The 115,343-nt window shown below is 55.7% G+C and carries 98 protein-coding genes and 2 pseudogenes (2 of these 100 running past the window's edge); 55 read left to right on the forward strand and 45 right to left on the reverse strand.

Features of this window, described 5'->3' with window-relative positions:
- Together ACR0AH_RS07745 and ACR0AH_RS07750 are read right to left on the reverse strand one after the other, a co-directional pair.
- A protein-coding gene (locus ACR0AH_RS07745) for a DegT/DnrJ/EryC1/StrS family aminotransferase (protein WP_480591165.1) crosses the window boundary here: on the reverse strand, positions 1-866 show its 5' portion. It extends 217 nt beyond the left edge of the window; 866 of the gene's 1,083 nt are visible here — the first part of the coding sequence; its start codon is at positions 864-866; its stop codon lies off the left edge, out of view.
- Positions 867-1,098: 232 nt separating this feature from the next.
- Positions 1,099-2,052, reverse strand: coding sequence for a Gfo/Idh/MocA family protein (locus ACR0AH_RS07750; protein WP_170422763.1), 954 nt, complete (start codon positions 2,050-2,052; stop codon positions 1,099-1,101).
- Between the two features lie 163 nt (positions 2,053-2,215).
- On the opposite strand from ACR0AH_RS07750, the gene ACR0AH_RS07755 reads away from it, so the two are divergent.
- Complete coding sequence (locus ACR0AH_RS07755) at positions 2,216-3,718, forward strand: glycosyltransferase family 4 protein (protein ID WP_480591166.1); 1,503 nt, start codon at positions 2,216-2,218, stop codon at positions 3,716-3,718.
- On the opposite strand, the gene wecB is transcribed toward ACR0AH_RS07755, so the two are convergent.
- Positions 3,715-4,788 (reverse strand): non-hydrolyzing UDP-N-acetylglucosamine 2-epimerase, encoded by a 1,074-nt coding sequence (gene wecB, locus ACR0AH_RS07760; protein ID WP_170732714.1) that lies wholly within the window; start codon positions 4,786-4,788, stop codon positions 3,715-3,717. The genes ACR0AH_RS07755 and wecB overlap by 4 nt on opposite strands.
- 123 nt (positions 4,789-4,911) lie before the next feature.
- Positions 4,912-5,492, reverse strand: a pseudogene (locus tag ACR0AH_RS07765) (IS5 family transposase); the annotation flags it as partial.
- A gap of 672 nt (positions 5,493-6,164) precedes the next feature.
- On the opposite strand from ACR0AH_RS07765, the gene ACR0AH_RS07770 reads away from it, so the two are divergent.
- The 8 genes and pseudogenes from ACR0AH_RS07770 to ACR0AH_RS07805 all read left to right on the forward strand — a co-directional run bounded on the left by ACR0AH_RS07770 (position 6,165) and on the right by ACR0AH_RS07805 (position 16,021).
- Positions 6,165-7,604, forward strand: coding sequence for a UbiA family prenyltransferase (locus tag ACR0AH_RS07770; protein ID WP_170732715.1), 1,440 nt, complete (start codon positions 6,165-6,167; stop codon positions 7,602-7,604).
- Between the two features lie 2 nt (positions 7,605-7,606).
- A complete protein-coding gene (locus tag ACR0AH_RS07775) occupies positions 7,607-8,023 on the forward strand; it encodes a GtrA family protein (RefSeq protein ID WP_480439083.1) in 417 nt (138 codons plus the stop codon).
- Positions 8,020-9,342 (forward strand): FAD-binding oxidoreductase, encoded by a 1,323-nt coding sequence (locus ACR0AH_RS07780; RefSeq protein WP_480591167.1) that lies wholly within the window; start codon positions 8,020-8,022, stop codon positions 9,340-9,342. The genes ACR0AH_RS07775 and ACR0AH_RS07780 overlap by 4 nt, the downstream gene beginning before the upstream one ends.
- Positions 9,339-10,076 carry an SDR family oxidoreductase gene (locus ACR0AH_RS07785; protein WP_480591169.1) on the forward strand — a complete coding sequence of 246 codons (738 nt, stop codon included), beginning with the start codon at positions 9,339-9,341 and terminating at the stop codon, positions 10,074-10,076. Before ACR0AH_RS07780 ends, ACR0AH_RS07785 begins: the two co-directional genes overlap by 4 nt.
- A 261-nt stretch (positions 10,077-10,337) precedes the next feature.
- A pseudogene (locus ACR0AH_RS07790) lies at positions 10,338-11,100 on the forward strand (IS5 family transposase).
- 197 nt (positions 11,101-11,297) lie between these two features.
- Entirely contained in the window at positions 11,298-12,614 is a 1,317-nt protein-coding gene (locus ACR0AH_RS07795) for a nucleotide sugar dehydrogenase (protein WP_480591171.1), read from the forward strand.
- A gap of 360 nt (positions 12,615-12,974) precedes the next feature.
- On the forward strand, positions 12,975-14,714 hold the full coding sequence (locus ACR0AH_RS07800) for a type I secretion system permease/ATPase (RefSeq protein WP_480591173.1): 1,740 nt from the start codon (positions 12,975-12,977) through the stop codon (positions 14,712-14,714).
- Positions 14,714-16,021: an HlyD family type I secretion periplasmic adaptor subunit gene (locus tag ACR0AH_RS07805; protein WP_170394559.1), complete on the forward strand. Its 1,308-nt coding sequence runs from the start codon at positions 14,714-14,716 to the stop codon at positions 16,019-16,021. The genes ACR0AH_RS07800 and ACR0AH_RS07805 overlap by 1 nt, the downstream gene beginning before the upstream one ends.
- A gap of 20 nt (positions 16,022-16,041) precedes the next feature.
- Here ACR0AH_RS07805 and ACR0AH_RS07810 read toward each other — a convergent pair whose 3' ends face one another.
- Positions 16,042-17,955, reverse strand: coding sequence for a M10 family metallopeptidase C-terminal domain-containing protein (locus tag ACR0AH_RS07810; protein WP_480591175.1), 1,914 nt, complete (start codon positions 17,953-17,955; stop codon positions 16,042-16,044).
- A gap of 349 nt (positions 17,956-18,304) precedes the next feature.
- On the opposite strand from ACR0AH_RS07810, the gene ACR0AH_RS07815 reads away from it, so the two are divergent.
- The 5 genes from ACR0AH_RS07815 to ACR0AH_RS07835 all read left to right on the forward strand — a co-directional run bounded on the left by ACR0AH_RS07815 (position 18,305) and on the right by ACR0AH_RS07835 (position 27,009).
- Positions 18,305-22,165 carry an Ig-like domain-containing protein gene (locus tag ACR0AH_RS07815; RefSeq protein WP_480591176.1) on the forward strand — a complete coding sequence of 1,287 codons (3,861 nt, stop codon included), beginning with the start codon at positions 18,305-18,307 and terminating at the stop codon, positions 22,163-22,165.
- A 64-nt stretch (positions 22,166-22,229) separates the two neighbouring features.
- The gene (locus ACR0AH_RS07820; RefSeq protein ID WP_170732721.1) at positions 22,230-23,036 is read left to right on the forward strand and encodes a SapC family protein; all 807 of its coding nucleotides are present in this window, start codon (positions 22,230-22,232) and stop codon (positions 23,034-23,036) included.
- A 394-nt stretch (positions 23,037-23,430) separates the two neighbouring features.
- A complete protein-coding gene (locus ACR0AH_RS07825) occupies positions 23,431-23,586 on the forward strand; it encodes a hypothetical protein (RefSeq protein WP_170561501.1) in 156 nt (51 codons plus the stop codon).
- On the forward strand, positions 23,583-25,715 hold the full coding sequence (locus ACR0AH_RS07830) for a type I secretion system permease/ATPase (RefSeq protein ID WP_480591178.1): 2,133 nt from the start codon (positions 23,583-23,585) through the stop codon (positions 25,713-25,715). Before ACR0AH_RS07825 ends, ACR0AH_RS07830 begins: the two co-directional genes overlap by 4 nt.
- Positions 25,699-27,009 (forward strand): HlyD family type I secretion periplasmic adaptor subunit, encoded by a 1,311-nt coding sequence (locus ACR0AH_RS07835; RefSeq protein ID WP_480591180.1) that lies wholly within the window; start codon positions 25,699-25,701, stop codon positions 27,007-27,009. The genes ACR0AH_RS07830 and ACR0AH_RS07835 overlap by 17 nt, the downstream gene beginning before the upstream one ends.
- A gap of 75 nt (positions 27,010-27,084) precedes the next feature.
- Here the strand turns inward: ACR0AH_RS07835 and ACR0AH_RS07840 are convergent, their stop codons facing one another.
- The 4 genes from ACR0AH_RS07840 to aspT are packed head-to-tail and all read right to left on the reverse strand — an operon-like array spanning position 27,085 to position 33,064.
- Positions 27,085-27,786 (reverse strand): response regulator transcription factor, encoded by a 702-nt coding sequence (locus tag ACR0AH_RS07840; protein ID WP_480591182.1) that lies wholly within the window; start codon positions 27,784-27,786, stop codon positions 27,085-27,087.
- Complete coding sequence (locus ACR0AH_RS07845; RefSeq protein ID WP_480591184.1) at positions 27,787-29,688, reverse strand: PAS-domain containing protein; 1,902 nt, start codon at positions 29,686-29,688, stop codon at positions 27,787-27,789.
- 55 nt (positions 29,689-29,743) lie between these two features.
- Positions 29,744-31,360, reverse strand: coding sequence for a bifunctional aspartate transaminase/aspartate 4-decarboxylase (locus tag ACR0AH_RS07850; RefSeq protein WP_170732725.1), 1,617 nt, complete (start codon positions 31,358-31,360; stop codon positions 29,744-29,746).
- Positions 31,361-31,378: 18 nt separating this feature from the next.
- Positions 31,379-33,064 (reverse strand): aspartate-alanine antiporter, encoded by a 1,686-nt coding sequence (aspT, locus tag ACR0AH_RS07855; protein ID WP_480591186.1) that lies wholly within the window; start codon positions 33,062-33,064, stop codon positions 31,379-31,381.
- 396 nt (positions 33,065-33,460) lie between these two features.
- Between aspT and ACR0AH_RS07860 the strand changes: the two genes are divergently transcribed.
- The 4 genes from ACR0AH_RS07860 to ACR0AH_RS07875 are packed head-to-tail and all read left to right on the forward strand — an operon-like array spanning position 33,461 to position 37,377.
- A complete protein-coding gene (locus ACR0AH_RS07860; protein ID WP_170394524.1) occupies positions 33,461-34,585 on the forward strand; it encodes an ABC transporter permease in 1,125 nt (374 codons plus the stop codon).
- Between the two features lies 1 nt (position 34,586).
- Positions 34,587-35,402, forward strand: coding sequence for an ABC transporter ATP-binding protein (locus tag ACR0AH_RS07865; RefSeq protein WP_170422811.1), 816 nt, complete (start codon positions 34,587-34,589; stop codon positions 35,400-35,402).
- A 5-nt stretch (positions 35,403-35,407) separates the two neighbouring features.
- Positions 35,408-36,724 carry an MlaD family protein gene (locus ACR0AH_RS07870; protein WP_170394518.1) on the forward strand — a complete coding sequence of 439 codons (1,317 nt, stop codon included), beginning with the start codon at positions 35,408-35,410 and terminating at the stop codon, positions 36,722-36,724.
- Entirely contained in the window at positions 36,721-37,377 is a 657-nt protein-coding gene (locus tag ACR0AH_RS07875) for an ABC-type transport auxiliary lipoprotein family protein (protein ID WP_170407827.1), read from the forward strand. Before ACR0AH_RS07870 ends, ACR0AH_RS07875 begins: the two co-directional genes overlap by 4 nt.
- 6 nt (positions 37,378-37,383) lie before the next feature.
- Here ACR0AH_RS07875 and ACR0AH_RS07880 read toward each other — a convergent pair whose 3' ends face one another.
- Positions 37,384-38,964 carry an FMN-binding glutamate synthase family protein gene (locus tag ACR0AH_RS07880; RefSeq protein WP_170646932.1) on the reverse strand — a complete coding sequence of 527 codons (1,581 nt, stop codon included), beginning with the start codon at positions 38,962-38,964 and terminating at the stop codon, positions 37,384-37,386.
- A 216-nt stretch (positions 38,965-39,180) separates the two neighbouring features.
- Between ACR0AH_RS07880 and ACR0AH_RS07885 the strand changes: the two genes are divergently transcribed.
- Both ACR0AH_RS07885 and crcB read left to right on the forward strand, forming a co-directional pair.
- A complete protein-coding gene (locus ACR0AH_RS07885) occupies positions 39,181-39,588 on the forward strand; it encodes a fluoride efflux transporter FluC (RefSeq protein WP_255612218.1) in 408 nt (135 codons plus the stop codon).
- Positions 39,585-39,947, forward strand: coding sequence for a fluoride efflux transporter CrcB (gene crcB / locus ACR0AH_RS07890; protein ID WP_170394509.1), 363 nt, complete (start codon positions 39,585-39,587; stop codon positions 39,945-39,947). The genes ACR0AH_RS07885 and crcB overlap by 4 nt, the downstream gene beginning before the upstream one ends.
- On the opposite strand, the gene ACR0AH_RS07895 is transcribed toward crcB, so the two are convergent.
- The 6 genes from ACR0AH_RS07895 to ACR0AH_RS07920 are packed head-to-tail and all read right to left on the reverse strand — an operon-like array spanning position 39,944 to position 46,369.
- Entirely contained in the window at positions 39,944-41,461 is a 1,518-nt protein-coding gene (locus tag ACR0AH_RS07895) for a DHA2 family efflux MFS transporter permease subunit (protein WP_480591189.1), read from the reverse strand. The genes crcB and ACR0AH_RS07895 overlap by 4 nt on opposite strands.
- Complete coding sequence (locus tag ACR0AH_RS07900; protein ID WP_170663498.1) at positions 41,458-42,435, reverse strand: HlyD family secretion protein; 978 nt, start codon at positions 42,433-42,435, stop codon at positions 41,458-41,460. Before ACR0AH_RS07900 ends, ACR0AH_RS07895 begins: the two co-directional genes overlap by 4 nt.
- Positions 42,436-42,470: 35 nt before the next feature.
- Entirely contained in the window at positions 42,471-42,797 is a 327-nt protein-coding gene (locus ACR0AH_RS07905) for a cytochrome o ubiquinol oxidase subunit IV (RefSeq protein ID WP_255612219.1), read from the reverse strand.
- A complete protein-coding gene (locus tag ACR0AH_RS07910; RefSeq protein WP_480591191.1) occupies positions 42,790-43,422 on the reverse strand; it encodes a cytochrome c oxidase subunit 3 in 633 nt (210 codons plus the stop codon). The genes ACR0AH_RS07905 and ACR0AH_RS07910 overlap by 8 nt, the downstream gene beginning before the upstream one ends.
- A complete protein-coding gene (locus ACR0AH_RS07915; protein WP_480591193.1) occupies positions 43,419-45,509 on the reverse strand; it encodes a cbb3-type cytochrome c oxidase subunit I in 2,091 nt (696 codons plus the stop codon). Before ACR0AH_RS07915 ends, ACR0AH_RS07910 begins: the two co-directional genes overlap by 4 nt.
- Positions 45,506-46,369, reverse strand: a complete 864-nt coding sequence (locus tag ACR0AH_RS07920) for a cytochrome ubiquinol oxidase subunit II (protein ID WP_480591195.1) — start codon at positions 46,367-46,369, stop codon at positions 45,506-45,508. The genes ACR0AH_RS07915 and ACR0AH_RS07920 overlap by 4 nt, the downstream gene beginning before the upstream one ends.
- Positions 46,370-46,600: 231 nt before the next feature.
- On the opposite strand from ACR0AH_RS07920, the gene ACR0AH_RS07925 reads away from it, so the two are divergent.
- The 8 genes from ACR0AH_RS07925 (at position 46,601) to ACR0AH_RS07960 (ending at position 57,498) form a co-directional block, all read left to right on the forward strand.
- On the forward strand, positions 46,601-47,836 hold the full coding sequence (locus ACR0AH_RS07925) for a lytic murein transglycosylase (RefSeq protein WP_480591197.1): 1,236 nt from the start codon (positions 46,601-46,603) through the stop codon (positions 47,834-47,836).
- 391 nt (positions 47,837-48,227) lie between these two features.
- A complete protein-coding gene (locus ACR0AH_RS07930) occupies positions 48,228-49,856 on the forward strand; it encodes a peptide ABC transporter substrate-binding protein (protein ID WP_480591199.1) in 1,629 nt (542 codons plus the stop codon).
- Positions 49,857-49,922: 66 nt separating this feature from the next.
- On the forward strand, positions 49,923-50,846 hold the full coding sequence (gene oppB, locus ACR0AH_RS07935; RefSeq protein WP_170422826.1) for an oligopeptide ABC transporter permease OppB: 924 nt from the start codon (positions 49,923-49,925) through the stop codon (positions 50,844-50,846).
- A gap of 10 nt (positions 50,847-50,856) precedes the next feature.
- A complete protein-coding gene (locus ACR0AH_RS07940; RefSeq protein WP_170732730.1) occupies positions 50,857-51,786 on the forward strand; it encodes an ABC transporter permease subunit in 930 nt (309 codons plus the stop codon).
- A 1-nt stretch (position 51,787) separates the two neighbouring features.
- Entirely contained in the window at positions 51,788-53,593 is a 1,806-nt protein-coding gene (locus tag ACR0AH_RS07945; protein ID WP_480591201.1) for an ABC transporter ATP-binding protein, read from the forward strand.
- Between the two features lie 246 nt (positions 53,594-53,839).
- The gene (gene galU / locus ACR0AH_RS07950; RefSeq protein ID WP_480591203.1) at positions 53,840-54,733 is read left to right on the forward strand and encodes a UTP--glucose-1-phosphate uridylyltransferase GalU; all 894 of its coding nucleotides are present in this window, start codon (positions 53,840-53,842) and stop codon (positions 54,731-54,733) included.
- A gap of 71 nt (positions 54,734-54,804) precedes the next feature.
- Positions 54,805-56,241 carry a mannose-1-phosphate guanylyltransferase/mannose-6-phosphate isomerase gene (locus tag ACR0AH_RS07955; protein ID WP_480591205.1) on the forward strand — a complete coding sequence of 479 codons (1,437 nt, stop codon included), beginning with the start codon at positions 54,805-54,807 and terminating at the stop codon, positions 56,239-56,241.
- A gap of 180 nt (positions 56,242-56,421) precedes the next feature.
- Complete coding sequence (locus ACR0AH_RS07960; RefSeq protein WP_480591207.1) at positions 56,422-57,498, forward strand: DUF2793 domain-containing protein; 1,077 nt, start codon at positions 56,422-56,424, stop codon at positions 57,496-57,498.
- Positions 57,499-57,670: 172 nt separating this feature from the next.
- Here the strand turns inward: ACR0AH_RS07960 and ACR0AH_RS07965 are convergent, their stop codons facing one another.
- The 3 genes from ACR0AH_RS07965 to ACR0AH_RS07975 are packed head-to-tail and all read right to left on the reverse strand — an operon-like array spanning position 57,671 to position 60,080.
- Entirely contained in the window at positions 57,671-58,750 is a 1,080-nt protein-coding gene (locus ACR0AH_RS07965; RefSeq protein WP_480591208.1) for a helix-turn-helix domain-containing protein, read from the reverse strand.
- A 59-nt stretch (positions 58,751-58,809) separates the two neighbouring features.
- Positions 58,810-59,547 carry a hypothetical protein gene (locus ACR0AH_RS07970; RefSeq protein ID WP_480591210.1) on the reverse strand — a complete coding sequence of 246 codons (738 nt, stop codon included), beginning with the start codon at positions 59,545-59,547 and terminating at the stop codon, positions 58,810-58,812.
- Entirely contained in the window at positions 59,544-60,080 is a 537-nt protein-coding gene (locus ACR0AH_RS07975) for a sigma-70 family RNA polymerase sigma factor (RefSeq protein ID WP_170422839.1), read from the reverse strand. Before ACR0AH_RS07975 ends, ACR0AH_RS07970 begins: the two co-directional genes overlap by 4 nt.
- 86 nt (positions 60,081-60,166) lie before the next feature.
- Between ACR0AH_RS07975 and ACR0AH_RS07980 the strand changes: the two genes are divergently transcribed.
- Positions 60,167-60,748, forward strand: coding sequence for a YceI family protein (locus ACR0AH_RS07980; RefSeq protein WP_170561540.1), 582 nt, complete (start codon positions 60,167-60,169; stop codon positions 60,746-60,748).
- A 37-nt stretch (positions 60,749-60,785) separates the two neighbouring features.
- Here the strand turns inward: ACR0AH_RS07980 and ACR0AH_RS07985 are convergent, their stop codons facing one another.
- From ACR0AH_RS07985 to ACR0AH_RS07995, 3 genes are all read right to left on the reverse strand, one after another.
- Positions 60,786-61,808, reverse strand: a complete 1,023-nt coding sequence (locus tag ACR0AH_RS07985) for a trans-3-hydroxy-L-proline dehydratase (RefSeq protein ID WP_170732738.1) — start codon at positions 61,806-61,808, stop codon at positions 60,786-60,788.
- A 63-nt stretch (positions 61,809-61,871) separates the two neighbouring features.
- On the reverse strand, positions 61,872-62,930 hold the full coding sequence (locus ACR0AH_RS07990; RefSeq protein ID WP_170732739.1) for a sn-glycerol-3-phosphate ABC transporter ATP-binding protein UgpC: 1,059 nt from the start codon (positions 62,928-62,930) through the stop codon (positions 61,872-61,874).
- Entirely contained in the window at positions 62,927-63,721 is a 795-nt protein-coding gene (locus ACR0AH_RS07995; protein ID WP_480591213.1) for an IclR family transcriptional regulator, read from the reverse strand. Before ACR0AH_RS07995 ends, ACR0AH_RS07990 begins: the two co-directional genes overlap by 4 nt.
- Positions 63,722-63,861: 140 nt before the next feature.
- On the opposite strand from ACR0AH_RS07995, the gene ACR0AH_RS08000 reads away from it, so the two are divergent.
- The 12 genes from ACR0AH_RS08000 to ACR0AH_RS08055 all read left to right on the forward strand — a co-directional run bounded on the left by ACR0AH_RS08000 (position 63,862) and on the right by ACR0AH_RS08055 (position 78,029).
- Positions 63,862-65,121 carry an ABC transporter substrate-binding protein gene (locus ACR0AH_RS08000; protein ID WP_170394448.1) on the forward strand — a complete coding sequence of 420 codons (1,260 nt, stop codon included), beginning with the start codon at positions 63,862-63,864 and terminating at the stop codon, positions 65,119-65,121.
- Between the two features lie 94 nt (positions 65,122-65,215).
- Positions 65,216-66,142, forward strand: a complete 927-nt coding sequence (locus ACR0AH_RS08005) for a carbohydrate ABC transporter permease (RefSeq protein WP_170394445.1) — start codon at positions 65,216-65,218, stop codon at positions 66,140-66,142.
- 1 nt (position 66,143) lies between these two features.
- Entirely contained in the window at positions 66,144-66,992 is an 849-nt protein-coding gene (locus ACR0AH_RS08010) for a carbohydrate ABC transporter permease (RefSeq protein WP_170394442.1), read from the forward strand.
- A 22-nt stretch (positions 66,993-67,014) separates the two neighbouring features.
- A complete protein-coding gene (gene melA / locus ACR0AH_RS08015; RefSeq protein ID WP_480591216.1) occupies positions 67,015-68,355 on the forward strand; it encodes an alpha-galactosidase in 1,341 nt (446 codons plus the stop codon).
- 54 nt (positions 68,356-68,409) lie between these two features.
- The gene (locus ACR0AH_RS08020; protein ID WP_480591220.1) at positions 68,410-70,119 is read left to right on the forward strand and encodes an IlvD/Edd family dehydratase; all 1,710 of its coding nucleotides are present in this window, start codon (positions 68,410-68,412) and stop codon (positions 70,117-70,119) included.
- Positions 70,119-70,886, forward strand: coding sequence for an SDR family NAD(P)-dependent oxidoreductase (locus tag ACR0AH_RS08025; RefSeq protein ID WP_170625528.1), 768 nt, complete (start codon positions 70,119-70,121; stop codon positions 70,884-70,886). The genes ACR0AH_RS08020 and ACR0AH_RS08025 overlap by 1 nt, the downstream gene beginning before the upstream one ends.
- Before the next feature lie 4 nt (positions 70,887-70,890).
- Entirely contained in the window at positions 70,891-71,784 is an 894-nt protein-coding gene (locus tag ACR0AH_RS08030; protein WP_480591223.1) for a 2-dehydro-3-deoxygalactonokinase, read from the forward strand.
- Positions 71,781-72,386: a 2-dehydro-3-deoxy-6-phosphogalactonate aldolase gene (locus ACR0AH_RS08035; protein WP_170509607.1), complete on the forward strand. Its 606-nt coding sequence runs from the start codon at positions 71,781-71,783 to the stop codon at positions 72,384-72,386. The genes ACR0AH_RS08030 and ACR0AH_RS08035 overlap by 4 nt, the downstream gene beginning before the upstream one ends.
- Positions 72,383-73,243, forward strand: a complete 861-nt coding sequence (locus ACR0AH_RS08040; protein WP_480591225.1) for an SMP-30/gluconolactonase/LRE family protein — start codon at positions 72,383-72,385, stop codon at positions 73,241-73,243. Before ACR0AH_RS08035 ends, ACR0AH_RS08040 begins: the two co-directional genes overlap by 4 nt.
- Positions 73,240-75,144 carry a beta-galactosidase gene (locus ACR0AH_RS08045; RefSeq protein ID WP_480591227.1) on the forward strand — a complete coding sequence of 635 codons (1,905 nt, stop codon included), beginning with the start codon at positions 73,240-73,242 and terminating at the stop codon, positions 75,142-75,144. Before ACR0AH_RS08040 ends, ACR0AH_RS08045 begins: the two co-directional genes overlap by 4 nt.
- A gap of 74 nt (positions 75,145-75,218) precedes the next feature.
- Positions 75,219-77,063, forward strand: coding sequence for a family 1 glycosylhydrolase (locus ACR0AH_RS08050; protein WP_480591230.1), 1,845 nt, complete (start codon positions 75,219-75,221; stop codon positions 77,061-77,063).
- Positions 77,064-77,102: 39 nt separating this feature from the next.
- Positions 77,103-78,029 (forward strand): carbohydrate kinase family protein, encoded by a 927-nt coding sequence (locus tag ACR0AH_RS08055; protein ID WP_480591233.1) that lies wholly within the window; start codon positions 77,103-77,105, stop codon positions 78,027-78,029.
- Positions 78,030-78,164: 135 nt separating this feature from the next.
- Here ACR0AH_RS08055 and ACR0AH_RS08060 read toward each other — a convergent pair whose 3' ends face one another.
- The 3 genes from ACR0AH_RS08060 to ACR0AH_RS08070 all read right to left on the reverse strand — a co-directional run bounded on the left by ACR0AH_RS08060 (position 78,165) and on the right by ACR0AH_RS08070 (position 81,303).
- Positions 78,165-79,430 carry an ABC transporter permease gene (locus ACR0AH_RS08060; protein WP_170394412.1) on the reverse strand — a complete coding sequence of 422 codons (1,266 nt, stop codon included), beginning with the start codon at positions 79,428-79,430 and terminating at the stop codon, positions 78,165-78,167.
- Positions 79,427-80,233, reverse strand: coding sequence for a taurine ABC transporter ATP-binding protein (locus ACR0AH_RS08065; RefSeq protein ID WP_170394409.1), 807 nt, complete (start codon positions 80,231-80,233; stop codon positions 79,427-79,429). Before ACR0AH_RS08065 ends, ACR0AH_RS08060 begins: the two co-directional genes overlap by 4 nt.
- A gap of 74 nt (positions 80,234-80,307) precedes the next feature.
- Positions 80,308-81,303 (reverse strand): ABC transporter substrate-binding protein, encoded by a 996-nt coding sequence (locus tag ACR0AH_RS08070; protein WP_170732749.1) that lies wholly within the window; start codon positions 81,301-81,303, stop codon positions 80,308-80,310.
- A 177-nt stretch (positions 81,304-81,480) separates the two neighbouring features.
- Here ACR0AH_RS08070 and ACR0AH_RS08075 point away from each other — a divergent pair, with 177 nt between their 5' ends.
- The 4 genes from ACR0AH_RS08075 to hisD all read left to right on the forward strand — a co-directional run bounded on the left by ACR0AH_RS08075 (position 81,481) and on the right by hisD (position 85,701).
- On the forward strand, positions 81,481-82,455 hold the full coding sequence (locus ACR0AH_RS08075) for a LysR family transcriptional regulator (protein ID WP_480591236.1): 975 nt from the start codon (positions 81,481-81,483) through the stop codon (positions 82,453-82,455).
- A gap of 218 nt (positions 82,456-82,673) precedes the next feature.
- A complete protein-coding gene (gene cuyA / locus ACR0AH_RS08080; protein WP_480591658.1) occupies positions 82,674-83,687 on the forward strand; it encodes a D-cysteate sulfo-lyase in 1,014 nt (337 codons plus the stop codon).
- Between the two features lie 35 nt (positions 83,688-83,722).
- Positions 83,723-84,418: a cysteate racemase gene (cuyB, locus tag ACR0AH_RS08085; protein WP_480591239.1), complete on the forward strand. Its 696-nt coding sequence runs from the start codon at positions 83,723-83,725 to the stop codon at positions 84,416-84,418.
- Between the two features lie 8 nt (positions 84,419-84,426).
- A complete protein-coding gene (gene hisD / locus ACR0AH_RS08090) occupies positions 84,427-85,701 on the forward strand; it encodes a histidinol dehydrogenase (protein WP_480591242.1) in 1,275 nt (424 codons plus the stop codon).
- Positions 85,702-85,731: 30 nt separating this feature from the next.
- Here the strand turns inward: hisD and ACR0AH_RS08095 are convergent, their stop codons facing one another.
- From ACR0AH_RS08095 to ACR0AH_RS08115, 5 genes are read right to left on the reverse strand one after another with little or no spacing between them, the layout of a single operon-like run.
- Complete coding sequence (locus ACR0AH_RS08095; protein WP_480591244.1) at positions 85,732-87,198, reverse strand: aldehyde dehydrogenase; 1,467 nt, start codon at positions 87,196-87,198, stop codon at positions 85,732-85,734.
- A gap of 9 nt (positions 87,199-87,207) precedes the next feature.
- Positions 87,208-88,245: an LLM class flavin-dependent oxidoreductase gene (locus ACR0AH_RS08100; protein WP_170394388.1), complete on the reverse strand. Its 1,038-nt coding sequence runs from the start codon at positions 88,243-88,245 to the stop codon at positions 87,208-87,210.
- Between the two features lies 1 nt (position 88,246).
- Complete coding sequence (locus tag ACR0AH_RS08105; protein WP_480591247.1) at positions 88,247-89,167, reverse strand: flavin reductase; 921 nt, start codon at positions 89,165-89,167, stop codon at positions 88,247-88,249.
- Complete coding sequence (locus ACR0AH_RS08110; protein ID WP_480591249.1) at positions 89,164-89,976, reverse strand: alpha/beta fold hydrolase; 813 nt, start codon at positions 89,974-89,976, stop codon at positions 89,164-89,166. The genes ACR0AH_RS08105 and ACR0AH_RS08110 overlap by 4 nt, the downstream gene beginning before the upstream one ends.
- Positions 89,948-90,550, reverse strand: a complete 603-nt coding sequence (locus ACR0AH_RS08115) for an amino acid synthesis family protein (RefSeq protein ID WP_170394379.1) — start codon at positions 90,548-90,550, stop codon at positions 89,948-89,950. The genes ACR0AH_RS08110 and ACR0AH_RS08115 overlap by 29 nt, the downstream gene beginning before the upstream one ends.
- A gap of 102 nt (positions 90,551-90,652) precedes the next feature.
- On the opposite strand from ACR0AH_RS08115, the gene ACR0AH_RS08120 reads away from it, so the two are divergent.
- Positions 90,653-91,339, forward strand: a complete 687-nt coding sequence (locus tag ACR0AH_RS08120; RefSeq protein WP_170422879.1) for a GntR family transcriptional regulator — start codon at positions 90,653-90,655, stop codon at positions 91,337-91,339.
- Between the two features lie 100 nt (positions 91,340-91,439).
- Positions 91,440-92,414, forward strand: coding sequence for a LysR family transcriptional regulator (locus tag ACR0AH_RS08125; protein WP_170407721.1), 975 nt, complete (start codon positions 91,440-91,442; stop codon positions 92,412-92,414).
- Between the two features lie 14 nt (positions 92,415-92,428).
- Here the strand turns inward: ACR0AH_RS08125 and ACR0AH_RS08130 are convergent, their stop codons facing one another.
- Complete coding sequence (locus tag ACR0AH_RS08130) at positions 92,429-93,946, reverse strand: trimethylamine methyltransferase family protein (protein WP_223118491.1); 1,518 nt, start codon at positions 93,944-93,946, stop codon at positions 92,429-92,431.
- 189 nt (positions 93,947-94,135) lie between these two features.
- On the opposite strand from ACR0AH_RS08130, the gene ACR0AH_RS08135 reads away from it, so the two are divergent.
- Complete coding sequence (locus ACR0AH_RS08135) at positions 94,136-96,571, forward strand: GcvT family protein (protein ID WP_480591252.1); 2,436 nt, start codon at positions 94,136-94,138, stop codon at positions 96,569-96,571.
- 8 nt (positions 96,572-96,579) lie between these two features.
- Here ACR0AH_RS08135 and ACR0AH_RS08140 read toward each other — a convergent pair whose 3' ends face one another.
- On the reverse strand, positions 96,580-97,497 hold the full coding sequence (locus ACR0AH_RS08140) for a GlxA family transcriptional regulator (protein WP_480591255.1): 918 nt from the start codon (positions 97,495-97,497) through the stop codon (positions 96,580-96,582).
- Between the two features lie 95 nt (positions 97,498-97,592).
- Here ACR0AH_RS08140 and ACR0AH_RS08145 point away from each other — a divergent pair, with 95 nt between their 5' ends.
- The 4 genes from ACR0AH_RS08145 to ACR0AH_RS08160 all read left to right on the forward strand — a co-directional run bounded on the left by ACR0AH_RS08145 (position 97,593) and on the right by ACR0AH_RS08160 (position 102,288).
- Complete coding sequence (locus ACR0AH_RS08145) at positions 97,593-98,753, forward strand: acyl-CoA dehydrogenase family protein (protein ID WP_170732761.1); 1,161 nt, start codon at positions 97,593-97,595, stop codon at positions 98,751-98,753.
- 7 nt (positions 98,754-98,760) lie between these two features.
- On the forward strand, positions 98,761-100,776 hold the full coding sequence (locus ACR0AH_RS08150) for an acetate--CoA ligase family protein (protein ID WP_480591258.1): 2,016 nt from the start codon (positions 98,761-98,763) through the stop codon (positions 100,774-100,776).
- 3 nt (positions 100,777-100,779) lie between these two features.
- The gene (locus ACR0AH_RS08155; RefSeq protein ID WP_480591259.1) at positions 100,780-101,559 is read left to right on the forward strand and encodes a carnitinyl-CoA dehydratase; all 780 of its coding nucleotides are present in this window, start codon (positions 100,780-100,782) and stop codon (positions 101,557-101,559) included.
- Positions 101,560-101,706: 147 nt separating this feature from the next.
- Entirely contained in the window at positions 101,707-102,288 is a 582-nt protein-coding gene (locus ACR0AH_RS08160; RefSeq protein ID WP_170407703.1) for an XRE family transcriptional regulator, read from the forward strand.
- Between the two features lie 14 nt (positions 102,289-102,302).
- Here the strand turns inward: ACR0AH_RS08160 and ACR0AH_RS08165 are convergent, their stop codons facing one another.
- The 3 genes from ACR0AH_RS08165 to ACR0AH_RS08175 are packed head-to-tail and all read right to left on the reverse strand — an operon-like array spanning position 102,303 to position 104,361.
- The gene (locus ACR0AH_RS08165) at positions 102,303-103,100 is read right to left on the reverse strand and encodes a metal ABC transporter permease (protein WP_170407700.1); all 798 of its coding nucleotides are present in this window, start codon (positions 103,098-103,100) and stop codon (positions 102,303-102,305) included.
- Positions 103,100-103,846, reverse strand: coding sequence for a metal ABC transporter ATP-binding protein (locus tag ACR0AH_RS08170; protein ID WP_170407697.1), 747 nt, complete (start codon positions 103,844-103,846; stop codon positions 103,100-103,102). Before ACR0AH_RS08170 ends, ACR0AH_RS08165 begins: the two co-directional genes overlap by 1 nt.
- A 2-nt stretch (positions 103,847-103,848) precedes the next feature.
- The gene (locus ACR0AH_RS08175) at positions 103,849-104,361 is read right to left on the reverse strand and encodes a Fur family transcriptional regulator (RefSeq protein WP_170407694.1); all 513 of its coding nucleotides are present in this window, start codon (positions 104,359-104,361) and stop codon (positions 103,849-103,851) included.
- A gap of 56 nt (positions 104,362-104,417) precedes the next feature.
- Between ACR0AH_RS08175 and ACR0AH_RS08180 the strand changes: the two genes are divergently transcribed.
- Positions 104,418-105,458 carry a zinc ABC transporter substrate-binding protein gene (locus ACR0AH_RS08180; RefSeq protein ID WP_480591262.1) on the forward strand — a complete coding sequence of 347 codons (1,041 nt, stop codon included), beginning with the start codon at positions 104,418-104,420 and terminating at the stop codon, positions 105,456-105,458.
- Positions 105,459-105,793: 335 nt separating this feature from the next.
- Here ACR0AH_RS08180 and ACR0AH_RS08185 read toward each other — a convergent pair whose 3' ends face one another.
- The 3 genes from ACR0AH_RS08185 to ACR0AH_RS08195 all read right to left on the reverse strand — a co-directional run bounded on the left by ACR0AH_RS08185 (position 105,794) and on the right by ACR0AH_RS08195 (position 109,427).
- Entirely contained in the window at positions 105,794-106,192 is a 399-nt protein-coding gene (locus ACR0AH_RS08185; RefSeq protein WP_170422901.1) for a 6TM ABC transporter family protein, read from the reverse strand.
- A gap of 447 nt (positions 106,193-106,639) precedes the next feature.
- A complete protein-coding gene (locus tag ACR0AH_RS08190; RefSeq protein ID WP_480591265.1) occupies positions 106,640-107,788 on the reverse strand; it encodes a TolC family protein in 1,149 nt (382 codons plus the stop codon).
- A 445-nt stretch (positions 107,789-108,233) separates the two neighbouring features.
- Positions 108,234-109,427, reverse strand: a complete 1,194-nt coding sequence (locus ACR0AH_RS08195; protein WP_480444198.1) for an alpha-D-ribose 1-methylphosphonate 5-triphosphate diphosphatase — start codon at positions 109,425-109,427, stop codon at positions 108,234-108,236.
- Here ACR0AH_RS08195 and ACR0AH_RS08200 point away from each other — a divergent pair.
- Positions 109,426-110,097, forward strand: coding sequence for a DUF1045 domain-containing protein (locus ACR0AH_RS08200; RefSeq protein WP_480591269.1), 672 nt, complete (start codon positions 109,426-109,428; stop codon positions 110,095-110,097). The two genes, ACR0AH_RS08195 and ACR0AH_RS08200, sit on opposite strands and share 2 nt — an antisense overlap.
- Here ACR0AH_RS08200 and phnN read toward each other — a convergent pair.
- The 7 genes from phnN to phnG are packed head-to-tail and all read right to left on the reverse strand — an operon-like array spanning position 110,073 to position 115,029.
- Positions 110,073-110,624, reverse strand: coding sequence for a phosphonate metabolism protein/1,5-bisphosphokinase (PRPP-forming) PhnN (gene phnN, locus ACR0AH_RS08205; RefSeq protein WP_170394325.1), 552 nt, complete (start codon positions 110,622-110,624; stop codon positions 110,073-110,075). The genes ACR0AH_RS08200 and phnN overlap by 25 nt on opposite strands.
- On the reverse strand, positions 110,621-111,304 hold the full coding sequence (gene phnL / locus ACR0AH_RS08210; protein WP_170394324.1) for a phosphonate C-P lyase system protein PhnL: 684 nt from the start codon (positions 111,302-111,304) through the stop codon (positions 110,621-110,623). The genes phnN and phnL overlap by 4 nt, the downstream gene beginning before the upstream one ends.
- 3 nt (positions 111,305-111,307) lie before the next feature.
- Positions 111,308-112,078, reverse strand: a complete 771-nt coding sequence (gene phnK / locus ACR0AH_RS08215; protein WP_170394315.1) for a phosphonate C-P lyase system protein PhnK — start codon at positions 112,076-112,078, stop codon at positions 111,308-111,310.
- Complete coding sequence (locus tag ACR0AH_RS08220) at positions 112,075-112,926, reverse strand: alpha-D-ribose 1-methylphosphonate 5-phosphate C-P-lyase PhnJ (protein WP_480591272.1); 852 nt, start codon at positions 112,924-112,926, stop codon at positions 112,075-112,077. The genes phnK and ACR0AH_RS08220 overlap by 4 nt, the downstream gene beginning before the upstream one ends.
- Positions 112,923-114,011, reverse strand: coding sequence for a carbon-phosphorus lyase complex subunit (locus ACR0AH_RS08225; protein WP_480591275.1), 1,089 nt, complete (start codon positions 114,009-114,011; stop codon positions 112,923-112,925). The genes ACR0AH_RS08220 and ACR0AH_RS08225 overlap by 4 nt, the downstream gene beginning before the upstream one ends.
- Positions 114,011-114,574, reverse strand: coding sequence for a phosphonate C-P lyase system protein PhnH (gene phnH, locus ACR0AH_RS08230; RefSeq protein WP_480591277.1), 564 nt, complete (start codon positions 114,572-114,574; stop codon positions 114,011-114,013). The genes ACR0AH_RS08225 and phnH overlap by 1 nt, the downstream gene beginning before the upstream one ends.
- A complete protein-coding gene (gene phnG, locus ACR0AH_RS08235; protein WP_480591280.1) occupies positions 114,574-115,029 on the reverse strand; it encodes a phosphonate C-P lyase system protein PhnG in 456 nt (151 codons plus the stop codon). Before phnG ends, phnH begins: the two co-directional genes overlap by 1 nt.
- Positions 115,030-115,110: 81 nt before the next feature.
- On the opposite strand from phnG, the gene phnF reads away from it, so the two are divergent.
- Positions 115,111-115,343, forward strand: partial view of a phosphonate metabolism transcriptional regulator PhnF gene (gene phnF, locus ACR0AH_RS08240; protein ID WP_480591282.1) — the 5' portion only. 487 nt of this gene lie beyond the right edge of the window; 233 of the gene's 720 nt are visible here — the first part of the coding sequence; the start codon lies at positions 115,111-115,113; the stop codon falls past the right edge of the window.

A 115,343-nucleotide genomic window follows, 5' to 3' on the forward strand; every position in this document is an offset into this window, starting at 1 on the left:
TTGTCCACGCGTATCGTGTACTGCGCCCAGGCGCTGGTCGCGCCCTCCATCAGCGTCGGAGCGGCGATATTGGTTTCCTTCAGTAGCACTTTGTAACGGTCCGCGACGGAGTCTCGCAGGACAAGTTCATCCTCGAAAATATCCAGCTTGCACAGCAGGATCGCAGCCTGCAATGTGTCCAGACGGCTGTTAACGCCAACCCTGATATGGTGATAACGCCGGTCCTGCCCGTGCCGGGCTATCTGGCGAAGAATGATGCTCAGATCATCGTCCGAGGTGAAGATAGCACCACCATCGCCGTAGCAGCCAAGGGGTTTCGATGGGAAAAAGCTGGTGCAGGAAATCGTTGATAGGTTTCCTGACCGTTTGCCACGCAACGATCCGCCAAAGCTCTGAGCAGCATCCTCGATGACAGGTAAGCCGTTTGCCACAGCTACCTCGTTAATTCGTTCGAAATCAGCAGGTTGGCCATACAGCGACACCGGTATAATTGCCTTTGTCCGGGGTGTGATCGCAGCGTCAAGCTTGTTGGGATCAAGGTTATAACTAGTCTGGTCAATATCGACATAAACCGGCTTTGCGCCCAGCAATCTGACGGCTTCAGCCGTGGCGATATATGAAAATCCGGGCGTGATGACCTCATCCCCCGGCCCAACCTCAAGCGCCATCAAGGCAATTTGCAATGCATCCGTTCCATTGGCGCAGGTGATGCAATGTTTAGCTCCCGTGAAGGCAGTCAGCCGTGCCTCTAGTTCAGCCACTTCTGGGCCAAGAATGTACTTTCCATGCGCCAACACATTGGCAATGCCAGCATCAAGCTGATCCTTGATACGTTTCTGTTGTTCCGCCAGGTCAATAAATTGCATCGCTAAAACGCCCTATTGGTTCTTGAGGAATTTCTGCAAGCTGTACCTCTGCAGTTTCCCATACATAATCCGGCACCGCTCGACCATGTCTATTCGTCGGCAAAGACTTAATACACCGGGTCTGTTTGGCACGGATTACCGCAGTACTAATAACTGGGCGGACCGTTTCCCTGTATTGCCCAGTGCCAAAAACGTCATGGGTGGTGGGACAACATGCAGACGATCCGTTTGATCAGAGTACCGTGCTGCTCATCAGCTTCGGATGCTGCTCACCTTTGCTTGCTTCGATCGAGGCGTTGCGGATATGGCTGACCATCGCAATTGCAGGCCGGTTTTCATTCAATCCAAACCCGTTCCCGTTCAGAATCTCTTCGTAGCTTCGCGTGTGCAAGTCGGCAAATCCGCCCGAGAATTCGATCTCTTCCCCATCAATAGTGATGGAGCGATAGGTTCTGGCTCCGGTTTCTCGCGCCTCTGCCGGAACGTCATTTACGTCCAGCGACAAGAACCAACGGCACCGGGCGTGTTCAAACTCAAGATAGCCCGCTGCCTTGGTCGGGGCATTGAGATGCACATGGTTCGCCTGAAGATCTCCGAAGAGGAAGTGCAGCATGTCAAAGAAATGCACGCCGATGTTGGTGGCAATACCGCCAGATTTGCGGACATCCCCTTTCCAGCTCTCCAGATACCAACGTCCACGGGACGTGATGTAAGTCAGATCGACCTCGTACTTGGTATCCTTGGGGCTGTTTCGAATCTTGTCCCTAAGAGCAATGATCGAGGGATGTACGCGCAACTGCAGGATCGTGTTTACGGTCTGTCCAGTCGCTTGCTCAATCGCTTCCAGGCCATCAATATCCTCTGGGTTCAACACCAGCGGCTTCTCACAGATCGCATCGGCGCCAGAACGCAATGCAAACCGCATGTGGCTGTCATGGAGGTAATTCGGCGAGCAGATCGAGACATAATCAATTTTGCCCGCTTCGCTGCGACGTAACATGTCAACATAGCGATCAAAACGCTCAAACTCTGTGAAAAAATGTGCATCGGGGAAGTGGCTATCGATAATTCCAACGGAGTCGCTTGTGTCCAGAGCAGCCAACAACGTGTTTCCGGTATCCGTTATCGCCTTCATGTGGCGCGGCGCGATGTATCCTGCGGTTCCTATTAATGCAAAGTTGCTCATTCGGTGCGTCCCAAGTGCTCAAATTGTGCTACAGCGCTTCCAAGAAATTCTTTGGGAAGTCAATAGTGGAAGGCATTTCAAGCATCACCAATCAAGCTGGAAACCCCGATCAACCTCTGTTAGAGCGGTTCGGAATTGTCAGAGCTAGATTGATCTTCGACCGATGTCAGACACCCGCCCCAAATCTCAAAAAACCGTATTCTGTCTTACCTACCACGAGATAACGGCGGATGCGCGCGTTCTTAAAGAAGCGCGCGCACTTCATGCAGCGGGCCATAACGTACATATCTTCTGCGACTGGCCAGGGGGCTTGCCGCAAGAAGACAGCACCGATGGCATTCGGATCACTCGATTCAACTGGCAGTCTTGTGACAACATCACTGAAAAATTGCTTAAACGTTTCTCGTTTATGGAGCGCACGTCCGCTCAAGTCGAGCAACGTGTCGTACCGTATGTCGAATCCGCTATTCAGCTGAATTCTTTGAAAACCTGGTTGAAGACTTTCCTCACGGACGAAGACGTCCAAAAGCTTGACCCGATGTACTATAAAAACTTCGGCGGTGATGAAAGGCGGGCTAGAAAACTCGTACACAAGCGACTGCTTTGGAAAACACGGCTTGGACTTGGATTCGGAAAAGGCCCGAAAAACCTCAAGTCATTTATGTTGATGGCCCGAAAAGTCAGAGAAAATTTCTTTAAACTCTATCAGTTGGAATCATTGATTTACGCAGAAAACCTTTGCCACCTTAAATTTGATGAGGTCCCTGATGTCATCCACGCTCATGATATTTATTGTCTCCCTGCAGGCGTCGTACTTGCCAAGCAGTTCAACGCAAAACTTGTTTATGACGCCCATGAGTATGAGCCCGCGCGCGCTACAAAGAATCCGTCGAATGGATCGAACTTTGCAGAAAACCTAGAAGACGATTGCCTCCCCTTCGTCGATTATATGATCACCGTATCTTCGTCCATCGCAGATTTGTATGCCAAACGCTTCAAAGATAGTCCGACACTTATCCTCAATGCTCCAGAGATAGATGTCGACTACATGGATAGTCGTAAAGAAAAGGCGTTGGATCAGCTTTCTATCCGTGCTCAGGCAAACGTTGCTGACGGGGCGCCCTTGATTATTTTTACTGGTGGCATTCAAATGTCACATCGTGGGTTAGATAAAGTTCTTGAGGCTTTGGTTCATCTTCCCGAAGTCAAGTTAGCTTCGATGGGCCCACGGCACCTCCGAAACGACAAGTGGTTCATGAGTGTCGCTCATGACCTAGGTGTGGATGATCGCGTTACCTTGCTTCCACCTGTGGCAGCTCCAGATGTACCAGTCGCAATTAGTACAGCAGACCTCGCTATATGCCCGTTTCAGAACGTATCGCTCAATCACCGCTACGCAATGCCTAACAAGCTTTTTGAAGCCGCATTTGCTGGCGTACCAATATGTGTTTCAGATCTTCCAGAGATGCGTCGGTTTGCGGAGTCTCTCGGTTTCGGACGAGCAATGGACGAAACAGATCCTCAGAGCATTGCTGAAGCTATTCGGGATGTCTTGGACCATCCCGAACGCTTTACGTTAAGCGTCGACAACAGAAGGAAGCTTTGGGAGACCTACAGCTGGCCTGCGCAAGCCAAGAAGTTGGCGGCGCTCTATGAAGGTATTTAAACTCGCGCGGCAAGTATCTGTGCGATTTGTTGCGAAGCGGTTCCATCACCATAGATTTCTATCTGATTTCCGCTAGTCCCTATCGCACTTAGGATACCATCCTCGATATCCCCTTCTATGGGCGAAACGATACGATTCCAGCCGCTTTCAACAAGCTCAACCCATTCTGTTTCCGTTCTAAGAGTTACGCAAGGGACGCCGTAGAAATACGCTTCTTTCTGCACTCCGCCAGAGTCCGTAGCAACCAGCACCGCATTGCTTTCTAGAGCGACCATATCCAAGTAACCGACTGGGTCTATCGTTTGGACATGTTCGAATTTACGACCGATTCCTTTTATCCTTGCGGCAGTACGTGGATGCAATGGCAAGACAACCGGATGTTGTTTTGCAACCGCCTCCAGACCATCAACAATGTTTGTTAACGTTTCTGGCGAATCCGTATTTTCAGCTCTATGGATCGTCGCAAGTATGAATCCGTTTGCGTCTAACCCAATGTCAGCCAAAATTGTTGATTTCTGCTTGGCCTTTTCACCGAAGTGTAGTGCTGCGTCGAACATCACGTCACCGACTTCAAAAATTTTGCTCTCCGAAATGCTTTCTCTTCGCAGATTTTCCACAGCGTCGCTGGAAGTCGTGAACAGAAGGTCGGAAACGTGATCCGTTAGAACTCGGTTCGTTTCTTCGGGCATCTTTCGATTAAATGAGCGCAGCCCGGCCTCTACGTGCGCCACCGGGATATGAAGTTTTGAGGCGACCAATGCACCAGCCAATGTTGAATTCGTATCTCCAAAAACAAGGAGCGCATCTGGTTCATGTTCTTGAATGACGGGTTCAAGTTTCTGCATCATCAGTCCTGTCATGGCACCATGACTGCCTGAGTTCACCGATAGGTTGATGTCGGGTTTTGCAATTTCTAGTTCGTCGAAAAAAATCTTAGACATCGAATCGTCATAGTGCTGTCCTGTGTGAATCAGCACCTCTGTTACTCCCGGCATGGAACGAAGTGCTCTGCTCACCGGAGCCAATTTAATAAACTGAGGGCGCGCGCCAACTACAACTGCGATTTTCACGGTAGCTCCAAATAAATAATTGCCTAAAACCGCGCTAACACACGGCCAGTATAAATTCCACGTGATATCTCGTGACTGATTTACTGACGCGGGTTCAGATTAACTTAACAGTAGGGTCAACCTTCATAACCAACAGATGACGGCCGCCACGAGAGCAATGGTAAAGGGACAGACCTCTGGACAGCGCTTGAAGCGCGTCGCCAAGCGCCTGCAGCCCTTTAGCCCGCCGAACACGATCTCGATGCGGTTTCACCGCTCGTATCTGCGTTTTGGCATATTTGACTGGGGTCTTGCGTTGCTTTCGACCCGAAATGCAGGCACGTGCCCCCTCGTCTCACAACGCTTCTCGGGTCCAGTCAGCATCGTAGCCGCGATCCCCGAACTGCCATTCGAATTAGGAAAGCTGCCAAGCAGCGAGTGTGCACCAACGTCGTCGCTGAATTGTCCGGCGGTGACAAGCAGATTGACCGGTAGCCACTAGCTATCGCAGATCGCACGCAGCTTGGTGTTCATACCGCCCTTGGTTTGACCAATCAGACGACCACATCCCATTTTGGCAGCCATACTCGTCGCGGTATGGTGCAATTTCGGATGGATTGCACGATCATAACAGTCTTTTGCTTGCAGTGTTCGGCAGCGAGCCCAGCCATCATCCGCGCGAAGATGCCTTTCTCGTTCCTAAGTTTCCATCGGCTACAGAGCGTCGAAAGGACCGCTCATATCAAAGCTCAGCTATCCGAGCTGCTAAATATACAGTGCTAACAAAATCGATGCATCGTGACACTAGAATTGATACGCGTGAGGCGATCCTGCTGTCAGCTATATAAACCTGATACTACCACTAACAGCCCTTTTGGCCATGCGACGACGAATCCCGTTTCCACGCATAGAGTACTTGTTTCTGGTACTCTGTGTCGGTGTAGCGCTTCCATATGCCATATTCTTCACTCGGGCCCGATTTCGGATCCAATTTTATTGGCTGATACATGCGTCAAATGCGACGTTTCTCGCGACACCGCGGGAGCTTAGCTTAGACGCACAAATGATACTTAGACAGCTTTGAGGAGTTATCTTGCTAGTATTTTATTATTGCCTAAGATACTTGTTAAATTAGTACACCTGAGCCTACGCGCTTGTAACTTTGCCAGCTAGAAGAAGCTACCGGATGCTTTGCAATAAACCGGTGCCAGAAGAAGCAACCCGAGTGGCACCTACGCATTGTAGCGTCAAATTGGCCAGAGATTAGCAATGCATCTAAATCACCCCCACTTCATTATCGCAAATAGCTGCACGGGCTTGAATCAAATATATTTTGCCGATTTCAAGGAGTTGATTTCAAACGTGAAACCTCATGCTGTCTGGAGCAAGACTGTATTATGTTAAACCGGCAAACCACATCTCCAGACACCTTGGTGGTTGATCTCGACGGCACCCTGCTCAGATCAGATATGCTGCACGAAAGTTTCTGGGCAGCTTTCTCGTCAAACTGGCGCACACCGTTTCGCGCAATAAAGGCGTTGGGCGCGGGCAGATCAGCTCTAAAACGCGAACTGGCCGCGCACGCAGATATCGACTCGTCAACCCTCCCCTATGATTTGAAGGTCATTGAATATATCGAGAGTTGGCGTAGAGCGGGAGGGCGAACCGCCCTGGTTACTGCTAGCGATCAAAAAATTGCCGATTGCATCGCGAAGTATCTTAATATCTTCGACGAAGTACATGGCTCAAATGGAAAGCAGAACCTCAAAGGGGCTAACAAGGCCACTTTCTTGGAGGAGCATTTCGGTTCGGGGCGTTATGCCTATATGGGTGATGCGACAGCGGATTTGCCCATCTGGGAACATTCCAGCCAAGCAGTTACGGTGAATGTCTCACCGTCTCTGCGCAAAGTCGTCGACTCGATTGATACGCGTGTTGAACACCTCCAAACTAGTCAAACTAGCTTTAGCTCTTACCTACGGGCGATCCGGCCACATCAATGGCTGAAGAATATTCTCGTTTTCTTACCAGCCTTTGCGGCACATGATTTTTCGGCTTCTGCGATATTACATAGCCTCGGGGCTTTCGTTGCGTTTTCACTAATCGCATCAAGCGTGTATGTGACGAACGACCTTCTGGATCTACGCGCAGATCGAGCCCATCCGCGTAAACGAGAAAGACCGTTTGCATCAGGTGCGTTACCCATTTCGCATGGCGCGCTGATGCTCGTGGTGCTTATGGGGGCGGGAACGGGAATAGCCACGCTCCTGGGTTGGCCCTTTGTATTTGTTATGGCAGTGTACTTCATCATTACAACGGCATATTCGCTATCGCTGAAGCGCCGTATGATCATCGATATTTGTACGCTGGCCGCCCTGTATACGATGAGGATCACCGCAGGGGCTGTGGCCACAGGCATTCCGCTATCGGTATGGCTCCTAGTATTTTCTTCATTCTTCTTTTTTTCATTGGCTGCCGTCAAGCGGCAGGCCGAACTAATCGACAATGCAGCACGTGGCAAGTTGAAGGCTGAAGGCAGGGGGTACCAGGTCGAAGATTTGCCTGTAGTCTCAATGATGTCAGTTGCCTCCGGCTACGTTTCGATATTGGTGATGGCGCTCTATATCAATTCTCCTTCCGTGATGGTTCTCTACTCCGAACCCCTAGTTTTGGGAGCGATTTGCGGCATCTTGTTTTATTGGATATCACGGATAGCGATGCTAACGCATCGAGGACAAATGCACGATGATCCAGTTGTGTTTGCAGCACGTGACCGCACAAGCCAGATTTGCGTTATCCTGATGGTTAGCTTTGTTATCGGAGGTGCAGTATTGTGAGTGTGGAGGTCCTAGTATTTCGGTATACGGTCTTCGCAGTCTTGGCGACCATAGCCAATTTGGGGATGCAACGCTTGGTACTGTCGATCAATTCGTCAACCTGGGGATTTGCATCTGCTGTCTTTTGCGGCACGCTTGTGGGGCTTCTAATTAAGTACTTCCTAGACAAGCGCTGGATCTTCGCCGATACATCACGCAGCATCCGCGCACACAGTCGGAAATTTACTCTCTATACCACCATGGGAATTGTCACGACATTGATTTTCTGGGCAACAGAAACCACGTTCTGGGTGATCTGGAAATCCAACTTGATGAGAGAAATCGGAGCGATCATCGGCCTGACAATTGGTTATGTGGTTAAATACCATTTAGATCGCCGATTTGTCTTCACAGACTCGCAGAGAGCGAAACCAGCATGACGCTTGAAGGATGGGGCAGATTTCCCGTCTATCAGGGCACTTCCGAGGCTCCGCGGAACGAGGCGGCATTGTCTGCATTGGTATCTGAGCATGCCGTCATTGCCCGTGGAAATGGCCGTGCCTATGGGGACAGCGCCATAGGATCGAATAAGACCGTTTCGATGCGTCATTTCAATCGGATGCTCTCATTTGATGCGTCGGCTGGCATTCTAGTCGCCGAGGCGGGTGTATTGCTGGCTGATGTGATATCAACATTCCTCCCACGAGGTTGGTTTCCTTCTGTGACACCGGGGACGAAATTTGTCACGCTCGGAGGCATGATCGCTGCAGACGTGCATGGAAAGAACCACCACAAAGAGGGCAGTATTGGCGCTTTTGTGGACTGGCTTGATGTCGTCACACCAGCAGGTAGGATAGAGCGCTGTTCGCCGCAGGAAAATGCAGATTTGTTCAACTGGACCACCGGTGGAATGGGGCTTACGGGTATCATCTTGCGCGCAGCTCTTCGTCTACGCCCAGTCGAAAGCGCCTGGATACGTCAAACCTTGCGACCGTTGCCAAATCTAGATGCAGCGCTTGATGCATTTGAAGCAACTCAGGACGCAACTTATTCGGTAGCGTGGATCGACTGCCTAAGCCGGGATGACAAACTCGGTCGTTCTCTTTTGATGCTGGGGGAGCACGCCACGCGCGCCGATTTATCAGGGGACAAGTTGAGGTATCCTTTCGAAACTCCAACGAAAAGGAAATTGTCTATTCCGTTCGACTTTCCGCAAGGACTGTTAAACAGACTGTCTGTGCGAGGGTTCAATGGGCTCTATTATTGGAATGGCTCTCGCGAAAGCGGCGAAACACTGGTGGATTGGGACAGTTATTTCTACCCACTCGATGCTATCCTCGGCTGGAACAAGATCTATGGGCGCAAAGGACTAATGCAATTTCAATGTGCGCTACCTCTGGAGCACTCCAAACGCGGCCTAACTGCGCTACTTCAAGCCACATCCGCCGCCGGGGCCGGCTCTTTCTTGGCGGTGCTAAAGCGGTTCGGCCAGCAAGACAGCGCATTTTCTTTCCCAATGCTAGGCTACACATTGGCTCTCGATTTCCCGGTAAACCAGCGAACGCTTTCGCTGATGTTGCGGCTCGACCAAATCACGATGGACCATGGCGGCCGGTTCTATCTGGCTAAAGACAGCCGAATGCCCGCCGATACTTTGCACCGTTCTGATCCACGCGCCGCTGCTTTCGCCGCCCACCGCGATGAAGCCGGGCTAAGCAGCAGTTTTCGTTCAAAACAATCAGAAAGGCTCAAACTATGAGCAAAGGTGCAGTGCTGATCTTGGGGGCACGATCCGACATTGGTCTTGCGATAGCCCACGAATTCGCAAAAAGCGGTCATCCAATACAGCTCGCACTGCGAGATCCCGCACAATTTGAAACGGCACAGAAGGATTTGCTTTTGCGTTATAATGTACAGGTCACTCTTCACGCCTTTGACGCTCTTGCATTAGAAACTCACGCAAGTTTTGTCGACGATCTACCCGAGCTCCCCCAGATCGCCGTTTGTGCGGTTGGACTAATGGGTGACCAAGTAGAGAATGAACAAGATGTGGATGCTGCAGTGACAGTCATGCGATCCAACTATGAAGGGCCCGCCAGCATTCTGGCTGTCTTGGCAAATCGCTTCGATCAACGCGGTTCGGGCAAAATCGTTGGTATCAGCTCTGTTGCAGGTTTGCGCGGGCGTGCCACCAACTATGTCTACGGCTCGGCCAAAGCCGGATTCACGGCCTTCCTTTCCGGTCTGCGTAACCGCATGGCTCGTCGGAATATCCATGTTCTTACGGTTCTGCCAGGCTTTGTGGCCACGCGAATGACAGAGGGCATGGACCTGCCTGCACGTCTTACTGCGGCGCCAGAAGAAGTAGCAGAAGCCATTTCTCGCGCACTGATCAAAGGACGCAATGTGATTTATGTTCGTTCGATTTGGAGGCTGATCATGATGATCATCACCCTTATTCCGGAAACAGTCTTCAAAAAAATGAAAATCTGAAGAGTAAATATGCAAAAAAAATGTTGAGATCCCTCAATCTATCGCGCAGCTCCATTTTATCCGAAAAAGGTATTTTGCATATTTTTACATCGCAAGAAAACTCTAAGGCAAAATTCAATATCAGGCGACTGCGCGAGTTTCGACGGAACATTACTGAAAGACTGTGGATGGGAAATCTACTCGTTTAGTACTTCTGCTAATGCCTAGGCTCAGGACCCATTGATTTCCGCCTTTCTGCCTGATTCACTGTTCACAAAACGAATGGTGAATAGGTCTGATCTCTTCTGGTTGAACGACGCGCGGATGGCACGTCTCGAGCCCTATCTCCCAAAGCTCCATGGCAAACCCTGCGTTGATGATTAGCGCGTCCTAACTGGAATTATTTTCATCAACCGCAATGAGTTACGCTGGCGGTGCGCGCCTTCGGAATACGGCCACACAAGACCCTGTACAACCGTTGGTAACGGTGGAGCGGTAAGGGTATCTTTTCACAGATGATGAACGATTTGGCCGCTGAGCGCGGCGAGGAGAAGATTGTTATGATCGACGCGACCTACTTGAAACCCACCGAACGGCGTACAGTTTGGGCGTCAAAAAGGGGGTGTGGTGATCTGATCGATCGCACGAAGCGCGGCTTGAATACTAAGCTGCACGCCATCTGCGACAGCCAGATGCGTCCGCTAAACCTCTCTGTTGCTGCCGGTCAAGTCAGCGACCATGATGGTGCGCGGGCTTTGCTGAGCAGCCTGCCAGATGTCGACTACCGCTCGGGGGCCGAGGTTGTGACGCTGATTGGTTTCGAGAAGCGTTGAAAGACAAAGGGATACGGGCCTGTACCCCCGGTTGAAACCAGTGAATAACTGCGGACAATTACGACATGCGAAGATAATAGCGGCGCACCCGGATCGAGATCATGTTCGGCAGGCTCAAGAATTGGAGGCATGTCGCAACCCGATACGATCGCTGCCCCAAAGTCTTCCTATCGGCAATCGCGCTCGCCGCAACCGTCATCTATTGGCTATGAGTACTGAGCCCAACTGCCGTTCATTTCCCAATAGGCGTATCAAACGCTTCTGTGCCTAGCGAGATTACAATCGCCAAATCTGTTTGCGACCCAAATACCCATTGCCTTTTTCAACAAAGCAACTAGTAGAGACGCGACTTCGTATTTGGGGCCCCTCTGACTATCCTGCGCAGACTTAGATAAAGAGCGATTTTATCATGACACAGACATCACTAAACAACCTGCTACAAAAGCTTACTGCGAAGCAGGCTGTGATCGGGATTGTTGGACTGGGATATGTCGGACAACCCCTGGCCCTCAGATATACCGAAATTGGATACCGGGTGATTGGCTTCGACCTGGATACCACAAAGGTGCAGAATTTAAACTCCGGTCACAGCTCAATTGAGCATATCGACGATGACCGCATTGCAGAGGCGCGAAAAAGTGGATTCGAGGCCACTACAGATTTCTCGCGCATCGCTGAGGCGGATGGCATTATGTTGTGTGTACCAACTCCACTCAACAAATATCGCGAGCCAGATCTGAGCTTTGTCACCGATACGTGTGACCAAATATCAGATCATTTGCGTCCGGGTCAGGTTATTGCGCTGGAAAGCACGACTTATCCAGGCACAACCAAAGAAGAAGTTTTGCCTCGGCTTGAGAAAAATGGACTTGAGGTTGGTGAGGATCTTTTTGCTGTCTACTCACCCGAACGCGAAGACCCCGCCAACCCGGATTTTACGACCAATACAATACCAAAAGTGGTCGGCGGACATACAGCGGCATGCCTGAAGGCGGGTATCGCGCTTTATGAGCACGCGATTGATAAGCTCGTACCGGTAAGCTCGACCGAGACTGCCGAGATGACAAAGCTTCTGGAAAATATCCACCGGGCGGTAAACATTGGCCTCGTGAACGAGATGAAAATCGTTGCTGACCGCATGGGGATCGATATTTTTGAGGTTATCGACGCGGCCGCGACCAAACCCTTCGGGTTTACGCCTTACTATCCGGGTCCGGGACTTGGAGGGCACTGCATCCCTATCGATCCATTTTACCTGACCTGGAAAGCACGTGAATACGGCATCAACACACGCTTCATCGAATTGGCCGGTGAAGTGAACACGGCGATGCCGGAATATGTGTTTGGCAAACTCGCCAATGCGCTGAATGATCGCAGCAAAGCGATTCGTGGCAGTAAAATCATGGTTTTGGGCATCGCGTACAAAAAAAATGTCGACGACATGCGAGAGAGCCCTTCTGTCACCTTGATGGAGCTGATCCGAGACAATGGAGGAGACCTCAGCTACTCGGACCCCCATGTGCCCGAATTTCCCACGATGCGGGAACACTTCTTTGAATTGTCATCTGAAACCCTTACCCCTGAGGTTCTGTCGGAGCAGGATGCAGTTATTCTGGCGACCAATCACGATGCCTTTGATTATGAGTTGATCAAAAATCACGCGAAGCTCCTCATCGACACCCGCGGTAAATACCGTACCTCTGAGCAAAATATTGTTCGTGCTTAAATGAAACTGCGACCGGCTTTGCCGAGCAGGGCCGGAACACCTGGCGGATGGTACTTAGGAACGGCTGTCGCTCGTATGACCGCTTACGCGGGACCAAAACTCTGAATGGTTTGACGGTGTCCTAAGCGCTGGATGAATGCGCTGAGAATTGGACCCGCAAGGCAAAAATGTCGGCACTTTCCTGCCATTCCAATCAATTCATCGGTACGAACACCGCCTAAACAATTGGCGGCGCATGAAACGCGCGTTGTTCCTGTGCAGGTACGCAGATATAGTTGCGGCAATTGTCAGGCCGCCTTCGGGTACAGGAAGATTGGCTGTTGACGAGTTCCAAGTGTGAGCAATCAAGGGCCAAAACGCGTGAGCTTGAAAAACCGCAACACCCCGCCTCAGCGTCATGAGCTGCGAAAGGTGCGCAACCAAGGGAACAGTTTCCTGGCGCTTGCCTTCATTTTCAGCGTTTTTGTCAATCTGCTTATGCTGACCGGACCGCTGTTCATGCTGCAAGTGTATGATCGGGTCCTTGGGTCGCGCTCGGTCGAGACTTTATCAGCGCTTTTTTTGCTTGTCGCGCTGCTTTATGCGCTGATGGCGATGTTGGACTATGCGCGCGGCCGAATCGTGGCTCGGTTCGGAGCGCGATTTCAATCAGCACTCGATGAACGCGTGTTTGAAGGGACCATGCGACGCGCATTGTTCCCACAGGTTCGATCAGCACCTGCGACTGCATTGCGAGATCTGGAATCGATCCGCGCGTTATGCGCCTCGCCCGTTTTGTTGGCGGTTATGGACATCCCTTGGACGCCGATTTTTGTGGCCGCAATCTTCCTGTTCCATCCGTTGCTTGGCTGGTTGGCCGTCGCAGGTGGAACGCTTCTGATTGTTATCGCGCTGCTGAACCAAGCGTTGACCCATCGCAAAGTGGCAGATGCTCAAATCGCCTCTGCCAAAGCAAATGCATTTTCTGAACACGCCAGACAAGCTGCCGAGGTCGTCAGATCTCAGGGCATGCAGGAAGATGTCTCAAAACGCTGGTTGAACCAACGCACCGAGGCGCTTTCTCAATCCATATCCGCAAGCGACTGGACCGGCAGCTTTACTTCGTTGACTAAGTCTCTGCGGCTGTTTTTGCAATCCGCCATGCTGGCGCTTGGCGCGTTGCTGGTTCTGCGCAACGAAATGACGCCCGGTGCTATGATTGCTGGCACGATCCTTCTAGGTCGCGCTTTGGCTCCGGTCGAAATGGCGGTGGGTCAATGGTCGATGATCGAACGCGCGCGCACGGCATGGATTAACCTGAACACATTTCTTGATTCAACGCCCCCCGAGGCGTCGCGCACCAAACTGCCCGTTCCCAAAGCACATCTTGTCGCAAAGGGCCTGACGGTGATCCCTCCGGGCGCGAAGACACCGACACTACGGAATGCGGCACTTGAGTTGCGCCCCGGCACAGCTCTGGGTGTGATTGGTAAAAGTGGGTCTGGCAAAACGACCCTAGCCAAAGCGTTGTTGGGCCTTTGGCAACCGGCGGCAGGGGAAATTCGTTTGGCCGGCGCTACACTTGATCAATACGACCCTGATGATCTTGGGCAACATATTGGCTATTTGCCCCAGCAAGTGACGCTGTTCAACGGAACGGTTGCTGAAAACATCGCCCGGATGTCACAAACCCCTGATCCCGAAGCGGTTGTTGCAGCGGCGAAAACAGCCAATGCACATGAGCTGATTCTGGGGCTTGAGAAAGGATACGACACCTTCCTTGAGGGCAATGACAGCCAGCTTTCCGGTGGGCAGAAACAGCGGATTGCATTGGCGCGCGCTCTATATGGCAATCCGGTATTGTTGATTCTGGATGAGCCAAACTCGGCCCTGGATGCAGACGGAACCCTCGCCCTGAACAACGCGGTCCGCGAGCTCAAGAGCGCGGGCAAATCCACGATCATCATGACGCACCGGCCTCAGGCGATCTCGGAATGCGACGATCTTGTCGTTGTCGAGAAGGGCCAGATCGTCAAATCCGGTGGGCGCGATGAAGTTTTGAACACGATGGTCCAAAACGCCAACGTTATCAAAAGGCACCTGAACAAGGTGGGTGAATAATGGCAGACAAGAGTTCACGTCCCGTTTGGAGTATTAAAGCGCCCGCTTTTGTCGGCCTTTTGGCTCTGGCAGTTTTGATCCTGGGACTGGGATTATGGAGCGTCCGCACTGAGCTGGCCGGTGCTATTATCTCGCAAGGTGTGATCGAAGTTCAGAGCAATCGTCAGGTCATCGAACACCCCGATGGTGGCGTTGTAGGCGAGATATTCGTACGTGACGGTGACGCAGTGGCGCGTGGGGACATGATGCTGCGGCTTGACGATACGTTTTTGGCCTCGGAGCAAACGATCGTGGAATCTCAGCTATTTGAGTTACTTGCCCGAAAGACCCGGCTAGAGGCTGAACGGGATGGTGCGAACGCAGATACGTTAAAGCAAAATCTGCAAGAGCTCAAAGCCCGCGAATCGATCGACGACGATCTGTTGGAAGGCCAACAACGTCTGTTCAACGCCAGGTTGGAAACGCTGACCCAGCAGATCGACCAGCTTGGGAAACAGAAGATACAGATCCAGAACGAGATTGAGGGGACGCAGGCGCAATTGGCGTCACTGAATACTCAGGTCGAATTGATCAGAACGGAGCTCGAAGATCAGCAAGGTTTGCTTGATCGCGGCCTGACACAGGCCAGCCGCGTTTCTGCATTGCAGCGGGAAGAGGCAAATCTAACAGGGCAAATCGGCAGCCTCGAATCCACAGTTGCGCGACTGACAGGCCAGATCGCCACGACCGAAATTCAAATTGTTGAATTGCAGGCCACGCGGCGCGAAGAAGCCATCACCGAGCTTCGGGATGTGCAGTCTCGCGTTGTAGAACTGGCGGAACGTCGTCTTTCCCTTTCCGAGCGTTTGTCGCGTCTAGACATCCGTGCACCCGTCGCTGGCACAGTTTACGACAGTCAGGTTTTTGCCATCCAGTCTGTGATCCAGCCGGGTGAGCCGATGATGTATGTAGTGCCGCAGGATACGCCCTTGTTGGTCGCAGCACGGGTGGATGCGTTGCATGTGGATCAGTTACATCGCGGACAGGAAGTCGCCTTGCGCTTTCCCGCATTCAATCAACGCGACACGCCTGAGCTGAATGGCCGTGTGATCAATGTCTCAGCAGATTCATTCACAGATGAGACGAGCGGCTTTACCTTCTACCGTGCTGAAGTTGTGCCTGACGAAGGACAACTGGACCGTTTGAATGGCCAGGAACTGTTGCCGGGTATGCCTGTCGAAGCCATGATCAAAACTGATGAACGCACTCCGCTTTCTTACCTGGTCAAACCATTGGCAGATTACTTCTACCGCGCGTTTCGAGAATAGCACCGATCACGCAATCGCATTCAAACTGCCTCGATATTGCCAAGCAGTATTGAGGTCATGTCGACCGACAGATCACTATCAACAATTGTGACCTCTGCTCCGGTTTCGTAGGTGACGTTGCTGCGTGAAATTCCGGATAGATCCGCATTTGCATCCAGAAAAACCCACTCAGCGTTGTGCGCAGAAGGCTGGCCGACCGCAACCTGAAGAATTGCCAGTGCATCCAACGCGTTTACCGATCCGTCCCGGGTGATATCGGCCGCAATGTAATTTTCGGCCGTTGCCGGACCCCATGTCGGATCAAGTCCAACCGACATGCGCAAAACCTGCAATGCATCCAGCGCTGTTATCTCGCTGCTTGCCGTTGAATACGATTTGATGATGTTCAATTGGCCGGAAAACGCGCCGTCTGGTAGATCCAGATCAAATTCACCTTGTGCATTTGCCTGCGCAACAACTGCAGACCCTCCGTCTGGGGTGAACCGGATTTCAGCATTTCCCAACGCTGCGTTTGGAGTCGTCGAATTCAGCGTGAACCCACCAGCTACCCCGTCTGATGAGTTGTTATCCGGCCCGCTACCCAGATTGACAGGAATATGATCGGGACCACCAAACCCTGCGCCGAATACCTGCTCATTTGTCAGGGACGTGCCATTAGCTGAAACAAGTTCTATCGTTTCGTCGCGATAAGCGATTTGGGCGCCTCGAGCGGTGGAAGTGAAATCCAACTGCGCTGGGGTGCGCAGAAAAGGATAATCAGTCAGATCCAAACGGTCGGTGCCGGCCTGAAAGTCCGTGATCACAGTCGGGCCACTTGTTTGACGGATCACAAAGATGTCCGCGCCAGCACCACCCGTCATGGTCGTGGAACTGGTGCCCGTAATCAGCATATCGTCCCCTGCTCCGCCGTCCAGAATAGTGTCCAGTACACCGCCTTTTAGCATGTCGTCCTGCGCGGTTCCGGTTACTGTTCCGAACCCTTCGGCAACAATTCCAAGGTCGGCAATCGATACGCTCAGCTGAGTGAGCCCTGCATCCTGTTGAGATGATACAAATATCTGCAGCTCATCCCCCATATGCGCAACGCTGATCGTTTGGACATTTTGCAATCCACTGTCCAGGGTATCAGCAAAACTATCCATATGGATGAGCTGCCCGTCCGGCGTCATTGTAAACAGCGTGATCCCATCATCCCCGCCCCCAGCCACCACGAAAACCCGACCATTAACTTCAAGAATTGAAAGATCCTGTACGGCCCCAAACCGGGTATGCAGGGTATCCAGAATATGATCCGTCGGCTTTAACTGCCCGCTGGCGTCCAATTCCATAACGCTTAGCGAATTGCTCTGCGATCCGGCCACAACAATCCATGACTTTCCATAGGCTTGAATTGTCTCAACCGCCGTAGGAGAACTGATGCCCAGCGTTTGGATATCGTCATTACCGGCAACCTCAGAGAGCACGCCACTGCCTTGATCGATCGAATATGACGAGATTGTTCCACTGGTTGCATCTGCGCCGACAATGAAATGATTCGACCCCGATTGCAGGGTCTGAAGCGTACTGGCAGACGCGTTAATGCTATGCGCCGGGCTCAGCGATCCATCACCATTGATACTATAGGTGCCGATCTGGCCTGTGTCCTCATGCGCAAGCGCAAGCAAGTCGCCAGCCCCAATCGTCACCTGAACCGCTGCAGCGATATCTCCGCCGCCCGTCAAGGCATCGGTTTCTTGCAAGGCACCGATAGTGCCATCCGTGTTTAGTTCATAACCCACAAGTCCTGTGGCGGTATCGACATCGAGGACCAGTTGATTATTGCCCGCCAGATGAATCGGGGTTCCGCTGCGCCCGACCTGATGGGCAATCGAGGCATCGAAATATTGTTGGTCCTGTTCTTGTGGGCCAGCCCCCTCCACAAGGTGCCAAGACACGAGCCCTCCCCCGGGTCCGCTCGTGCTGTAAAGATACGTTTCCCCGTTAAACGTTTTTAAAGCCGTATCGCCGATACCTGAATCGAGCGCTGCGGTCCCCGTTGCCACCACTCTTTCGAACTGAAGCATCATCGCCCGTTACCCCCTGCCACCCCTGGCAACACATACAGGATGAAACGATGTTCGGTTCTGAACCAGAACAGAAATGTGGTGAAAACAAGGACTTCAGTTCCAGATTAACTCAAATTTTTCGCAGCGGTCGAATGGCTCAGAAGATCAAACCACAGACCAGATCGGCCGAAAACAGCATATCACGCAACGACCAGCGTCCATCTAATGAGAGGGCAAAATGACCAAAGATACCGTTTCGACCAATAAATCGACCACGGACGCCGGGCCCGATGCGCAACGTACGCGCCATATCCGCAAATGGTTCGACAAAAAACTTCAGCGATGGGTAGGACGCGGGGTTGCTGGCGGCCTTGGCTCGACACTATTAGCATTACCAGCTCTTGCGCAGGCCACCGATGAACAGCTTGCGTCTCATCAGTTTGCTGAGTCAATTCCGGGCGTTCGGGTGGCAAAGCTGCTTTCGAATGGCGACGTGCAGCTGAAACTGACAGATGGGCGGACGATTGTTGTCTCTGCCGAGAACGTACAGATTCTGGAAAACGGCACCATAATGGTTGCAGATGAAGTCGTCGGCGAAATTGCACAATTAGGTCTAGCCGCAGAGGCCGCAGGTGCGACCGCAGCGACCGCAGGTGGCGTAAGCGGTGCCGGGCTGGCCTTGGGCGGGCTGGGAATAGCCGGTGCTGCAGCTGCCGGTGGCGGAGGCGGAGGCGGCGGCGGTGGAGACAGCGACGATGAAACTGATGCCGAACCCACCGTTACCCCCTCACCTCCTCGACCGCCCAGCCTGAACCTGGCTGAGCTGCAATCAAACGTATTGAGCAATCTCAGCAGCCAAACAACAGCGCCGGATGGAACAACGACTGTCGAAGTTACCATCGGATCGGTGACAAAATCAGTCACTCCTGCAGGCGACGGAAGCTGGAGCGTTTCACTGACGCAGGCCGAGGCAGCGGCCCTGCCTCAGGGGATCTCGGATGTTTCCGTGCGCCATCTGGATGGTAGCGGGATGGAGCTATCGGCTGAAACCGCAAGGTTCGACGTTGATACCATTCCGCCGGTCCTGACCATCGATACATTCTCGGCGGGTGCGGTAATGAATGCTGCAGAACAAGGTACAAATCTCGAAATCTCTGGCACAACGGATGCCGAGAATGGGCAGACCGTAATGGTAGCGATTGGTGGGCAATCCTATAGTGGCACCGTTTCGGGCGGCGGCTGGAGCGTTTCGGTGCCCGCTTCAGATCTTACCACGCTGCCAGACGGGTCAAGCGTCACGGTGACGGCTGATGTATCGGATCGCGCTGGGAACCCAGCAGCTCAGGCCAATGGAAGTTTTGACACTGATCTGACCGCGCCTGATCTGACACTAAACCCAGTGGGTGGCGGTTCAATAGATCTGGCCGATGTCGTTGGGGATCTTGTCTTGTCGGGCACGACCACAGCTGAAAACGGCCAGGTGGTCAATGTATCTTTCGACGGTCAGGATTACACGGGTTCTGTATCGGGCGGCAGTTGGTCAGTGACGATCCCGAATGCCGATTTGTCTGGTTTGGCAACCGGTGTGCCCGCATCCGTTTCAGTTGCCGTCAGCGACACAGCAGGCAATTCGGCAACACCGATATCGGTATCCGTTCCGGTCGATCTCACGGGCCCATCAATTGCAATCACTCCCTTGTCGGTCGGGGCTATCCTGAATGCGGTCGAAACCGGATCTGACCTGGTCGTAAGCGGGACAACAGGGAACGTAACCGACGGGCAGCAGGTAACAGTAACCCTTGATGGGCAGACTTATACCGACTCGGTCTCGGGCGGCAGTTGGAGTGTGACAATCCCCAGCGCCGATCTCATAGCGCTTGCCGATGGTGGAGACTTCAATATCACGGGCGACGTGACGGACGCCGACGGCCTTGTCGCCCCGCAAGTCAGCGTCAACTTATCCAAAGATGTCACCGCCCCAACTCTGAGTATCGACAGTTTTTCGGGCGGAGCGGTTTTGAATGCTGCGGAACGTGGTACGGACTTGACCATTACGGGCACTACATCCGCCGAAGATGGTCAGACAATCACCGTAAATCTGAACGGCCAATCCTACACTGGACAGGCCTCAACCGGGGGGTGGTCGGTGAGTGTCCCCTCGGCGGATTTGGCGGCGCTACCCGATGGAGCTACGATCAGCGTGATAGCGGATGTATCGGATGCCGCCGGCAATCCGGCGATACAGGCGACCAACAGCTTCGACACGGACTTCTCCGCCCCGTCGCTCGCCATATCATCACTGTCAGATGGAGCAGTAGTCAACCTGACCGAACAAGCAACGGATCTGGTGGTCTCGGGAACTTCTGATGCGGCCAATGGTACGCAAGTTTCGGTACAGATCATCCAATCCGGAGGTGCGGTTCTGACCGGCGGAACGGCCACTGTAAATGGTGGCATCTGGACATTCACAGCGGCTGCTGCCGATTTGAGCAGCCTGCAGGACGGGCAAACGTATGACGTGAACGCCTCAATCACGGATGCGGCTGGCAACACGAATGCTGCGACGACCAGTTTCAGCACCGACCTCAGCGCACCAACAATTGCATTGAACCCGCTTTCGGTTGGATCGGTTCTGGATATCGTTGAACAGGGAACAGACCTCAATGTGTCGGGGACAACAAATGCCGAGGACGGGCAGATTGTAACGATTAGCCTTAATAGTCAGACCTACAGTGCGGTGGTTTCTGGTGGCTTGTGGAGCACAAGCATTCCTTCGGCGGATTTGGCCAGTTTGGCCGATGGAGGCAATTTTGCGGTCACGGCATCGGTTCAAGACGCCGCAGGAAACCCGGCAACCGATGCGACAACCATGTTGGCCACGGATTTCAAACCTATCCTCTACATCAATGATGTGGGTGCCAATAGTGCCGTGTCGCTGATCGATGCACAAAACACTGGAATGACCGTATTAGGCAGTTCCGCAGGCCTGTCTGCCGGACAAGCGGTCGATGTCACGCTTAACTCGGTCTCGCTTGGTTCGGCCACAGTTGCAGCCGATGGGAGCTGGACCCTGTCCGCGCCTGCTGCAAGCTTTGCCTCGATTGAAGCGGGAGACGCCCTCGATTTCGCGGCACAGGCGACAGTCGCAGGCGGCCCCGATCCTGATCCGGTGTCCGAACAGGCAATTGCTCATGTTCCGGCGGCCTACACCATCGTTGAAGCCGGTCGCAGCGGAACGACAGTGACGTTCGAGGTCTACGCAGATTCCGATCGCGATATCTCAAGCGGTCTGGCCTTTACCGCCGAGCTGGGGTTCGATCCTACGGCGGCGACCTACGATAGCGGCTCCGAGACAGAAAACCCTGACTTCAATCTCTTTCTGGCTAACCCGAATGGAGGTTCCGCAATCAGTTTCGCGGGCGCGGCCACGAGCTATGGGGATTTATCGCAGCCTGTGGTGACATTTACTATGACAGTTCAGGACGCGAACCAACCCATCGTCTTGACGTTGACCACTCCAGACGGAGGGCCATCACAGCTCCATCTCGGCACCAGTGGGAATGATACCATTACGGGCTCGGATGTTGATGATGTCATCCGCGGCAACCAGGGCGACGACACCATAGATGTGTCCGGGGCGGGTCGAGACGTCATCGTTTTCGAAGCTGACCCATCTTTAAATGGCATTGATACGATCAATGGGTTCACACTGGGCCCAGCAGCCAGCGTTTCTGACGCCTTGATGTTCCAGGGGTTGAATACCACATCGCTTCGCGGCGACGGGACCGGTGTGGAGACCTTGGTGGCCGGCGGCACAATTGGTGCCAACACCGGGTTCGTCGGGCTGGAGACCACGCTTTCGGACCTTGATCTGGATACAATCACTAGCGCAGCTGAAAACCTGAATGGTGCTCAATCAGGTGATGAGATGTATCTGCTGGCAACGGACGGCACTGACAGCATTCTGGTGAAGGTTGACTACTCTGGCCCAGATTCGGCGTCGGTCGAAGCGCTTGCACAGTTCGATGGCCTTTCCGATCTGAGCAGTTTGTCCGACGACAACATCCTGATCACTGACCCAACTGGCGCTTCAGCCTAAACGGCGCTCGTAGCTTGGGGCGATGCACAAATGTAGCCTCGCCTCTTCAAAACAAGAGGATCACATGGCAGAGAACGGCCTTTTCCCAGTTAGCCTTGTACGGCACAGGAATCGATTCTGGCGCCGGTTCACATCATACCAATTTGTTGCAGAGATGGACGCCTGTCCCATCGTCATCTCAGAAGTTCCGCAAATTGCCACATCTTTTCCGATTGTGTTCCTGTCAAACCAAACAGGTTTTTCTCCCGTCGCACTATTCTCAGTCATCCCGGAAATGGCACCGCCCTTCGTCGACCAAAACGGTCGCTGGCTTGCGCCTTATGTGCCCTCAGCGTTGCGTTGCTTTCCATTCCAGGCAGAAGCTATGAAAAAGGGCGACTCTCGGTCACGTCTGTTTGTCGACGAGGATTCAGGGTTGGTTACACATGACCCTAAAGACCAACCATTTTTTACAGTGGACGGACTTTTGACGCAGGATCTCTGCCGTGTGCGCCGCTTTCTGCAAAATCGCCTGGCCTCGGCAAACAAAACGGACCAAGTCTGCTCTTTGATCGCTGAAATGGGTCTGCTTGTACCACTGGGCGAACAGAATGGCATCACTTTGACCGAGGGTTACTGGGGCGTTGATCCAATTCTGCTGGAACAATTGCCCGAGTCTAATAAATTGGCCCTACTTTCTAGCGACGCGCTACAGTTGATTCACGCTCATCAAGTATCCCTGTCGCATTGCGTGTGGCTGTCCAGTGCGCAGAGCCAATCAGGCACGACGAGTTCAGAACAAAACGACACCTTTGGCGGATTCATGACTGCACTTGCTGAAGAGGTTCGGCACGGACAATGCAAGGAGGGCGCGATCCATGCAATGGGTTAAGTTCGGGCTTGGAATCCTTGGCATAACAGCGGGGTTACTGTCAGTTTCAGCCTGCACCTCAACGCCCAACTTAGCCGATGTCGAGACATCTTTAACGCGAGGAACGACCGGAGCAAGCGCAACAGCACGATCAAAACAGCTTTCAAAGAACGCTTTTGACCAACAAGTGCGACAGGCTGTTCAGAGCAGTTCGATTGTGGCACGAAGTGGGTCCAAAACAAGGACAATCCAAGCTTACCAGAATGCCGCTGGCGGTGCATTCTTGGCTCAGGCCTTATTGGGGTTGATAGCGCGGCCCGTTCAGACGAACTCCAATAGTAGTGAAGCGCCCCCTTACTGGCGGGTATCGGAAGGTCATGAACCTAAAATGGATGTATTGACTGCGAGATCCCGAGTGTCGGGTACGAAACGCAACGACATGCAGCTACAGGAACGGCTGATTCTGGCAGAACAGAACTTCGCTTTGGCCAATTACACCTCATCGATCCGAACCGAGACCATTCTGGGTTTTCCGGGGTTCACGATGGACACGCTGGATAAGTCGCTATGAATGTTGATCGTGCAACTCTGACCGAATTGGAAGCTTGCTTGTTGAATGTCGCGGCGACACTTGAGCGGCCATTGACAGTTGCAGCACTGAACGCCTGCCAATCTGGCGATACAGGTGAGTTGACCGTGCGCGATGCGATGCACGCGGCACAACGAGCAGGCCTGCAGGTCGGGTTTGGTGCGCGAAAGCTGTCGGCATTTGATGCATCGCTGGCACCTGCGATCTTGTTGTTGGAAGGCGATCGCGCCGTTGTGTACCACGGGCGCACGCGCAATGGCGATCTATTGCTTTACGACCCCGCTTTGGATGACGGTATCGGAGAGGTTCCCGAAAGCGGCGTGGGCGAAGTCTACACGGGCTATGCATTGTTGTTTCGACCCTTGCACCGCGACGAAGTTAACACAGATCAAGCGGATCAGCGGGGTCATTGGTTCTGGTCGGCACTTTCCGCAAACCGCTGGTCTTACGTTCAGGTGGCGCTGGCTGCGGCAATGGCAAACGTTCTGGGGCTTACGACCTCAGTCTTTATCATGATCGTCTACGACCGGGTTTTGCCCAACGAGGCGACCGAGTCGCTGATAGCTTTGACGCTTGGCGTGGGGTTGGCGCTTCTTTTTGACTTCGCGCTGAAGCTACTTCGCGCGGGGTTCATAGATCGCGCCGGCCAGAATGCTGACATGTCCATGGGACGGCGAGTATTTGACCAGGTGCTGAATATTCGCATGTCGTCTCGAACGGGCTCAACGGGTGCAATGGCCAGTACAATCCGCGAATTCGAAACTTTGCGTGAATTCTTCACTTCTGCCACACTCGTCGCTGTCGTAGACTTGCCATTCATCGCGGTATTCATATTCGCGATCTATATGGTGGGCGGCCCGCTGGCGCTTGTTCCGGCACTCGCTGTACCAGTCGTTCTTCTCAGCGGACTGGCTGTTCAACCGATCCTGTCGCGTCTTGCTGAACAAAGTTTTGCAGACGGACAATCCAAGCAATCTGTTCTGGTTGAGGCTGTATCAGGCTTGGAAACCATCAAGACAACCGCCGCCAGTCGGCAGATGCGAATGCGGTGGGAAGGTGCAATTGCACGCCAGTCAAACTACGGATCACGCAGCAGGGCCGTTACTCAATTTGCCCTGAACCTAACTGGATTTACTCAGCAGGCCGCGCAAGTTCTTATCGTCTTTTATGGTGTATTTCTGATCACGGATGGCCAGACGAGCATGGGGGCACTTGTTGCGTCGGTGATGCTGACCGGCCGTGCCCTGGCACCGCTGGGACAATTGGCGCAAACCCTGACACGTGTCAATCAGGCACGCAGTGCCTACCACAATCTGGACACGTTAATGCAGGCGAGCAATGAGCGGCCTGAAGGCAAATCTTGGATCAGCAGATCCGAGTTTTCCGGGCGGATAACGTTTAACAATGTTCATTTCGCATATCCTGATCAAACGGAAGATGCGATGAAAGGTGTCTCATTTACAATCGAACCCGGTGAAAAAGTCGCTGTCCTGGGCCAGATCGGGTCGGGCAAGAGTACGATTGCGCGACTTTTGTTGGGCCTCTACCAACCGCGTGTGGGCTCGGTGATGTTGGACGGGCTGGACATTCGCCAGATTGATCCCGGCGACTTGCGGCGAAACATTGGTTCAGTCTTGCAAGACATCTGGCTGTTTTCCGGCACCATCCGGGAAAACATTGCCAGCGGGTCGGTGCGCCCGCGTGATCATGAACTGATCCGTGCAGGGCGCATTGCAGGTGTCGAAGATTTTATCGCGCGGCACCCACGGGGTTATGATCAGCCTGTAGCCGAACGAGGAGAAGGATTGTCAGGTGGTCAAAGGCAGGCGATTGCATTGGCCCGGGCGCTTATCGGGCATCCTCCTGTTCTGCTGCTGGATGAGCCTACGAGCGCGATGGACGTCAAATCCGAATCCGAAATTATACGCCGCCTTAAAAAGACCACGCCAGATACCACGATGATCATCGTGACGCACCGAACCAGCCTGCTGGAACTGGTTGATCGGGTCATAGTGATTGAGGATGGCAAAATTGCGATGGACGGACCCAAAAACATACTGACGCAGACAGTTCGCAAACACGGGAGGCATCTGAATGTCGCGGCATCCTGATCTGGAAAGCCTCGCCCGTGAAATGCGTGGAGGGTCACCGCTGCGGGGATCATTGCTGCTGCTCCTGATACTCAGTTGTTTGATAAGCGCCGTCGCCTGGGCTCATTTAACTGAACTCGACGATGTCGTGAGGGCAGATGGGCGTATCGTGCCATCCGGCGATATTCAGGTGATCGAAGCGACCGAACCCGGAGTTTTGCGGTCCGTTCACGTGCGCGAGGGTCTGGTGGTTGAGGCTGGTGCATTGCTGATGGAGCTGAATACTACTCAGATCGAACGAGAGTTGAGCCAAGAGCAACAGCGTGCCTTTGGTTTGATGGCCCGCGCACAACGACTACGTGCCGAAATCGATGGGGCTGAGCTTGAGTTTGACGACGATCTTCTGACTGGCGCGCCAGATGTCGTGCGGTCGGAGACTGCGCTGTACCACGGTCGGCAAGCAGAACTTGAAGCTGAGATTGCAATTCTCTCTCGACAGCGCGAACAGCGGCAACGCGAGTACGAAGAGGGATTGGTTGACCAGGTCACGTCAACCGAGACCCTGAATGTGTTGGCCGATGAGCGCGCTATGATGGTGCCATTGGTCGAACAGAAGATGGAACCGGCAACAACCCTTTTGGCCCTGCGCCGTAGCGAGGCGGAATGGAAAGGCCGCAAGGTCAGAGCAGAGGCGATGATCAACCGGTTGAAGGCCGGGCTGGATGAAGTGGATGACAAGGTCCGCGCGACGCGCAGTCGGTTTCGTAGTGCCGCACTAACTGATCTGGCTTTGGTTTCGGCAGAGCTTGCCGCCTTGCAACCTGCCCTACCCTCTTTGCGTGACCGTGCGTCTCGCGCGCTGATCCGAGCCCCCGTACGGGGTGTCGTAAACCGCATTCACCGGACGACGATCGGCGGGATGGCCCAAAGCGGTGAGGAACTGATTGAGATTGTTCCGTTGGACGACAGATTGTTGGTGGAAGCCTATGTCCGGCCCAAGGACATCGCCTTCCTGCACCCAGAGCAAAAGGTCAAAATCAAGATCACGGCCTACGATTTTTCGCGGTACGGCAGTCTGGATGGCGTGATCGTTCGCATCGGTGCCGACACCATCACTCGCTCGGAACGAAGTGAGGAAGAGGTTTTCGTCGTCGAAATTCAGACTTCAGACACGATGTTGGATGCGGGTGGTACAGCGGTTGAAATCATCCCAGGAATGATCGCTCAGGTCGATATTCTGTCGGGGCGAAAGTCAGTTCTGGATTATCTGATCCAACCTGCTCTGAAGATAAAAGACGAGGCGCTGCGCGATTGAAGAGAACGACAGATGGGCAGCAGATAGCAAAGCGCCAGCCGATAGACATCTTAGGCGTCGGGGGGGGACCGACGACTAAGACCAGGTCACGTCACCAAGAAAGATATATCCCGCACCATATATCGTTTTAATAAGGCGCGGGTTTTTGGGATCTTCGCCCAGCTTCGTTCGCAAGCGGGAAATCCGAACATCCATAGCGCGGTCAAAGCTGTCACCTGCCCCGCCACCCAACATGTCCTGCATGCGCGCGCGACTGATCAGGCGTTTGGGACTTTCAAGAAACAATCGCAGAACCTCACCTTCGGCATGACTGAAAGGTGTCTCGGCGCCATCGGCATTGATCAAGACATATCGATCAAACTGTGCGGTCCAACCATTGAATTCGGCTATGTCTGAATTCGGCGTTGCTGGTCCAGTAGAGCGTAGCCGAGCGCGGACCCGAGCAATTACTTCGGCTGGATCAAATGGTTTGGTGATGTAATCATCTGCGCCAAGCTCCAATCCCGTTACCCGGTCCTGCACCTGAGCGCGGCCTGATATGATGATGACGGCAGCACCTTGCTCAAGCGCAAGTTTGTGCACAAGTGCAAGTCCATCAGTATCCGGCAATGATAAATCCACCAAACACAGATCTGGAGTGACCCTTTTCAGCGAAGCTTCAAATTCACGGGCACGTGAAAAGCTTTGAGTTTGAAACCCGGCATCTTCCAGCGCTTCCGTTAGGATACGGCGGATTTCAGGTTCGTCATCGAGAATGGTCACCAAAGGTTGTGTCATTCAGGCGGCCTCGGTTCGGATCAACGCCGACAATTGCGACGATGTGAATGGTTTGCTTAGGACAGGTGCACGGGTCAATGCCTGATGATGTAGCGGGTCATTTAGTGGCAGCGACGTCATCAGTATACAGGGCAACGCACCATTCAGGCGGTCGACAATGTCGATCCCAGTGCCTTCGCCCTCCAGCTTAATATCTGATAGAACCAGCGCGATATCACCGATTTCCGACGTCAAGGTCAAAGCTTCATCGACCGAGCTTGCCTCGATCACCGAACACCCCAAATCGACCAGCATATCCCGGAACTGACTGCGCAGGTCATCGCTGTCTTCAACCAACAATACGAGACCCGCTTGCGCGGACGGGGCAGGACGGTAGGGCAAACGTATCACGACCGAAGCACCAGAAGGCGTGTTGCGCAAATTAAGGTCACCGCCCGCCAGCTTTACCGTGTCGTAGACCATTGGAAGTCCCAACCCCGAGCCATCGCTGCCTTTGGTGGAAAAGAATGGGTTTAACGCCTTCTTTAATGCTTCCCCGGTAAACCCCGGGCCAGTGTCCGACACCGTGATCTCAACCCATATTGTCCCGATTGCATGCGCAGTGATCGTGATCTGGCCCGATGTGCCGCAAGCATCCCGCGCATTCAGAACCAGGTTCAGCAGTGCATCCTGAACCATGCCGGGATCTAGCATCAGCGCCTTGTCGGGTAGAGTATTGACCACCGACAACCCCATGCCCCGCGGCAAGGACGGGGTGGCAAGGATTCGCAAATCCTCAAGTAAACCGCGCATATCCGTCGCCTGAGGTTGAGGCGTGCGATTGCCGGTCATGTCTGCGATGCGATTCAGCAATTGCCCCCCGCGTCGGGCAGTTTGTTGCGTAGCCGTGACTAGCTGATCGGCTTCCTCGGGCAGATTCATCCTCTCTAATCGCGCCTGCATGCCCAGAATGATGGTCAGCAAATTAGAAAAGTCATGGGCAAGCCCGCTTGTCATCTGCGCCGCCATGGCTCTGCGCCGCGTTTGCTGAAGGGCGACACGGGCTTGAGTTTCTTCGGTGATATCCACCGACATGACATAAACACCACCCGCTTTATCCGGGGTGAATGATACCCGAATGCGGCGTGAATCCTGATCTTCGGTAAACTCGAAAACCGAAGGTTGGCCTCCATAGGCCTGTTCCAGATGTGGCTTTACCCGGTCATAGGCAGATGACCCCAAAGCCTTTGAAATATGAAGGCCCAGAATGTCAGACGGACGGCCGGGCATGACCGAACTGAGGCGGCGGTTTGAGTAATCGTATCGTCCATCGGCATCCAGATGCGCGATATGAGCCGGCATCATCTCGGTCGTCATCCGCGTGCGGGCCTCGATCTCGGTCAGTTGACGCTTGGCTTCTTCCAGCGCGGTGATGGTTGCGGCCAGTTTGCGGTTGGTTGCAGAAAGCTCTTCGGCATGGCTCAGAAGTTGGTCAGACAGTTCTTCTGAACGGGCACGCAGCAAATCTTCTACCCGCTTCGTGCGAGTTATGTCGGTATAGACGGCCACCCAACCCCCATTGGGCAAAGGTGCACCTTCAACCGAGATCACCTGACCATTGGGCCGTGTGCGCTCCATATAATGCGGCTCGAACGCGAGGGCCTGTGAAACGCGTAGCTCGACCATCTCGTCAACATCGCCGACCGAACCGTATTCCCCGCGGCTAGCGAGAAAATAAATTGTGTCGCGAAACAGAGCCCCCGGCTCGACAAGTTCGTTTGGCAGGTCGAACATTTCCTGAAACCGCAGGTTGCTGACAACGAGACGCAATTGGCTGTCATAAATTGACAGCGCCTGACCGATCAGGTTCAGGCCAGCCGTGGTCATCGCCTTGATGCGCTGTTCGGAAATGTCCAAATTCATCCTCCCCTGCGCCCATGGGTATCACCAGATCAGGCGCAGGTGTAGGGAGATTTACCTATCCGTGCAGCGGCAAATTGTTCGCGGCACGGTAGGCTTGAACATAGCCGCGTGCCACTGATCGAACGGCTGTTCCGATCTGCGAATACGCCTCGTCCGGCAGGTTCGCAAAGGACACGCGAGCCGACCAGCCCGGAGCATCAAATCCGCTGCCGTTCAGTAGAACGATCCCATAGTCTTCGGCCAATTTGAACGCAATATCCAATGGGTGAACATTCTGCTTGATCCACGCCACGACATCTTCACCGACATATTTTCGCAACCAGTATTCGAAATCGATGATGCCGTAATAGGCGTCGTATTGCTCACCTGCCTGCACCTCGACGCCCATCGCTTCGGTCAGCAGTTTGAAACGGCGATGAACCAGCTCCATGCAAGCGGTCTGATAGATTTTCTTGCTGTCGACCAATTCACTGAGTGAAAAGAGCGTCATCATCACCTGCTGCGGCAGCGACAGGCCTGCCGTGTGGTTCAGGGCCACATCGCGGCTATCGGCCACAAGCCGGTCGATAAAGCGAATGTCACGCGGTGTCAGGCTGAGCGTGCCGTAGCGCTTGTCCAGGGACTGTTTGATCTCATCCGGATGATCCGCCAGCTTGAGATCGAAGATGTTATCTTGCGCCACGGCAATCACGCCGAGACGCCAGCCGGTGCAGCCAAAATACTTCGAGTAGGAATACACACCGATTGTGTTGCGCGGCAGATGGCCCATGACCGAGGTAAAATCGTGCACAAAGGTGCCGTAGACATCATCCGTTAGCACGATCAGATCAGGCCGGTGATTTTCAACCAGATCCGCTAGTTTGCGAAGTGACGCGGTACTGAGCGCGACCGAAGACGGATTGCCGGGATTGACTAGGAAGAACGCCTTTACCTTGGGATCTTTCAACTTTTCCACTGCTTGGTCGGTCAGTTGAAAACCATCCTCTTCATCGGTTTCCACATGCACGGATTCAAGGCTGTAATCCTCCAACTCAGGCATTTCCAAGTAAGGCGTGAAGATCGGAGTGCACAGAGCTATCGTGTCACCCGGGTTCAGCAATCGGTTGGCTTTGAGCGTCTTGAAGATGTAGCACATCGCCGCCGTGCCGCCTTCGACTGCGAACAGATCGAACTGAGCGTCAGGCCGGTGGCCTCGACACATGGACCACATCAGGTATTCATGGGCAATGGTGGCATTGTGTTTCAGGATGCGGTCAGGCACTGGATAGTTATCACCGATGATCGAATCCGTCAGTTCATGCACAAACTCGTCCGCATCGAAATCAAATGCGGATATGGCATGCGCCACGAGCTCAAGCAGCGTATCGACGCCCGGCGTTTTGGAATTATCAGACGCCCAGCTTTGCAGCCGTCCATGGCAACCTTTTTGCGCCGGCATTCCGCCTAAACCAGCGGGGTGATCCATCACACGTTTGGATTCAGTTATGGCAAATTGACCAAGGGCAAAGAACGCCTCACGCGGACGGGTGGCAACCCAGTTAGGATTGCCGCGCCCCGCGTTCAGGAAAGCACTATTGGCCTTACGCGCCTCGGCCGAGGCCAGTTTAATCAGCTCATCCTTGATCTGAAACGGGCTGAGTGCTTCGTAATCGTGCAGCGTTACTCTATCCATAACGTGAACCTCTCCAAATCAGCTTAGGATCAAAACAACGACCATCCCAAAGATGGTCAATAATGTATTTCCAATCGCATACGGCATTCCGTAGCCAAGCGCCGGGATGCGACTTTGCGCGGCTTCCTGGATCATTCCCAACGCCGCTGTCGTGGTGCGCGCACCTGCGCAGGCACCAAACAGAATGGCCGGGTGGAATTTGAACACGTAATGCCCGACGTAAACTGCAAAGATCATTGGTAGCGAAGTCGCGACGATTCCCCATAGCAGCAGCGCAATACCGGCCTGTTGCAGTCCCGCGACAAATCCCGGCCCTGCGGTGATCCCGATCACCGCGATAAAGACGTTCAGGCCCAGCGTGTTCATCAACCACAGTGCCGGACCCGGGATGCGCCCAAAGGTCGGGTGCACCGTACGCAGCCAACCCAGCACCAGCCCAGCCAGCAGCGCGCCTCCGGTGGTGGAAAGGCTGATCGGGAAACCACCCATCATGACTGACAGTGTTCCAATGATGCCACCGATGAAAATCCCCCAGCCTACAAAGGCCAGATCTGTGGTGTCTACCGGGCGGTCGGCATAGCCAATCTGGGCAACTGCGGCCTCGACATGACGCTTGCTGCCCTGAATTGTGACGATGTCACCACGATGCACGACTGTCCCGGGTAGCAGCGGCAAATCCTGCATGTTTCGCATCAGTTTCGAGACATAAATGCCCCGCGCGATCGACAGTTTGCTTAGCTCTTCAAGCGTCTTGTTATGAACCTCTTTGCTGGTGATCAGCACATCCAGTTTTTCCGACGGTATGCTCAGCAGATCAGGCGCGTCAGCTTCTGTAAGATTGGTCTCAAGCAAACCCACCAGATCAGCGCGGCGGCCTGAGAACATCACAACATCTCCGGCCTGCAATACGGTGTTATCATCTACCTCTATGATCTTCCCGTCACGTCTCAGGCGTTCGGCATAGATGCGGATACCCGGCATCAGATCTTTGACCGGTTGCCCCAGCAGATCGCTACCTTCTGGGATCTCAAAGGCCCGCGCCTCGATCGCGCGATATGCCGAGACGATGCCATCACCGGTTTCGACCGACGTCGTGCCTCCCAGCTTAGCCTCATATTCCTTGCAGGCCGCGACCAGATCGACGCCAATCAGGCGCGGGCCGATCTTGGCCAGAATGATCGCCGACCCGATTGTGCCGTAAATATAGGTCACCGCATAGGCAATCGGAATCTGGTTCGCATAGGTTTTGGCCTGTTCCGCCGACAGGCCCAGCTGGCCGATTTGGTCGGTGGCAACACCGATCGCCGCTGAAATCGTCTGTGATCCGGCATAAAGCCCCGCGGCATAGCCAAGTTCCAGACCCGCGACCTTGGCTGCGATGATCGGGATTACAAGGCAAAGTGCGAGCACGCTGAGCGCAAAGAACACCTCGCGCGCGCCGTCTGCTTTCAGGCCGCGGATGAACTGAGGTCCGACACCGTAGCCCACAGCAAAGATGAACAAGATGAAGAAAGTCGATTTGACCGCCGAGTCGATTTCAATCTGGGCCTGTCCGATCACCACCGCCGCCAACAACGTTGCCGTGACCGTGCCCAGACTGAACCCGATCAGTTTCCAGGGACCAACGAGAAAGCCGATACCGATGGACAGGAACACCGCCAATTCAGGGTAGTTTTGAAGAATATGCACCAGCCAATCGACCATCAATCACCTCTCAATCCGCGCCTGACAGGCATTTGAGGCAAAAGCCGGAGACAAGGTGAAGAAGCGCCCAATTGGCCCACTTGCTGCCCGACCAAGCCGCCTGTTCGAACACACAACCGCAACAGGAAAACTTCGGCCTCACGATACCTTACAAAGGACATTTGTCTATAATTATCTGAATATTAATCGTTCTGCTTGTCCGCCCTCATTCAGAACACCCCGACTGAGCCTGCCCCACAATGCAAACACGCGAAACGCATGGCTCACTCGCTCTGCTTGCTCCAGAACCGGAACCATGGGCTTCACTGTCGCTCTACCGCAATGCGCGGGCGCAAAATCCTGAGGGGTTCGAACAAATCCATTGCAGCGACCCGGTGTTTGCCATCACATACCGCTATGACACGGCCGACGATTATTTCCGAGACCAGCGCAACCGGCGTTTGTATCCGCCTTGCCGGAGATCTGCGCACTCAATCGTTGGATCGTGTCGAAGCGGGTTTTGCTGCACAAAAGCCCAACGGCCAAGATGTCATTGTGGACATGTCGCAAGTTGAATCACTGGATACCGGAGGGGCCTGGCTAGTCGCCAATTTGGTGCAGCGGATGGGAAGCGAAGGCGCTCAGGTCCAGCTCGAAGGGTTGGCCCCTGCGCATTCGTCATTGATCGAAACAGTATCGCACAACATACCCGAGGTTACAGGAGAAGAACTGCCGCCGCATGGCTTTGTGAATTGGGTTGCCCGGATTGGGCAAAAAACTTTTGGCGCCTGGCAGGACACATTATCAATCATCGGCTTTCTTGGCCTTACTCTGCATCGATTGGTCCGGACTCTGATCATGCCATGGCGACTGCGTCGTGCTGCGTTGGTGTCACAGATGGAACAAGTCGGCTTCAAGGCGCTGCCGATTGTGTCCTTGATGGGTTTCCTGATCGGCGTCGTTCTGGCCTTTCAGGGCGCGACGCAGTTGAAACAGTTCGGGGCTGAGATCTTTGTTGTCGAATTGATCTCCATCTCGATCCTGCGTGAGCTTGGTATCCTGCTGACAGCGATCATCGTCGCTGGTCGCTCCGGTTCGGCTTTTACGGCTTCGATTGGCTCGATGAAGGTGCAGGAAGAGATTGATGCGATGCGCACCCTGGGGTTGGATCCGATTGAAGTTCTGGTCATTCCCCGTGTTCTGGCGCTGTTGATCATGTTGCCCATTCTTGGCTTTGTTGCTGATATGGCTGGCCTGATCGGCGGAGCGTTGATGAGTTGGATTGACCTCGGTGTCAGCCCCGGCATGTTCCTGACCCGGTTGAAGGAAAATACCGGCGTCGCACAGCTTGCCGTCGGGATGATCAAGGCACCGTTCTTTGCACTGGTGATCGGTGTCATTGCCTGCTGGCAGGCTATGCAGGTCAAAGGTTCATCCGAAAGCGTTGGTCAGCGGACGACAGCCTCGGTCGTGCAATCGATCTTTATGGTCATCGCCATCGACGCCCTGTTTTCGATCTTCTTCTCAGAGTTGGGGATCTGACATGGATGGAGCCGCGCTTCAGGACAAGCCCCAATCCGACGCGAAACGCGAGGCCGTTATTCGTGTGCGCAATTTAACCAACCAGTTCGGCGAGCAAGTGGTCCACGACAACCTCAACCTCGATGTCTGGCGCGGTGAAGTGCTGGGTGTTGTCGGTGGATCGGGCACTGGGAAGTCCGTGCTTTTGCGTACGATCGTCGGGCTGAACAAGCCCAAGTCGGGAAGTATTGAGGTTCTTGGCGTCGATGTTCTTAATGGCCCCGAAGAAGAACGTCAGCGGATCGAAAGAAGCTGGGGCGTGGCATTTCAGGACGGTGCGCTGTTTTCCTCACTGACTGTATTGCAGAACGTGATGGCGCCTCTGCGCGAGCACACGGGTATCAGTGAAAAATTGATGGCCGCACTAGGTGGGCTGAAGATCAGTCTCGTTGGCTTGCCTCAACTAAGTTGCAGCAAGTTCCCCTCGGAACTGTCCGGTGGAATGCGCAAACGCGCTGCGTTGGCCCGCGCCCTGTCGCTGGACCCGGAAATCGTTTTTCTGGACGAACCAACTGCCGGGTTGGACCCGATCGGGGCCGCCGCATATGATGACCTGATCGGGGAACTTCAGCACACGTTGGGGCTGACCGTGTTCATGGTAACGCATGATCTGGACAGCCTTTATGCCATATGTGATCGCGTCGCGGTACTTGCGGAAAAACGCGTGCTGGTTGAAGGTCCGATAGAAGAGATGACCAAGGTCGACCATCCTTGGGTTCAGGAATATTTCACAGGCCCCCGCGCCCGTGCGGCACAACAGAAGGGGCAGGACAGGTAGAGGCGATGGAGACCCGAGCGAATTACATCCTGATCGGTGCGTTCACCCTGGCGGGCATCCTTGGTGCCTTCGGGTTCTTTCTGTGGCTCGCCAAATTCGAAGTGACTCGGCAATACGCCTATTATGATGTGTTGTTCGACAATGTCTCGGGCCTGTCGGCTGCAGGTGGCGTAAATTACAACGGCTTGCCCGTGGGTCAGGTGGTTTCCCTGGACTTGGACAAAGATGACCCGTCAAAGGTGCGAGTGCGGCTTGAGGTTGATGCCGACATCCCTGTTACCAAAGAAACCATCGCACAGTTGCAATCTCTGGGTGTGACAGGGGTTGCTTATGTTGAGCTTTCCGGCGGGTCCCCAACCGCAGAAAGGCTGGCCCAGAACAGTGTCATCCCAAGCAAGCGCAGTTCGATTCAATCCTTGCTTGAGGGTGCGCCAGAGGTTCTGGAAAAGGCGGTCACCCTGTTGGAGAACCTCAATTCGGTTGTTGATGACAAAAACCGAAAGGCGGTGTCGGATATCCTGAACAATCTGGCAGAAGCGTCGGGCAAGCTGGATAAAACTCTGACGGATTTCCAGTCGCTCTCGTCCGATTTGGGCGGTGCGGCCAAAGACGTTGGAGAATTTACCAAGAGACTGGATACGTTGGCGAACACGGCCGAGACGACGTTGAGCACAGGAACGGACACGCTGAAGAGCATCAAAGAGACCTCAGAATCCGCCAAAACAACGCTAGAGACTGCAAATAACGCCATTGCCAGTGCTGAAAGCGTGATTCAGGAAGATATCCGGCCCTTTATCGAACGCGGGTCAATCCTGGCCGAAAGGCTGACTCGGCTGTCAGATGAAGGCAGCGTTACGCTTGAGGTAATCAGCGAGACTGTTCTGAATGCAAACACCACCCTTGAATCGGTTACATCGACTATGGATTCAGCCAAAGGGGCGCTCGATTCAGCAGAGAGGGCGTTTGACTCGGCAAACCGCGTGATGGACGAGGATATTTCACCTGTCGCTGAAGATGTGAGTAAGGCGGCTAATCAGGTTGCGGAAACCGTCTCGAATATCACCGAAAAGATTGACAAGATTTCCGACGATGTTCTCAGCGCCTCCCAATCGGCGTCGGATCTGCTGGGAACCATCGACGGGATCGTTCAGGACAACCGCCGTCAGGTTTCGGACTTCTTGCGCGTTGGGTTGCCTCAGTTCATCCGGTTCATCGAGGAATCACAACGTCTGGTCATCAGTCTGGATAGATTGGTCGACAAGGTCGAACGCGACCCGGCCCGCTTTTTGTTAGGCACCCAAGCATCGGAGTTTCGTCAATGATACGGCCCTTAATATTGACTCTGGTTTTGGCCGCATTAACAGGCTGCACGGGCTTGGGCACGCTGCGGCAGGCTTCTAAGCCCAATGATTTGTATTTGCTGACACCCAAAAGCACGTTCTCGTCATCGCTGCCGCGTATCCAAAAACAGATCGTTGTCGAAGAGCCCACAGCGACGGCGGCCGTGAACACCGATCAGATCGCCGTGCAGCCCACCTTGCTTCAGGTTCAGTATCTGCCGCGGGCTCGATGGGTGGATCGCGCGCCGTTAATTGTGCAGGCGCTGATGGTCGAAAGCTATGAAAATTCCGGCAAGGTCGCGGCCGTAGGACGTTCGACCGTAGGCCTGAGAGCGGACTATGTGATCGCGCCTGATCTGCGCGAATTTCAGGGCATCGTCATCAGCGAAACCGAAGACACGAAGACGGTCCGCGTAGAAGTGCGCATCAATATCAAGATTATCGATGAGTACGAGGACAAGATCATCGCTTCAAGCTCATTCCAGGAAGCAGTGCTGGCGACCAGCGATAAAACACCCGAACTGGTTGAGGCCTTTGATATCGCCTTGGGCAAGACAATGCGGGATGCCGTGGAATGGAGTATCCGCAAAATCCATACGCATACGCTCAATAACCCGCGATCAAGACCTAGCTAGTGGTCGCTAGAACTGGCTCGCTGAGGCGACTTGCCAGTCAGCGGCGAACTCTTCGGGGATGGTCTTGCCCAACAGAGAGCCGTCATCCAGAAAGCTATATAGCTCGGCATAAGACCGCTCTCGTTCATCCGCATTTCGGCGCCGGATGTCAGCAGGGCGCAGGTCGGAAACTTTTGCTTTGCCCATAGCCCCTAATATCTCGCGGAAACTTTCAAGCGTCGCGTCATGAAACCGATGCACGCGCTGTCGTTTCTGTGGCACATTCACCGCCCGCCCACGGATCGGATCTTGCGTTGCCACCCCCGATGGGCACCTGTTGGTGTTGCAATGCAGCGCCTGAATGCACCCCACCGCAAACATCATCGCCCGCGCCGCATTACACATATCCGCACCCAAAGCGAATTTCTCGACCATATCGAACCCAGTGGCCACTTTGCCCGAACAGATCACCCGCACCTTGTCGCGGACCCCGATACCGCGCAGACAGTTGTTTACAAATATCAGTGCCTCGTTAAGCGGCATCCCCAATCGGTTGGTGAACTCGACCGGGGCAGCGCCAGTGCCCCCTTCCGCGCCGTCCACCGTGATGAAGTCAGGCAGAATCTCAGTTTCCAACATCGCTTTGCAAATCGCCATAAACTCGGATCGACGACCGATGCACAGTTTGAAGCCCACGGGCTTGCCACCTGACATCTCTCGCAGATGCTGAACGAAATGCATCAATCCAGTCGGTCCATCAAAGGCCGAATGAATAGGTGGGGAAATCACATCCTGATGTACTGGAACCCCACGAATCTCGGCGATTTCTTCATCCACCTTTGCTGCCGGTAGGACCCCGCCATGAGACGGCTTCGCCCCTTGCGATAGTTTGATCTCGATCGCCTTGACGACATCTTTCTTGGCCTTTTCGGCAAACAGGTCCTTATCGAACCCACCTTCAGGCGTGCGGCATCCAAAATATCCTGTTCCGATTTGCCAGATGATGTCTCCACCTTCTGCCAGATGGTGGGGGGACAGTCCGCCTTCGCCCGTGTTATGCGCAAAACCCCCATCTTTTGCACCGCCATTCAAAGCACGGATTGCGTTGGCGCTGAGTGCACCGAAACTCATTGCTGATACGTTCAGACGCGACGCATTGTAGGGTTTGTCGCACTGAGGGCCGCCCAGTATCACCCGTTCTTCGCTCTCTTCAACGTGCCTGGGGGATAGCGAGTGATCAGCGCGGTGATAACCTACCGTCATGATATCGTACTGAGTGCCAAACGCCTGAGTATCCACCTGCCCCTTGGCGCGGGAATAGACCAGACTGCGGATAATCCGATTATAGGGCCGCCCGCTCTCATTGGTTTCAACGAAATACTGCCGGATTTCAGGGCTGACAAACTCCAACATATATCGGAAGTGACCCAGTACCGGGTAGTTGTTCAGCACATTATGCTTGGTTGTCAGCATATCGTAGAGACCGACAACCGCATAGGGGATCAGTATGATCAGCAACCAGTGGGCGGGTGGCCAGAAAAAACCCCAAAGCAAAGTCAAAGGCAAGCAGACATAGCTGAGGAAATAGTAGAGCCTGCGAACAATCATTTTCTATCTCCCTGAGTAGCGCTGTTACAGCGTGACCTTGAATGGGCATTGGGTCCATGACCCTGCTCTTCATCCAGAACGTGGAACAAATTGACCTGTTTGCGCAAGCCCTTGCCAATCAAACAAAGATAACGGTTGGGTTAGCGAGGCCGGTTGAACCAAGCAAAAGCAGTCTGTATGCAAAATGAAACGCTGGTCAGAGCAGGATCAACCGCAGTGTCGAAAACAGCGCCTGTATTCGGGCATCGCGCCCTGATGTATACAGCCGTCTTTGTGGGGGGTGCTGCAGGGTCGTTGCTGCGCGAGCTATTTTCGCTGGAGATCCCCGGCGCTCCGTTCCTAACCGCGACTTTCGGCATCAATGTTGCGGCCTGTTTCGTTCTAGGTTGGCTCTATGCCATTCGAAATCGTGTCCACGCCCACGTCCTGCATCTAGGGGCCGTTGGATTTTGCGGTGGGCTATCGACGTTTTCCTCATTCGTCGCCGAGCTGGAAAGACTGGCAGAAACCGGGAATTGGTTTGTGGTTATCGCCGTAAGCGCGGAGATCGCATTTGGTCTTACGGCGGCGGTTCTTGGGGAAGCGCTGGGTCGGCGGCATCATTCCCGGGAAACATCGGAATGACGACCTTGTATCTGCATGCCATGTTCGCATTGGGCGGAGGATTGGGGGCTGTACTGCGGCATTGGCTGGCGCTTCGGGTGACGCATGATCTGCCGTACTCGACCCTGATCGTGAATGTTCTGGGCAGCCTTCTGCTGGGTCTATGGATTGGTTATCTGGGTGGCTCTGCGGAAATGGGCGAAGAGGAAAAACGTCTTGTATTCGGGTTTTGCGGCGGCTTTACCACATTCTCAAGCTTCGCCTATCAATCGCTCCAATTGCACCGTGAACGGACGATCGTATTTGCCGCCGGTAACATCGTTCTCAGCCTCGTCTTGTGCTGGTTCGCGCTATGGCTGGGCCTTGTTCTGACGCGCTAGTGAACGGGTGCTGCAGCCCTTTGATCGGGCCTGGGCGCGCGGCAGAAGAACAACAGTGGGATCGTGGCCAACGCCAGCAGTCCAAGATTGTTGAATACAGTAAGGTACGAGATCATCTCGGCCTGTCGAGAAATTTCTTGCCCCAGAATGGAGGCACCCTGGGCGCTATCGGGTGTCAGCCCCAGCGGCGCAAGATAAGCTTGTGCAGCAGGATTGTAGGGTGTCACATTCTGGCTGAGCACTGCCGTATTGGTTTGCAGGCCTCGCACGACCCAAGTCCCCACTAATGAAATACCTACCGAAGAGCCAAGCTGCCTGGTGACGTTGAATAGGCCCGAGGCCTCATCCTGCCTTGATTTACTGATGCTCTCGAATGCCAGAATAGACATCGGCACAAACACCAGCCCCATCCCCAGACCACTGACAAAGCCCGGCCAAGCCAGTTGCCAGAAACCGGCGTCGAGGTTGAGCGTGCCCAACATGAAATTCCCCAGTGCTGTCAACAGCATCCCCAACCCGGCTAAAACTCGTGGATCAAACCGGGTGACCAGTACGGCCCCGGTCAGCACCATCGATGCACCTGCGGCGATCCCGCGCGGTATGAACAAATGACCGGATTCGATCACGGGGTAATCGAGCAGGCTTTGCACAAAGGTTGGCAGTATGGCGATCCCGCCAAACAATGAGATCGCGAACCCCGCTATCACTAGGTTGCACAGGGCAAAGTTGCGATCCGCAAAAAGGCGCAAATCAACGACAGAATGCCGGGATGTCAGAGAATGGACGATGAACCCCAGCGCCCCAAGAACCGAAGCGATCAGCGCCAGCTGTATCATCCTCGATGACAGCCAGTCCTTGGTCTCACCTTGGTCAAGAATGAATTGAAGGCATCCAATGCCAACTGCCAGCAGCGCCAGGCCTTTCCAGTCGATGCGCACCTCTTCGGTTTTGTCGTCCGGCAACTCGCCCGCCAAAAGCAGCAGGGCCATGGCAGCGACCGGAAGATTGACGAAAAACACCATTCGCCACGAAAAATACTCCGTCAGGACTGCGCCTACAGTTGGGCCCAACACCGGTGCGACCACCACGCCCAAGCCAAAGACCGCCATGGCCTGCCCCCGTTTTTCACGTGGAAAGGCGTCAAACAGGATGGACTGCGACAACGGGATCAGGAACGCGCCGAACATGCCCTGCGCCAGGCGGAACGCGACGATAGTCTGAAGACTCCATGACAGGCCGCACATGACAGACATTGTGGCAAAACCCGTGACCGCAGTCAGGATCAGCCTGCGCCGCCCGACCCGACGCGCGACAAACCCGGTCAGCGGCATGACCACAACGGCTGAGACGATATAGCTGGTTAAGATCCATGTCGCCTGATCGGTTGTGGCCCCAAAAGCCGCCTGAATATGCGGCAACGCAACATTGACGATGGTACTGTCCAGAACTTCGAGAATTGCACTGAGCACGACGGCCACGACAATCACGCGATTGATGTGGCCGGCATCAGTCATTGGCTGGTTCCGGTTGTATCCACCGTAACTTTGCTGCTGCCTCCAACACGCAGCGGGGCGTCGGTTGGATCAAGCTCGATCCGCACCGCAAACCGTCGAGTGACCTTGACCCAGTTGCCGCTGGAGTTTTCGGACGGCAACAACGAAAACGTATCGCCCGAGCCTCGACCGATCGACGCAACCTTGCCGGTCAGGGTCGTGTCTGGAAGCATATCCACCTGCACTGTGACCGGCTGACCGGGTCGGATGCGTGGCAGTGATGTTTCCTTGAAATTTGCATCGACCCACCAGTCAGACGACTCGACAATGGAAAATTGCGGCGCATTGGCCGAGACAGACGACCCTGGCCGCAGTGTCAGATTTGCGATCCAGCCATCGGCCGCGGCATAGACCTTGGTCCAGACAAGATCGGCCTGCGCGATTTCCAACGCAGCCTGTGAGGACAACACATTGTCCTGCCGGGCCGCGAGACCACTTTGCAATGCGGAAAGCTCGGACCGGCTGGTGGTCAACCGGGCCGAAGCCTGTGCGAATTCGGATGTAGTTTGGTCCAGCGAGGCCTGCGCGAGGTCCCCGTCCGAAAACAAAGCTCGGGCGCGTTCAAGATTGCTCTGAGCCGTTTCGTAGAACGAGTTGGCGCTTTCGACAGCGGCCTGTGCAGCGGTGATCTGGTTCGAGAAGGAGTCAGCCTGCTGAATGGCACTGTCCAGATTAGCTTTGGCCTGATCGACCGAGGCTTGGAACTGTGTCGGATCAATCGAGAACAGCAAATCGCCTGCATTGACCGGCTGGTTTTCGACCACCGCAACGTCTGAAACCTGCCCGGTCACCTGTGCGGCCACATAGATGATATTCGCGCCGATATAAGCGTCTTTTGTTGACGGATACCGCTCTTCATGCCGCCAGAAAAGGAACAATCCAACAGCAATCGTGACCAGGATCCCTGCGGCGGCAATTGCCTTGAATGACTTCATAAGCAGCTTCCTTTTTGGTGCCTAAGCGAGCGACCTCACATCACCTGCATATGCATGCGCATGGCCAGATTGCCCAGAATCCAAACTGTCCCGCCGATGATAATCAGCAGAACAAGTGTCGAGAACAGAACCAGGTCCAGATCCTCTCGGCTGCTGCGGCGGCGGTCGATGTGTAGAAAATAGATCAGTTGAACAACCAGTTGTGCCAACCCCAGAAGGCCTATGGTCATATAGACGCCTGGTGTTTCAATACCGAAATGATAGGCGATCACAAATACCACCAGCGTGAGCAGCAGTGACCCACCATAGCCAATCACGTAACGCCGCCGTTCGCGGTGATGCATCTCGGATCGTTTATCCATAGGCCAGCCCTCCGAAATACACGATGGTTATTATGCCGATCCAGATAAGATCGAGGAAATGCCAGAATAGCGCCAACCGCACCATACGCGACATCAGCAGATCGGTCAGCCCGAACATACGCAGCTGAATACCCAGCACGATTAGCCACAGACACCCGGCTGCAACATGCAAGCCGTGGAGCGGTACGAGACCATAGAAGGCCGACAAAAACCCGCTACGCTGTGGGATACCGCCTTGGGCTGCCATGTTCATGAAATCACGGATTTCCAAAACCAGAAAACTGAGCCCCAGCAACAGAGTCACTCCGAACCACAGCACGATCCGTGCCCGAGGCAGGTTGTATTTCAGCGCCAACATCGCCAGCCCGACGGTCAAACTGCTGGTCAGCAGAATGAGAGTCTGGGCAAAGATGCTTTTAAGGTCGAACAGCTCATGCGGGCCTAGACCGCCGGCCTGCGCGTCTATCATGGTGATATAGATCGCGAACATCAGGCCGAAATAGACCAGATCGCTCATCAGGAAGACCCAGAAGCCGAAAGTGACGACCTCGGTCGCCTTGTGGGCGCTGGCGTGGTCCTCGCCGAGGTTTATCCCCGGATAGCTGTGCTTGGGTGCGCGCCTCATGTCACGGCCTCCATATCCGGGCGGGCGAGGCCGCGATTTTCCGGTGTACTTTCATGATCGCGATCCACAGCGGCGGTGCTGTGGACCAGCGCCAACCACGCCTCGTGTTCTTTGCGGACCTCTTCGGCGGGGATGATGACCTCGGTGCTGGTGTCGAAACTCCAGATGATAATGGCGAGGATCATCGCGATGGTCATCAGTGCTGCCAGCCACCAGATCCACCAGACCAGAGAGAACATCCAGATGCCACTGAGCACGCAGAGGATAAACCCGATGCCGGTGTTGCGCGGCATCTCGATATCTTCGTAGGTCGCGGGTGCAGGATAGGCTTGTCCGCGCTCCTTAGCTGCAGCAAAGTCATCGCGGTCACTAACCTGCGGAATAATAGCGAAGTTGTAGGGCGGCGGCGGAGACGGGATCGACCATTCCAGCGTGCGCCCGTCCCAAGGATCACCGACCGGTGCGCGGGTCTGTTCTCGGTCGCGTATACTGACCCACAATTGGACCAGGATCGAAAGCAACCCGCAAGTAATCACCAGCGATCCTATGGCGGCGGTGATCATGTAGGGGTGAAAGCTGGGATCCTCCCAACTGAACGACCGGCGGGGCATGCCCATCAGACCAACGAAGTAGAGCGGCATGAAGGTCAGCAGAAACCCAACCGTCCAGCAGAAAACCGAAACGCGGCCCCAGAACTCGTTTAGACGGAACCCAAAGGCCTTGGGAAACCAGTAGTTATAGCCGGCTAGCAACCCGAACAGCACACCGGGTAGCAACGCGTTGTGGAAATGCGCAACCAGAAACAGCGTATTATGGACCTGATAGTCGACGGTTGGATTGGCAAGAACCACTCCGCTGAGGCCGCCGATGACGAACAACATCAAGAACGCAAGGCCATAAAGCATCGGGACCGAGAATCGAATGCGCCCACGGTACAGAGTCGCCATCCAGTCATAGACCTTAACCCCGGTCGGAATGGCGATCAGCATCGTGGCAATCCCGAACACCGCGTTGATCAGAGCGCTTTGCCCCATGGTGAAGAAATGATGCAACCAAACCGTGAAGGACATGACGGCAATCGACATTGTTGCGATGACCAGTGAGTTGTAACCATAGAGACGCTTGGCCGAAAAGGTGGCAAAGACCTCAGAATAGATTCCATATGCAGGCAGGACCAACAGGTAGACCTCGGGGTGGCCAAACAGCCAGAACAGGTTGGCATAGTTCATCATGTTGCCGCCAAGGTCATTGGTGAAGAAGTGAAAATCCAGATAGCGATCCGCGGCCAGCAGCAACGCGGCAACGCCTAGGGGCGGCATAGCAAAGATGATCAGGATCGAGCTGCAAATGATCGTCCAGCAATACATGGGCAACCGCATGAACTTCATCCCCGGCGCACGCAGCTTGTAGATCGTGACGGCAAAGTTGATGCCAGTCAGTGTTGTGCCCACGCCCGAGACCACGATGGCCCAGATCCAGTAATCCGGCCCAACGCCGGGATTGAACGCGGCCCCGGTATAGGGCGGATAGGCGGTCCAACCACCTGTTGAGAATTCGCCCACCACCAGCGAGACCATCAGCATCAGCCCGGCCGAGACGGTCAGACCAAGCCCGATCTGGTTCATCACCGGAAAGGCCACGTCGCGCGCGCCTATCATGAGCGGAATTATGTAATTAGCGACGCCAAAGACAAAAGGTACCGCGACGAAGAACACCATTATGGTGCCATGAGTGCTAAACAGTTCCGCGAAATGCTCGGGTTCCAGGAATCCGTCCCCCGGTCCCGCCGCCTGTTGGGCCCGCATCACCACGCCTTCCAAGACGCCCCGCGCCAGCATGACGATGGCGAAGACAATGTACATGATGCCGATCTTCTTGTGATCAGCGCTGGTCAGCCAATCGCGCCAGAGCGGACCCCACAACCGGAACCACGTCAGGATGCCAATCACTACCACTACGCCCACGATCACAATAGCAGCAGCAGCGTTTGCAATGATCTCATTTGCGCCAGGGTTCTGGATCAGTCCAGCGATGGGAAAGGCATCCCAGCTCAGGCGACCGAAGAAACCGGTCTCGGCATTTGTCATTGGCTTGCCTCCTGCCCGTATTCAGCCGTTCCGGGTTGCTGATCCAACTGCAGAGGCTCGCCGCTGTGATAACGACGCAGGATCGAATGGAATAGGTCGCCCTCTTCCAGCGTGAAATAAAGCGCATTCAGCGGCATGAGTTCGGTGCCCAATGCCGCCTGCACCTCATCCCGATCCGTACGCATCGCCAACGTCCGATAAGTGCTTTCGGTCAACGGTATGCCATGCGCTTTTACGCTGGCGACCCATGCCTGAAAATCCTCGGGCTGCATGGCTTGCGCCAGGAATTTCTGCTTTGTGAATCCTCGGCCATTATACTGTGTGTTCTCGCCTTGCATCGTTTCAGGCGAGTCTGCCACCAGGTGTAGCCGAGTCGTCATCCCCGGCATGGCATAGATTTGCCCCGCCAGCGCCGGGATCATGAACGACTGCATCACCGTGTCTGTGGTCAGCGTCATCGCAACTTGCTGTTTGATCGGTATGCCCAGTTCTCCCACCGTTGCGATGCCATGATCTGGATAGATGAACAGCCATTTCCAATCGAGGCCAACCACCTGCACATTTAGGGCAGGCTCTTCTCCAAAAGGGGCCGAATAAGGGTCAAGACGATGTGTCGCTTTCCAGAGATAGAAAGACAGGATCATCACGATCACGACCGGGACGCCCCACATCACAAATTCAAGCTTCGCCGAAAAATCCCAATGCGGCGTGTATGCAGCATTTCCACCCTTACGTCGGCGATAACGCAGGGCAATCAGCGGCACCAGAGCCAGAACCGGTATCACAGCGATCAGGATAAGAGCCGTCGCGCGCAAAAGGTGTGTCTTTTGCACCGCTGCAATCGGGCCTTGGGGGTCCATGAAGCTATCACTCGCCCCGGCAGACTCAGCCGTCAACAACAGAGCAACAAAGATCACCAAGGCTGGCACAGCGACTGAATGTATCCGAGACAAGGTCACACCTGATGATCCTCTTGCGGCGGGGTTTCCCGGCAACTATCGGCAGAGTCACGGATTTTCTCAAGAACTTTTCCAAAATCACCCTGCGGCGCCGCTGTTGACATGAGGTCAAGCGCGCGCGAGACCAATCATATGCGTTTGGTTCTTGCTATAGTCTCCCTGGTTTGTCTTGCCGCCCCCTCGGTAGCGCAAGATCGCGCTGAGGTTGAACGTCAGTTCCAGAACTGGCTGCACCAAGCCATATGGCCTCGGGCAAAAGCCAAGGGCGTTTCGAAACGCACGTTCCAAAGTGCCTTTGACGGGGTAACGCTAAACTGGGACCTTCCTGACCTGGTTCCGCCGGGCAGCCCCAAAAAGACACCCAAGCAACAACGGCAGGCCGAGTTCGGCTCACCTGGTCGATATTTCAATGCCGGATCAGTCCAGGGTGCCACCTCCGTCGGTCGCAAGATGGCTAGGCGCCACGCGGACACGCTATCACGTGTCGAGAAAGAAACCGGCGTACCTGCCCGTATCATACTGGCCATCTGGGGCCGCGAAAGCGGATACGGACAAGTCCCGATCCGCCATAATGCGTTTCAGGTGCTGGGCACCAAAGGGTTCATGAGCACACGGGCAGAGTATTTCACGGCTGAACTGATTGCTGCGCTACAGATCGCTGAATCCGGTCACGGCCAAGGCCACGCACTGAAAAGCAGTTGGGCGGGTGCCTTGGGGCAGCCTCAGTTCATGCCCACAAATTTTCTGACTTACGCGCGCGATGGCGATGGGGATGGCCGAACTGATATCTGGGGCTCAGCCTCGGACACGATTGCATCGATCGGCGCGTATCTTGACGAGCACGGATGGGTGACAGGCCGCGACTGGGGGTTCGAAGTTATCCTACCCACGACCGTTTCTTGCGCGTTGGAGGGCCCTGATCAGGGGCGGTTGATCCGCGATTGGGTCGCCATGGGCGTAAATCGCGTTTCCGGCAAACCTTTTCCGGCACATGAACTTGATGCCGAGGGCTATCTTATGATGCCTGCCGGTCGTAGCGGTCCGGCCTTTATCGTAACGCCCAATTTCTATGTCCTCAAAGACTATAACACCAGCGACCTTTATGCGCTGTTTGTGGGACATGTCGGTGATCGCATCCAATACGGAGTTGGCGATTTTCGGGGTCGTTGGGGCGATGTCGGCAATCTCTATCGTTCAGATGTCGCCAGCATGCAGCAGGTGCTTGTTCAACAGGGTCATGACGTCGGTGGCGTCGATGGCCTGCCCGGATACAAAACCCGACGCTCGATCGGGCGCTGGCAAGAGGCTTCTGGAAGCACATCAACCTGCTTCCCCGATGCCTCATTGAAGGCCGTTCTGAAGCCGTAGCAGCGTACTGATTCGCCATTTACGAGCATCACTGCGAACACATTCACCCACGGTGATATGTTGAGCTTCACGAAAATGTCACTGCCACGAAGCGTTTCAAAATAAAATTTTAACACCTCCGCCGGCTGCGGTTCTAATCAGCCTTTGTGGTCTTCACCCACCGCAAAACCCTTTACCTTTGCTTCAAAACTGACAGGTTCATGGGCAGTGAAAGATAGCTTTCGCATTCGGATCTCCGACATTGCCTGATGCATGAATGCCGAAATTATCGATCTTGGCACGATCTAGATCAAGGTAAAGTCCAGACAATTGCCGGAGACAAAATGGCAGACAAGCGCCCACCGCGAATGCGGTTTGGACGTTCGAAACCATACAAAATGGGAGTAAACACATGAACAAAATAATCAGAACCTCTTTGGCAGGACTGTTGTCCTCGACCATCATTACCGGTGCTGCAATTGCTGCCGGTACACATCCCGAAACCGGAGAAGCCCTGGCCGACGATCAGACCTTCACCTATCGGATTCTCGATGAACACAGCTCGGTCGACCCGCAAGTCGTAGAAGATGTGTCGGGTGCAGAAATTGTTCGCGATCTGTTTGAAGGCCTGATGAATCAGGATGAGGACGGTAACCTGGTTCCTGGTGTCGCCACCGAATTCTCGGTCAACGATACCAAGGACGTTTACACCTTTACCCTGCGCGATGAAGCGAAGTGGTCGAATGGTGATCCGGTGACCGCAGGTGACTTTGTGTATGCCTGGAAGCGCGCCGTCGATCCCGAACTGTCGTCGCCCTATGCGTGGTTCATGGAACTGATGTCGATCGAAAACGCTGCCGAGATCATCGCGGGCGAAAAACCGGTAAATGAGTTGGGTGTCAAAGCCATCGACGACAAAACGCTGGAAGTCCGCCTGAGCGCCCCCCTTCCCTATTTCCCGCAGATGACCACACATTCGACAACCTTCCCGGCACCGCAGAAAGTGATCGAAGAATTTGGTGACGCCTGGACCAAACCGGAAAACATCGTCTCGAACGGCGCTTATGTTCTGACCGAGCACCTGCCGCAGGAACGCTCGGTACGTGAGCGCAACACCGCCTATTGGGACAACGATAACACCATCATCGACAAGGTCGTGGCGCTGGTCATCAATGATGAAAACGTCGCCCTGACCCGCTATTTGGCTGGCGAACTGGACCGCACCGAAATTCCAGCCGGCCAGTACCCACGTCTGAAGGAAGAGCACCCCGTAGAAGCCATCAGCTTTCCACGCCTGTGCAATTATTATTACACCTTCAATCTGTCTGATGGTGGCCCCGAGGCTTTCAAGGACCCGAACGTCCGCCAAGCCCTGTCACTGGCCGTTGATCGTGCGATTATCACCGAAAAAGTGATGGCAGGCGGTCAGCCCGAAGCCTACACCTTCGCCCCCGAAGCAACCGCAGGCTTCACCGTACCGGCCGTTGAAATGGCATCCATGTCCCAAGCCGAACGCGACGAGTTGGCGAAGGAGCTTCTAGCAGAAGCAGGTTATGGGCCTGACAACCCTCTGAGCTTCCAGATGGTTTATAACACCGCGGAAAACCACAAGAAGGTCGCCGTTGCGCTGAGCCAGATGTGGAAGCAGAAGCTTGGCGTGAACGCCGAACTGGCAAATATGGAGTGGAAAGTCTTCCTCGAGGAGCGCGGCAACCAAAACTTTGAGCTGGCACGTGGTGCTTGGTGCGGAGACTACAACGAAGCGTCGACCTTCCTGGACCTGCTGCAGTCGGACTCGGGCTATAATGACGGCAAATATGCCAACACGCGCGTTGATGAGCTGTTGGCCGAGGCCAAAACCTCGGACGATCCGGCTCCGCTTTACACCGAAGTTGAACGCATCATCGCCCAAGAAACGCCTGTGATCCCGATCTATCACTACGCAGGCGTCTATATGATGGACAGCGATGTAGGCAACTGGCCGGTGAACAACGTCGAGCAGAACTGGTACTCGAAGAACCTCTACAAGCTCGCTGAATAATCGTCTTTGAACCACGCCCTGCCCCGGAAACATCCGGGGCAGGGCCAATAAACACGGGGGCATGAAATGCTTGCCTACAGTTTAAAGCGGCTGCTGGTCGCTATTCCGACGATCCTGTTATTGATCGTCGCCTGCTTTTTCCTCATGCACATCGCGCCTGGCGGGCCATTCACCTCGGAACGGCCATTGCCGCCGCAGGTTCTGGCCAATATCGAGGCGCGCTATGGATTGGACCAACCGTTGTGGAAACAGCTTTGGGACTATCTGTATAACATCGTGGTGCATTTCGATTTCGGACCGTCCTTCAAATTCAAGGATCGGGATGTGAACGACATCATCGCACAGGGTTTCCCGATTTCGCTGACCTATGGTTCGTTGTCTTTCCTGGTGGCAACTTCCGTTGGCGTCGCGCTGGGAATTGCCGCTGCAATCAAACACAATAGCTGGATTGATTACTTTGCGGTGGGTCTGGGTATTGCCGCTCAGGCGCTTCCTAACTTCATCATGGGGCCGATCCTGATCCTGACCTTTACCCTGTGGCTGGGGTGGCTGCCGGGTGGCGGCTGGCATGGCGGTCAATGGCAGTATCTGGTGATGCCGGTGATTGCGTTGGCGACCTCCTACATGGGATCGATCGCAAGGATTACGCGGTCATCGATGCTGGAGGTTCTGAACTCGAACTTCATTCGAACTGCACGGGCCAAGGGATTGCCGACAAGAACCGTGATCTGGCGCCATGCGCTTAAGCCGACATTGCTTCCCGTGGTCTCGTACCTCGGGCCGGTTTTTGTCTACGTTCTGACCGGTTCGGTTTTTGTCGACATCTATTTCTCAACCGGCGGTCTGGGGCAGGCCTATGTCGGCTCGGCTTTGTCTCGCGACTATGCTGTGCTGCTGGGGGTCACCATCCTTTACGGCGCGTTGACCGTGGTTGTGAATCTTCTGACCGACCTGGCTTATGCCTGGTTCGATCCGAAAATCCGTTACTGAGGGGCAGGCAATGCTTGGAAAATCACAAAAAGCCGCCCATCTGGCCGAGGAAATCACTGATTACACGGTCATTCAGGGGCGCTCGCTTTGGCAGGACGCACGGATACGTTTTGTCCGCAACAAGGCCGCTATGGCCAGCGTTTTCATTCTGGGTCTGATCGTGTTGTTCACGATTGTTGGCCCTTACTTCGCAGTCTGGAACAATGAAGAGATCGACTGGAACGTCATGGGGGACGTGCGCGGCATGGGTATGCCGTCCATGGAAACCGGACACTTTTTCGGCGTCGATGATCTGGGGCGCGACCTATACAGCCGTGTCATTCAGGCCACCACCACATCGCTGCTGGTCGGTTTGATCGGGGCCGCGACCGCTCTGATCGTCGGCACCTGCTATGGCATCACCGCTGGATATATTGGCGGGCGCACCGACAGTGCCATGATGCGGTTCGTGGACATCCTGCTTGCAATTCCGGCAACACTGATCATCATTTTGCTGCTTGTCGTGGCGGGAAGATCCTTTTTCATGCTGTTCATCGCCTTGGGCGCTGTTGGTTGGCTGACGATGGCACGGATTGTTCGGGGGCAAACCCTGACCCTCAAGAACCGCGAGTTTATCGAAGCCGCGCGCGCCGCCGGTGTCAGTGAGTTCACCATCATGTACCGACACATTCTGCCCAACCTGTTGGGCGTTGTGATCGTGTACGCTTCGCTGCTGGTGCCCGAGATGATCCTGACGGAAAGTTTCATCTCGTTCCTGGGCCTCGGGATCTCAGAACCCTACACATCGTTGGGCCGCCTGATCGCTGAAGGGGCTGGCACCATGGCGTATGGTACGCTATGGCAGCTGATGTTCCCTCTTACTTTTTATGTCGCCATCATCATCACCATGTTCTTCATCGGTGACGGGCTACGCGACGCTTTGGACCCGAAGGATCGCTGATATGAGTCTGTTTTCAGTCAAGGACCTGAGCGTCCGATTTGATACGCCCGATGGCGTGGTTGAGGCTGTAAAAGGCATCAGTTTCGACATTGATCCCGGCGAATGTCTGGGCATCGTCGGCGAAAGTGGCTCGGGCAAAAGCCAGACGTTCATGGCAGCGATGGGGCTATTGCCCACCGCTGGCCACGCGACCGGTTCCGCAATGCTGAATGGTCAGGAAATCCTGAATCTGCCCGTGAACAAAATCAACAAAATCCGAGGCTCTGACGTCGGCATGATCTTTCAGGATCCGCTGACCGCGCTGACCCCTCATCTGCGAGTTGGCCAGCAAATGCGCGAGGTGCTGCAAGTTCACGAGGGCTTGCAAGGCTCGGCTGCCCGCCAACGTTGCCTTGACTGGCTCAACCGCGTGCGCATTCCCGAAGCGGCACGACGTCTGGATCAGTATCCGCACGAGTTGTCTGGCGGCATGCGCCAGCGCGTGATGATTGCCATGTCGATGCTGTGTAATCCCAAACTGTTGATCGCGGATGAGCCGACTACTGCGTTGGATGTGACCGTTCAGGCCGACATTTTGGACCTGATGGTACGGTTGCAAAAGGATGAAGGTACGGCCATAGCTCTGATCACCCATGACATGGGTGTTGTCGCGCGCATGTGCGACAATATTCAAGTCATGCGTATGGGTGAGTTTGTGGAGGCCGGTGACACGCGCGAAGTCTTTCGTTCTCCTCAGCATGATTATACCCGCACGCTACTTGAGGCGATGCCGCGAATTGATGCGGGCGATGCTCCGAAAGCTCTTTCGCAGACGGAAGAACCGTTACTGAAAGTGGATGACGTCAAGGTGCATTTCCCGATCCATGTCTCGGGCGGCCTTTTTGGACATAAGGTGCCGCTGAAAGCCGTAGATGGCGTGAGTTTCGACATTCGAAAGGGCGAGACCCTGGGTGTTGTTGGAGAATCCGGCTGTGGCAAATCCACGCTGGCCCGGGCTGTGCTGCAATTGATCGAACCTAGCGCGGGTAATGTCAGCTGGCTGGGGCATCCGATCGTCGGGCTGAAACGGGCCGAGTTGAACAAGTACCGCAAGGACCTGCAGATCGTGTTTCAGGACCCGCTGGCGAGCCTTGATCCACGGATGACGATCTCGGCCTCGATCGCGGAACCGCTGAAAACCTATCGCCCGGATCTGACCGAGCGGGAACGCAAAGAGTTGGTCGCCGAGATGATGGAGCGTGTTGGCTTGAAGGCCAACATGATCAACCGATATCCGCACGAACTATCCGGGGGGCAAAACCAGCGTGTTGGAATCGCGCGTGCCATGATCAACAAACCAAAACTGATTATCTGTGACGAGGCAGTCTCTGCGCTGGATGTGTCCATTCAAGCCCAGATCGTAGGATTGTTGCGTGAACTGCAACAAGAGTTTGGCCTATCGATGATCTTCATCAGCCACGATTTGTCTGTGGTACGTGCGGTTTCGAACCGGATCATGGTTCTATATCTGGGCCGCATCGTTGAATTGGGCGATGGTGAAGTGATCTGCTCCGAACCGAAACATCCTTACACTCAGTCCCTGATCTCGGCGGTTCCGATCCCTGATCCGGATGTCGAGCGCAGCCGCCAAAGGCTTAAACTACCGGGAGAATTGCCTTCTCCCATGGATCCGAAAGCAGCTTTGCGCTTTTTGCCCAGCAGATTGTCTATGGGTGAGACCGACTATGTACCTCAACTCAGTGAGATTGCCCCGGATCACTTCGTCGCCGAACACGATCCGCTTGAGGCGATTATGGCCAATGCATAAGCTTACGCGCCCGATCCGATCTATCGGGCGCGTCTTAAACTTCATAGAACAAGTGATTAGTGGATTAGTTCCTTGATCCCGCATTCGGTCGTGTTTCGTTTTGACTCTGCCCTTAAGTTAATGGCAGATTCCAGCAAACCCGTACCAGACCAGCCGGGTGTGATTGATTGGTAGGATTTTAGATTATATGTGGGGGCTCCGGCATCACCGAGAGTCGTCGGCAATATATAGAATTAGTGAGGTAATATGGTACGCAAAGTCACCAAGGCGATATTTCCCGTAGCGGGAATGGGCACTCGGTTTCTTCCGGCGACAAAGTCGGTGCCAAAGGAAATCATGACATTGGTTGATCGTCCGCTGGTCCAATATGCCATCGACGAAGCGCGTGCGGCCGGGATCACTGAATTCATCTTCGTGACATCGCGCGGAAAATCAGCGCTTGAGGATTATTTCGATCACAATCTGGTGCTGGAACAAGACCTCAAATCCAAGGGCAAAGACGAACTGCTTGAAGTATTGAACGCAACCAATATGGAAAGCGGAGCGATTGCCTATATCCGTCAACACAAGGCTTTGGGATTGGGGCATGCGGTCTGGTGCGCCCGTCGACTGATCGGGGATGAACCCTTTGCCGTGATGCTGCCCGACGATGTGATTGCCGCCGACAAACCCTGCCTACAGCAGATGGTCGAAGCCTATGAGGAAACCGGCGGCAACATGGTCGCCGCGATGGAAGTTCCCAACGAAAAAACCAGCTCCTACGGTATTCTGGATACCGGCCAGATTGTTGGAACGGTTGTCCGTGCCAAAGGAATGGTGGAAAAACCGAGACCAGAGAACGCGCCATCCAATCTTGCGGTGATCGGTCGTTACATCTTGGGTCCTTCGGTTCTGTACAATCTGAACCAGAAAAAGAAGGGAAGTGGTGGCGAAATCCAACTGACCGACGCAATTGCTGAGGATATTGGCAATGGTGTCCCTGTCTTTGGCTACAAGTTTGACGGACAGCGGTTCGATTGTGGTTCAAAGGCTGGCTTTCTACAGGCAACGGTCTCGTTCGCGTTGGCCCGCGATGATCTGCGCGACGACTTAAACCAATATCTGCATGAAGTCGTGGCCTCTGAACGGGCCGCACAATAGGCCTAGCCGTGTCAGCCATTCTGTATTCAATTCAGTAATTTTAGCTTTATAGTTCAGAAGGGGCAGACATTATGAGCACAGTCTATCCTGTAATTCTATGTGGCGGGTCAGGTGCTCGGCTTTGGCCGTTGTCGCGTAAAAGCTACCCTAAACAATTTGTTCCGCTGATCGGTGAAACCAGCCTGCTGCAGCAATGTGCCGAGCGGTTGAAAGGCCCGACCGATACGCCTTACGCCAAACCTCTGATCCTGACCAACGAGGCTTTCCGCTTTGTTGTCCCTGAACAGTTGATGGCCATAGGAATCGATCCGGGGCCGATCTTGATCGAACCCGAAGGACACAATACAGCACCTGCGGTGCTGGTCGCTGCCCTGCACCTTTCATCCATTGATCCCGACGGGATGATGCTGGTAGCCGCGTCGGATCACGTCATTCCAGACAGTGCGGCCTTTCACGAGGCCGTCACCGAAGGTGTCCGAACAATAGTCGAGCGTGGAGATCTGGTGACGTTTGGGATCACACCCGACCGACCCGAAACCGGGTATGGCTACCTTAAGCTCGCCCAAGCACCGGACTCGTCGGGCGCTTCTGTGCAACTTGACCGGTTCGTTGAAAAACCCGATCTTGAAAACGCCAGGGCAATGGTGGCTGAAGGGAGTTATCTTTGGAACTCGGGCATCTTTTTATTCGCGGTCAGAGATATCCTTGAGGCGTTCGACCAGCATGCACATGATCTAATTGCGCCCGTTCAGAAGGCGGTTGAGCATGCGCAGTGTGATCTGGGCTTCCTGCGGTTAGATCCCGAGGCCTGGGCGACGGTTCAAGACATCTCTATCGACTATGCGGTTATGGAGAAGGCCGACAATCTCAGCGTTGTCCCTTATGCCGCCGGGTGGTCAGACGTGGGCAGCTGGTCTGCCGTACAAGAGCTGAGCAACCCCGATCCAGACGGCGTTGCAACTGCCGGTGAAGTGACCGCCATAGATTGTCGCAACGTGCTTGTGCGTTCTGAATCGCCCGCGCTAGAAGTTGTTGCAATGGGGTTAGAGAACGTAATCACCGTGGCTATGCCTGACGCGGTTTTAGTCGCCAGCATGGACCGGACGCAAGACGTCAAGCAGGCCGTCGCAGCATTGAAGGCAAAAGGCGCCAAGCAGGCGGTAGCATTGCCCGTTGATCATCGCCCTTGGGGATGGTTCGAAAGCCTCGTCATCGGCGATCGGTTTCAGGTCAAACGCATTCACGTCCATCCCGGCGCTTCGCTGAGCTTGCAATCGCATCACCATCGGTCCGAGCATTGGATTGTCGTGGAAGGCACCGCCGAGGTGACTATTGACGACAAGGTACAGCTCGTGTCTGAGAATGAATCCGTCTATGTGCCGCTCGGGGCCGTGCACCGGATGGTAAACCCAGGCAAAGTGCCAATGGTTCTTATCGAGGTGCAGACCGGGACCTATTTGGGTGAAGATGACATTATTCGCTACGAAGATGTCTACGCGCGTGACTGAGATCTGATTTCAAGAACTGATCCAAGTTTGGGGCATCTGCAAGTCAGATGTCTCCATATATCTGAGACCAAATCTTAAAAATTCGAAACCTGGGCGTTCGGCTGGGTCAGGCGGGATTTACGCACATCACGGCAGTGTGGCGCGCAATCATCATCGGACCGACACCACAGGAGGATGCCCATGCCACAGAACTCTCCCCGTCTAAATCTGCCCTATCTGCAACCCGCGCAGGCCCAAAAACATGTGACCCATAACGAAGCGCTGCGTGCGCTAGATCTGGTGGTGCAGCTAAGCGTTGCGTCCGTTAACGCGACGATCCCACCAGCTGCTCCTGATCAGGGTGAAACCTATGCATTGGGCACGTCTCCGACCGGGGCATGGTCCGGACAGGATGGAAAACTGGCGGCTTGGTTGAACAACGGGTGGCATTTCTTGACGCCCGACATGGGCTGGCGGGCTTGGGATCAAAATGCAGGGCTGTTGAAAGTCTGGGACGGGTCGGCGTGGATCGACCCGCCGGTCAATACACAGAACCTTTCCGGGATCGGCATCGCAACCGGATCAGACAGCACAAACCGTCTGGCCGTACGTAGCCCTGCCACCTTGTTGACGCATGAGGGCGCTGGCCACCAACTCAAGATCAACAAGGCTGGTGCCGGTGATACTGCCTCGCTGCTGTTTCAATCGAACTGGACCGGCCATGCCGAAATGGGCCTATCCGGCGATACAAATTTTTCAATCAAGGTCTCGCAGGATGGCGGAAGCTGGGTCGATGCTTTGCGGTTTGACGCCACAACCGGAACAGCCAGCGGAGCGGCTGTGCAAAGCAGCGCCGATGACACCACCTCGGGTCGCCTGATGCGGGCAGATTACGGGTACGGACCGGGCAATGTGCTGGGCACCGTATCCGAAAGCAGCGGTGTACCCAGCGGAGCGGTGATCGAGAGGGGCAGCAATGCAAATGGTGACTACACGCGCTTTGCTGACGGAACCCAGATTTGCACCGCCGTTCTAAGTGCGGTGGCCTGCACGACCGCAACTGGTAGTATGTTCGCCAGCGGTACCGCCAATTGGGATTTCCCTATTGCCTTTGCTGACAGCAGTTCTCCCGCTCTCAGCGGGAACGGCGGCGGTATTGGCCGATTTATGGGGTTTGACGCACCTTCAGAAACTCAAGCGACGTATCAGGTGATGGCTCCATCCTTGGACGCTACCAGTATAGCGCCAACAGTGATCGCAGTCGGACGTTGGTACTGAATAAAGACCGTTCGGGCCATCGCCCGGACGGTTATCGTTCTTGCAAATTGGTTTCTGACCGATCCAGACAACACGCAAAGATCTGTCTTATCCTGTACCCAAGATCGATACCAGGAACCCAGCTAACAACCCTATCATTTCACTCTTTGTGAAAGCGGCAGATCAAGGCCAGTTACAAGGCCGCCGTCCATACGCGATATCGACCCTGCCCGGTTACTTCGCGGATTAGCCCCCTATCGCTGAATTTGTCCAGATTTCGCTGTGCCGCTGCACGCGAGGCATGGGTCAGTTCTTCGGCCAGCGGGGCGGAAACCATCGGCCAAGCCGTTAATGCATCAATCAGCACGGGTGGGGTTCGACCGCTTAGGTCCGAAATGGCGTCGCGGGCGCGCCCTTCCCAAGCGCTGATCCGGTCCAAATGCAGCAAAGCCGCAAGTGAGGCCTGACCTGCCCCCTGAATCCAGGCCGAAAGTTTCTCGTCCAACGATCCTGCCCCCCGCAATGCACCTGGGCCCGACAGAGAAAGCGGCATGAACAATGCGCCACCTCGACCCATCGCGGAGGCATGACGGGCCGCGATGACCGCAGCCTCGGTATCCTGTCCTATGCCAGGAGACAACGCGCGCCACGCGTGAAATCCGATGGCGGCCTGGGTAACCGGGTGCAAACCGGCGACATTTCGCATGGTTTCCGCCAGATCAATCACTGCTTCGGGTGTATCTTCGAAACCTTGGGCCTGACGGTCTAGAAAAGCGGTCAGCCCCGCATCCCAGCCGCCCTCTGATGGCGCAGCACCCGACGACAGCCGCCTCACTGCCCATCCCGCCCGATACAAAGCCTGCACATCATCACCGGTTGCTCCGATCCGCAAACCGGTCCAAAGCGCAAGGCGGTCGACGCTGATCCGATCGCCCGTCCACCAGCCCAGATCCGAGACCTCCATCAGGGCCAGACGGTGACCCCACCCCTTGGGACCCGCGCGCAAACGTTCATCCAGAGCTCCAAATGTCACGGCCAGATCGGCAAGTTCAGCTGATAACTCGGATTGGGCCGCACGCCAGTCCCTTGGGTCAAACAGCAAACGCTGGTCCGGTCTCGGTACAGAGGGCAGAAATTCTCCCGGGTCTTCTTCGCCGTCGGGCGGAAGGAACCATAAATCGTCGTCTTCCGGCGGTTCGGCGTCATAGATGCTGCGCGGCCCTTCTTCCAAGGCCTCATCATCCGGGTCCGGTATCTGAGGGTTCGGCTTCATGTCGGGTATTCTTCGGGCATTTACCGCGGTTCACAAGTGGTTTTGCGGATTCTTGTCGCTCAGCCTGAGAACGCCTCGGTCAAAACACTTAGTTCTCCACTCAGGTCTGTTTGCGCATCTCCACCCAACAGCATATAGCCGTAGCCATCATTCGCCCATGTCGCTGTCGCAAGACCACTGAGCACCGCAAGGTTCACATCCTTGACCGGTGCTCCCGCGCCTTGCCGGATCACACAAAACGCCACCGGATTGCCCTGGGCGTCAGCAAAGACCACCTGCACCAAAGGTTTACCTTTGAACGACAGTACCTGAGCACGTTTCAGATCAAGGCCCGGCAGAGTTTCCAACACGTCCCGGTTCAGTGAGCGACCCAACTGAGCCTCGGCCTGAACAAACTGCGCGTCCAGCGTTTGCTGAGAATTGTCCAGATCGGCAATCGTGTCCGGTGAATAAAGCGATTGATAGATCGCAGCCTGCTCCGCCCAGCCCAATGCCTGTGGTCGCGTGGCCCAGAATGTTGCAGACGCAGCAATAACAGCAACTGAGGCTGCGACCGCCAGCAAATGGAGCGGTCCGGCATTGGATTGTTGAGCGCTCGGAATGGGCAGATCGATCGAAGGCGCCTCAGTTGGAATGCCTTCAAAAGCCTGCTGCACAACCTGGGCAAATGGGTCGAGCGCCATGAGACGGTGTTCGAGTGCAGAATCCTCGGCCACCGCGTCTTCGATGGCGCGGGCTACGGCCTCATCGAGGCTGCCTTCCAGATAGGCCAGAAGTGTTTCGTCGGAAAACTTCATTTGCCACTCCGTTGCACGGTGTCAGCCGCATCGTGCTGCATAACGGTTTTCAGTTTCTGCCGGGCATTGGAAAGCCGGCTCATGATTGTACCGATGGGTACGTCCAGCATATCCGCAGCTTCGCGGTAGCTGTAGCCTTCGACAAACACAAGCATCACCGTTTCACGTTGCGCCTCTGGCAGCTGCATCACTTGAGTAAACACCTGAGCGGCGAAAATATTCGTTTCTGAATCAGGCCCTGTCGCGACTAATTCCGCCTCGGGCGTGACTGAAAGCGCCTGCGCCTTTCTTACGGATCGCGCCCGTATCTCGTTCAGCCATATTGAACGGCAGATCGTCATCAGCCAACTGTCCAGCCGTTCATACGAGGTGACCTGGTGGTGTTTCTCCAACGCACGCAATGCCGTCGCCTGCAACAGATCATCCGCAACGTCCGACGCACCCGACAAAGCCAGTCCAAACCGCCAGACCCGTTTCGAGTGGGTCTGGATTGCGCCGCGCACGGCTTGTTCGGTGCTTATCTCAACACTCATCGAATAAAACGCGACCTGTGTGTGTTTGCTTTGACATGGGACCGGGCCCGCTTGGTCAGAACTGTCATAGATCCTGGAGGAAAGAAATGAAACTTCTGTTCAAAACAATCACGATTGCGTCGGCTATTATTGCAGGCCCGGGTCTGGCTGCAGATTGGACACTAAACCCGGATGCGTCTCATCTGGCTTATGGAACGGTCAAGATCGATGATGTTGGAGAGGTCAATTCTTTCACCAACCTTTCGGGTCATGTCAGCGAAGATGGCAAGGTTAATATCGATATCGATCTGTCGTCGGTCGAAACGAATATCGAAATCCGTAACGAACGGATGATCGAGTATGTGTTTCGCAAGGCCGCGACCGCGACATTGAGCGCGAACATTGATATGGACCAAGTGTCGAAACTGGATGTGGGGGCCAGTAACACGATTGAGGTGGATGCGAAGCTGGCTCTGGCGGGGACCGAGGTGGAATTCTACACCGATATGTTTGTCCTGCGTGTGGCCGAAGATACCGTCATGGTTTCAACCAACGACATGGTGTTCATCAGCACCGAGGATGCGGGCGTTTCGGCAGGCGTAGACAAGCTGATGGAGTTGGCGCAACTACCCAGCATCACCCGCACCGTACCGGTGACCGCACGATTGATGTTCAGTCTCGAAGGCTGAAACCTAAGAAAAGTACGGGGTCGAATTTGGCCCCGGCTTATGCCCCCCAAGTGTCGCTTAGGCGATAGCCGCCAGGCCATGGGTCATCGGGGTCGAGCATGTGCTGGTGCGTACCCGTAATCCAGCCTCGCCCTGAGATTTCCGGGGTGATCGCCACGCGGCCGTTCAGATCATGCCGCTCTACGATACCGCAGCGAAATTCACTGTTGATGACTGAACGCGCGTGGTAGCGATCGGTCATCGTCATTTCTCCCTTGGCCAGCAAAACCGCCATCCGGGCTGAAGCACCGGTGCCACAAGGTGAACGATCCAGCTTACCCGGTTTGATGGCGACAGTATTTCGTCCGATGAGAATATCGCCCTGACGATCGAGCGGGCCTGCAATCTGGCAAAACGAAATGTGACTCCAGTCTTTAGTGGGGTGATCGAAGCCTAGCTGCTCATTGGCGGCATCGGTGATACGCGCGCCAGTCCTTGCAAGATCAGCTCCTTCATCAGGGGTAAGCTCGAAACCCAAATCGGCGGCATCGACAATTGCAAAACTGTCGCCACCAAACGCGGTATCCACGCGCAACGTCCCGATGCCCTCAACCTCGATCCGAGCATCCAGCTTGTCGACGAAACTTGGCACATTATGCACAAAGATACGTTCGGCCTTGCCATTGCGGCATTCGGCGCGGACGCGGATCAACCCTCCTGGGGCTTCCAATGTCAGATGGGTTTCAGGCTCGTGCATCGGAAGAATGCCACTGTCCAACAGAACCGTTGAGACACAAATCGAGTTGGAGCCTGACATCGGTGGCGTGTCTTCCGGTTCCATTATGATGAACGCTGCATCGGCCTCGGGGTTTTTTGGTGGAACCAACAGATTCACATGGCGAAAGACACCGCCGCGAGGTTCATTCAGCATGAAATCCCGCAATGTCTGGTCTTCAGCGATAAAGGTCCTTTGGTCCCATACCGTCTCTCCCGGAGGCGGAGCGACGCCGCCGACGATAACGTCGCCCACTTCGCCTTCAGCATGGGCCGAGATTACATGGATGGTTTTGGAACTGCGCATTGAGCCTCCTGAAAGCCGATGGATAATGCGCAGTCATGCAAAACAGATCCGGTCTGGCAAGCCTTATCGCAGCCGCTGACCCGACTCTGGATCAAACAGCATCGCACGCTCAGGACGAACCGAAAGCCCGATGCGGTCACCGGTCGTACTGCGTTGGTCTTCCCGTTCTTCCACAATCAGCTTATCGCCATTTGGCGTCAGCAGATAAGAATATGAAACACCACCGAGCGCTTCGGTCAGATCAACTGTGCAGGTGTCACCGTTTCGATCCACCTGAATATGCTCGGGGCGAATACCCAATGTTACTTTCGTCGCTCCTTTGGGAACGCTCTCGGTGACCGGGACATCATCAGTAAGTGCAGGGTGCCGCACCATGCCGTCCACGATATCGCACTCAAGGAAGTTCATTGCAGGAGACCCGATGAAACCCGCCACGAACTTATTGTCGGGGTCGCGATACAGGTCCATAGGGGCTCCCACTTGCTCAATCCGACCGTCGCGCAATACCACAATCTTGTCGGCCATGGTCATCGCCTCGACCTGATCGTGCGTAACGTAGATCATCGTCGCGCCGATTTCCTGATGAAGCCGCGCAATTTCAACCCGCATTTCCACGCGAAGTTCTGCATCCAGATTCGAGAGCGGTTCGTCGAACAGGAAAACCTCGGGGCCGCGCACAATGGCACGCCCGATCGCGACACGCTGACGCTGACCGCCGGACAACGCTTTGGGTTTGCGTTTCAGATATTGGTCGAGCTTCAGAATATTTGACGCTTCCTGAACCTTCTGATCGATCTCGGCCTTGGCAACACCGTTCATACGCAGACCAAATCCCATGTTCTCGGCCACGGTCATATGAGGATAGAGCGCATAGGTTTGAAAAACCATCGCCACTCCGCGTTTGGCAGGATCCACATGCGTGACTTCACGTGCGCCGATATGGATTTCCCCGTCCGAGGTTTCTTCCAAACCCGCGATCATCCTCAACAGCGTGGACTTACCGCAGCCCGAGGGGCCCACGAACACGCAAAACTCACCATCTTCAATCTGCAGATCAATCCCGTGAATGACCTGCGTCTGGCCATACCGTTTGATCGCGCCTTTCAGGGTTACACCTGTCATGTTGCTTGCATCCTATTCTGTTGGCCCTCGGGGAACCGCCACGCCTGTGCTTCTGTGCCGATCTGTTCAGCGACGCGCCGGACGCGCGGCACCCAAGATTGCAATTGCTCGAAATCCATTCGCCCAGTCGATCCTGTCACCGAAAGGGCCCCCAACATGCGGCCCCCCTTAGTCAAAATCGGGCAGGCAATGCAGATGATGCCGGGCTCATGCTCTTCATCATCAACTGCGTAACCACGGCTGCGGATCTTAACGAGATCAGCCCGCAATGCCTTTTCCGAGGCCAAGGTCTTGTCAGTGAACCGATGAAAGCTTTGTTGCGAGATCGTCTTTTCCAACTGTGCCTCGTCCAAATAGGCCATCATCGCTTTGCCAACGCCTGTGCAATAGGCCGGGCCGACCTTGCCGGCCTCAGAATACATCTCAATTGGTCGTTGCGCGTTGCGCTTATCCACATAAAGCACCTGCCCGGAATCAAGTTGCGCCAAGTGCACGGTCTCCCCTGTCTCGGCGCTGAGAGCGTCCAGGAAAGGCCGCGCAATTGGAGCTAATGAGCTATGCGTCCATGCCGAATGCGCCAGTCGCACCAATCGCATACCTGGCGAATAGGTCTGCCGTTCCGGTTCGTAGTGCAGCATGCCCTGATTGGTTAGCGACTGCAGAAAACGGTATAGCGTCGCCTTGGGAAATTCACTGCGTTCCAGCAATTCCCCGAACCGCACCGGGCGTTCGAAGGCCGCGACCTGTTCCAGCACGTCACATGCTTTTCCTATTGTTCCGTCACCTGCCACGGGTGCCTGTTCTCCTCCACTTTCCCTCGGCTTTGGGCACGAGGGTCTTGACAAGAGTAGCCGAGTCGATGTGTAGTTTTCAATATATAAAACAAGGTTTCAATATTTGAGACCAATATGGAAGCTTAAGGGAGGAAACTATGCATTCCATGTTCAAGCGCACAGCGGCTGCTTTGGCTGCCAGTGTGGCACTTGCTGCGCCCGTCGCGGCAGAGCTGACCGGCGAGCTGCGAATCTTCCTCGATACGTCCAACCCGGCGCCGCGCGCGACGATGGAAGCGATGATCGAGCGATTCGCGGCCGAACATCCCGGTCTGGAAATCGAAACCACCGTGATCGACCGTGAGGCCTACAAGACCCAGATTCGCAACTTCCTGACGGCTGACACGCCAGACGTTGCCACCTGGTATGCAGCCAACCGGATGAAGCCTTATGTTGAAGCGGGTCTTTTCGAAGACGTCTCGGACCTGTGGGCTGAACCTGAAATCGCCGACAATCTGGCCTCGACCAAAGGTGCGATGACCATAGATGGCAAACAGTGGGGTGTTCCGTACACCTACTATCAATGGGGCGTTTATTACCGCAAAGACATCTTTGATGAGCTGGGTCTGACCGAGCCGACCACTTGGGAAGAAGAACTGGCCAATTGCCAGAAGATCGTCGATTCCGGCCGCGCCTGTTATACCATCGGCACCAAGTTCCTGTGGACAGCAGGTGGCTGGTTTGACTACCTGAACATGCGCACCAACGGGTTCGACTTTCACAATCAACTCGCAAATGGCGAGATCAGCTGGGAAGACGACCGGGTTAAGCAGACCTTCGCCAACTGGAAACAGCTGATCGACATGGGCGCATTCATTGACAACCACCAGACATATAGCTGGCAAGAAGCCCTGCCCTTTATGGTCAACGGTGAGGCCGCCGCCTATCTGATGGGTAACTTCGCTGTGGCTCCGCTGCGTGAAGCAGGCCTAACCGACGATCAGTTGGACTTCTATCAGTTTGTCGCCATCAACCCCGATGTTGAACTGGCTGAAGACGCGCCGACCGATACGTTCCATATCCCGGCCAATGCCTCGAACAAGGAAGCCGCGCGTGAGTTCCTGCGTTTCGCAGTCTCTGCGGACGAACAGACCGAAATCAACAACGGTGCAAACCTCGGCCAGTTGCCTGTGAACGCGCAATCTGCAGTGGACGACGACAAGTTCCTGCAGCAGGGCTTTGTCATGCTATCGTCTAACAGCCCCGGCGGTGTTGCACAGTTCTGGGACCGTGACGCACCAGCGGAAATGGCAAAAGTGTCGATGGAAGGCTTCCAGGAATTCATGGTCAAGCCGGACAACGCTGACAAGATTCTGGCCAAGCTGGAACGTGCGCGCGAGCGCATCTACGACAACTAAATCTTGTCCAGGGTCGGGCTGAAGCCCGGCCTACACCTTGCACAATAGTAGGGCGGGCTTCAGCCCGCCTTCACCCACCAGATCCGAGATGCCCATGACCGCTGCCGTTGACGCCCCCGAGCAAGAAAGCTGGTTCCACAGAAACCAACAGCGCATCGCGCCCTGGCTGTTTTTGGCTCCGGGTCTGTTGTTCTTCATGGTCTATGTGATCATCCCGGTCTTTCAGTCTTTCAATCTGTCTCTTTATGAATGGGACGGTTTAGGTGCAGCTGAATATGTCGGCTTTCGAAACTATGAAGATCTGTATTGGGAATGGGTGGACCGCGACGCTTTCTACATCTCGCTCAAGAACAACCTGATCTGGCTGATCCTGTATCTGGCCGCAATCCCTGCAGGCTTGTTTATTGCACTGTTCCTGAACCAGACGGTCTGGGGCATCCGCCTCTACAAGTCTTTGTTCTTCTTTCCCTTCGTCATCTCTCAGGTCGTCGTTGGGCTAGTATTCACATGGTTCTACGACCCAACCTTTGGCCTTCTAAACGAATTCCTAAGCCTCTTTGGCCTAGGTCCACTGAACGTGCTGGGGGATGAGCGCTTCGTAACCTACGGCATCATCTTCGCAGGTCTATGGCCACAAACGGCCTATTGCATGATCCTCTACCTCACCGGCCTGAACGCCGTCGACCCCGAACAGATCGAAGCCGGGCGTCTGGACGGCGCAAAAGGTGGGCGAATGCTGTGGCACATTATTCTGCCGCAGCTGCGCCCGGCAACATTCATCGCATTCGTTGTGACAATCATCGGCGCGCTGCGCAGCTTTGACCTGATCTCGATCATGACACAGGGCGGTCCTTTTGGCTCGTCCCGCGTGCTGGCCTACTACATGTTCGAGGTCGCGCTGTCCGAATACGGCTTCCGCATGGGATATGGCGCAGCTATCGCTGTGATCCTGTTCCTGATTATGCTCTGCTTCATCGCCTACTTCCTGTGGTCGATGTACCGCGAAGAAAGGGGGCACTGAGATGTTTCCCAAACCGATCGAAAAACAACCCCGTGCGGCACAGATCACTTATCAGGCGATGTTGCCTCTGGCACTGCTACTATGGCTGGGGCCCCTTTTGGCGGTCGCACTTTTCTCGGTCAAACCAGCCGCAGACTTCACAAATGCGAATTACTGGGGGATGCCGTCCAGTTTTGAGGGCGCGTTCAACTATGGTCAGGTCTTTTTCAATTCGGATATGCCACGTTACTTGATGAACTCGTTCCTGATCACCGTACCAACGGTAATCGGGGCCGTTGCACTCAGTTGCATGACAGGCTTCGCGCTGGGGATCTACAAATTCAAATCGAACCTCTGGATCTTCTTCATGTTTGTGGCGGGCAATTTCGTACCCTTCCAGATCCTGATGGTCCCTGTGCGCGATCTCACGCTGGAGTTGGGCCTTTACAACACCAAAACAGGGCTTGTGCTATTCCACATCGCCTTCCAGACCGGGTTCTGCACGCTCTTCATGCGCAACTTCATCCGCGCCCTGCCATTCGAACTGATCGAGGCCGCACGGGTCGAGGGCATTAGCGAATGGCGAATCTTCTGGTACGTCGTTCTACCACTGATGAAACCGGCCATCGCCGCACTCAGTGTCCTGATTTTCACCTTCATCTGGAACGACTATTTCTGGGCTGTTGTTCTGACCCAAGGGGCCGAAAGCCAGCCCGTGACAGCCGGGATCACCAGCTTTAACGCGCAATTTCGCGCTGCTTATCAGTTGATGAGTGCCGGTTCTATAGTGGCAGCCCTGCCGCCGGTTGCCATGTTCTTCCTGATGCAGAAACACTTCATCGCGGGCCTGACCCTCGGTGCCGTAAAATAACGTCAAACCAGAGGTTTACCTCATGACCAAGATCACCTTTGTAGGTGCAGGTTCCACGATCTTCATGCAGAACATCGTGGGCGACGCCCTGCTCACCCCTGCCCTTGCAGACAGCCACTTTGCGCTGATGGATATCGATCCGGTGCGCTTGGCCGAAAGCGAAGCTGTGGCCAAGGCCATGATCCGCTCAGTCGGCACGGGTGCAACCGTCTCAACCCACACGGATCGTCGCGCGGCGCTGGACGGCGCAGATTTCGTGATCACTGCCTTTCAGGTTGGCGGGTATGAGCCTTGCACGGTGACAGATTTTGAAATCCCAAAACAATATGGCCTGCGTCAGACTATCGCCGATACGCTGGGTGTTGGTGGCATTATGCGCGGCTTGCGCACTGTGCCCGTTCTGTGGGGCGTCGCGCAGGACATGATGCAGTTGTGCCCCAACGCAACGCTGCTGCAATACGTGAATCCGATGGCCATCAACACCTGGTCTCTGGCTGAGCGCTTCCCTAATCTGAAACATGTCGGCCTGTGCCATTCTGTCCAGCACACGGTCGAAGAACTGGCGCATGATCTAGACCTGCCCAAGGCGGACTTTCGCTACAAAGTTGCCGGTATCAATCACGTCGCGTTCTTCCTCAAGCTCGAGCATGAAGGCCGCGATCTGTATCCGGCTTTGCGTCAGGGCTATCGCGCCGGGCATTTACCCAAGCCTCCGCTGCTAATGCCGCGCTGTCCAAACAAAGTCCGGTACGAAGTGATGGACCATCTTGGATACTTCTGCACCGAAAGTTCCGAGCATTTTGCAGAATACGTTCCTTGGTTCATCAAAGACGGTCGCAATGACCTGATCGAACAGTTCAGCATACCGCTGGACGAATACCCGACCCGCTGTGTCGAGCAGGTGGCCAATTGGAAGGAACAGGCCAAGACCCTGACAGATGGTCGGAACATCGAAGTGACCCGAAGCCATGAATTCGCCGCCGACCTTATGAACGCAATCGTGACAGACACGCCGTACACAGCTTACGGCAACCTGCCAAATACGGGTCAGATTCCGCAACTACCCCTAGGTGCAGCGGTTGAAACGCCGTGTCTGGTTGACTCGAATGGCGTCCAACCTTCCGTGGTCACTGATATCCCGCCACAACTGATCGCGTTGATGCGGACCCAGATCAACGTACAAGAGCTAACGGTTCGCGCGCTGACCGAAGAAAGCCCCGAATACATCTATCACGCCGCAATGATGGATCCCCATACTGCGGCCGAGCTGGATCTGCGCCAAATTCGCAGCCTCGTCACCGATCTGCTTTCTGCCCATGGCGATTGGCTGCCAGATTGGTGCCGTCCAGCCCGCGCAGCTTGATCTTCGTCTTCTAAAAAAACTTTCAATTCCAACGCCAGACAGACAGAGCCAATAATGACCAAGAAACGCCGTTCACAGCATTGGTACGGAAAACTCGATAAGGACGGGTTCATTCACCGGTCCTGGATGAAAAACCAGGGCTTTCCGGATCACGCTTTTGACGGGCGCCCCATCATCGGCATCTGCAACACATGGTCGGAACTGACGCCCTGCAATTCGGGCCTTCGTGATCTGGCCGAAGGCGTGAAACGGGGCGTGTGGGAGGCAGGCGGCTTTCCAGTGGAATTCCCCGTTATGTCGCTGGGCGAGACCCAGATGAAACCCACTGCCATGCTGTTTCGCAACCTGCTGGCGATGGATGTCGAGGAATCGATCCGCGCCTATGGTATCGACGGCGTTGTCCTGCTGGGTGGATGCGACAAGACCACCCCGGGGCAGCTGATGGGTGCAGCCTCGGTCGATTTGCCGTCCATCGTGGTTAGCTCTGGCCCGATGCTGAACGGCAAATACCGGGGTCAGGATATCGGCTCGGGCACCGATGTCTGGAAGTTTTCCGAGGCTGTTCGTGCCGGAGAAATGACACTTCAGGATTTCATGAACGCTGAATCAGGCATGTCGCGTAGCGCGGGTGTGTGCATGACTATGGGCACCGCTAGTACCATGGCCTCATTGGTTGAGGCGATGGGCATGTCGCTGCCCACCAACGCCGCCCTGCCTGCCGTTGATGCCCGCCGCATGGCACTGGCGCATCTGACCGGCAAGCGCATTGTCGAGATGGTGGACGAGGACCTCAAGCCATCAGATATCCTGACCAGGGAGGCGTTTGAGAATGCCATCCTCGCCAATGCGGCCGTCGGAGGATCGACAAACGCAGTGGTCCACCTGTTGGCACTTGCAGGTCGCGTGGGTGTCGACTTGACGTTGAAAGACTTTGAAATCGGATCGGAAATCCCCCTGCTGGTCAATTGCATGCCTTCTGGCAAATACCTGATGGAGGATTTCTGTTATGCAGGCGGTGTGCCAGTGGTTCTGAGCGAACTCAAACCTTTCCTGCGCCCGGCAAGAACAGTTCTGAACAAGGACATCTCGGCCCACTGTGAAGGGGCTGAGTGTTTCAACACAGACGTCATCCGCCCATTTGACGATCCGATAAAACCCGCCGCAGGCCTGCGGGTTCTGCGCGGCAATCTTGCGCCCAACGGGGCAATCGTGAAGCCTTCGGCGGCCACAGATGCACTGCTGGAAACCGAAGCCGAAGCATACGTTTTTGAGAGCATCGAAGATCTGAAAGCCAATATCGACCGCGACGACTTACCAGTAACACCTGAGACCATTCTGGTCCTCAAAGGTTGTGGGCCCAAGGGCTATCCAGGGATGCCCGAGGTTGGGAACATGCCGATCCCGGCCAAGCTGGTCAAAGACGGCGTGCGCGACATGATCCGTATCTCGGACGCGCGTATGTCTGGTACCGCATTCGGGACAGTTATCCTGCATGTCAGCCCTGAGGCTCAGGCTGGTGGTACGTTGGCGTTTGTCAAAACCGGTGACCGTATTCGCGTGTCCGCCAGCAAGGGCGAGCTGCAGCTGCTGGTCGACGAAAAGGAACTGGACGCCCGCCGCGCCCTGTGGCAACCGGACGATCCGCATTACTCGCGCGGGTATGCGAAGCTTTATATCGACCACGTGTTGCAGGCTGATCGCGGCGCGGACCTTGATTTCCTTGTGGGCAAAGACACGCGCCTAGTGACGAGAGAGAGCCACTGATGGATCAACCTGCTACATTTCAAGACCTCAACGGAGCCTCTGTTTATATCACCGGCGGCGGTTCGGGCGTTGGTGCAGCGTTGACTGACGGGTTCATGGCCCAAGGGGCTAAAGTTGCCTTTATCGGTCGGTCAGATGCCGGTGAATTTGTCGAACAGATGCGTGACAAGCACGGCCGCGCCCCCTTGTTCCTGCAGGGTGACATGACTGATACCGAGCTGTTGCACGCTACCATGGCCAAAGCAGCTGAAGCCCATGGCCCGATTAAAGTGCTGGTCAACAACGCCGCGAATGACAAGCGGCACTCACTTGAAGAATCTACAACCGAGTTCTGGGACTGGATGATCGAAGTCAACCTAAAGGCCTACTATTTTGCCTGTCAGGAAGCCGCGCGACAGATGAAGGACAAAGGCGGTTCGATCATCAATTTCAGTTCGATCAGTTACCTGATGGGGAACGCAGGTTATCCAATCTATACAAGTTCAAATGCGGCAATCACCGGCATGACACGCTCGTTGGCGCGTGAACTTGGGCCACATAAAATTCGCGTCAACGCGCTGGCACCGGGATGGGTTCTGACACAGAAACAGCTCGACATGTGGGCCACACCCGAAGATCTGGCTGCGCATATGGATCGCCAGAGCCTGAAAGAGCATCTGACGCCCGAAGACATGATCGCACCAACCCTGTTTCTGGCTTCAAGCGCAAGCCGTGCAATGACCGGGCAGTGCATGGTGGTTGACGGCGGCGTGGTAGGAACGGGGTGACGCTATGAATGTCGAGTGGATCGCTGTTGACTGGGGAACATCTCATCTGCGGGCATGGGCCATGCAAGGTGATAGCGTTTTGGCACAGGCCGCGTCGTCAGATGGTATGTCCCGCACAGCCGGCGGAGGATTTCAGGCAGCCCTGCTGGCTTTGATCGAAGATTGGCTGCCCGGGCATCCAGTCGATGTGATCGCCTGCGGAATGGTCGGGGCACGACAGGGTTGGGTCGAGGCCCCGTATTCTGCGGTTCCATCCGAACCAATCCCGGTCGTACCATTCCGTGTTCCAAACACCGATCCGCGCATTCGGGCATTCGTTGTTCCAGGGCTGAAACAGAACAGCCCCCCCGATGTGATGCGCGGGGAAGAGACGCAGATCGCGGGATTCCTCAGCACGCATCAGAATTGGGACGGTGTGATTTGCCTGCCCGGCACGCATACAAAATGGGCCCAGATCAGTGCGGGTGAGGTCGTTAGTTTCCGAACCTTCATGACCGGTGAGATGTTTGATCTGCTGTGCGGTCAATCCGTTCTGCAGCATTCGGTAGACGAGGGCTGGGACGACGCGAGTTTTTCTGAAGCGGTCGCCGACGCGCTGTCGAAGCCCGAACAGCTTGCGACGCGGCTATTCGGGTTGCGCGCCGCTGATTTGTTGCACGGTCAAAGCAAGAGCGTTGCACGCGCCCGTCTTTCAGGGTTCCTGATTGGCGCCGAGCTTGCCGCATCGCGGCCCTATTGGCTGGGTCAGCAATTGGCGATCATCGGCTCGGAAAGCTTATCCAACGCCTACGCAACCGCCTTGCAACAACAAGGCGCAATGGTCGAAACCGCAGACGCCATGATCGCAACCCTTGCAGGTCTATCGCAGGCCCGAACATTAACGAGGCAAACCGCATGAGCCGCCCAATCATCGCCATTCTGCGCGGGTTAACCACTGACGAGGCGCTTCCGGTCGGTCACGCCCTGCTGGAAGCGGGCATAGACCGGATTGAGGTTCCGCTGAATTCTCCCGATCCGCTAGAAAGTATCCGAGTTCTCGCCTCGGAGATCGGGGACCGCGCGCTTATCGGAGCGGGCACTGTATTGACCCCCGATCAGGTTGACGCGGTTGCCAATGTCGGGGGCAAACTGATCGTTTCGCCAAATTGCGATGTGTCCGTGATCCAACGCTCTGTCGCACTTGGGCTGCAAAGCTGGCCGGGTGTGTTCACCCCGACCGAGGCCTTCGCTGCGCTCCAGGCCGGGGCTACGGGGTTAAAACTTTTCCCCGGTTCGCTTGCCGGTCTTGCAGGGTTGGCTGCCCTGCGCCCTGTATTGCCGACGGGCGCTCAGGTCTTTGCGGTGGGCGGTGCGGGCCCCGAGAACTTTGGGGACTGGATCAAGGCCAGCGCCGACGGCTTCGGAATCGGGTCTGCACTCTACAAGCCCGGAATGTCGGTTGGCGACATAGCAAACCATGCCGAGCAGATCGTAGCTGCCTATGATGAGGCCGTTGGATGAGTCAGGTCTATGACGACCGCCCATGCGAACTGGGCGAGGGGCCATTGTGGCACCCCGAACGGCAACAGCTTTTCTGGTTCGATATCATCGGCAAACGACTGATGACGCGAGAAAATGAACAAGCGCGTAGCTGGGCGTTCGATGAACATGTCTCAGCCGCAGGATGGGTAGACCGTGACACTTTGCTGATCGCGTCGGAAACCGGCCTGTGGCGATTTGGGCTTGAGAGTCGAGCCAAAGATTTGATCGCCCCGCTTGAGGTCGACAATCCGGTGACTCGATCCAATGATGGGCGCGCCGATCCTTGGGGCGGGTTCTGGATTGGCACCATGGGCAAACAGGCAGAAGTAGGCGCAGGTTCGATCTATCGCTATTGGAATGGCGAGCTACGGCCATTGGTCCGAGATATCACCATCTCAAATGCAATCTGCTTTGCGCCGGACCGATCCTGCGCCTATTACAGCGATACTGCCACCAAGCAAGTCATGCGCTGGGAACTGGACGCGCAGACAGGCTGGCCCATCGGCAAAGCGGCGGTCTTCCTTGACCTGCGCAGCGAAGATCTGAACCCGGACGGCGCTGTGGTTGATCGCTCCGGAAACATCTGGATCGCCCAATGGGGTGCCAGCCGGGTTGCAGCCTATACGCCCGGCGGTCAATTCCTGAGAGCGGTTGGTTTCGATGCCAAACACACTTCGTGCCCGAGTTTTGGTGGTGATGACCTGACTACACTGTTCTGCACCACCGCCCGCCAAGGGCTGGACGCGGACACTCTTGTAAGAACGCCGACGAATGGCATGACACTCACCGCGCCAAATGTGGCGCAAGGTCAAGCTGAACACAGAGTTATACTATGAAGCCGGAACTTGGCGTTTGCTATTACCCTGAACACTGGCCCGAAGAAAACTGGGCTCAAGACGCCGCGCGCATGGTCGAGACTGGCTTGAAATGGGTCAGGATCGGCGAATTCGCCTGGAGCCGAATGGAACCCACTGCTGGAGACCTGCAATTCGACTGGTTGGATCGCGCGATTGAAACCTTGGGTGCGGCAGGGCTGAAGATTGTGCTGGGCACCCCGACGGCAACACCTCCGCGATGGATGCTGGACAAGCATCCCGATATGCTGGCTGTGGATGCTGATGGCAATCTACGCAAGTTCGGCTCACGCAGACATTATTGCTTTAGTCACACCGGCTATATCGACGAATGCAAGCGGATCACGAAGATCATGGGTCGGCGCTATGGCCGCAACCCGTATATCGCTGCTTGGCAAATCGATAACGAATATGGCTGTCACGATACGACGCTCAGCTATAGTGCTGCGGCGCTGTATGCTTTTCACCGCTGGCTGTCGAACCGATACAACTCGATCGACGCGTTGAACGATGCCTGGGGGAATGTGTTCTGGTCGATGGAATATAACAGCTTCGATCAGATCGAGCTGCCGAACCAGCCCGTAACCGAGCCCAACCCGGCACACGTTTTGGCTTTTCGCAGGTTCAGTTCGGATCAGGTGGTGGCGTTCAACAAGGCCCAGGTCGATGCGCTGCGGCCGCTAACGGTTCAACCATTGCTGCACAATTACATGGGGCGTGTGCTGGAATTCGATCATTTCGATGTAGGCAGGGATTTGGACATCGCGACGTGGGACAGCTATCCGATTGGCTTCCTGTCGGATCGGTTGGAAGTGGACGAGCCGCACAAGACTGCATTTCTGCAGCAGGGTGATCCGGACATGCAGGCCTTTCACCACGACCTATACCGCGCCGTCGGTCGAGGCCGTTGGTGGGTCATGGAACAGCAACCCGGTCCAGTGAACTGGGCCCCCTACAACCCGGCACCCCTGCCCGGCATGGTGCGTCTCTGGTCGCTTGAGGCGGTGGCCCATGGGGCCGAAGTGGTCAGCTATTTCCGCTGGCGGCAAGCACCGTTCGGGCAGGAACAGATGCATGCCGGTCTACTTACCCCGCATGGCGACGAAGCACCCGGTTTGGCAGAGGCGCGTCAGACCGCCGATGATCTGGCCGCGATAGGCACGGTTAAACCAGCCCATGCACAGGTTGCTATCGTCTTCGATTATGCATCTGACTGGGCCTGGACAACGCAGCCTCAGGGCGCGGGGTTCGACTATTTCCGGCTCGTATTCTCTGCCTACCGCGCGTTGCGGCGCGCTGGGTTGTCGGTGGATTTCGTGCCTCAGGACAAGGTCGGCAAGGAGCACTATAATCTGATCCTCGCACCGGGCCTGGCTGCCCTAGGCGATCTTGAACAAAGGCTACTACAAGGATGTGATCTTGCCGTTCTGGGACCGCGCAGCGGGGCAATCACCGCAGATTTTCAGATCCCTGATTCGGGGCGCCCAGGTCTTGATGGCCTCAGCAGCCATGTCGATCTGATCGAAACTTTGCCACCCGGCGTAACCCGTATTGTCGAAGGGGGTGGTGCTGCGGAACATTGGGTTGAGCGCTTGTCAGGCTCCGCCCAAAAATTGCTTTCTTTCGCAGATGGCACTGCGGCGTTGCATGGCGGTGCCGGTCTTTGGTATTTGGCGGGGTTCCCCGATGAGGCCCTTTGGGATCGCGTCATAGCCATGGCGGCCCAGAAAACGGATCTGGCGCTCCATCCGATGCCCAAAGGGCTGCGGCGGCGCGAGACGCAGTCGCACGAAGTGCTGATCAACTATAATGCGCATTCAGTGACATGGGACGGCCAGCAGATCGAGGGATGTGATGTCCTGTTCAGGACGCGGTTCATATAAACGTTAATCTAGATACCGCTAACATAACCTGTTAGATGGCGTGACGCTGGTCATGGCTCCAACAGGTTGCGACAATGAAATATACCCGTTCTGACTTTCCCAATGGCTTTCTGTTTGGTGCGGCTGCCCCTGCAGAACCGGCAACTGGGCTAGACATGCACCGCTTTACAGTCCGTTGGCAGCAAATCATGCCAGACGGTCGCATTCCTGATGCACGCGCATTGGATCAGTGCGAGCAGCGGATTGATCAGCTTTTGGCACACAGCATTCGGCCATGCATTGTGCTGGATCACAACGATATCCCCCCAGCGCTGGAGGATATCGGCGGGTGGCGCAATCGAGTAATGGCCGACTATTTTGCAGCGTTTTCTGAGGCAGTCGTCGCTCGGATGGGTGATCGGATATTCAACATCTCTACCTTGAACCCGTCCGTCGGAATCGAACGCGACCCTCGCACTAATGCCCGCAGCCTGCACCATCAATTGCTTGCACAGGGCGCGGCGCGTCAGGAAATGCGGAGCTATGGGATGGCCAATCTGGGTGTAGAGGTCGATCCGCTCATCCTTGATACGATAACCAACGGGCAATACCCGCAGACTTTGCTGGATCGATTGGCCCGCCACTTTCCCGAAAATTGGCGGGATGATTTTTCCATCATCGCCGAGCCGATTGATTGGTGCAGCGTAGTCGTGAAAGAGGGCGCTGACATAGACATACTCATGCGCACAACACATGAGCAATCGCTGCCTTCATTCGTGACCGTAGCCGCCGATGCGGGTCATGACTTGGTGCATTCGCTGGCGCGCGTGCATGACGCGCTTGAATCCGACACCTTGGTACACGGCATTTTCGTTCAGTCCGGGACCGACGTCGAGGCGTTGCAGACAATCCAAACAAGTGACGCCCAGCCGGCCCCATGGGTTAGACCCAAGGGAGGGTTACACGCACATTGGAATCTGGTGGCCGATATCGGCGGCACCAATACAAGATTGGGCGTCGTAACCGAGGGGGCGCTGACCGATCTTCGCAAACACCCCACGGGCACTGTAAGCGACCTGCAAGACGCATTACACAGTTTATGCGACGAGGTCGGGACTCAGCCGCGCGCTGTGGTCGCGGCCGGGGCGGGGCCGGTTCAGGACGGCACCATTCGCCTGACCAATGCCAATCTTGATCTTTCCGAAGACGCTCTGGCCCGAGCGACCGGCGCGCACCATACCTATGTCATCAATGATTTCACTGCTGCCGCATGGTCAGTCGCCGAGATTACCGAGAATGATGTTGAGGTATTGCAGGGCTCAGCCGCTCCACCATTGGGGACACGGCTAGTTGTTGGGCCGGGAACCGGGCTGGGCGTGGGCGCCCTGCTCTACTCTGAAGGACATTTTCACACCGTTTCCGGCGAAGGCGGCCATGTTGGATTGTCCCCGCGCCATCTTGACGAGGTCGAAGTTTTCAGCGCAGCGCGCCAGATCATACCCGAGTGCTTTTTTGACGATACGCTCACCATCGAGGCCGAGATGTTCCTGAGCGGAACCGGGCTGCCGGTCCTCTATCAGGCGATCGGGATGGCCGAGGGTCTGCCCGAGGGTGTGGTACGTTCGGCAAAAGACATTCTGCAGGATGCGCAGGACGGCTCGGATACCTGCGCTGTCAAAGCGGCGCGAATGTTTACCGAGCATCTGGGCGCCATAATGGGCGATCTTGCTGTTGCTCTTATCCCCTCCGGAGGTGTGTTTCTGGTTGGCGGGGTGGCCGAAAAGAACCGCTGGCTGTTTGGTCAGGATTTTCTGCGTGCCTTCAACGCGGGTGGGCGGTTCGATGAATTGCGGCAATCGATGAACCTGTATGTGTCAGAACAGGATGAGTTTGGCATTGTTGGCGCTAACAATTTCTGTAAGAATGCCTTGGCACGGTAATTTGGCCGCGCATTTTCAAGCAGGCCGAGGGATAGCAGAATGATCCTGTGCTGTGGAGAAGCTCTGATCGATATGATTGCCGAACCAACGGTTTCTGGCAGCAAAGGGTTTGTGCCACATTCCGGCGGCGCGATCTTCAATACAGCAATTGCATTGGGTCGTTTGGGCATACAAACGGGGCTGCTGTCAGGGCTATCTACGGACATATTCGGAGAACAGTTGATCGCCGCCTTGCAGATCAGCCATGTCGCGACCTCGCACGTTATCCGCTCGGACCGTCCTACGACACTTGCATTCGTGCAGTTGCGGGATGGGCACGCCACATACAGTTTTGTCGATGAGAATACGGCGGGCCGGATGCTGCGGCCCGAAGACATGCCGGATCAACTACCGGGCGTTTCCGCGCTGTATTTCGGAGGGATCAGCCTGGCTTGCGAACCATGCGCTGATGCTTATGCATCCACACTTGATCGTCATGGCGCGGATCATGCAGTGATGTTGGATCCCAATATTCGACCCAGCTTTATCAAGGATCAGACCCGATACCGGACCCGCTTGAACCGTATGATCGCAAAGACCGACATCATCAAAGTTTCCGATGAAGACCTTGATTGGATTATACCGGGACCCGAAAGCCATGCCGAGAAAATTCCCCTGCTGCTTCGTGCAGGACCAGCGATTGCAATCGTGACCAAAGGGGGGGATGGCGCGACAGGCTATCTTTCTGATGGAACGGACGTTTCCGTGCCCGTCCAGAAGGTTAAGGTCGTGGATACAGTTGGTGCTGGCGATACGTTCAACGCAGGTGTGCTGGCCGCGCTAAGCCAAACCGGTCATCTCAACAAACCCGCCTTGCGCACTTTGCCCACAAGCAGTCTTCGCGACGCGCTTGAATACGGTGCAAAGGTCGCTGCCGTCACCGTATCCCGAGCGGGGGCAAACCCGCCTTGGGCACAGGAGCTCTGAGGGTATACAGACCGATGCCGTGTTCAAGCTAAGACAGCAGCAAGGTCCAACGCCGCGTTCTTAATCGCAGCTGAAACAAAAGGCCCCCGAGATTGCTCGGGGGCCGCTTTGTTACCACAGTATCGGAAAGACCGATCAGCTGCGGCCTTTCCATGGCACCAGCCAGTTCTCGGCCTTGCGCATCAGGATATCGATTCCATATCCGATCACCCCGATCAGGACGATCCCCATAATGACAATGTCGGTCAGCTGGAATTTGGATGCGGCGATGATCATCATGCCGGCACCCTTTTGTGCGGCAACCAGTTCAGCCGCAACAACAGTTCCCCAACAGACACCCATAGCCACACGTGCACCGGTGAAAATCTCGGGCAGCGAGTTGGGCACGATCACATGGCGCATGATCTGCCATTTCGACGCCCCCAGAGAATACGCTGCGTGGATTTTCGAGATGTTCACACCGGACACACCAGCCCGCGCGGCGATGGTCATGATCCAAAGCGCCGCAAGGAACAGCAGAACGATCTTGCCGGTCTCCCAGATGCCGAACCAGATGATCACCAGTGGGATCAGCGCAAGTGGCGGCACCGGTCGCATGAACTCGACAATCGGATCGAACCAGCCGCGGAACCAACCGGATAGGCCCATTGCATAACCCAGCGGAATCCCCACAAGCGCACCTGCGATAAACCCAGCAATCACGCGCAACAGCGACCAGCCCAGATGCTCCCAAAGCGAGAAGTTCTGGTAGCCTTCATTCGCAATCTCAAAGAACCGGGCCACAACGGTTTCAGGGGCTGGAAGCCAGATGGGGTTCATCTGCAAGCCCTGTTTGGGGGTGAAACTGATCGCCCCTTTCCCGGTCAGCGTTACGGTACCATCGCCTGTATCAACCTTTTGGCCTTCACCTATAGGTGTGCCGTTGATCGCGACGATCTTTGCACCCTCATTACGTTTAGCATCATCGTTCTTGTCGAACAGGATCGTCGATGAGCGGCCCGCAGCAGCAGCAACCGCATCGTCTTTGGCAAATCCGCTGCCGGGCTCGACCTCGAATTTTTCTGCTTCCTCACCGAAGGCTGGAACACGAACAAAAATCGTGGCTTCATCCGTGCTGCCATCCGCGTTTTCGAGCGTATAGGTGAATTGCGTATCACCTACAAATGGGCCCGGCACATGGATCGGAAACAACTTCGAGCCGGTGAAAGCCGCCCAGATTACAAAGATCACGAGAACCGAGATTATCGATGCAGCCCTATCCGCTCGTACGGCACTTTCGTCGCCGAAAGTCACAGTTTTCAAGCTTGTGAAATCCTGACGCGATTGCAAACCGCGGCGTAACGCGTAGACGATAAAAAACGCGCCACCGAACAGGCCGATATAGAAGAGAAGTACAATCATGATGCCTGCTCCGTCCGACCCATAATTTCTTCTTCCATCTCCCAGATCATCGAGAGGATCTCATCGCGCTTTTCCGCAAAACCTTCGGATTTCTTCACATCACGCAGATCGGCATTCACACCGCGTTCAGCAAAAGGCAGATTGTATTCGCGGTGAATGCGCCCCGGTCTGGGGGCCATGACAATCAAACGCTCACCCAGCAACAAGGCCTCTTCGACCGAGTGGGTGATCAGGATGATCGTCTTGCCTGTTTCTTTCCAAAGCTTCAGGACAAGGCCCTGCATTTTCTCACGGGTCAGCGCATCCAAAGCACCCAGCGGTTCGTCCATCAGGATGACGTCCGGCTCGTTTGCCAGGCACCGCGCCAACGCAACACGCTGCTGCATCCCGCCCGATAGTTCATAAACCGCCTTGTCCTTGAAATCCTGAAGCCCGACGACCTCAAGCAGATGGTCGGAAATCTGGTCACGCTCGGCTTTGGGCATGCCTTTCATACGCGGGCCAAACTCGACATTTTCCCGCACGTTCATCCATTCGAACAACGCGCCCTTCTGAAACACCATCCCGCGTTCAGCATCAGGGCCTTTGACCAGATGGCCGTTCAGTTCAATCTTGCCAGATGTCGGCGCCAGAAATCCTGCAACGATGTTCAGCAACGTCGTTTTACCACAGCCCGACGGGCCAAGGACAGACATCAGCTCACCCTCTTTAAGGCTGAGTGAAACATCTTGTAGGGCCTGTACTGAGGAGCCGTTGGGTAAGTCAAAGCGCATGGACAATTCTACGATGTCCAGTTCAGGCATCCTGCCTCCTTCCTGCTTTCATAGCTGTCGACCGGCCCGAAACCGGGGCCGGTCGCATGAAATGTCCTGCGTGATTAGTTATTCGCAGCTGTCAGCGGGCCTGCATTAACGGCACCATCATACGAATCCAGAGCGGATTCGATGCTGCCTGCCGACACGAACACGTTTGCAACACCCTGCATGAAGTCTTGCGCGCCACCGCCCAGCCACTTCTCGGACAGCTGGTCTTCAACTGACGGGAAGGTGAAAGTCGCGATTGTGGCTTCAGCGTCTGCAGGATCCATACCAGCATCCTTGGCAATCACCGGCAGCATTTCATCTTTGCTGTCGCCTGCGTTCCACTTGGCGTTGGCCTCTGCGGTAACCTTAAGGAACTTCGACAGAAGCTCGGGCTCTTCTTCGATGAAGCTTGCCGGAGCGCTAGTGACGTCAAACACCAGGATACCGATCTCTTCTTTTTCAGCACCGGTCAGCAGGATGTTGCCATGCTCAGTCATACGACGAAGCGCGCCACCCCAGCCGCAAACCATGTCGAGGTTGCCCTGCGCAAATGCCGCGGCGCCATCGGCCGGAGCCATGTCAACAATTTCCATTGAACCGATGTCGACACCAAAGTGAGACATTTGCGACAGGAAACCGTAATGCGCAGCTGTGCCGATCGGAACACCGACCTTCTTGCCGTTCAGTTCACCCGCATTGCCCTTGTCGATTTCAAGCGCTTCGGCAACAACGCAGTTGTCGTTGTCTGAATAGCTGACCGCCACATCGACGATCTGGATGTCCTGACCGGCCGAAGTGGTTACCACAAACGGTGGTACCCCTTGGCTGACCGCGATCTGTACATCACCCGAGGCCATCGCAGCTGACATGGCGGTACCGGTGTCGAAAGACACCCAGTTGATCTTGACGCCCAGTTCTTCTTCGTAGGTTCCGTTTGCTTTCGCATACTGGAACGGCATCGGCCATTCGAGGAAATATGCAACCGTCAGTTCATCAAGCGCGGCGGCTTGTGAAGCGGTGACGGCCGCAATCCCGGCATATGCTGTTGTGAGCAGATATTTCTTGATCATTTTGACTATTTTCTCCCTGCTGGTTCCACTTGTCGGCTCTTGTTGCGTCCGAACTCCGGAACAGTAAAAAAACCATAGTCCCTGCGCGTTGAATTGGTAAATCAAAATACTGGTTGCGTAAAAAGCGAAACTTTGTTTCGCTTTTGGCTGATAGTCCGCTGGTTTTGGGAGCACCCGATGACAAAGAAAGCACTCAGTCTCAGGTGGCTGGAGGTCTTCCAACTGATTTCCAAGTTGGGTTCAATCCAAAAAGTGTCATCGGAAACCGGTTTGTCCATCAGTACGGTCTCCAATCATTTGCGCAGTCTTGAAAAGGCTCTGGATGTGGATCTGGTGGACCATAGCCGCAGACCTATGGGCCTGACACCCGCAGGCACGGTGTTCTCGCGACATGTACACGAGGGCCTGATAGCCTTGAAACGAGGCGAGGCCGAGCTGCGCTCGGGCAGTTGGCAACATGCAACCGACCTGCGTCTGGGTCTGATTGACGATTTTGACAGCCGGGTCGCGCCAGAGCTGTTCCGCAATCTCTCGGCAAGTCTACCGCGGTGCAATTTTCGCCACTTTACCCGCCCCAGCCATGAGATTCTCGACAAACTTCAGTCCCAAAAGCTGGATGCGGGCGTTGCGACCCGCCCTCCTGAGCACTTTGAGGGGCTGATCGAATTTCCGCTGCTGCGAGACCCGTTTATCATCATTCTGCCACCCTCATACGATGGGCCGGTCGAGGATCTGACCAAAGCCGAAAGCCCGCTTCCGCTTTTGCGATACTCGCGTGATCACACCATCGGCAGACTCATTGAGATTCAACTTACCCGCAGCAAAATCAGCCTACCCAACCGGTTCGAACTTGAATGTAATCAGTCAATTATCGGACTTGTCGCCGGGGGCAGCGGTTGGACGATCACAACTGCCGCCAGCTATTATCGCGCGCGCCGTTTCCACAAAGATACACGCGCCCTACCCTTCCCGGGCAAAAGCTTTGCGCGCACGGTGTCGTTATTCACGACCAATATCTATCCACCGACAACCACCCGATTGATCCACAACACACTGCAAAACCTGATCCGTCAGCATGTGACCGAACCGATGATTTCGCGGTTTCCGTGGTTGAATGACGACTTTCGAACCATTCCCGCACCACCTGAGTGAGTTGCCAGTCCACCTGCGCGCATTATCGAAGTTATTTTCCGGCTTTTTCGAAACCGAGTGCAGCGCGCTTGACCGACGCGCCTCATCCGCTGTGATTAGGCCCGACCGTGCGGCTTGAAAACAGGCGGCATTCAAAACCCAGAAACCCACCCAGCGGCCCGTGTTGGCAAGACATGACGGTCTTGAACCATGTGCCGGGCCCAGATCAGGACAGCTTGATGCATCTTTCTCGTTTTCCCCGTGTTTTCCTTGCCCATCTGCCAACACCGCTTGAACGGATGGATCGCCTGTCCGAGGCACTGGGCATCGATCTCTGGATCAAGCGAGACGACTGCACCGGCATGTCGACGGGTGGCAACAAAACCCGCAAGCTGGAGTTTCTGTTCGGCGAAGCGCTTGAGCAAGGTGCAGACATGGTGATGACCCAAGGCGCGACGCAATCGAACCATGCGCGCCAGACGGCTGCTTTCGCTGCCCGGTTGGGTTTGAAATGCCATATCCTGCTGGAAGACCGCACCAGCTATAACAACGCCAACTACAACAACAACGGCAACGTCCTGCTGGATCATCTGCATGGCGCGACGACTGAGAAATTTCCCGGCGGCCACGACATGCCAGCAGAAATGGAGCGCGCCGCCGCAAAGAAACGCGACGAAGGTCACAACGTCTATGTCATCCCCGGCGGGGGCTCTAACCCGACCGGTGCGCTTGGCTATGTTAACTGCGCGCTAGAGCTTGTGAGCCAGGCCAACAACGCCGGACTTAAGATCGACCGTGTGGTGCATGCCACGGGTTCCTCGGGCACGCAGGCAGGGCTGGTCACCGGGCTTTGCGCAATGAATACCGGCATTCCGGTTCTGGGCATTGGCACCCGCGCGCCACAGCCCAAGCAAGAGCAGATGGTCTATGATCTGGCCTGCCACACCGCCGAGAAATTGGGTTGCCCAGGCGTGGTGCGGCGCGAGGATGTGATGGCCAATACCGACTATGTGGGCGACGGCTATGGCTTGCCGACCGAAAGCGGTATTGAGGCGATCCGCATGTTTGCGGAACTTGAAGGCATTCTGCTCGACCCGGTCTATTCCGCCAAAGGGGCTGCTGGTCTGATCGATCTGGCGCGCAAGGGCACGTTCAAGGATGAGCGCGTGGTGTTCCTGCATACCGGAGGCTCGGTTGGTCTTTTCGGTTATGATTTCGCCTTCGATCACACCGACCGCTGGGTCAATCTGTAAACCGCGGTGATCCGTTCCAACAAGCAGGTCTTTGCATGAAACCCCGCGTCACCGGCATATTGGGCGGAATGGGCCCCGAGGCGACCATCCTGTTGCAGCAGCGCGTGTTGTCCACGGTGCAGGCAGCTGACGATGCCGATCACTTGCCGCTGCTAATCGACATGAACCCTCAGGTGCCTTCCCGGATCGCGCATCTGATCGAGGGAAACGGGTCTGATCCCGGGCCGATTCTGGCCGATATGGCGAGAGGATTGGAGCAATCCGGGGCAACCGCGCTTGCGATGCCGTGTAACACCGCACACCACTATGCGGCGCAGATAGAGGACGCCGTCTCGATCCCGTTTCTGAACATGGTTGACCTGTCCGTGGACCAAGCGGTGCAGCACCTGCCTTCGGGCAGCCGGGTCGGAATCCTTGCCTCACCTGCGCTGCGAAAGGTCGGCATTTTTGACGCCCCGCTGCAGCGCGCCGGATTTACCGCTGTCTGGCCCGAGGATGAAGATAGGATGCTCGGCACGATCCGCCACATCAAATCTGAGGGGCCAACTGACACTGCGCTCAGCACACTTTCCAACGCTGCCAACGCTCTTGCCGGGCGGGGCGCGGCGCTTTTGTTTGTGGCCTGTTCCGAGTTCTCTCTGCTCACCCGTGACCTGCCCAAGACCGTTCCGATCATCGACACGGTTGATGTTCTGGCGGGCGCTATCCACACCCACTCTCTGACGCGTTGAGGATTCCCATGGCCGTCTCATATCTGAAAACCGCCCTGCCCCGCCCCGATGCAGAAAATTCGGACATCCGCGATATCGTGGCGATTATGCTCTCAAACATCGAGCGCGAGGGCGAAGAGGCCGTTCGGCGCTATGCCGAAACGCTCGACGGCTGGACCGGAGAGTTCGTGATGTCGGATGCCGCGCGCAAATCTGCGTGTGAGCGCGTGCCCGAACAGGTCAAAGACGACATCCGCTTTGCCCATGCCAATATCCGTCGCTTTGCCGAAGCGCAGATGACAACGGTCCGAGAATGCGAAATCGAGGTAATACCCGGTCTGATTGCCGGACAAAAGCAGATCCCGATCTCAAGCGCGGGGTGCTATGTGCCCGGTGGGCGGTACAGCCATATCGCAAGTGCATTGATGACGATTACCACGGCAAAAGTGGCAGGGGTGTCCCACATCACGGCGGTCTCGCCACCGCGTCCCGGCGCGGGCATCCCCGATGCAATAGTTTATGCGATGGACCTTAGCGGTGCAGATCTGATCCTGAATTTGGGCGGAGTTCAGGGGATTGCTGCGATGGCCCATGGCTTTTTTGGTGCGCGTCCTGCCGACATTCTTGTCGGTCCGGGAAACTCCTATGTCGCTGAGGCGAAACGGATGCTGTTTGGCAAGGTTGGCATCGATATGTTTGCGGGTCCAACCGATACCTTGGTCATTGCCGATCACACAGCGTCGATCGAGACAGTAGCTTGGGATCTGGTGAGCCAAGCCGAGCACGGCGTCGATAGCCCTGTCTGGCTGGTCAGCACCGATAAAGCTCTGGCCCAGGGCGTTATCGCACGCGCCGATGCCCTGATCGAAAGTCTTCCCGAGCCGAACGCAAGTGCAGCGCGCACGGCATGGCGCGACCGGGCCGAGATCATTCTTTGCGACAGCCGCGACGAGGCTGCCAGAGTCGCCAATAACTACGCGCCCGAACATCTGCAGGTGATCGCTGAAGACTTGGATTGGTGGCTAAACCGGCTGTCAGCCTACGGGTCACTGTTTCTGGGTGCCGAAACAACAGTGCCGTTCGGCGACAAGACGTCCGGGCCAAATCATGTTTTGCCCACAAGCGGAGCGGCCCGATATACCGGCGGTCTGTCAGTGCATAAATTCACCAAAACGGTGACATGGCAGCGTTGCACGGCGCAAGCCTCGCACGAACTTGCTGAACGCACAGCAAGGATCAGCCGCATGGAAGGCATGGAAGGCCATGCTCGCGCAGCAGAGATGCGGCTATCCAAGGCGGGCTAGTTCGGGCCGAATCTTGCTGATTGGCCGGCTTCACCGCATCACGAACGGATCAGGGATCGTATCGTCGCTTGTGCGCAGCCAAACAGACTTGACCCGCGTGTAATCAAGCGCCGCCTGCAGCCCCCCTTCGCGCCCATGGCCCGATAGTCCGTGGCCCCCGAACGGCGCAATCGGACTGACCGCGCGATAAGTGTTAACCCAGACGATGCCAGCCCGAATATTGCGGATCATTCGATGTGCGCGGGTTAGGTCTTTGGTAAAGACACCGGACGCCAGCCCAAACGCCGTATTGTTGGCGATTTGCACTGCGTCTGCTTCGGTCTCGAAACTGACGACCGAGAGGATCGGGCCAAAGGCTTCGCGCGTCAGACAAGGCGCATCTGGAGCGTCCGAACAATCGATGATCGTCGGCGGGAAATAATGCCCCTCTCGGTCCAAAGGTTGCCCACCCGTTATCACGGTAGCCCCTGCCGAGACGGATTCAGCAACCAGATCTGCAGCAGTCACAAGCTGAGCCTGAGTGCACAGCGGGCCAACCTCGGTCTTTAGGTCATCGGGCGCCCCGATCACGATCTCACCCGCTTTTTCGGTGAGCCGGGCCAGAAACTCATCTTTGATCTTGTCAGAGATTACCAATCGCGATCCCGCCACGCAGCTTTGCCCGGTCGCAGCAAAGATCCCCGAGACCTGCGCGTTCACAGCACTTTCGATATCGGCATCTTCGAACACGATGAACGGGGATTTTCCGCCCAGTTCCAACGAAGTCGAAGCGAGGTTTTCAGCCGAGTTGCGCACGATATGGCGCGCGGTTTCCGGGCCGCCTGTAAAGGCAACATGATCGACATCCGGGTGACTGGTCAGAACGGCGCCGCATTCCGGCCCGAAGCCGGTGATGACGTTCAGAACTCCGGGCGGGAAGCCTGCCTGATCGAAAATACGCGCGAATTCCAGCATCGGGGCCGGACCATCTTCGGATGCTTTCAGAACGACTGTGCAACCGGCGGCAAGCGCCGGGCCAATCTTGACCGCAGACAGGAACAGTTGCGAATTCCACGGCACTATGGCGGCCACCACACCAACTGGTTCGCGGCGCAGCCAAACCTCCATGTCGGGCTTGTCGATCGGCAGGTGCGCCCCTTCGATTTTGTCCGCCAATCCGGCATAGTAACGGTAGTAGTCCGCGACATAGGCGATCTGAGCAGAGGTTTCGCGAATGATCTTGCCGGTATCGCGCGTTTCAAGCTCGGCTAAGGTCTGAGCATTTTCGGCGACCAGATCGGCCAGCCGGTACAACAGTTTACCACGCGCCGTTGCTGTCATGGTCGCCCATTCGGGGGCATTCAGCGCTGAACACGCAGCCTCAACCGCGGCGTTCACATCATGTGTTCTGGCCTCAGGCATTTTCGCCCAAACGGTGCCCGTCGCGGGATCAAGGCTGTCAAACTGCGCGGTCCCATCCGAAAACGTGCCGCCGATATAGTGCTGAAACTGCCGCATTTTCTCTCCTTAGGCGAAGGCGGGCATGACGTCCGCGATGAACCGCTCAAGCGACGCTTTCTTGCGCTCAAAACTCATCCCACTGTCGATCCAGAAAGAATACTCATCATATCCAAGATCGCTATAGCCCTTGATACGTTCGATTGCTTTGTCGGGCGTGGCGATCACATTGTCCCGGATCATCGCCTCGGGCGAATAGAAGGGATGGTTAGCGATGTCGTCATCGCTCAGCGTCTGGATCAGACCCTGCGACACAGGGCGTTCGTTTTTGAACCACGCGCCGAAATAGCAATAAAAGCGATTGATCTCTTCCGCCGCGCGACGGGCATCCGCCTCGTCCGAGGCAATGTAGGTGTGGTTCAACAGCATGATTTCGGGGCGCGGGACGTCATGGAATTTGGCACAAGCGGCATTGAACGTATCCATCAGCCGGGTGATCTCTTCGTCGCCCTGCCACAAAGGGGTGACCTGCACGTGACAACCGTTCGATACCGCAAACTCATGACTGTTGGGATCGCGCGCGGCAACCCAGATCGGTGGACCGTTTTGTTGCAGAGGCTTGGGCGAAGATGTGGTTGCCGGGAAAGAATGAAACTCTCCGTCCAGCGCATGATCGCCCTCCCAAAGACCCCGCACTGCCGGAACAAGCTCGCGCATACGCTGGCCTGCCTCCCAGGCGTCCAGCCCCGGCACCATCCGCTCGTATTCATAGCTGTAGGCGCCACGCGCGATGCCCAGATCCAAACGGCCATTCGTGATCATGTCCGTCATTGCGGCCTCTCCGGCCAGCCGGATCGGATGCCAGAACGGAGCGATAACGGTTCCGGTTCCCAGACGCACATTGTTGGTCTGGCGTGCCAGATCGACGATATTCAGGAACGGGTTCGGCGAGATGGTGAAATCCATCCCGTGATGTTCGCCGGTCCAGACCGCATGCATACCACCCGCATCAGCGATCTTGGCCAGTTCTATGAAGTTTTCATACAGCTCCTGCTGGTCCTGATCGGGAGAGGTGCGTTCCATATGAACGAAAAGCGAAAACCGCATGTCAGTGACCTCCTCGTGTAATCGGGCGAACCTCGCCGCTGTTCTTGTTTCCGTAGTAAATGCCAAAATCTCCCAGCCGGGATTCCTCGGACAATCGTTCCAGCATGGTTCGGGTCGCCGTGTCGGTTACAGTGCCAAAGGATACTACATCCAGTGGGACGAAATTACCTTTCTTCGGCTCACCATCTGCGGCCTGACACAGAAACGTGATATGTTGACGCTTTTTCTCAGCATCCTCGTAAACCGAATAAACAAAGCCCGGCTCTGCGGTCAGCCCGGTGGCCTCAATCAATTGTTCCAATGCAGCTGAAACACCTTCTGACCCAACCACTGCTTCGGGCGGTGCAAGCGCGCCGTCACCGGCATCGATCAACAGAACCTCACCTGCGCGTTCGATCAAGGCTGAGACGATCAGGCCGGTGTCCTGCATCAAGGCACCAGCAGCTGTTGATGGTGTTACATAGGCCCCCCTGACATATCCGAGACCGGGTGCCGGAGTATTGTCGAAGGCTTTGACCTCGCCGATCAGGATCACATGATCCCCCGCTTCGACGGTTTTGTGCATAGCGCAGTCAAACCAGGCCGACGACCCATCGATCAACGGCGATCCCGCAGGTCCACGCCGCCACTCGACGCTGGCAAACCGGTCTTCGACGGGCCGGGCAAAGGTATTGGATACCTCGATCTGTGTCTCTGACAGGATATTGACGGCAAACCCGTCAGCGGCGATCAATGCGTCATAGTTCTTTGAACTGTTGGCGAGACAAACCAGTACAAGCGGCGGGTCTAGTGAGACGGATGTGAACGAGTTCGCGGTAAACCCGATCGGGTTACCTTGGGTATCATGCGACGTAACCACGGTGACGCCCGTCATGAACGCTCCAAATGCATTTCGCAGCGTGCGGGGATCAAGCGAGGTCATTGCGCAATCCTTTCTTCGGCGGGCTGGCCGAGCCATTCAACCAGATGCGCTGTTACTTCATCGGGTGCTGTCAAGTTCACCATATGTCGGTGGCCTTGGATCACAACGGCCCGACCGTTTTGAACTGCTGCGGCCATAGCTTGTGACATAGCCGGGGTTGAGTTCGAGTCTCCGTCGCCGGTGAGCGCCAGAAACGGGCATGAAATCCGATTCATCTTGCTGGCGTAGGTGGCATCGCCCCGCGCAAAAGCGGAATAGGCGATGGCGTAGCCTCGTTGATCCACAGACCCAAGCCACGACGCCACCTGCGCACGGGCAGCCAGATCACCCGGACTGTCACCAAACCAGCGCGACAACGGCGTTTCCAGATCAACTCGACCCGCGCTGATTTCAGCGGCCCGTTGGATGACTGCGGCGCGGGCTGAGGCATCGCGACAGAAGACGCCGTTCAACATAGCAACACGGCTAGTGATGTCGGGGTGCTCTGCCGCAAAGCCGGCGGCAATCAGTGCCCCCATTGAATGCCCGATGATTGCGACCGGAGCCAGATTCAATGCGTCGACAACATCATGCATCCAGCCAACAAAATCCGGCAATTGGCTTCCAGATGGCAGACGGTCACTGCCTCCATGCCCCGGCAGATCAACCGCAATTATACGGCAATGCTGGCTCAGCGTGTCAAACTGAGGGCCCCAGGCCGCAGATTGCATGCCAACGCCATGGATCATAAAGACCGGTTGCCCTTCGCCCGCCTCTCTGAACGCGACTGATCGGCCCGAGTTAGACAGCTGCAGGGTTGTCAACGTCATGACCAAGTTCCTCGATGTCCTGATAGCGATCCCCGATCCGGTGGTGCGGCCGCCCTCCAATCGATGCACCCAGTGCAATCAGAATCTCATCTGCCGCAGGTGCATCTGCAACCGAAGTCTGGATCGTAAGGTAGTGAGAGCGACGACCGCCATCATGTTTGTCCATCAAGGGGATCAGCAGCGGCGCATTGGCCGGGCCGCGCGTATTGCAGAAGGAAAGGTAGGATTTCGCTCCAACTGCTTTGCGATAATGATTGCCAAAATGCAGCGTGTGGATCAGGGCCGACGCATGCTCGACCTCTCCGTTCAAGCCCACAATCGCGGATTTTCCATAGGCTTCGACCCGGTCGCCGCCACCTGAAGCATCCAAAATCATTTTGGTCAGCAACTCCCCCAATCCGGGGGCGCAATCGCGGATCGCGGGGCCAAGATCTTCGACAAAACCCTGACCAGCCCAAGGGTTCCGAATGACAGCTATTGCGGCAATTAGCTTCAGCGGAGTGTCCGCCAACTTACCACCCTCGATCAGAGTGTCTTCGACATGCAGAAGCGTTTTTCGAATTTCGGCGGACATGGTGATTCCTTTGGCAAGCCTTTGGCCGAGAATATGGTATACCATAATACGATATGTCAATCATACTTGTTCCGTATCCGTACCACAGATATGAAAGCGTCGATGATGAACACCGACTCCACCCTGCAAAAGATCGAAAAAGCACCGCAAACCTTGCGGGATATCGTGCAAGCCCGCCTGCGCGAAGCGATCATCGCCGGGCATTTTGCCCCCGGTGAGCGGCTTGTTGAACGCCCGCTTTGCGATCAGCTTGGTGTCAGCCGCACCGTCATCCGCGAGACGATCCGGTTTCTGGAAGCCGAAGGTTTGGTTGAGATTATCCCCAACCGCGGGCCAATCGTCTCGACCCTCAGCTGGGACCAAGCGCAGCAAATCTATGACATCCGCTTACAGCTAGAAGGCTCAGCCGCCGCCGCCTGTGCACAAGCGCATGAGACAGGTTTCGCAAACGATCTGGGCAAGGCATTGAAAGCAGTGGGCGCGGCGCAGAATGACACCGAATGGTCAAATCTGCTACAGGCCACAACTCGCTTCTATGAACTGATTTTTCTACAGGCTGGGCACAGCATCGCCTGGGATGTCGTGCAACGTCTGAACGGCCGGATCAGCCGCCTGCGGGCCTTGACCCTCGCAGCGCGGAATCGAGAGCGTTCTGGGATGAGCCACATGACTGCAATCCATGATGCCATCCTCAGTGGTGATCCTGCCAAAGCCCGAAAAGCAGTCGAAAGCCATATCGCGGATGCTGCACAGACCGCGCGCGGCTTTTTGGAAAGCTCTGAAACCTGAGTGCTCGGCAATTGAGCCAGAATTCCAAGATTCTGATATCAAAGCTCTCATTATCTGCGTAGATTTGCCGGGAATGCCCTGATCTCACGAAAGCACCGGAATGCCGCGTCAGTCTACTCCGAAAGACCTCAGCCTCAAATGGCTGGAACTGTTTCAGATATGCGCGCAGAAAGGGTCGCTGCAGGCGGCCTCAAAGGAAACAGGGCTGACGATAAGCACCGTTTCCCATCACCTGCGCAATCTCGAAGACCATCTGGGCGTTGAGCTGTTCAACCACACCCGTAGACCCATGGTTCTGACCCCAAAGGGCCGGGTCTTCCTGCGCAATATCGACGATGCGCTGCACCTGATCCGAAAGGCCAAGGCCGAAGCGTCTGCAGGAAGCATCACCGAGGCCAGCTATCTGCGTTTCGGCACGATCGAAGACTTCGACAGCGACATCATTCCAGAGCTGGCGGTCTATCTTTACGCGAATATGCCCGCCTGTGATTTCATGTACCACACGGATTCCAGCCACGCGATTATCGACATGCTGCGCGACAGGCAGTTGGATCTGGGGATTTCCACTACTCCTAGCGAACGAATGCGCGATCTGCAGGATCGCCCCCTTCTGCGCGATCCATTTGTGATCGTTTTGCCTGCGGTGAGTGACAAGTCTTTGCAAGACATTGTTGAGGGTCGAACCAAATTGCCGTTTCTACGATATTCCAGCAATCTGATCATCGCGCGCCAGATCGAGTCCCAATTACGCCGGATGGGGATTTCGTCCTCTCACAGGTTTGAATGCAGCAACAATCAGACGCTGATGTCGATGGTGTCCTCCGGTGCGGGTTGGACCATCACGACGCCGCTGCTGTATTCTCGGGCAAAGCGGTTCCAATCAAAGCTGTGCATGCACCCGTTTCCGGGCAAGAGCTTTGCACGCACACTGGCGCTGGTCGCGACGCCGGATTGTTCAAGATCAGTGATTGAGCTTGTGGATGCCAAAACCCGATCACTGATCAATGACCGCATCATTTCCCCACTGCGCGATGATATCCCGTGGCTGACGGATAGTTTCAAACTTATCGAATAGCACTGGATCAGCCTTCAAAGAATGTTGAAGCGATCTCGGATTTGCCGATCCTGTTCGTCTGACAGGTATCTTGGCGTATGGGTCTGCAAAATTTCTTGCGCCCGATGTCGCGCGCGGCTCCAGGCATCTTGCGCTCCGTTTTCTGCCCAGGTTCGCGGCTCGTCCCTGTCTGCAAGTGAGGGATAAAAGTAATCCCGTTCCATGGCCGCAAAAGTATGCTGACCACCCAGAAAATGGCCCTCGCCCAGAACTGCTTCGCAGATCGCGTCAAAGCCCAGATTCTCGTGTGTCACCTCTATGCCCCTCAAAGCGCGGTAGGTGTACGAGTGCATCTCATCATCCAGCACGAACGCCTCAAAACTTGCACCCAGCAACGAGGCCGTCATGCCCGAGCTTTCATAGATCAGATTACCACCTGCCAGCGCTGCCGCCATTGAGGTCAGTCCCTTTTCCATCCCGTATTGAGCGTCGATCGCCTTGGCATCAGACATCGAACAGGCCACACCTGAAGGCAGCCCAAGCCAATTTGATAATTGTGCTGATGCTGCATTCAGGACAGCCGTCTCTCCGCTGCCACCTGAGAACGCGCCGGTCCGAAGGTCAATCACCAGTGGCCAATTCGAAAAGACCATAGGAAACCCGGGCTGGATCGCGTGGACCATTACTAGACTCGCAAGAGTTTCTGCCAATGACTGCGCCAGAAAACCAGCCAAGGTCGCTGGTGCAGTCGCGCCGGCCTGAGCAGCGGTGATGCAAGAAATCGGAATATTGTGTTCGATGCAGGCGTAGACCACATCCACCGCGTCTTCGCCGTAGCGCATCGGCGAGATCACCGGGCTTATATGTGCTTTCATGAACGGGCGTTTTGCGAATTCACCGGGTCCCCCGGCTGCGATATCCAATATCTCAACAATTGGCGCAACGTGCTGCGCCAATGTAAAAGACGTCGCGGTGGGCTTGGAGGTATTCTTCAACAGCGCATAGACGGTGTTCACATCCAGATCGAAGGTTTCCTCCAGATCGGTTGCAACGCAACAGCGGGTGAACCAGCTGACATTTGGCAAGACATCCTGAAGACGCGTGAAATCATGCAAGTCCTGCAAGGTCGAAGGCCGATAGTGACCACTGCGCAGATCAAGCGTCTGAACCGCCGCCCCTCCGGTTCCGAAATAGACGCGATTACCGCCAACTTCGATGGATCGGGCTGGATCACGCCCGTGCAGAACGAAGGTCTTGGCGGCCTGATCAATCGCCTGTTCCACAAGTTGAGGCGAAAAAAGTATCCTCCCCTCCCCGCTATCTTGCGCCCCAACCGCCAACAAATCAGAACGCAAGCGATCCGGCACCTCGCCGATCCCCAGCTTTTCAAGAAGATCCAGAGCTGTGTTGTAAATCCGCTCAAGCTCAAACCCAGTCAAGGGTTTGTAAGCGCCTCCCGGTTGACCTGGCGGACAGGGGTCGAGCGCAGGCTTTTCAGCCCGCTGTGCGATACGTCCTTTTCGACCGGACCTTTTCGCCTGCTGCGCAGCCATTTGTGATCCTCCAACCGCATCAGGTTGATCAATTCAACTAAACGCCTAAAGCCAATTTCAACCGCATTCGAATTACTACGAGTTAATGAGCTTTTTTTTTCGATTTTTTACGTAACAATATCCAACCGCTTGTGAACCAACTGACAGAACAGGCTAATCCCCAAAAGACTACCTACCGGAGGGTCCTTGATGAAATCGCGCACTAAAGTGGTCGTTATTGGCGGCGGTATCGCCGGCTGCTCGACTCTGTATCACTTGACCCGTGAAGGTTGGACCGATGTGGTGCTGGTCGAGCGCGATGAGTTGACCAGCGGCACAACTTGGCATTCGGCCGCGCAGGTGACCAATTTTGGCATGAACCAGACCATGGTTGGTCTGAAGACCCACTCGATCAACCTGTACAAGGAACTGGCCGAGGATCCGGACTATCCTATCAACTACCACCACGGTGACGGCGGCATCCGGCTTGCAAATACGCCTGAGCAGATGCAGGGGTACCACCATTTTGCGTCTATGGCGCGCGGAATGGATGTGCATTTCGAGGTCATAGATGCAGAGGAATGCGCCCGCCGGCACCCGTTGATTTCCACCGACAACCTTTTAGGAGGGCTATGGGATCCGCTAGATGGCGACATCGATCCGGCTCAACTGTGCCAAGCTCTGGCACGCCGTGCGCGCAAAGCCGGGGCCGAGGTATATCGCAATACTCCGGTCACAGGACTGACACAGCACAAGTACGATACCTGGACGGTTCACACGGAACACGGCAATATTGACTGCGATATCGTAGTTAACGCTTGTGGTTATCGGGTCAACGAAGTGGGCGCTATGATGGGCGTGCACCACCCTGTCGCTTCGATGGAGCATCAGTATTTTCTGACAGAAGAAATCGCATCAATCCGCGACGCAGGCCATCGGATGCCTCTGCTGCGCTGTCCGATCAGCGACTATTATTGTCGGCAGGAGAAGAACGGCTTGCTGGTCGGCTTCTACGAGCAGGATTGCAAAACCTGGGGCATGGACGGGATCGATCCGAATTTTGTGAACGCGCTGTGCCCTGACGATCTGGACCGCGTGACGGATGTGCTGGAAGGTGCCTTCGCACGCATGCCTGCACTGATGGATGTCGGCATTCATACAGTGGTGAATGGTCCGATCACCTACACAATTGACGGCGCACCTTTGGTCGGGCCAATCCCCGGAAAGCGCAATGCTTTCTGCATCATCGGTCTGCGCGCGGGTTTGGGCGAAGGAGGTGGCCATGGCTGGCTGCTGGCCCAACAGATCGTTCATGGCGAAGCCTGCTATGACACCTGGTGCCTTGATCCGCGTCGGTTTACCGGCCACACAAATGTGGAGCTGACCGCGCTGAAAGCCATCGAAGATTACCAGAATGAATTCCGCTTTCATTTCCCGCATGAACACCGGCCTGCCGGTCGCCCCGCCAAAACCACACCGCTGACCCCGATCCTCGCAGCAGAAGGGGCTGAATTTACAGTGGTCAACGGTTGGGAGCGGGTCGACTACATCAAGCCTGCACCAGATTTTCACCCAACGCTGAGTTTCAGTTTTGATGAGACCTTTGACGTCGTGGCAGCGGAAATCAGAAACCTTCAAGAAAATGTCGGACTGGCCGAAGTGAACGGCTTCAACCGGCTGGAAATCACCGGAACCGATCGGCATCGGTTTCTGGATCGGATGATGTGCGGCGCGGTGACAAAACGCGACGGGCGGGTCGGCCTTGGTTATCTGCTGAACCACCACGGGATGGTCAAAGCCGAGGCCACCATCGCCAACCTTCCCGCGAGTGATCGCGGCCCGGCACGGGTCTGGTACGGGTCCGCCGCCGCCAGCGAATACCATGATATGGACTGGCTAAAGGCGCATCTGCATGATGGCGAAGATGTGCAAATCCGCTCACTCACCAATGATCAGACAATATTAGTGCTGGCCGGACCCAAATCGCGCGACGTGCTGTCCGCTTGTGCTCGAGGAGACTGGTCGCGAGAAGCTTTTCCCTGGCTGTCAGTTCGCGAGTGCTTTGTCGGGTTCGCGCCAGCAACTGTATTGAATATCAGCTTCTCAGGGGAACTGGCCTACGAGATACATGTCCCGAACGCCTCACTATACGCGGCCTATCTGGCGCTCAGAAAAGCTGGCGAGACGCATGACTTGAAATTATTTGGTGCTCGCGCCGTCGGGTCCATGCGGATGGAGAAAGGGTTCTTGCACTGGAAAGCCGATCTGCTCACAGAGTTCGACCCGTTTGAGACCGGTTTGGATCGGTTCGTGAAACTGACCAAAGGCGATTTCATTGGCCGAAACGCGTTGCAGAGACGCCTTGAGAATGGGCCTCAAAAGAAACTGGTAAGCCTGAAAATCGATGCAACCAAAGCACCGGCGCATGGTGGAGCCTCCCTGATGTTGGACGACATGGTTGTTGGTACGATCACGTCAGGTGACTGGGGCCACAGAACAGGGCTAAACCTTGCTTACGGCTTTGTGAATCCGGAGTTTTCCGAACCCGGCAGCCGAATGCAACTTGACCTGTGCGGAGAAATGATCGCGGCCGAGGTGATTGCGCCGTCCCCGTATGACCCGGACCTCTCACGCGTGCGAGGCTAATCCCAAAGTTACTCCCCGTTTCGATAGGCTGTTGGTGTCTGCCCGAATTGCATCCGGAACGCCCGCGTCATTGCGCTTGGGTTCTCATACCCGCAGCGGCTGGCGATCTCGGCCACGGACTGCTGGGTCTCGACCGCAAGTTTACGCGCCAAATTCAGACGCAGGCGACGATAGAGCGCCTGCGGTGTTACACCCAGCTCGGACAAAACCCGGGTCTCAATCTTCTTTTGAGAGCACCCGAGCTGACGAGCGATATCCTTTATCATTACTGGCGCATCCAACGTGCCCTGCATGACGCCCAGCACCCGATTCACCAGCCTGTCTTCGGATTTCATCTGTGATGAAGCAGCACTTGGTTCACCACGGTTCATCAGAAGATGCGCCACCTCCATCGACAACAGCGGCCCGTGATCCGCAAGAATCAGAGCAGTCGTCAGATCATAAGCAGCCATCGCGCCTGAACAGGTGATCCGGTCCCGGTCGATCACAAAACGTTCCTGCACGACCTCGACATCGGTAAAAGTTTCTTCGAACCGGGAAAGTTCATCCCAGTGAATGGTCGCGCGATGCCCTTCCAACAGTCCCGCACGCGCGAGCAACCAACTCCCTGTGTCCAGACCAGCCAGTTTGCGATGACGGGTTGCGGCCCTGCGCAAAGCGCGATGGGTATCGGGAACCGAGTGTTCCAGATACCCATAAGACGGCATGACAACCAAAGCATCACCCGCCTCAATGCCCATCGCTCCATGCGGCGCGACCTGCAACCCGCTGGAGCTTTGGACTGGCGCACCATGGGGTGAATAAAACTGCCAGGCATAGAGATCCTGCCCCGCCAGTGTATTCGCCGCGCGCAGAGGCTCGACCATGTTGGCGAGGCAAAGGTTCGAGAACCCGTTGAACAACAAAAAGTTATATATCTGGGTCAAATTTTTCTAACTCGGCATGATATCGTACGATTACTGCATGTCATCGTGTCAGGCAATTACGTTTCATTGCCAATCAGACATCAAGGGAACGCGTCATGCAATTTGGCTTAACCGAAGAACAGGAAATGATCGTCTCAACAGTGCGGAGCTTTGTTGAGAACGAGATTTACCCCCACGAAGCTGAGGTCGAACGCACCGGACAGGTGCCGCAGGAGCTGGGCGACGAAATCAAGCGGAAATGCATCGAACTGGGGTTTTATGCCTGTAACTTCCCCGAAGAAGTTGGTGGCGCAGGTCTCTCGCATCTTGATTTCACTCTTGTCGAACGCGAGCTCGGCCGAGGTTCGATGGCATTGACCCATTTCTTCGGTCGCCCGCAGAATATCCTGATGGCCTGCAACGCCGACCAGAGTGAACGCTATCTTTTGCCTGCCGTGCGAGGCGAAAAGATGGATGCTCTGGCTATGACCGAACCTGACGCGGGTTCAGATGTTCGGGGCATGAAATGTCAGGCCGTACGCGATGGCGGTGACTGGGTCGTCAACGGTTCGAAACACTTCATCTCGGGCGCGGAGCACGCGGATTTCTTCATCGTGTTCATCGCAACAGGTGTGGATGAAACTCCCAAAGGCCCCAAAAAACGGATCACTACCTTCCTCGTAGATCGTGGTACGCCGGGTTTTGAAGTGCGCGAGGGGTACAACTCAGTCAGCCATAAAGGCTACAAGAACTATATCCTGTATTTTGACAATTGCCGCCTGCCCGACGCACAGGTTCTGGGCGAGGTCGATGGCGGTTTCGCCGTGATGAACGAGTGGCTCTATGCAACGCGCCTGACGGTTGCTGCTTTTTCGGTCGGGCGCGCGCGGCGCTGTTTTGATTATGCGCTGAACTACGCGGCTGAACGCAAGCAATTCGGCCAGCCGATCGGTAAGTTTCAGGGTGTCGGCTTTCAGATCGCCGACATGATCACCGAGATCGACGCTGCTGACTGGCTGACGCTCGCGGCCGCATGGCGTCTGGATCAGGACTTGCCCTCAAATCGCGAGATCGCCTCGGCCAAGCTTTATGCTTCGGAAATGCTGGCTAAGGTCACGGATACGACGCTGCAAATCTATGGTGGCATGGGTCTGATGGACGACTTCCCGATCGAACGGTTCTGGCGGGATGCGCGTGTAGAACGTATCTGGGATGGTACGAGTGAAATCCAGCGGCATATCATCAGTCGTGATCTGCTGCGGCCCCTGGGTGCCTGAGGACCGAATGAGCAAAGATATCTCCCGTCTTCTACGCCCAGAATCCATCGCGGTGATCGGCGGCGGCGCGTGGTGCCAGCAGGTTATCCTGCAGTCGGAACGCATGGGCTACGCAGGGAAAACCTGGCCTGTCCATCCCAAGGCGGATGAAATTGCCGGGCACAAGGCCTACGCACGGATTGAAGACCTGCCATCGTCCCCGGACGCGGCCTTTGTTGGCATCAACCGTCACGCCACCGTTGAGGCCGTTCAGGTTCTGTCAGACATGGGCAGCGGCGGCGCAGTTTGCTTTGCCTCTGGCTTCTCGGAAGCTGCAGCCGAGGATCAGGCAGGAGGAGATTTGCAATCAGAGTTGATCAATGCAGCAGGCAGCATGCCCATTCTTGGGCCAAACTGCTATGGCTTTATCAATGCGCTTGATGGTGCACTGTTGTGGCCCGATCAGCATGGAGCCGCTCGGGTAGATCGAGGCGTTGCCATTCTGACCCAGAGCTCCAACATCTCGATCAACCTGACTATGCAGAAACGAGCCCTGCCGATTGCCTATATGGTGACTTGCGGGAACATGGCGCAGACCAGTCAGGCTGAGATTGCCTTGTCGCTGATCGATGATCCACGGGTCACTGCCGTCGGTTTACATATCGAGGGCTTCAAGGATATCCGCGAATGGGAGGCCCTTGCTGCCAAAGCACATCGGAAAGGCGTGCCTCTGATCGCACTTAAGGTGGGTGCATCCGAACAGGCGCAGGCAGCAACAGTTTCTCATACCGCCTCACTGGCAGGGAGCGATGCGGGTGCGCAGGCTTTGCTAAACCGGCTGGGCATCCCGCGCCTGTCCTCGCTGCCCGAGTTTCTGGAAACCCTGAAATTGTTGCATTGTTATGGGCCTTTGCCGGGGGGCAACATTGCTTCGATCAGCTGCTCGGGCGGCGAGGCCAGCCTGATCGCAGATATGGCGATCGGCACTGACCTCAGATTTCCAGAACTGTCCAGAGACAAGCAAACCCGATTGCGCGATGCGCTTGGTCCGATGGTCGCACTAAGCAATCCACTCGATTACCACACCTATATCTGGCGCGATGAAGAGGCGATGGCGAACGCTTGGGCCGGAATGACTGGCGACGACATAGATCTGACATTCACGATCGTTGATTACCCGACCACCGATCCCACAGATTGGGCCGCTGCCACGCGTACAGCACAAAAAGTGCGGGCAGATACGGGTGCGCGTTTTGCCGTGGTTTCTACCCTGCCCGAATTGCTACCTGAAGATGTAGCACAAACCCTAATGGAGGCCGGTGTGGTACCCTTCATGGGTCTCCGCGAAGCCCTTTCTGCCACGCGCGCGGCGGGTCAGGTCGCCGTACCTGCAAGCGCGCCAGTCTGCTTGCCGGGTACGTCTGATGTCAAGCATACGTTATCCGAAGCCGAGGCCAAGCAAGCTCTGGCTGCCCATGGTTTGCGCATCCCTCGAAACAGGTCCGTCCGAAGCGCAAAGGAAGCCCTCAGCGCGGCGCAAGAAATGGAAGCGCCATTTGCTGTCAAAGGTGTCGGCCTTGCCCACAAGTCCGAACATTCCGCTGTACGATTGAGGGTTCAGGCTGCCGATGTGACAGGTGTGGCAGCGGATATTGGAACCGATGAGATCCTGATCGAAGAGATGATCACGGGTGCGGTGGCTGAAATCCTAGTCGGTGTGGTGCGGGACCCTGCCCATGGCTTTGTGCTGACAATAGGGGCCGGTGGTGTCTTGACCGAAATATTGCGCGATACCACCTCTCTTCTGGTCCCGGCAACATCCGACAGTATTCGCGCTGCTCTCGGCGAACTAAAGATCGCGTCATTGCTGGCAGGCTATCGAGGCCAACCAGCGGCTGATATGGATGAAATCGTTGCCGCCATTCAGGCCGTTCAAGACTATGTAATGCAAAATGCCGAAACGCTCGGCGAGGTCGAAATCAACCCGCTTCTCTGCACGCCCACCCGGGCGGTGGCGGTGGATGCGCTTATCAGAAAGGCCTGAGAAATGGACCCGATCAAGACCCGCCGTGACGGCGCAATTCTCGAAGTGACGCTGGATCGGCCAAAAGCCAATGCAATCGATCTAGCTACCAGCCGCATCATGGGGCAGGTATTTGCCAAGTTTCGCGATGATCCCGAACTGCGCGTCGCGATCTTGACCGGAGCAGGTGACAAATTCTTTTGCCCTGGCTGGGACCTGAAGGCAGCCGCCGAAGGCGATGCCGTAGATGGAGATTATGGTGTCGGTGGCTTTGGCGGTTTGCAGGAGTTACGCGATCTGAACAAACCGGTCATCGCGGCCATCAATGGTATTGCCTGTGGTGGCGGGCTCGAGCTTGCGATTTCAGCCGATATGATCCTGGCCGCTGAACACGCAACTTTTGCCCTGCCTGAGATTCGATCCGGAACCGTTGCAGATGCGGCGAGCGTCAAGCTACCCAAACGCATTCCCTACCACATCGCGATGGAGCTATTGCTGACTGGACGCTGGTTCGATGCCGAAGAAGGTCAGCGTTGGGGCTTGGTCAATGAAGTCCTGCCTGCCGATCAACTGATGGATCGTGCCTGGGAATTGGCGCGTCTGCTCGCCTCGGGTCCTCCGCTGGTTTATGCTGCGATCAAAGAGGTCGTGCGCGAAGCTGAAGACAGCAAATTTCAGGACGCCATGAACCGCATCACCAAGCGCCAGCTGCGCACCGTCGATATCCTCTATTCCAGCGAGGATCAGCTTGAAGGCGCAAAAGCCTTCGCTGAAAAGCGTGATCCGGTCTGGAAAGGAAAATAAGTTCAAAACACCGCTGCCTTCATCGCATTGGCGCAGTTTTGCGCCAATCGCTCAGCTAAGCTTGTTTTTTGTCAGAACACACTTTTACTATCCTGCAATTCAGGCCACAGCTACTTTAACTGGAAGAAGGAATGTCAAAGCGGCCCGATGCAGGACAAGAAAACAGAACCAGAACTTGAGATCGGGCGAACCCTGCAGCGTTTGCGACAGGAACGTCAGCTCACGGTGACCGAACTTGCTGCGCAGTCAAAGGTTTCCGCGCCCATGATCAGCCGAATCGAAAATGGTCATGTGTCGCCGTCCCTTAGTACCTTACACGCGTTGGCAGATGCACTATCTGTCTCTCTGATGGCGATGTTCAGCCATACCGACACGACCTCGGATGTGCATCACGTTCAGGCGGGAACCGGATTGCCGTCGCGGCGTATCACACCAGACCATGCCCATGACTATCTACTGCTCGGCAAACACAGCGGGCCTAGCGGGTCATTCCAATCCGCACGCATCCGCATCTCAAAACAAGACCAACGCAAGTTGCCTAACTATCAGCACGAAGGCTACGTCTTCATCTACATGATTGAAGGCAGCGCCATCTATGGCTGTGGGACCGAAGAGTTCGAGATTTCAGAAGGTGACACGCTCAGCTTCGACGCCAAGCTCCCACATGGGGTGCGGGACATCCTGTCAGACGAAATTGAATTCGTGACCGTGTCGACGCGACCGCATTGATCTTTGCAGATGCCCTAGGTTCCACGCCGCGTTTGCCATCCGATCAGGCTGAAACACGCAAACACTACTGCAGCAACACAAACAATGGATGGCCCTGCAGGCGTATCAAATATGTAAGCAGCCCGTAGCCCGGCGATTGCGGAAAATGCACCAATCGCCGCCGCAATCAAAGCCATCGCTTCCGGTGATCTGGCCAGACTGCGCGCAGCCGCCGCCGGGATGATCAGCATTGCAGCAATCAAAAGAACACCTACGACCTTTATCGCCACGGCCACTGTAACTGCCAGAGACAGCGTCAGGATCAACTGCTCTCGCTTGGGGTCAAAGCCGCTGGCATAGGCCAACTCTTCATTCATGGTCGCCGTCAAAAGCTGCGACCAGCGCCATACGATCAGGGCCACGACAAGCGCTGCGCCCCCCCAGATCACAACCAGATCGGTGCGTGACACGGCCAGAATATCACCGAAGAGATAGGCCATCAGGTCGATGCGAACACCGGACAGGAACGATACGGCGACTAGACCGAAGGCAAGTGCAGAATGTGCTAGAACACCCAGCAGTGTATCCATCGCGTAGCCACGTCCGGACAACAGTGTCACGGTAAGTGCCATTGCAAGCGCAACAGCTAGCGCCCCAGTAAAGATGGACAGCTGAAACGTCAGCGACAAAGCGACACCCAGGATTGCCGCATGGGCGGTGGCATCCCCGAAATAGGCCATTCGACGCCAGACAACAAAACACCCCAGTGGTGCCGCAGCAAAAGCAACGCCAACACCTGCAAGCGTCGCGCGCGTCATGAAATCATCCAGCATTATTCTGCGGCTTCCTGAGAGGTTTCACAGTGACCGTGATCGTGATCATGGTCGTGATCATGGCGATAGAGGGCCAGTGCGCCTCCGGTACCCGTTCCGAACAGGGCCCGATATTCCGGGGCCGAAGCTACGACTGCGGGGGACCCTTGGCAGCACACATGACCATTGAGGCAGATCACCCTGTCCGACGCGCTCATGACCACGTGCAATTCATGGCTGATCATCAGTATGGCGCATCCGGTTTCACGCCGGACCTCCTCGATCTGACGATAAAACGCCGCAGACCCCGGTTGGTCGAGACCCTGAGTGGCTTCGTCCAAAAGCAGAACGTCGGGCCGATTGATCAACGCCCGCGCCAGCAAGACGCGCTGAAACTGTCCGCCTGACAATTGCGACATTTGGCGCTTTAGCAGATCCGGCACCCCAGCAGTTTCAAGCGCTTCTGTACATTGAAGCCTAGAGACACGATCCGTCAGACGCATGAATCTTTCGACTGATATCGGCAGGGTCGGATCAATGTGCAGTTTTTGGGGGACATACCCGATTTTTAGCCCAGGCTTCAGCGTAACCTTACCTTCTGCAGGCTTGGTCGCGCCAATGACGGCACGCAACAGGCTGGTCTTTCCCGATCCGTTTGGACCAACGATCGTCACGATTTCACCAGCCTCGATCGTCATGCCGACATGGCGCAGAACGGTATTCGCGCCATAACGCACGCTGAGGTTCTCAACGGTGATCAGGGTCATGTCTACGCCTTTTCGGTGCAGTCTGGGCAGAGTCCCTCGGCTTCTACAACGGTTCGCTCGATTTCGAAACCCGCCGCGCGCGCAGCTGCGCCGAGGACGCCTTTGGATGGCGCCGACTGGGCCTCGGCAACAGCATCGCACTTTCTACAGATCATGAAAGCCGGGGAATGCGACGCTCCTGGATGAGAACAGGCCACAAAGGCGTTCAAACGTTCGATCTTGTGGACGAACCCGTTCTGGACAAGAAAATCAAGCGCGCGATAAGCCACCGGCGGCTGAGAGCCAAAACCGGCTTCGCGCAAACGGTCCAGAATAGCGTATGCCCCGAGCGACTTGTGGTCTTGCAACAGCATTTCAAGAACTTTTCGCCGCACAGGGGTTAGCCGCAACCCTTCTTCCCTGCACCGAGCATCCGCTGTGGCCAACGCCGTTTCGACGCAATTCTTGTGATCATGCTCCTGAAATCCTACCGGCGCATCTTCACCAACCGAAATGGGGTGCATCTCACTTGTCATGTTATACCATATCATATATGCCGCTCGTAACGTTATAAAATCACACAGAGGGTCTGATGTCCAGAAAGCTGCTCCCACTATCGATTACCGCTGCATTGATGGGCGGAACCGCCATGGCGGATGCACCCAAGGTTGCGGTTGACATCGCACCCGTTCACTCACTCGTGGCCCGGGTGATGGAGGGGGTAGGAACGCCTGAATTGATAGTGCAGCCCGGTGCCTCGCCACACGAATACAACCTTCGTCCGTCAGAAGCAGCCGCACTGCAAGAGGCAGATCTGGTATTCTGGATTGGCGAGGACCTGACCCCGTGGATGGAAGGCGCAGTCGAGACGCTCAGCGACGGGGCGACTGTTACGGCGTTGCTTGAGTCGGACGGAACGGTTGTGCTCGATTTCCGTGAAAGTGCTTTGTTCGAAGCGCATGACCATGGCGACGACGAAGATCATGGGGATGACGATCATGACGATCACGACCATGCTGAGGATGATGGTCATGATCACGACGAAGAGCATGCGGATGAGCATGACCACGATGATCATGAGGACCACGCCGGACATGACGACCATGAGGGCCACGCGCATGGCGAACATGATCCGCACGCCTGGCTCTCTCCGGTCAACGCAGAAATCTGGCTGAAAACGATCGCGGCGCAGCTTTCTTCGGCTGACCCAGACAACGCAGGTGCTTATTTTGCAAATGCGGCAGCTGCGCGTGAAGAAATGGCTGCTTTGTCAGCGGAAGTGGCCGAAACGCTGGCGCCGGTCAAAGGTGGCAGCTTCATCGTGTTCCACGATGCCTATCAATATTTCGAAGATGCCTTTGGCTTCCCGGCCTCGGGTGCAATTTCCCTCAGCGATGCGACCGATCCAAGCCCGGCAAGGATCGCCGAAATTCAGGGGCGTATCCGCGACGAAGGTGTGGATTGTGTCATGGCTGAACCCCAGTTCAACCCCGGAATTGTCGCAACCGTTCTCGACGGCACCGAAGCTAAAACCGGCATCATGGACCCGCTGGGATCTGATCTGGAACCCGGAGTAAATCTGTACCCGCAACTCATCCGCAATCTGGCCAAAACACTGTCTGAGTGCCTTTGACTCAATCAACAGCCTGGTTGGGAGTTGGTTCTGGCCAGGCTGAAATCAGACAGAGTTCTCCGCTCATCGTTCCAACAAAGTCATCAGTATTCGGCTACCGGCCTCTCTAAGCTGTCCAATTTGGCGGCTAAGCTGCCGGCGCAAGTCAATCATCGCCAGCGGACTTTCGATGCCGCGCTCGACCAGAGGTTGGATCACGCCAATCTATTCCTCCAGAAACGCCGCCTCCACACCTGTACGGTCGGGAAGATCAAATTCTTGTCCGGATATCTGAGCCTCAAGTCTCGCGCGCGACGCGATCGCAATCGCCTGTCGCGGCCTGCCAATCGCCTAGATCACGCCACGAATACGAACGGGAAGGGCAGATCGACCAAAGCAACCAGCGAGGCAGACGTAAAGAAATCCCTCACGACTTCAAAGTCCTGAAGGATCGAGGCCATGCGTCCATTCTGCCCGCCCCGGGCTTTCATTATAAGCGCCATCAACTGATTGAACAGCCGCTCGGTGATCTTCAGGTCCGCCCGTTTTCCCGCTGCATCGATGAACCGTGTCCGCAATTTCTTGATCAGGAAATCGAACAACAGTGCAAGGCCAACTCCGACGACCAGAGCCAGTAAGCTATCAACCACTTCGTTTGGCAGATTGGGGTCATGAACGACCATGGTGAACAGCGACGTCGTCGGCCCAAGCACACTTATCACCATCGCGGCCAACATATTCTGAATGTAGACCACGCGCAGATCGCTGAACGCAGACCAAAACCATTGGCCTTGCGGGGCAGAGCGGTCCTCGTCCGAACGGCGCGAGCATTATGCGCGCAATATCCTGCGCGTCTTGCGCAGTCGTGTTTCCTGTCGCCGCCAGATCTGAGGTTCGCTGAATCCGGTGCTGACATCGATCGCAAGAAAGCGTCGGTGTCTTCTCGATCCAGAACCACTAAAGGTTGAACATCTGGGGCAAACGCCAGGACCAGAAACAAGTACAGGTCCAGTTTGAGTAACCGCGCTTTCCCAAAACCTGACTGTAGCCCACCGCCTCCACTGCGCTGACCGCCTAGGCGACTTCATCGCCCTAGAACACCCGAAAGATATCCACCTCGGACAAACCGAGACCTAAATGCTCTGTCAGTAGTCGGAGGTGCGTATTCAGCGGGTTAGTCGCAGTCGGGTTCACGACGGATATCACAAGGTTGGATCGGTCGGCTGTGCAACACCCAACGCGTCCAGGATATCGCCCGTGACCGCCAGCACGGCATATTCTGCACGACGTGCCTGAGCCTCAAGCTGGATCACCCGAACCTGCGCAAGATTCAACTCGCGCAACGCATCCAATATCTGTACCAGCGTGCTGCGCCCGATATCAAACTGTCCACGAGCTGCATCTAGCGCTTGCTCGTTGATCTCGACAGCGCGCCGGGCTGCGGCGAGCCGTCGCTGGATTGAATTGGTCTCTTCCAAGGCCTGGGAGAGATTACGTTGCAACTCGCGCCGCAATTCTTCTTCATCAGCCCGGCTTTGTTGAAGATTCGCCCTTGCGGTTTCGACATTGGCGCGCGCGGATCCCCCTTGGTAAATCGGGACCGTTACACCCAATCGGGCCTGCACACCGTCGTCGATACTGCCCTGGTCGAAATCTGTCTCAAGAATCGCAGAGAGTGTTGGGCGGGTCGCTCGTTCGGCAACCACGACCTCTTGTTCACGCACTTGACTGAAGGCGACCTGAGTACGCAGACGCGGGCTGCGTGCAACCATTTGCTGCGAGGTGGCCGCTGCCAGAATGGGTGCGGGGGGGATGGGCGGAATTATATCGGGTCGCGTTCCGAAGACTTCGACCCATGTTGCCGTCGCCAGTTCCACATCCGTATGAGCCTGCGCTAATTCTGTCTCGGCGTTAGACTTCCGCCCCTGCCCCGCCAGCAAATCTGCCACCGATCCGGCCCCGGCATCAAAAAGGGACTGGAGGTCGCTGACCAAAACGTCCGTACGATCCAGATTCTGCTGGGCTTGTTCTTCGAGGCGGCGATTTCGATCCAGATCAATTATGGTCTCGATGGCCTCGAAGCTCAGCGCGCTCAGCTCTGACAATTCGTTTAACCAGGTCTGCCGGGCTTCAATCTGACGCAAACCCACACGACCCGAGACTTTGCCACCATCATAGATGATCTGGCTAAGCCGCAGGATCGGGACTGTATCCCCATCGGACGTCAGGGATGTCTCGGCCTCGATCTGCGGCAGGAACGCGCCTTGCTCGGCATCAATGCGGGATTTCGAAGCCAGAACGCTGGCGGCTCCGGCTGCGGTGGTGGGCGATGTCGCGACAGACCTTCGCACCAACTCAGCGAATTCAGTGCGTGCGACATTTCCCTTCAGATTATTCCCCCCCGATAAGGGGGCGGGGGCTGGTGTCGCCCCGGGATCAAAGGACTTGGTTCCCTGTAAATCCTGACTGCAGCCCGCCAAAATAATAGTGGCTATCACAACCGACAACCATGCCCTCATCCCGCTAAAGCTCCTGATTTCAACTCTGAGATAAGCAACAAATTTCCAGTCAGTTAATCGTGGAACTTGCTGCCCGCATTTTGCGTTACAGGAGAAAGTGCGGTAAAAAGGTAACCATATTCTTTACGAGTTTAATGTTCTGGCACGACATCAGTTTATCAAGATGCGGGTCCAGAAAAATCAAGCGGAGCAAGGGCGCAAATCCCATCTGATAATCCGCGAGCTTTCGGCCGCCAGCAATGTTCTGTTTAGCAAGTTTGATTCAACCAATCACAACTCATCCAACCTTGTTGCCTTGGCTCCAGACACCGCGCAAAACTGGTGTTTGACCCATGCGACGCACACGTAGAACGTCACCGCGTAGACCTACTTTCAGGATGCCACGGTCATCAAGACCGACAGCCATTGCAGGATTACGTGTAACCGTGGCCACAGCACGTGGCAGGTCGTCCCAAACACTGGCAAGATGAAAAGCCGACAGCAGTAGCGCAGAAGGCACATAGTCGGAAGACACAATTTCCAGAAGATCGGCCTTTGCAAGATCTTCAGCCGCGACATTGCCGGAATGCGAGCCGCCACGGATCAGATTCGGGGCACCCATCATGACGGCGATGTTGCGGGTACGGCAGGCCTCGGCCGCCTCGAACGTGGTTGGGAATTCGGCGAAAGCCACACCATTTTCGGACGATTTTTTGACATGCCGCGCCGTGGTATCGTCATGGCTGGCCAGCGCGGCGCCAAGACGGGCGGCTTCGATCACTGCACCGGCTTCGTGCTTTTCTCCGAAACGCTGCTGTAGACCACGCAGGTTCTCGACATGTGCAACGAAATCGGCGTCGGTCATACCGCGCTTTTTGGCGACATAGGTCTTCAATGCACTCAGATCGCTGAATTGACGTTGACCCGGCGTGTGGTCCATCAGACTGACAATGCCAACCCTGTCTTCCGGCCCGAAGGTCGCCAATTCCTCAAGCAGTGTCTCCGAGCAGATCTCGGCTCGCAGGTGAAGGAAATGGCTGATCTTGAAATAGCCTGCGGCGCGCGCCGACAACAGTTCGTCCGCCAGTTTGCGGGCATAATCGATGTAACGGCCCTTGCCGCTGTGAATGGAACCTACTCGCATGGCGTCGAACACGGTTGTGATTCCGGTCGAAGCCAGCTCGCTATCATGCGCGATCAGGGCCGGAAGATGAGGCCAGTCCACTTCCGGGCGAGGCTCGATATGACGTTCGATATTGTCGGTGTGCAGCTCGACCAGTCCCGGAAGGATGTAATCACCTGCACAATCGACCGCGCCGGTCGGAACATGATCCCCTTCGGTGATCTCGGAAATGATGCCCTGTTCGATTGTCACCGAACCGGTTACTACCCGATCGGGCATCACAAGCTGGGCATTCGCAAGGCACAGATTATCTGACATATCGCTGTCACAAGCCTTTGCCAAAGAGGGTGCGGGAAAAGGGGAATTCATGTCATACTCTCGATTTGCAATCTACTACGTGCCGCCCGAAGGACCATTGGAACAGTTCGGCGCGCGCTGGCTGGGATGGGATGTCGTGCAGGGCTGCGAGGTGCCTCAGCCCGATCTGCCCGATTTGCATGACGTTACGATGACACCGCGCAAATACGGCTTTCACGGAACGCTGAAACCACCCTTTCAACTTGCCGGAGGTTATTCGCTTGAAGCCCTGAAAGCGGCGGCGTCTGAGATGGCCGCTGGCCTGGCGCCTTCGAGCTGTGAACGGCTGAGTCTGACGAGGCTGGGCCGGTTTCTCGCTTTGACCCCACAGGGCGATGTGAGCGGCTTGCAAAGAATTGCTGCGGCCTGTGTACGTGAGCTTGACCCGTTTCGCGCCCCAACCAATGAGGCTGAACTTGAGCGGCGGCGCGGTGCAAGGTTGAGCCAACGTCAGGAGGCACTGTTGATCGAGTGGGGTTATCCCTATGTGATGGACGAGTTTCGGTTTCACATGACGCTGACGGGTCGGCTGCCGAATGGTGATATTCCTGTATGGACCGAGGCACTGCGCCGCCATTTGCCAGCCTTGCCCGAGCCCTTCGTCATCGACCAAATTGCCTTGTGCGGCGAGCGCATTGATGGGCGTTTCGAGCTTATTCATCGGTACGCGCTCGCTGGTTGAAGGACCCCTGCGGCGCGCGCAACCGTCTCGGCCAGTGGGCCATCGTTGGAAATGGTGATAACGTCCAACCCATCGGGCAAGGGTTTTTCTGCCTGAGCAAGCCGATTTGCAATCTCGCTATCGCTTTCTCGGCCGCGAGTCGCCAAACGCCGTGCAAGAGTTTCCGGCTTCGCCGTGATATTCAGGACAATGAAGCGTGGGAAATTTTCTGCGGCCTCGAGCAGAGCTTTGCGCGAGAAATTTGCCAGACAGTCTGCGCCATCACTCAGCCGATCTTTGACGGCAACCGGTATCCCGTAGCAAAGCCCATGAGCAACCCAATGCACCGCAAAGGCACCATTCGCTGCCATTTCTTCAAATTCGGCGATTTCGACGGCGTCATAGTCTTCCCCGCCCAACTCTGGTGCCCGGGTGATGACGCGGCGCACCAAATGCAAATCGGGCAACAAGTCACAAAGCCCTAGCATCACACTGTCTTTGCCAGCCCCCGACGGGCCAACCACAGCGATGAGGCGACCCCGGGTCATGCCGCGACCTCGGGTGAAAACTGACTGGCGTCGATTTCGCGATCACAAACGCGCGCCCTAGCCGCTTCGTCATGGAAAATGCCGATGATTGCAGTACCACGCGCCTTTGCCTCTTCGATGAGCCTTAGAACAACCTCGCGATTGGCCGCATCCAGACTGGCAGTCGGCTCATCCAACAGCATCGCGGGATAGGAATGGGCGAACCCGCGTGCGATGTTGACACGCTGCTGTTCACCACCCGAGAAGGTAGTCGGTGAAAGGGTCCAGAGCCGCTCGGGAATGTTCAGTTGCCGCAACAGAGCTTCAGCCCGCGCCTTCGCGTCAGCAGCGGAAATGCCCACAGCCCGCAAGGGCTCGGCCACGACATCGACGGTGGGCACGCGCGGAACCACGCGGAGAAACTGGCTGACATAACCCAGAACCTCGCGGCGCAGGGCGATAACTGTCCGAGGCTCTGCCTGCACGATATCCACATCACCGATGCGAATTTCTCCGCTTCGGGCCAGATAGTTGCCATAGATCATACGCATGAGGGTGGACTTGCCCGCTCCAGACGCGCCCGTCAGCGCTACGCATTCGCCCGGAGAGACCGAGAAGGATACATCGCTCAGCACCTCGATCACGGCCGCACCTTGATTATGGAGAGTGAAAGTCTTTGAGACGTTGTTAAGCTCAATCATTGCTCACACCTGCAAAACGGAACTGACAAGAAGTTGGCTATAAGCGTGTTGCGGGTCATCAAGTACTTGATCGGTCAGGCCTGCCTCGACCACGCGGCCCGATTTCATCACCATCAACCGATCTGCCAGCAGGCGCACCACGGCCAGATCATGCGTGACGATGATCGCCGACAAGCCCATGTCGCGAACTAACCCACGCAACAAGTCGAGCAACCGCGCCTGAACGGACACGTCCAGACCTCCCGTTGGCTCATCCATGAACACCAGCCGAGGACCGGTCACGAGGTTTCGTGCAATCTGCAGGCGCTGCTGCATCCCACCCGAAAAGGTCGTCGGGCGATCATCCACACGGGAGGCATCGATCTCCACTCGTTGAAGCCAATCCGTGGCCTTGTCACGTATGTCGCCATAGTGACGCTCTCCAACGGCCATCAGCCGTTCACCTACATTCCCACCGGCACTGACGCCCATGCGCAACCCGTCGCGTGCATGTTGGTGGACAAAGGCCCAATCGGTACGGCTCAGCATCCGGCGCTCGGGCTCGGACATCGTTACCGTGTCCTGCGGACCTTTTGCGCGGGTGTCGAACACAACCTCTCCGGCATCCGGGGTCAGATGCCCGGCCATGCAATTCAGCAGTGTCGACTTACCTGACCCGCTTTCGCCAACGATCCCCATGACCTCACCGGGATAGAGATCGAATGACACATCGGCACAGCCAATATTTGGGCCATAGCGCTTTGTGATGTCCCGAACAGACAGCAAAGGTGTCATGCGGCGTCCTTTCCTTTGTGACCCGCCGCCTGGCGCGCCTCGCAATAATCGGTATCCGAGCAGACGAACATCCGCCCACCCGCGTCATCGATGATTACCTCGTCCAGATAGCTGTCCTCGGCACCGCACAAGCCGCAGGCTTGGTCGGCCTTGGACGCCTCAAACGGATGATCCTCAAAATCCAGTGAGACAACCTGCGTGTAGGGTGGCAGCGCGTAGATCCGTTGTTCACGCCCAGCTCCGAACAGCTGGATCGCAGCCATATGACCAAGCTTTGGGTTATCGAATTTCGGGATTGGCGACGGGTCCATCACATAGCGGCCTTCGACCTTCACCGGGTAAGCATATGACGTCGCGATATGCCCATGACGACTGATATCTTCGTACAGCTTCACATGCATCAGCCCGTATTCCTCAAGGCTGTGCATCTTGCGGGTTTCGCTCTCTCGCGGTTCCAGAAAGCGCAACGGCTCAGGGATAGGCACCTGATAGACAAGGATCTGACCTTCTTGCAGCGGCTCCTCGGGAATCCGGTGGCGAGTCTGAATCACGGAGGCGTCGCTTGTCGTTGTGGTTGTTTCAACCCCTGCAGTGCGTTCAAAGAAGGTGCGGATCGAGACCGCGTTTGTGGTATCGTCCGAGCCCTGATCGATCACCTTGAACGTGTCATCCGGGGTCAACACAGCGGCCGAGACCTGCACACCGCCCGTACCCCAGCCATACGGCATAGGCATTTCGCGCGAGGCAAACGGCACCTGATAGCCCGGGATCGCCAGACTTTTCAGAATTGCACGGCGGATCATCCGCTTGGTCTGTTCGTCCAGATAAGCAAAGTTATAGGCGTTCATTCCGCAGCCTCCTGCACCTGATCTGCGCCCGCTTCACGGCGCAGTTTGCGCACCAGTTCCAGTTCAGACTGGAAATCGACGTAATGCGGTAGCTTGATATGCTCCAGAAAGCCCGTCGCCTGTATGTTGTCCGCGTGATAGAGGACAAACTCGGCATCCTGAGCCGGTGCGCCTACGTTATCTTCACCCAATTCTTCCCACCGAAGTGCGCGGTCGACCAGAGCCATCGAGATCGCCTTGCGTTCAGTCTGACCAAACACAAGCCCATAACCTCGGGTGAATTGCGGCGGCTCAGTTTTGGAGCCTTTGAACTGGTTGACCGTTTCGCATTCGGTCAGAACGACCTCGCCGATTTCGATGGCAAAGCCCAGTTCCGGGATCTCCAATTCAACCGTTACCGTCCCGATCCGAAGCTCTCCAACAAAGGCGTGGTTGCGCGCGTATCCGCGCTGCGTGGAATACGCGAGACCGAGGGTGAAGCCCTCGTCCGCACGGGTCAGGGCTTGCAGGCGCAAGGCGCGATCAGCGGGCATCTCAAGCGGCTCGCGGGTCAAATCAGGTGGCGGCGTATCGTCGTGCTGCGCTTCCTCAATCAGACCTTCGCGATTGAGAAAATCCGTGACGTGAGGCACATCGCCCGGTACTACTTCTAGGGCGGGGGCTTCGGGCAAGTCACCTTCAGCGGCCAGTTTGAAATCCAATAAGCGATGAGTGTAATCGAAGGTCGGCCCCAGCACCTGCCCGCCCGGCAAGTCCTTGAAGGTTGCCGAGATGCGCCGGTCACAGGCCATTGCGCCGGTATCGACAGGCTCGGAGGCACCAAAGCGTGGCAATGTGGTGCGATAGGCGCGGATCAGGAAGATCGCCTCAATCAGATCGCCACGTGCTTGCTTGATCGCAAGCGCGGCCAGATCAGGATCAAACAGCGATCCTTCGGCCATTACCCGATTGACCGCGAGGCTAAGCTGTTCGCGGATTTGCGCGATGCTCAGCTCCGCTACATCGGTATCACCCCGACGTTCTTCGGCAAGCCAGGCGTGGGCGTTCTCAATCGCGCGCTCACCGCCTTTTACTGCTACATACATCAGGACACCTCGGTCGTTCTTGGCAAAGCCGCTAAGCGGCTGCCATTCGTGAAGATGAAGTCGAGCCCCAGCGGAAACAGCATTCGATTATGCTGAAACGCCTCAAGCTCGGGCAGTGAAAGCGCTGCTTTATCCTTGATGCCCGGACCTGTCAGAGTAGCCCCTGAAGCGATGATTTCGGGGCATTCCACGATCAACGTGGCAGAGCGATCCGGATATTCGGACGTCCCGATCGGGTATGCGTTCAAGGGTCCAAGATCCGACCACGCACCAACGGCAAACATACAATGCGACGGGCCGGCCAGCGGTGCGCCCGTGTGGAAGGCAAGCCAGCTGCGTACGGCGTCGCAATCCAAAGCACCGGCCAGATAAACGGGCGTCTCGGTGTCGCAGAGCGTCAACAGCACCGCGCCCGCTGATGCCGACAAGGGAGGCGGGGGCACTGCGCCAGAAATCTCGTGCATCGTGCCGGGACGCGCCATTGCTTCCATAACACTACGAAAGGCGTGGGCGGATTGGATCGCGGGGTCCGTGAAACCGCCGGTCAGGGCTTCTGACTGCATCAATCCTCTCCTCGTACCATTGTGAAGAAATCAACCTTAGTGGCTGCGGCTTTGGCAGCACGGGCGACTTTTGCTGTGGTCCGTTCAGCCTGCAAGGGGGCCAGCAGATTGGTGCGCAAAAGCTCAGCTGCAGCGGTCTGCATTAACGCATCAACCAGCGCGGCAGCTTCGGCATCGTCCTTGCGGCGGCCTTGGATATAGGCATGCCCGACTTCACCCGTTTCCAGCGTCAACGCGCAGCGGGTTACCGTCATTTCACCCAGATTGAATGGCGCGCCGGTCCCGCCTGCACGTGCGCGCACCATGGTGCTGCCAATCTCAGGCGCGCGCAGCCATGTGAAGCCGGGGCGAGTCATCGCTGCATCCAGCAGGGCTGCCACGCGTCCCTCCGACGCTTTGGCCAAAAGGCTCATCCAAGCCTTTCGGTCGGCGTTTTCATCAAAAGTGTCTTTCATCTCGACAACTTTTCCATATACTATACAACTATACACATCTTATCATATTTGCCGCCCCGAGACAGAGGAATTTTGTGAAACTTGCGTGACACTCCCGGCAAAACCCCGATCTGGAAGGCCATTGCCGACGCCCTGCGTAGCGATCTGGCCGAAGGGCGCTATGGCCCGAGTGATAAGCTGCCGACCGAGGCTGCTCTGGCAGAACGGTTTGGTGTGAACCGCCACACGGTGCGTCACGGCATCTCGGCCCTTGTGGATGAGGGCCTGATCCGAACGCGCCGGGGTGCAGGCGCTTTTGTAGCAGCCACGCCCAC

Source organism: Ruegeria sp. AM5, assembly GCF_056540645.1.

Bases quoted from the DNA above. Each gene is read 5' to 3' on its own strand.
- ACR0AH_RS07850 (WP_170732725.1), bottom strand. From the start codon at position 31,360: ATGGATAGAGTAACGCTGCACGATTACGAAGCACTCAGCCCGTTTCAG.
- crcB (WP_170394509.1), top strand. From the start codon at position 39,585: ATGACGACCTTGTATCTGCATGCCATGTTCGCATTGGGCGGAGGATTG.
- ACR0AH_RS08165 (WP_170407700.1), bottom strand. From the start codon at position 103,100: ATGCTGGATGATTTCATGACGCGCGCGACGCTTGCAGGTGTTGGCGTT.
- ACR0AH_RS08160 (WP_170407703.1), top strand. From the start codon at position 101,707: ATGCAGGACAAGAAAACAGAACCAGAACTTGAGATCGGGCGAACCCTG.
- ACR0AH_RS08005 (WP_170394445.1), top strand. From the start codon at position 65,216: ATGACCGCTGCCGTTGACGCCCCCGAGCAAGAAAGCTGGTTCCACAGA.
- phnK (WP_170394315.1), bottom strand. From the start codon at position 112,078: ATGACACCTTTGCTGTCTGTTCGGGACATCACAAAGCGCTATGGCCCA.
- ACR0AH_RS08220 (WP_480591272.1), bottom strand. From the start codon at position 112,926: ATGAACGCCTATAACTTTGCTTATCTGGACGAACAGACCAAGCGGATG.
- ACR0AH_RS08010 (WP_170394442.1), top strand. From the start codon at position 66,144: ATGTTTCCCAAACCGATCGAAAAACAACCCCGTGCGGCACAGATCACT.
- ACR0AH_RS07840 (WP_480591182.1), bottom strand. From the start codon at position 27,786: ATGACACAACCTTTGGTGACCATTCTCGATGACGAACCTGAAATCCGC.
- ACR0AH_RS07780 (WP_480591167.1), top strand. From the start codon at position 8,020: ATGACGCTTGAAGGATGGGGCAGATTTCCCGTCTATCAGGGCACTTCC.
- ACR0AH_RS07955 (WP_480591205.1), top strand. From the start codon at position 54,805: ATGAGCACAGTCTATCCTGTAATTCTATGTGGCGGGTCAGGTGCTCGG.
- oppB (WP_170422826.1), top strand. From the start codon at position 49,923: ATGCTTGCCTACAGTTTAAAGCGGCTGCTGGTCGCTATTCCGACGATC.
- ACR0AH_RS07965 (WP_480591208.1), bottom strand. From the start codon at position 58,750: ATGAAGCCGAACCCTCAGATACCGGACCCGGATGATGAGGCCTTGGAA.
- ACR0AH_RS07880 (WP_170646932.1), bottom strand. From the start codon at position 38,964: ATGATTGTTCGCAGGCTCTACTATTTCCTCAGCTATGTCTGCTTGCCT.
- ACR0AH_RS07940 (WP_170732730.1), top strand. From the start codon at position 50,857: ATGCTTGGAAAATCACAAAAAGCCGCCCATCTGGCCGAGGAAATCACT.
- ACR0AH_RS08040 (WP_480591225.1), top strand. From the start codon at position 72,383: ATGAGTCAGGTCTATGACGACCGCCCATGCGAACTGGGCGAGGGGCCA.
- phnL (WP_170394324.1), bottom strand. From the start codon at position 111,304: ATGATTGAGCTTAACAACGTCTCAAAGACTTTCACTCTCCATAATCAA.
- ACR0AH_RS08045 (WP_480591227.1), top strand. From the start codon at position 73,240: ATGAAGCCGGAACTTGGCGTTTGCTATTACCCTGAACACTGGCCCGAA.
- ACR0AH_RS07980 (WP_170561540.1), top strand. From the start codon at position 60,167: ATGAAACTTCTGTTCAAAACAATCACGATTGCGTCGGCTATTATTGCA.
- ACR0AH_RS07750 (WP_170422763.1), bottom strand. From the start codon at position 2,052: ATGAGCAACTTTGCATTAATAGGAACCGCAGGATACATCGCGCCGCGC.
- ACR0AH_RS08030 (WP_480591223.1), top strand. From the start codon at position 70,891: ATGAATGTCGAGTGGATCGCTGTTGACTGGGGAACATCTCATCTGCGG.
- hisD (WP_480591242.1), top strand. From the start codon at position 84,427: ATGGCCGTCTCATATCTGAAAACCGCCCTGCCCCGCCCCGATGCAGAA.
- ACR0AH_RS07865 (WP_170422811.1), top strand. From the start codon at position 34,587: ATGGATGGAGCCGCGCTTCAGGACAAGCCCCAATCCGACGCGAAACGC.
- cuyA (WP_480591658.1), top strand. From the start codon at position 82,674: ATGCATCTTTCTCGTTTTCCCCGTGTTTTCCTTGCCCATCTGCCAACA.
- ACR0AH_RS07875 (WP_170407827.1), top strand. From the start codon at position 36,721: ATGATACGGCCCTTAATATTGACTCTGGTTTTGGCCGCATTAACAGGC.
- ACR0AH_RS07895 (WP_480591189.1), bottom strand. From the start codon at position 41,461: ATGACTGATGCCGGCCACATCAATCGCGTGATTGTCGTGGCCGTCGTG.
- ACR0AH_RS07830 (WP_480591178.1), top strand. From the start codon at position 23,583: ATGAATGTTGATCGTGCAACTCTGACCGAATTGGAAGCTTGCTTGTTG.
- ACR0AH_RS08095 (WP_480591244.1), bottom strand. From the start codon at position 87,198: ATGCGGCAGTTTCAGCACTATATCGGCGGCACGTTTTCGGATGGGACC.
- aspT (WP_480591186.1), bottom strand. From the start codon at position 33,064: ATGGTCGATTGGCTGGTGCATATTCTTCAAAACTACCCTGAATTGGCG.
- ACR0AH_RS07975 (WP_170422839.1), bottom strand. From the start codon at position 60,080: ATGAGTGTTGAGATAAGCACCGAACAAGCCGTGCGCGGCGCAATCCAG.
- ACR0AH_RS08130 (WP_223118491.1), bottom strand. From the start codon at position 93,946: ATGGCTGCGCAGCAGGCGAAAAGGTCCGGTCGAAAAGGACGTATCGCA.
- ACR0AH_RS08170 (WP_170407697.1), bottom strand. From the start codon at position 103,846: ATGACCCTGATCACCGTTGAGAACCTCAGCGTGCGTTATGGCGCGAAT.
- ACR0AH_RS07755 (WP_480591166.1), top strand. From the start codon at position 2,216: ATGTCAGACACCCGCCCCAAATCTCAAAAAACCGTATTCTGTCTTACC.
- ACR0AH_RS07930 (WP_480591199.1), top strand. From the start codon at position 48,228: ATGAACAAAATAATCAGAACCTCTTTGGCAGGACTGTTGTCCTCGACC.
- ACR0AH_RS08110 (WP_480591249.1), bottom strand. From the start codon at position 89,976: ATGACGTTGACAACCCTGCAGCTGTCTAACTCGGGCCGATCAGTCGCG.
- ACR0AH_RS08035 (WP_170509607.1), top strand. From the start codon at position 71,781: ATGAGCCGCCCAATCATCGCCATTCTGCGCGGGTTAACCACTGACGAG.
- ACR0AH_RS08065 (WP_170394409.1), bottom strand. From the start codon at position 80,233: ATGCCTGAACTGGACATCGTAGAATTGTCCATGCGCTTTGACTTACCC.
- ACR0AH_RS08020 (WP_480591220.1), top strand. From the start codon at position 68,410: ATGACCAAGAAACGCCGTTCACAGCATTGGTACGGAAAACTCGATAAG.
- ACR0AH_RS07915 (WP_480591193.1), bottom strand. From the start codon at position 45,509: ATGACAAATGCCGAGACCGGTTTCTTCGGTCGCCTGAGCTGGGATGCC.
- ACR0AH_RS07820 (WP_170732721.1), top strand. From the start codon at position 22,230: ATGGCAGAGAACGGCCTTTTCCCAGTTAGCCTTGTACGGCACAGGAAT.
- ACR0AH_RS07860 (WP_170394524.1), top strand. From the start codon at position 33,461: ATGACACGGCCGACGATTATTTCCGAGACCAGCGCAACCGGCGTTTGT.
- ACR0AH_RS08060 (WP_170394412.1), bottom strand. From the start codon at position 79,430: ATGATTGTACTTCTCTTCTATATCGGCCTGTTCGGTGGCGCGTTTTTT.
- ACR0AH_RS08105 (WP_480591247.1), bottom strand. From the start codon at position 89,167: ATGACCTCGCTTGATCCCCGCACGCTGCGAAATGCATTTGGAGCGTTC.
- ACR0AH_RS08025 (WP_170625528.1), top strand. From the start codon at position 70,119: ATGGATCAACCTGCTACATTTCAAGACCTCAACGGAGCCTCTGTTTAT.
- ACR0AH_RS08120 (WP_170422879.1), top strand. From the start codon at position 90,653: ATGATGAACACCGACTCCACCCTGCAAAAGATCGAAAAAGCACCGCAA.
- ACR0AH_RS07970 (WP_480591210.1), bottom strand. From the start codon at position 59,547: ATGAAGTTTTCCGACGAAACACTTCTGGCCTATCTGGAAGGCAGCCTC.
- phnH (WP_480591277.1), bottom strand. From the start codon at position 114,574: ATGCAGTCAGAAGCCCTGACCGGCGGTTTCACGGACCCCGCGATCCAA.
- ACR0AH_RS08125 (WP_170407721.1), top strand. From the start codon at position 91,440: ATGCCGCGTCAGTCTACTCCGAAAGACCTCAGCCTCAAATGGCTGGAA.
- melA (WP_480591216.1), top strand. From the start codon at position 67,015: ATGACCAAGATCACCTTTGTAGGTGCAGGTTCCACGATCTTCATGCAG.
- ACR0AH_RS08145 (WP_170732761.1), top strand. From the start codon at position 97,593: ATGCAATTTGGCTTAACCGAAGAACAGGAAATGATCGTCTCAACAGTG.
- ACR0AH_RS08150 (WP_480591258.1), top strand. From the start codon at position 98,761: ATGAGCAAAGATATCTCCCGTCTTCTACGCCCAGAATCCATCGCGGTG.
- ACR0AH_RS07920 (WP_480591195.1), bottom strand. From the start codon at position 46,369: ATGGACCCCCAAGGCCCGATTGCAGCGGTGCAAAAGACACACCTTTTG.
- ACR0AH_RS07900 (WP_170663498.1), bottom strand. From the start codon at position 42,435: ATGAAGTCATTCAAGGCAATTGCCGCCGCAGGGATCCTGGTCACGATT.
- ACR0AH_RS08200 (WP_480591269.1), top strand. From the start codon at position 109,426: ATGTCATACTCTCGATTTGCAATCTACTACGTGCCGCCCGAAGGACCA.
- ACR0AH_RS07870 (WP_170394518.1), top strand. From the start codon at position 35,408: ATGGAGACCCGAGCGAATTACATCCTGATCGGTGCGTTCACCCTGGCG.
- ACR0AH_RS07985 (WP_170732738.1), bottom strand. From the start codon at position 61,808: ATGCGCAGTTCCAAAACCATCCATGTAATCTCGGCCCATGCTGAAGGC.
- ACR0AH_RS07845 (WP_480591184.1), bottom strand. From the start codon at position 29,688: ATGAATTTGGACATTTCCGAACAGCGCATCAAGGCGATGACCACGGCT.
- ACR0AH_RS07815 (WP_480591176.1), top strand. From the start codon at position 18,305: ATGACCAAAGATACCGTTTCGACCAATAAATCGACCACGGACGCCGGG.
- ACR0AH_RS08050 (WP_480591230.1), top strand. From the start codon at position 75,219: ATGAAATATACCCGTTCTGACTTTCCCAATGGCTTTCTGTTTGGTGCG.
- ACR0AH_RS07905 (WP_255612219.1), bottom strand. From the start codon at position 42,797: ATGGATAAACGATCCGAGATGCATCACCGCGAACGGCGGCGTTACGTG.
- ACR0AH_RS08115 (WP_170394379.1), bottom strand. From the start codon at position 90,550: ATGTCCGCCGAAATTCGAAAAACGCTTCTGCATGTCGAAGACACTCTG.
- ACR0AH_RS08195 (WP_480444198.1), bottom strand. From the start codon at position 109,427: ATGAATTCCCCTTTTCCCGCACCCTCTTTGGCAAAGGCTTGTGACAGC.
- ACR0AH_RS07925 (WP_480591197.1), top strand. From the start codon at position 46,601: ATGCGTTTGGTTCTTGCTATAGTCTCCCTGGTTTGTCTTGCCGCCCCC.
- ACR0AH_RS08135 (WP_480591252.1), top strand. From the start codon at position 94,136: ATGAAATCGCGCACTAAAGTGGTCGTTATTGGCGGCGGTATCGCCGGC.
- ACR0AH_RS08175 (WP_170407694.1), bottom strand. From the start codon at position 104,361: ATGACAAGTGAGATGCACCCCATTTCGGTTGGTGAAGATGCGCCGGTA.
- phnN (WP_170394325.1), bottom strand. From the start codon at position 110,624: ATGACCCGGGGTCGCCTCATCGCTGTGGTTGGCCCGTCGGGGGCTGGC.
- phnG (WP_480591280.1), bottom strand. From the start codon at position 115,029: ATGAAAGACACTTTTGATGAAAACGCCGACCGAAAGGCTTGGATGAGC.
- ACR0AH_RS08155 (WP_480591259.1), top strand. From the start codon at position 100,780: ATGGACCCGATCAAGACCCGCCGTGACGGCGCAATTCTCGAAGTGACG.
- ACR0AH_RS07990 (WP_170732739.1), bottom strand. From the start codon at position 62,930: ATGACAGGTGTAACCCTGAAAGGCGCGATCAAACGGTATGGCCAGACG.
- ACR0AH_RS07835 (WP_480591180.1), top strand. From the start codon at position 25,699: ATGTCGCGGCATCCTGATCTGGAAAGCCTCGCCCGTGAAATGCGTGGA.
- ACR0AH_RS07960 (WP_480591207.1), top strand. From the start codon at position 56,422: ATGCCACAGAACTCTCCCCGTCTAAATCTGCCCTATCTGCAACCCGCG.
- ACR0AH_RS07805 (WP_170394559.1), top strand. From the start codon at position 14,714: ATGGCAGACAAGAGTTCACGTCCCGTTTGGAGTATTAAAGCGCCCGCT.
- ACR0AH_RS08070 (WP_170732749.1), bottom strand. From the start codon at position 81,303: ATGATCAAGAAATATCTGCTCACAACAGCATATGCCGGGATTGCGGCC.
- ACR0AH_RS07910 (WP_480591191.1), bottom strand. From the start codon at position 43,422: ATGAGGCGCGCACCCAAGCACAGCTATCCGGGGATAAACCTCGGCGAG.
- ACR0AH_RS08055 (WP_480591233.1), top strand. From the start codon at position 77,103: ATGATCCTGTGCTGTGGAGAAGCTCTGATCGATATGATTGCCGAACCA.
- ACR0AH_RS07945 (WP_480591201.1), top strand. From the start codon at position 51,788: ATGAGTCTGTTTTCAGTCAAGGACCTGAGCGTCCGATTTGATACGCCC.
- ACR0AH_RS07785 (WP_480591169.1), top strand. From the start codon at position 9,339: ATGAGCAAAGGTGCAGTGCTGATCTTGGGGGCACGATCCGACATTGGT.
- ACR0AH_RS08000 (WP_170394448.1), top strand. From the start codon at position 63,862: ATGCATTCCATGTTCAAGCGCACAGCGGCTGCTTTGGCTGCCAGTGTG.
- ACR0AH_RS08225 (WP_480591275.1), bottom strand. From the start codon at position 114,011: ATGTATGTAGCAGTAAAAGGCGGTGAGCGCGCGATTGAGAACGCCCAC.
- cuyB (WP_480591239.1), top strand. From the start codon at position 83,723: ATGAAACCCCGCGTCACCGGCATATTGGGCGGAATGGGCCCCGAGGCG.
- ACR0AH_RS08100 (WP_170394388.1), bottom strand. From the start codon at position 88,245: ATGCGGTTTTCGCTTTTCGTTCATATGGAACGCACCTCTCCCGATCAG.
- ACR0AH_RS07795 (WP_480591171.1), top strand. From the start codon at position 11,298: ATGACACAGACATCACTAAACAACCTGCTACAAAAGCTTACTGCGAAG.
- ACR0AH_RS08075 (WP_480591236.1), top strand. From the start codon at position 81,481: ATGACAAAGAAAGCACTCAGTCTCAGGTGGCTGGAGGTCTTCCAACTG.
- ACR0AH_RS07770 (WP_170732715.1), top strand. From the start codon at position 6,165: ATGTTAAACCGGCAAACCACATCTCCAGACACCTTGGTGGTTGATCTC.
- ACR0AH_RS08180 (WP_480591262.1), top strand. From the start codon at position 104,418: ATGTCCAGAAAGCTGCTCCCACTATCGATTACCGCTGCATTGATGGGC.
- galU (WP_480591203.1), top strand. From the start codon at position 53,840: ATGGTACGCAAAGTCACCAAGGCGATATTTCCCGTAGCGGGAATGGGC.